Here is a 115343-nt window from a genome sequence, read left to right on the forward strand (position 1 = left end):
TGCCACCCTGCGTGAACCGCTCTGATGCGACATTCAAGGTGGTCGATGGCGCGCTGGTCTATGCGCTTGGGGCGTTGAAAAACGTCGGCGTCGAGGCGATGAAACTAATCACCGAAGGCCGCAAGGTCGACGGCGTGGACAAGCCTTTTGCGACGTTGTTTGATCTGGCGCGGCGCGTCGATTTGAAACGTGTGGGCAAGCGGCCGTTGGAAATGCTGGCCCGCTCGGGCGCGTTTGACCAGTTGGACAGCAACCGCCGCCGGGTCTGGAATGCGCTGGATGGGTTGGTGAATTATTCCGCCGCCATCCACGAACAAAAGGCCAGCAATCAGGTGTCGCTGTTTGGCGAAGCGGGCGATGATTTGCCCGAACCACGCATCCTGCCCTGCGATGATTGGGAGGCAGCCGAGCGCCTGACCGAGGAATTCAAGGCCGTCGGGTTCTATCTATCCGGTCATCCGCTGGACGATTATATGGGCCCGATGAAACGCAAGGCAGGTAGCGGCGGCGTACCGTTTCTGACCTTGGATGAACTGACCGAGAAGGTGTCGGTCAAAGGGGCGATGAACGCACGGCTCGCCGGGATCGTTGCAGGCAGACAGGAACGTAAATCCGCCCGTGGCAACCGCTTTGCCTTTGCGCAGCTGTCTGATCCGACGGGTGCTTATGAGGTTACACTGTTCTCGGACACGCTTGAATTGGCGCGGGATCACCTTGAGACCGGATCAAAGGTTGTCGTGATGGTCGAGGCGACCATGGAAAGCGACCAGTTGAAATTGCTGGGCAGGTCGGTCGCGCCGATCGACTCGGTCGTGGCGGATGCGGGCAACATGGGTCTGCGCATTTTCGTCGATGAGGCCGTCGCCATTCAGGCCGTGGCCGAGGTTTTGGCTGGCGCGCGGACGGCAGCAAAATCGGCTGGAAAAGGCCCGATCCAGCTGTGCCTGATGGATCCAAGCCTGCCGGGCGAAGTCGAAGTTGACCTGTGCGCAGAATATCCGGTCACGCCCAAGATAAAGGGCGCGATCCGGTCCCTAAGCGGGGTTTTGGAGGTCGAGGAAATCTAGCCAGCGGGTTGGCGGCTAGATCAGTAATGGGGCGGGCGTTCGTTGCCGATCACGACACCTTCGCTGCCTGCTGCCTCGCGTTCACCTTCGCGTTGCATCAACATATGTACGCGACGGGTCAGCGTGGCGATTTCGGTTTCCTGACGGGCAACCACATCTGACAAATCATCAACTGTTCGGATAAGATGGGCCATTTGTTCTTCTAGCTTGTCCATATTCTGATCCTTCTTGTTTGATTAATCCGCAGATAGGTGAGGTCAGCCCATTTGACAACCGGCAGGGGGCTGTCTGCCCCCTGACCCCCGAGGATATTTTCAAGCCAGAGAAGGCCCAAGGTCAGCGGAGGGGAAAGGCGTGTGGTTTGCTTGCTCTTGTCGGGGGGGTGGGGTAGACGCGAAGCGCAAAGTTCAGCCCGCAGGATGTGATCCCATGGCCAAGCCAAAGAAGACCCCCCGCCCCAAGGCAGAAACGCCAAAAGGCTTTCGTGACTATTTCGGCGCTGAGGTAACGCAGCGCGCCGAGATGCTGCGCAAGATTGCTGGGGTCTATCATCGCTACGGGTTTGACGCGCTTGAGAGTTCGGGTGTTGAGACGGTTGAGGCCTTGGGTAAGTTTTTGCCCGATGTGGACCGCCCCAACGAAGGGGTTTTTGCGTGGCAAGAAGATGCGGACGCGGACAAGCCGGGTGACTGGTTGGCGTTGCGCTATGACCTGACCGCGCCGCTTGCCCGAGTTTACGCGCAGCACCGCAACGATTTGCCGACGCCCTATCGTCGCTATGCGATGGGTCCTGTCTGGCGTAATGAGAAGCCCGGTCCGGGGCGGTTCCGTCAGTTTTACCAATGTGATGCGGATACGGTTGGCGCGCCTTCGGTGGCTGCAGATGCCGAGATTTGCGCGATGCTGGCGGATTGTTTGGAAGAGGTCGGGATCGAGCGCGGCGACTACATCGTGCGCGTCAACAACCGCAAGGTGTTGAACGGCGTGATGGAAGTGGCGGGCGTGCTTGACCCGTCAGACCCGGACAAGTTTGCAGCCGAGCGTGGCATTGTTTTGCGCGCGATTGATAAGCTGGATCGGCTTGGGGTTGAAGGCGTGCGGGCTTTGTTGGGCGAAGGGCGCAAAGACGATAGTGGTGACTTTACCGATGGTGCTGGTCTGACAGATACGCAGGCCGATGTGATAATGCGTTTCGTCGATGCCAATGACGAAGTCGATCGGCGAATTCTCTTGGGCCGCCAGAGTGAAAGCGGCGACGAGGCGACTGGCAGCTTTGAGTTACCTTCTGCAGTTAACCTTTCTCCGGAATTAGAAGAGACAATACACATCGCTTCTGCACACGCGAGAAACAAGTTGGTAGTCGACTACTTGGCGGGGATTGTTGAAGATTCTCACACAGGAAAGGAAGGCGTCGCGGAACTGGTGACAATTTACGAACTGGTTGAAAGCCAAGGGTATCTTGCTGACCGTATTCGTATCGACCCATCCGTGGTACGTGGCCTTGGGTATTACACCGGCCCCGTGTTCGAGGCCGAGCTGACATTCGAGATCAAGGATGACAAAGGCCGCGTGCGGAACTTTGGCTCTGTTGCGGGCGGTGGGCGTTATGACGATCTGGTCAAGCGCTTTACCGGCCAAGAAGTCCCCGCGACCGGCGTATCGATCGGCGTAGATCGCCTGTTGGCCGCGCTGCACGCCAAGGGGCGTTTGACCAGTGATACCGTCGGCCCAGTTGTCGTCACTGTGATGGATAAGGCGCGTATGGCCGACTATCAGGCGATGGTGGCTGAACTGCGTCAGGCGGGCATTCGGGCCGAGGTGTATCTGGGCAATCCCAAGAACTTTGGCAACCAGTTGAAATACGCAGATCGCAGGGGCAGCCCTGTCGCAGTGATTGCGGGCGGGGATGAATTTGATAGCGGGATGATCCAGATCAAGGATTTGATCCTTGGGGCTAAGATTGCCGAAAACGCGACGCTTGAGGAATGGAAAGACCGGCCCAGCCAATATGAAGTGCCGCGATCCGATCTGGTTGCGAAGGTGCGTGAAATACTGGAGCTGGAGCGCTGATGCCAACCCGTTCAGAGACGCTTGCCAAGGCGGCGCAATTGCGTGCGATGTTCGAGGCACAGGGCGCGATGGTGGTGGAACCGCCGATCTTGCAACCTGCTGAAACATTGCTGGATTTGTATGGCGAGGATATCCGGGCGCGTGCCTATGTGACATCGGACGCGCTGCGCGGTGAACAGATGCTGCGGCCTGATTACACGGTACCGGTCGTCCAGATGCATATGGCCCATGGCGCGGACCCGGCGCGCTATACCTATGCGGGCGAGGTTTTCCGCCGCCAGGAACATGACCCCGCGCGGGCCAATGAATTTATCCAAGTCGGTTACGAAGTGTTTGATCGGGCGGATCCGGCGGTGGCGGATGCCGAAGTGTTTGCGCTGATATCAGAAGCATTACATGGGTTACCCGTGAAACCAGTTACCGGCGATATCGGCATCTTGATGGCTGCGGTCAAGGGTTTGGACACGACGGAGCGCCGTAAGGCCGCGTTGATGCGTCACATCTGGCGGCCCAGACGGTTTCGTAGCTTGCTGGACCGTTTCTCGGGCAAGACGCCGGTGCCGGCCTCTCGGGCTGCGTTGCTGGCCGGGACGGTACAAAACGATGCACCGATGATCGGTTTGCGCAGCGCGCAAGAGATCGAGGCGCGGATTGATGCGCTGCGCGAGGATGCCAAGGCACCTGCTTTGTCGGCAGAACAAGTGGCGCTGATTGCGGCGCTGTTGGACGTGCGCGAAGTAATGCCCCATGCGCTGAGCCGTTTGCATGACATAGCGGTTGATTTGCCCGCGATTGCAGGTGCTGTGGATTTGGCTGTGGCGCGTGCAGATGCGTTGGCTGCCCGTGGTATCGATACGGATCAACTGGCGTTCGAAGCAAGCTATGGTCGTGCGTCGATGGAATATTATGACGGGTTCGTCTTTGGCTTCCGCGTTGAAGCCCGGCCCGATTTACCCGCCATCGCTAGCGGTGGCCGCTATGATGCGCTGACAAAACGGCTGGGGCAGGGCGATGAAATCCCAGCTGTCGGTGGGGTGATGCGCCCGGGGCTGATGCTGGAACTGGAGGCGCTGCAATGACGATCAAACTTGGTGTGCCCTCCAAAGGCCGGTTGATGGAGAAAACATTCGAATGGTTCGCGGCGCGCGGCATCACCTTGCAGCGCACGGGGTCCGATCGTGAATACGCAGCTGCGGTTGGCGGCATCGATGGCGTGTCGCTTATGCTGTTGTCAGCCGGGGAAATCCCCCGCGAACTGGCAGCAGGGCGCATTCACCTTGGGGTGACGGGTACGGACCTGATCGAAGAAAAGCTGGCGCTCTGGGATCAACTGGTGATGCCGGTTGAGGAACTTGCCTTTGGCCACGCTGATTTGATTATCGCTGTGCCTGCTGCATGGCGGGATGTGGATACGTTGGATGATCTGGATGCGGCGGCGGCAGCGTTTCGCGCGCAACACGGATTCCGTCTGCGTATTGCAACCAAATACCACCGCCTGGTGCGCGAGTTTCTGCGCGGTGCCGGGGTGGCGGATTATGCGCTGGTCGACAGCCAGGGCGCGACAGAAGGCACTGTGAAAAACGAAACCGCAGAAGCGATCGCCGACATCACATCAAGCGGCGAAACCTTGCGGGCGAACCATCTGAAAATTCTGTCGGATGGTCTGATCCTGAAATCGCAAGCGACGCTGTGGCGCAGCCGCACGGCCGATCTGGATGATGAAGAACGCCGGACCCTTGCGGCATTGCTGAAAAAGCTGGCGTAATCCAAAGGCCGCGCTAACGCGCGATTACATTTTTAATTTTGCCTCCGGCGGGAGTTTTGGGGGCAAAATGAAATGCTAGGGCTGCAGCTATTTCATTTTGCAAAATAAACTCAAATTCCAACCTTGCCGCATATGGTGTCTTTGAAGTTTAGAGCACACCGATTTCCGCCAAGGCGCGGTTTAGCTCGGTGGGAAGTGCTTCTTCTTCCTCGCGGCCTTTTGGTAGATCAGCGGGCGCGTCGTCCGGGCTGAGGTAGCGCCAGCCTTGGAAGGGGCGTTTCACGCTGCTTTGCACGCGAATAATCGTTGGATCCATAACGATTGCACATCTGCGAATGCCGTCTTGGCCGATATATTCGTCCAACCGGATGATCTTTTGCCGACATTGGATGACGCCCTTGATCACCCAGAAAACCGATCCGCCATTGGTTAATTCCGTCTCGCGTTTGGGCCACATGCGGGTAACGTGGCGGGGCAGGCCGTCCGGGGCTTGCGCGCGCTTTGTCTTTTGCCAAGCGGCCAGATCATCGGTATTTTCCGTACCTACCGATAATTTTAAGATATTTACGTATTTATCCAAAGAATCTCTCCGCCTTGCGCACATAATGTAGCTTGTCTGTCATCACCTTCAAGCTGTTGTGCTTTGGGGGCGATTTGAGGTATGACGGAAACCATCCCGAAATGCACCAAGGAACCGAGTATGTCACGATTCGCCACCCCCATCGCCGAACAAATCTGGGATATGAAATACCGGTTCAAAGACGCCGATGGCACGCCAAAAGATGTGACTGTCGAAGACACATGGCGGCGGATTGCGCGTGATCTGGCGCAGGTCGAAAAGCAGCCAGAGGTTTGGGAAGATACGTTTTTTGAAGCCTTGGAGGATTTCAAATTCCTTCCGGCAGGGCGCATCACCGCAGGTGCGGGTACTGCACGCCGTGTGACGCTGTTTAACTGTTTTGTCATGGGCACTGTACCCGACAGCATGGGCGGCATTTTCGACATGTTGAAAGAGGCCGCGTTGACCATGCAGCAGGGCGGCGGAATCGGCTATGATTTCTCGAGCATCCGGCCTGCGGGGGCGGATGTTTTGGGCGTGTCTGCTGATGCGTCCGGACCGTTGTCCTTTATGGATGTGTGGGACGCAATGTGCCGCACCATCATGTCAGCCGGTTCGCGCCGCGGTGCGATGATGGCAACCATGCGCTGTGACCACCCTGATGTTGAGAAATTTATCGCGGCCAAGTCCGACCCGGCGCGGTTGCGTATGTTCAACATGTCGGTTCTGATCACCGACCCGTTCATGGATGCGGTCAAGGCGGACGCACCTTGGGACCTGGTGTTCGATGGCAAGGTGTATCGGACCGTGCAGGCGCGTGATCTGTGGAACCGAATCATGAAAGCGACCTACGAGTTCGCAGAACCAGGCGTGATTTTCATCGACCGGATCAATAGTGCCAACAACCTGAGCTATTGCGAAACCATTGCGGCTACCAACCCCTGTGGCGAGCAGCCTTTGCCGCCTTATGGGGCGTGTCTGCTGGGGTCGATCAACATGGCGCGCATGGTTGCGGACCCGTTTAGTGACGCGGCACATCTGGATGTCGATGCCTTGGACAAGCTGGTCGCGACGGCTGTGCGCATGATGGACAACGTGGTGGACGTGTCGAAATTCCCGCTGGACGCCCAAGAGGCCGAGGCCAAAGCCAAGCGGCGCATCGGGCTTGGCGTCACCGGGCTGGCAGACGCGTTGTTGATGGTCGGGTTGCGCTATGGCTCGGACGAGGCAGCAGCCCAAACCGAAGCATGGCTGAAGGTGATCGCGCGCGCCGCATATCTGGCGTCGGTCGATCTGGCAAAGGAAAAAGGTGCGTTCCCACTGTTTGACGCGGATGCTTATCTGGCCTCTGGCACCATGCAGCAGATGGATGAGGATGTACGCAGTGCCATTAATGAAAACGGCATTCGCAACGCATTGCTGACCTCCATCGCGCCCACGGGTACGATCAGCCTTTATGCAGGCAACGTGAGCTCGGGGATCGAGCCGGTGTTCGCCTATGCCTACACGCGCAAAGTGCTGCAAAAAGATGGAAGCCGCACCGAAGAAGAAGTTGTCGATTATGCCGTTCAGATGTGGCGTGATTTGAAGGGCGATGCCGAATTGCCGGATTACTTTGTGAACGCGCAGACGCTTGCGCCGCTGGACCATGTCAAAATGCAGGCCGCCGCGCAAAAATGGGTCGACAGCAGTATTTCCAAGACAATCAACTGCCCCGAAGACATCAGCTTTGACGCGTTCAAAGACGTGTACATGGCGGCGTGGGATCAAGGGTGCAAAGGCTGCACGACCTACCGCCCCAATGATGTGACAGGGTCGGTTCTTTCGGTTTCGGAAAGCACCGACAGCGCGCCCGGCGAAACCGCAGCCCAAGCCACGCCCCAGAACGGTGGCGAGGTTGTGTATATGTCCGAACCGCTGGACCGCCCGGAGGAATTGGAAGGCGCGACCTATAAAATCAAATGGCCCGATAGCGAGCATGCGCTTTACATCACGGTTAATGATGTGGTGATCGGTGGCCATCGTCGCCCGTTCGAGGTCTTTATAAACTCCAAAAATATGGAGCATTTTGCATGGACCGTTGCGTTGACGCGCATGATCTCAGCCGTGTTCCGTCGCGGCGGCGATGTGTCCTTTGTCGTAGAAGAGCTGAAAGCGGTGTTCGACCCGCGCGGCGGCGCATGGATGGGCGGCAAATACATCCCGTCAATGTTGGCCGCGATTGGTGGCGTGATCGAACAACACCTGATCGCCACCGGCTTTATTGCAGGCGAAGGGCAGGGGCTGAAATCTGACCCAAGCGCCCAAGTTGTGGGCCTAGCCCCACCTAGGGGCAAAGCATGCAGCAGCTGTGGTCAGTACGATTTGCGCATGGTCGAAGGCTGTATGACATGTGGCAGTTGCGGCCATAGCAAGTGCGGCTAGTGCTGTAGGGGGTGGCTATGCAGGGAAGGGCCTAGTTTTTCCGAAACTACCGCTCCGACCTGCACGCCCTATAAACCGTGAGTGTGATTAAGACAGTTTTGGCCGAATGGGATACGTCGGCCAAAATTTTAACTTTCCGAACCACAGTATCAAAATAATTTAAACTTTCCGCAGCGTTTCTGGGTGTTCGCGTTCGCCCCATGCTTGAGCGATCCGTGGCATGCTGACTTCGATCCAATCGGCCAGAACGCCGACTTTTTCAGCCGCCTCTTGGCCCAAAGGGGTCAGGCTATATTCGACGTGCGGCGGTACGACATCGTAAGAGACCCGGTTCAAAAAACCGTCGTTTTCGAGGTTCTGTAGTGTCTGTGCCAGCATCCGTTCGCTCACGCCGCCGACCTTGCGGCGTAGCGCGCTAAACCGCAGGGTTTCGATGCGAAGCGCCATCAACACAAGTACACCCCACTTACTGGTCACATGTTTCAGCACCTCACGAGAGGGGCAGGCCTGCGCCATTAGATCGCCGCGGCGCAGGTAATCAGACAAGGGAATTCCGGGCGCTTTGGTTGGGGTATATGACATTTTTCTAAGCTTACCTTTTTGTGCGTACTAACTATTCGTTAGTATGTCGCATAAGTCTGATGCCGTAACAACAGAATTAAAGGAAACGCATAATGACCATCGCAATCACCGGCGCAACGGGCCAGCTTGGCCGCCTCGTTATTCAGCACCTTATTCCAGCAGTTGGCGCAGGCAAGATCGTCGCGCTGGCGCGGTCGCCGGAAAAAGCTGCCGATCTGGGCGTCGCTGTCCGGGTCGCCGATTATGATCAGCCTGAAACCCTCCGCGCGGCCCTGACCGACATCGACACGGTTCTGCTGATTTCGGGCAGCGAGATTGGCAAGCGGACGCCGCAACACGCCGCTGTCATTAAGGCTGCGCAGGACAATGGCGTTAAGCATATCGTCTATACCAGCATTCTGAATGCCGACACATCGACGCTTGGCTTGGCGCATGAACATCGCGAGACCGAGGCGCTGATCAAAGACTCCGGGATCGCCTATACGATTTTGCGCAATGGTTGGTATACCGAGAACTACACCGCATCCTTGCCTGGCGCGTTGCAAGCCGGGGCGGTGATGGGCTCTGCCGGTGAGGGGCGGATTTCAGCGGCGACACGTGCCGATTATGCGGCCGCGGCAGCGGCGGTTCTGGCCGGGTCCGGTTTTGAGAACAAGACCTTGGAACTGGCCGGGGACACGGCGTTTACCCTAACCGATTTGGCCGCTGAACTTAGCCGCCAGACGGGGAAAACCATCCCTTATTCCAACATGCCACCAGCCGAGTTTGCCAAGGTTCTGGCCTCGTTTGGTTTGCCTGAGGGATTAGCGACAATGCTTGCCGAGGGTGAAGTCGAGATCAGTAAGGGTGTTCTTTTCCACGAGGGAACGGAGCTGTCCGATCTGATCGGGCGGCCAACGACACCATTGGCAGACAGCGTTGCCGCCGCGCTGAAGTAAGCGAAAGGGCACAGGTTTTCGGGGCATAGGTCCCGAAAATGAATTCGCATCAACATGTGCAGCGCCTTAATCAAGGCGCTGCACATTGGTTTCTAGGTCAAGCTGTGGCGCAGTTTTGGCAGGCGCGACAGGATCAACGCGTCAAAGGCCAGCACAGTGATCAGCGCGAGACCCGCCATTGGAAAGGCCATCGAGACGAACAAACCCACCAGCACGGCACCCTGCCACAAGGGCAGCTCTTTCGGCATTGGCGGTGCAGACAGGCGGCCCGCATTCGCAGGTCGGCGTTTCCACCACAGCACGACGGAACTGGCGCATAGGAACAAGACCGCGAGGCAAACGAGGGTGTTTGCAAGCACGCTCCACAAGCCCATGGTGCCCATGTGGAGGGCGATGCCCACGGCCATTGCCTTGCCGGCAAGCGAGTAGTCCGCGTATCGCACATCTGCCAGAATTTTACCGGTGTATTGGTCGATGTGAACGGTACGGTCCGACATCGGGTCGGTGCTGTCGGTGTTCATTGAATCGCGGCTTAGCGTCCAGACACCTGTTGCCGATTGTGGCACGTTCAACTGATACCGCGCGTCAAACCCAATCTCGCGGGCCAATAGATCGACGGTATCGATTGTGATCGGTCCGTCAACGACGCCCTCAATACCGGCATCACTTCCAGACGCGGGCATTGGGGTTTGCTCAAGCGCCCAAGGGACCTCGCGGCGGTCATGGTTCATGCTGGCGTGGATGTCATCTGACAGTGGAACCGCGTCCCATTTCGCTGCGGGAAACTGGCTCCAGGCTTGAACCATCTTGCCACCCCATATCCCGGCCCAAGACAAGCCAGAGATCAGGAAGAAGACCAGAAAGATAGAAAGCCAGATGCCAACGACACCGTGCAAGGATTTCCACATGGCACGTCCACGGCCAAAGCTGGGGATGAACGCCTTGCGCCATCCGGCCTCGCGGGGCCACCACATATAAAGCCCGGTCGCGATCAGGACTAAGGCAAGCGAGGCGGCGGTTTCAAGCAGCCGATCACCGGTGACGCCAAGCATCAGATCGCTGTGAATGTTGTCAACGAAATCATACCATCCGCTGCGGCGCGGGAATGTTTCGATCACTTGGGCTGAATAGGGATCAACAGCAACCATGATCGCGTCGCCATCGTGATCTACGCGAAACAGCGCTGCAACATCGGCTGTGCGGGGGGCCACATATTGCTTTAATACGCCGTCCGGAATAGCCGCGAGCGCGGCGTTGGCCTGATCGGAAACGGGCAATATGATTTCTTGCGGGATGACGGGGGTGCGTTCGCCATCGCGCCCGTCAATCCACGCGATCCAAAGCATGGATGCGCCCGTGATTGCGAGAATTGCAAGAAAGGGCAGCACGAAAAGGCCAGCATAAAAATGCCAGCGCCATGCTGCGAAATAGAGTTTATTGGTGCGGCCCTCTGGCTGCACAGGGATATCGGTTGATGTCATGTATTGGCTCCAAGCCTGGAAAACCCGCGTCTTTGGCGGGTGGAAATTGAACTCTGGGTTGATGAGATCAGGCTTGGGGTGGGGCGCGGGTCAGGCGTGTCGGGTCAAGAGGGTGCCGGTGGTGCAAACGCTTGGCGACAAAAGTGAGCACGCGCGTTTTTTCGGTGACGACCAATGCCGCAGCAACACAGGAGCGCGGTTCTAACGCGGCCCCCAGCAGTCGGCACACCTCGCATTTTTTCGCTTGGGTGCCGTTCTTACCGCTCGCGGAACTGCACAGATCCTCAAGCGATCCGCCCGCCGCGACATAGGCAGCTAGATCTGGGGACATCGCACGGGCCATCCCCGTATGCGCCAAGCCGGAAAACACCATCGCGAAAACAAGCGCGAAGGTGGTTAGCAGGTTGCGAAATGGCGGCGTCATTTTGAACATCGCCCCCGCTATAATCAGCGCAGATAAAATAGGCGAGGGTTTAGATCGCCGCAGGGGGCGGACGTCGACATTTTTCAAGAGGTCGCTGTGATATCTGGCTTGGTCAGTATTCGCGCAGATAAGCCCAAGATACATAGCCCACCATTCCGCGCGCCTCGTTTAGCGCGACTTTGCACCAGCGGGTGCTGCCGGTTTGCTGGCAGCTTTTGACCCGCAGGACGGTGCCGTTGGGAAGACCGAGAACGGTGCGATATCCTGTGCCGGGTCCCTTGCGCATTTTCAGCATATCACCGTCTTCGACGCCGAAAACCTCGTAGCGTCCAAGGTTTTGCGCGGTAGCAGGGGCACCCATGAGCACGGCCCCGATGGCAATTGCCGCGAGCGCCTTTAAGCTGGATATTTGCATCGCGTCCTCCTGATCGTGTTTTGGGTATTCTTCACAGTCCTACAGCGCCGGAAATGAAGCGGCCATAGCCCGGTTGGAAATTTCTGCATCAGATGGATCAGCTAGGTTACCGAAGCGGCATAATCGGAAAAAAAGTTGAATTGGGCGGCAGTTGGTCGCCGACGCAATATTTCTGCCGCATTCCACCTATAGCCCCAAACGTGATATAGATCGTACAAGACGCCGCCATCGGTCGGCGTCATGTTAAAGGATGCGAAATGAAAATACTTGCTGTTGACGACGATGAGGTCATCCGCGGACTTCTATCCGAGATTTTGAAGGTTATCGGATTTCAGGATGTCACATTCGCCGCGTCAGGAAAGGAAGCCCTGAATATTTTGCAGGCCGCAAAAGACCCTTTCGAGTGTTTCCTGCTGGATATTGAGATGCCCGGTATGACCGGGATCACTTTGGTTTCGCACATCCGGAAAATGCCGGAATACGCGCGCACACCGATACTGATGGTCACGTCACTGGCTGAACGCGTATATGTCGATAATGCGTTCGCCGCAGGTGCCACCGATTATGTGAACAAGCCAATTGACGCGGCCGAGATGCATGCACGCTTGCAGCTGGTTTCCGAACTGGTGGCCGAACGGAAGAAAGCCAAGGGCGCTAGCGCGGATGGCACTGATGTTGCGCATGCGCCGGCAGATACAAGCGCGCGTTTGCACATCAATAATGTTGACGGGGTCATCGATTATCTGTCGCTTGAGAATTATTTGCTTCAACTGTCGCGGTTGTCGCTTTTCGGAAATTGTGCGTTCGGCGTTGCGATTAAGGATTCAAAACACCTGTTTCACGGGTTGAACAGTTATGAATTCCACTCGGCCATCACCGATGTGGCCGAGGCCTTGTCCGAATGTTTGAAACCCCACCGTTTTTTCCTAGCGCATATCGGGGGTGGTGATTTTGCCGGTATCACGGACGCGGGCCGCCGGTTCGATGCCAGTGAATTTGAAATCGCGGTTGTGCAAAAGCTGCGAGAGATGGACCTTTATTATTCCAACGGCCGCCCCATGGTTGTCCATATTGCTGTAAGCGACCCGATCCAATTGGATTGGCGGTCGTCGCGCAGTTCGGTCAACGCCCTGCTTGAGGCAGTCGGCGATGCAGAGCAAAAAACGCTTTCGCCATCAGATGCTCTGATCGAGATTAATCCGCCCGTTAAGCCCGGGCACTAGCAACAATTATAGGTGCCCAATGAATGGCGATTTTCTTGCTGGCATGGAAAAAGTGCGCGGAAGGTTTTTGACCGAATTATCGGGGCGGAAACAATCTCTGGACGACGCGTTTTCCAGATTTCTTACCGAAGACACAGATGATAGCGCGATTGATGACATCTCGTGGATTGCACACAAGGTGTCAGGCTCCGCTGCGACCCTTGGCTTTAAGGAGCTGGGCGGGCAGGCGGCGCGCACCGAGCGGATGATCCTTCAATCGACAAAAGATCACACGATTCACGATAGCACTTTAAAGGCCGAGGTGGCCGAGCTTATCAGATTGATGGATGACCCTAGATGACAGCACGCGGCCGGTTGCCATCTTCTCTTAAAAGCAAAGAATACTTAGCCGGCTGATTTCAAGGTCACCTTGAAGGTCGTGCCCATACCCAGTTCGCTATCGTATTCGATGGTACCACCATGGCCCTCGACGATGCGTTTTGAAATCGACAGCCCCAACCCAGTCCCTTGGAATTTGCGTTGGTCGCTTGAATCGATTTGCCCGAACTCTTCAAAGATTTGCGTTTCACTGCCTTCGGGGATGCCGATGCCTTGGTCTGCCACCGACAGAACAAGGTTTTCATCTTCGCTGGTCAGTGCCACGCGCACGATCCCGCCAGTTTCGGAAAACTTTGCCGCATTGGAAAGCAGGTTGGTTACAACCTGCCCCAGACGTTTTTTGTCACCCAGAACAAAGAATTTTTCCGCCGGAATATCAACGTCTACCTCAACGTTCAGTGTTTTGGCGTAGGGTTGAAAGTTATGGATGTTGGCCGTCACGAGGCTGCCCAGATCAACCATTTCCAAGTTTAGCGTGAACTTGCCCGCGTCCGACGATTGCAGCAAGAGCAAGTCACCAACGAGGTCAATAAGGCGGCTGCTATTGCTGCGGGCAATGCCCAACAGACGGGTCATCTTGGGTGGAACCTCCCCCGCAGATCCAACGTCAATAAGATCAAGCGCCCCTTTGATCGAGGTTAACGGCGTGCGCAACTCATGGCTCACCGTTGCCAGAAACCGTGTTTTTGCTTCGCTTGCAGCCAAGGCGTTCTTGTGTTCGATCTGAAGGGCTAGACGGCTTTTGAGCAGGACCGAGTAGCCTAAGATAAAGGTGCGGGCGAGCTCAAGAACAAACCCCAGCACAAACAACACGGTAAAGAGGTTCAGCCAGATCTCGGATTTGAGCGGTGGTCGGACGATCCAAACGTCGCGAATGGCGATATACAGGATCGCAATCACATAAATCGCAAGCCGCGAGGCCAGAACCGGAATGAACTGGTGGTTGTTCATCGTCGCAAAGATTGATGCAGAGATGAGCAGAAATAGGGGGAGAAAATGCCCGCTGTCGGTGCCCTGCTGAATTGCGATGGATACGCAGAACAGCGAAATGGTTACAGCGCTTAGGATTGTACCGGCGTAAATATGGTAGAACATCCTTCGCGGCTTCATCGTCCGCGCCTCGCTGGCGGCTAGGACGCGGCGCATCAAAAGGGTGTCGTATGTTTCACACACAGCAATCGCGATCAGGAAAAACAACGCCACCTTCGGGTCGTAATAAAAGCCCGCAAGCGCAAGCGCCGACAGATAGATGATGGCTCTTTGCCAAAACAGCTTTTGCCCGACAATCGCGTAATCACGCAGTCTTTTTATTATCGATCGGTGTTCTGTCTTATTCATGCCCGGCACGGAAATAAGATCTTTAGAGTTTACCATACTTTGGGCGTCCTGTGGCCCTAGCGGGCATTGGTGAAAAAAAATCGCACGACCATACTACTTTGGGTGGAAATTTTGTTGCGAATATGGCAAAAGCATGGCTGTATACGATTTATTAACTTTTTTCGGTCTCGTAACCAAGGCGTTAGGCAGTAAAATATGGGGTTCCATAAGGTAAAGACGATTGATGAGGCTGAATCCGTAAAGGTTAAGGTCTTATCCGGGCAAAGGTCAAATGCACATCAAGCGATGCCAACGCCGTCGTCTATAGGCACCAGAATTGAAGAAACCGTTGTATCGGCCAATAATCAGCATCGCTATGGACAGCTGTATGCAGATAACCTTCGGGCGCGCAAAGCGGTGTTCATCGATCAGAAATCTTGGGATTTGCCACAAACCGAGGGGATGGAGTTCGACCAGTACGACACCCCGCAAAGCCGTTCCGTGGTGATTCACGAATACGGCCGGGTCTTGGCCGGCGTTCGGCTGTTGCCGACGACAGCGCGCTGCGGATGCTATTCATATATGCTTCGCGACGCGCAGCTTGGGCTGCTTCCCAACATCCCCGAACATGTTCTTTACGAGCGCGCACCGGTGATGCCCCACGTCTGGGAGGCAACGCGGCTTTTCCTGACCAAAGACGAACCTGCCGAGCGTCGGCTGTTCATTCAGACCAAACTGATCAAGGCAATGGCCCGCGCGGCGACGGAACAAGGTGCAACCCATGTGATCGGTATCGTGCCTGCCGTTTTCCAACGGTGGATGAACCGCTTGGGCCTTAACGCGCTACCCATGGGCCCAAAGCTGAGCATCAGCGGTGACCACACGCAGGCCGCTGTAATGCATGTGGCCAACCAAGCGCACTAGTTTTTATGGGTTAGATAGCGGGGCGTGCCTTATCGGCGCTCGTCAATGCACGAATAGTGCAAAATGTTCAGGGCATTGAAGCCTAAAAAAATGCTTCAAAGCCATAGTTGCTTCATCGAAAAGCAACTTAGCCAAAACCCTACACCGGTCACCATGCCCAGAGTTGCTGTAAAATAAGCGCTACGATGAATTCGCCCGGTATTCTGTGGGCGTCAAACCGGCAGCTTTTTACGGTCCGCGATGCCGTTGGCTAAAGCCCCCCGCCGCGGTTGGACAAAAAATGGCCTAAATGTGTACCATTAGAGGCATAAAATTGGGGCTGTTTTGGTAGACCTCACCAGAAAATCTTACCTCACGCATCGCGCGCCGATCCCCCAATCGACGTAGTGAGCTATTAATATTCAATTTTCTTGCTAATGTGATCTGACCTGTGCATATTTCAACTTTAAGCGTAAATTTTTAGTCCACTCCATTGTTCTCGTTGAATTATGGCATTTTTCGGACATCACTTTATTGGGTTGGGGTCATATGTTAAGATATCTAATGTGTTTCACATTGTTTGCCGGCACCGCGTCAGCGAACGGGCTGTCCGAGTCGGGGTCATGGCAATTCAGGACACCGTCGGAGCGCCAAATTCTGCTGAGCGGCGAGCAAACGCGTCTGAATTTCAAAATATTTGAACGTTCTCAGACAGCAACGGGTGCTTCCGCAGGGGGGCAAACCGGGAACTTGCTGTCGATTACGATCAACGGGAACGGTGATAACACCATCGACACCGGACAAGACAACAACGGCAACCAAACCATTCAAGAAGCGAGTGGGTCTGCCAGCGCTACAATCACGGATGATACTTCGGCCGCAGTGGATGACGCGGCCAGCCGCCTCACCAGCATTGGGAGCGCGGAAAATTGAGCACTATTAAATACACGGTCGGAATCTTGGTCTCAGCTTTGGTTTCCGGATGCGAGGGCCTGCCGCCAGAACTTGTTCAACCCCAAGCCCCTTATAATGGCGCAATACCAGTTACGATTGACACACCCGCTGATCAAGCGCTCGAGTGTCTCGCGCGGTCTTCTGCAGTAAGGCGGAGCCGTACAGTTTTTGCGGTTCATACAATCAGCGATTTGACCCAGAAATTTTCGGTAGACGAGGACGGCCCCTACGTCCCACGCGACTCGGCTGGTATGCTGGTGACGGCGCTATCCAAAGCCGGGGTGAAACAGGTTAACCGGGTCAATACAGTCGTTACCGAGTTTGAAATAGCCCGGGCACGTGAACAGATACTTGGCGACAGCCAAGACGCGGTGATTGAGGGAGAACGGATTCCTTATCGTCCGCTCGAGCGAGGCGCGTTGCTTGGGTCCGATTTGGTGATCGACGGTGCGGTGACCCAGCTTGATTTCAACACATATTCCGGGGGCACCGAAGCCGCTTTGTTCGGTATCGGCGGCGGCAGCCGTAAGTTCGCCCTGACAGTTGGTGCGGACATTCGGGTCACTGACACCAGATCAACAGAGTTGGTCATGGCTGAGGCATATTCCAAGCAAGCTGTGGGTGTCGAAGTTTACGGTTCGATTTTCCGGTTCTTCGATAGTGAGCTTTTTGATGTGAAAATTGGATCGAAGAGCCAAGAGGGGCTTCATTCGGGCATTCGATGGATGCTTGCCGAGGCCGCATATAATATTGTGTCAACCACCCTGAAGCACGATGGAAGCTGTGATCGCTTGCTGCCCAAAAACTATGTAGAGGTTGCGGGATGAGGCTCACGCGGTGTTTCGCGCTTTCATGCGGGTTGCTGGCGGGTTTTTCAGGCATCGCCACCGCACAAGAGACTGGGGTCGCAGTTGCCGAAAACGACGTCTACGACCCCAAAATTTTCCTCGAATCGATGGTGAGTTACCGGTCTTTGGCACTGACCTGCGAGGACGTGATTCCTGGCTCTCCCATGTCGGATTCCGGTGAGGTTTTGACCTTCTTTAGCGCTTTAGGGATGGCAGAGCCTTTGGCAATCGACCAAAGAATGCGGCGCATCACCACTAGATTGGTGAGAGCGCAGAGCGCGTCTATCTGTACTGAAAAACTGCAAGACCGTGCGGTAAGGTATGGAGAGCTCGCGGTTGAGTATTCGACGAGAAGGCCAAAGGCCTGGCCCGAAGCACCCCGGATATTGTCGGGGCCATGGTGCCGGTCGGAATCGTGTTCTGAATTGGCATATTAATTCTACATCAATCGATCTCAGGTTATCTGATGATTGATGTAGAGTTACCAATTTGCGAATGCGTTCCGTTATTGCTTTGAACGCGTTGCGGTTGGTTGGCTGTCTGAGTGGCGCTTATCTTTGTATTTTTAATCATGACATGATCCGAAGAAGTCGGTTCATTCACTTCCAACAGGTTTACGACGCTTGTGCTCGAGTAGCTGTGGTTGGTGACGCGGTCAGTTATTTCCGCCAAAGAATGACCATCGCCCGAATTTTCAACGATTTGGGTCCCGTCGGAAACCTGCGAAAGCCCGTCAACTCTGGTAGCACTTACAAAGTTGGCAATGTTCAAACCAGTTTGCGTTAGGCGAATTGGCACGTTTCCTTGGGGATAGGTCACGATATTTCTGACGGTCTGGGTGCCGCTAAACACCCTCGTCACATTCTTGACCTCATCAGCGACGAGAACGTTGCCGATGTTGGCCCCTGATTGAACGATATCAAAAGTGTTCCCCAAAGGATCGGTAACAGCCACTCTGTTTTCAATCAGCTGCGACGTATCGCGGGGAAAGTACTGCCCGCCAGACCCGATCGAGATCTCGGCTGTTGCAACGTTTGCTGTATTCCTACCGATTTGGTTCACACTGCCAAGTGCGGCCCCTGCGCTGCGCAGATTATTGAACACCTCTTGGGCTGCTCCTGGGCCAAAAGATTGCGTGACGTTGTCAATGCGATTGGCAATCACGATGTTTGACAGGTTTTCGCCGGTTTGAACCGCCACGAGCGGGGTATCAAAATTATGGTTCTCTGCGGTATTGGTTGCGATCTGGTTGCCCTGCATGGATTGCCGAATGCTATCCACGTTGGTCCCGGTCGCCATAAGAATGTTTGCTGCGTTCAAAATAGATTGGCCGAGCTCTTGAGTTGTCAACGAGACTGGAGCCAGCTCGGAAACATCATCTCGCCCGAAAGCCTGATTTGGAATAGCTTCTGCCGGGCTCCCGTTCAGTATAGATGACCGCCGGTTGTTGAGGTAATTCAACGAGGTTTGGTCACCGGCCATGCTTTGGTTCGCAATAAGTTTTGGGTCGAACTCTGTCTGTGCATTAGCGGATGTTGAAATACTGAAAAAGGCCAAGACGGATAAGCATTTTCGTATGGAGCGTACCATATTCTTGTCACCTGACTGGCCGAATTAATTTAGTTCGGAGCGGCAAGAACCTTGCCGCTCCGTGTGCAAAATTGCTTCGTTTACAGTCCGCTGACCGAGTTGATGACGTTCGTTGCAGCTTGAGTTACTGAACTTAGATCATCAGCACCGATCAAACCGTTCTGCGCCATTTGGAAGCCAGTGAAGTTCTGTGACACTTCCGTCATGCCAGAAATATCAGGCAAAGAACCTGCCGAAAGAATGTTACCGACGTTGGTTGCGCTTTGATCAAAGTTGGTGACGTCTGCGTTGATACTCGAGCCAATACCCTGTGCATTGTTCATCGCTACCTGGTCAACATGTCTCGCAGATTGGGAAATGGTCCAGCCAACGTTAGAGACTGTCGCCAAGTTGATTGCGTTCAAAGCTGACTGATCAATGTAGTCACTGTTGCTGTCAGGCATCGGTCCGGTCACGCCTTCGGTGCTGAATTTCACAAAGTTGCTCGCAAGTTGATCACTTCCATAGCCCTTGTAAATTTGCTTAATGGAAGCCCCAGAAACTGAACCACCGACATTTGGGCTGCTTCCGCCGACATCCAAACTGTTCGCGATGTTAACCGCACTTTGCATCAGGTTTTCAATCGACGCCCCGATTTCGGTATCAAATGCGCTGTTGGTGGCAGACTGTGTGCTGTCCTCAACCATTTGGAAAGAATCGCCTTTCAGATCATCCTCAACCTCGGCGAGGTTCATGACGTTGACAGCGTCCTGCGCAATATTTTCTACGCCTAAATCGACGTCAAACTTGTTGCTCGCTTTTTGAGAGCTGTCATCGACCGTCTGCAGAAGGTCTGCGCCCCAAGCATCTTCAAGCATGTCGTCCATCGCTGCCATGTTCATCACGTTGGTCGCATCTTGATCGATATCAAGGCTCGTGCCATTGCGAATATCGATGTCGTTGACTGCTTTTTGACTTGCGTCATCGATTTTCTGGGACAGTTGGTTAAGGTCGTAGCTTGTACCCGTGTCAGAGGTCAGGTCGATGCTGTTGAGGACGTTGGTTCCCGACTGGCTGACATTGCTCAGCAGGGCGTTGTTGCCAAACGTACCCTCAGTTTCAAAGTCATTTTTGGAAATCTGTTTCATCCGATCTTCAGCAAGTTGCTCCACGTCGTCGAGCGACCCAAAGTCGATTGAGATAATGTTTGCCGCGTTGATGCCAGCTTGCGAAACATTGGTAGCATCGTCGCTGATATCAATTGTGTTTAGTGCTAATTGTAGAGCTTTCACCGTTTGCGAAATATCGGTTTGCTCAGCTACAGCAGGCATTGCGAGAATCGTGGCAATCGCTGTTGTTGTAAGGAACTTAGTCATAATGGCCTCCAGTTGCATTGGACCCCGTTGCGGGACAATTTTTTCGGACAAATTCCAGGCGTGCCTGGAAAGTATCATTCCGCTAGGAAAGCTTCTGAACCGCTAAGTTGAAAATAACTATATATGCCTTGGTGCCAGTGGAATCGGTAATGATGGCGTAAAGGAATTAGTGATTAGATTCGGATTTAAAAGCTTCATTTGGAATACCAGTGAGCATGGAGCAGCGATAAAAATTCATAAAGTCAGGAAAAACCCTACAAGATTTGTGGCGCTTTATTTTCGGAAAAATACATTATTATCAGTGATTTATGTGGTTTTGAGCTTATGAGGTAAGTCGTAAAACCGTTAGGGCTTGTGGATTTCGTTAACCTTGCTCATAATGAGGCACATTGTTGACACATTTTATAAGGTGCGGCAAACGCCCCATATTAATCGGTTACTTCTTATATTTTGGAAGAGTAGCACACACATTTGATAGGAACGCCCTACAGGCATTGAACATCTCGATAATTTAAGAGGTAGCGAAAGATGTCTAATTTTTATAACGAATTTCCAAAGATCACATTCCAGAAATTTCGACTGGGTGTGTTTTTATTTACTGAAAACGAATTTATTAGAACACGCGTAAGGCAAGCTGTTTCCATTTTGGATACCAGAATCAATACAACGCCCTGCAATAAGCGACTTTCCCCACAACCCAAAGTGGAAAAGAAACTATATGTTGTGGATCCCCGTATTATTAGGGAAAAAGAACATGATATTGAAAAGCTTTTGAATAGCGATAAATTCTCTGTTCTTTTCTATGGCGGACCCGCGGGAGATTTGATTAACGCGCAATCTGTCCGATACGTTGCCCCCAACGAGGTCGACGCCAAAGAACTTGCCACCATCATCGCTGATGTAGCGGGTATAAAAAACCTTAATCGCGCGCCGAAACTGAGCCAGCGAGAAAGAGAAATCTTACAATATTACGGTCGGGGGTACACCCTCAAGGCAATTGGATACGAGCTTGGCATCAGTCCGAAATCTGCTGAAACCTACAAAGCTCGCGCCTGCCGTAAGCTTGGTTTGACCGGGCGGGCGGCCGTGCTCAATTTCATTGACCCGAGCCTGCAGAAGACAAGTGTGATTCACTAGAATCATCGTATTTGTCTTTGTTTCACAGATCGGTTGCATAGCGAGCCCGTCGTCAGACGGGCTTAGCTTACCGCCTCTGCGACAGGTATGCTAAGATGGCTCTGGCGGTTCAGGACAGCGATGCGGATTCGAACCTCTGGACCTGCCGCTCATAGTGGCCTCGCCATGCAGCCTTGGGCTATCAGCTTCACGCAATTAGCCGCCGCGTCGACCCAGATCCGGCGGCGGTCTCGACCCAATGGTCGCCATGGTGCCTGTCCCAGTTATCTCGATACATTGTCCGCTTCGTTCGGGGCAATCGCCCGGTCGCTTGTAGGTTTACAGTGCATTACAATAAATGCCTTCTGTTCGTCCGTGAATCTGGATGCTTTCATCGCTTCCACTCTTCCCCCAGCCAGGGAAGTTTAACCGAAAACTCCAGTTTCAGACGGTCCGAATTTCTGGGGGCAGAGCAATCTCGGTAAAGCACGCGGAAGGAAGAATTACTTCTCCGATTGCTTGGAGACCGTCGATTTGCTCGCGAAAGGACGCTCAGTCGAATCTTCGATAGTAACGTTGATCAGGCGCGCGCGGTTCGCAGCCAGTCGGCACTATCCTTCAACTGCTTCTCGATGATCGCACGGAAACCTTCCCCTTTGTCGGTAGAAAACGGATTGGGTCCCGGCGCGCTTGTTTCCAGAATGACTGGGCCCTCATAGCCGATATCGCTCAGAGCGGCGATCTGGGCCAAGAAATCTGTATGGCCGCGCCCAATACCTTCGCGATTGCTGTCGGCTGCATGATAGAGGCCCAGCTTGTCGCCCGCACGGCGGAGGGCCGCTGCGGGGTCACGTTCTTCAATGTTCATGTGATAGGCGTCGGGGAGCAGTTTCAGATTGTCGGCACCAACCTCAGCGAGAAAGGCGAGCCCTTCGACCACCGTGCGGATCTGGTGAGTCTCGTAGCGGTTCAGAATCTCGAACACGACATTCTGGCCCTGCGCTGCGGCCAATTCACAGATCGCGCGGGTCGATGCGATGAGATGGGCATCCTCTTCGGCCTGAGTGGATATCGGAGCGATGCGGGTCACCTTCCCATGACATGAGATCAGCGGCCCTCCCAACGCAGCGGCGAAATCGACAAGCCTGCGATAGTAGTCGTGCGCCTGATCCCGAACGGCAGCGTCGGGATGCGAGATATCCGCATCCCCCGGGGTGAGCGAGAAGACTTTGAGCCCATAATCTCCCAGCACCGCCAGCACCTCTTGCGGGTCGAGCGATATATCGCCGAAAAGTTCGACCCCGTCGAGGCCCGCACGTTTGATCCGCGCCGCCGTACCCGCAAGAGGTTCACCGCCAAAGATCCATGTGCAGCAGCCGATTTTCATGCTGCAGTTCCCGTCATGTCAGCTGTGAGCGCCACAGTGCGACCCGCTTTGAGTGAGAGATTGGCTGCTTCGGCAAGGGCCAGAGCGTTTACGCCGTCCTGGACTGTGGCGGGCATGGCCGTGTCGTTGGTCAGTGCGTCAAGGAAAGCGGCCCATTCGGTTTCATAGGCGCGCATGTAGCGTTCAAGAAAAAACAGCTGCGGTTTGGCAGAACTTACTCCGGCAGTGGTCGATTTGCTTACCGTCGTCTCAAGCTGGTTGCCGACCGAAAGCATCCCGTCAGAACCAAGCAGTTCAAGCCGCTGATCGTAGCCAAAGACGGCGCGGCGCGAATTGCGGATCGTGGCGATGCGTCCGTCTGCATAGTGCAGGATGACGACGGCGGTATCGACGTCGCCCGCCTCTCCGATTGCGGGGTCGACGAGGCAGGAGCCGGTGGCAGTGACCTTTTCCGGCAGGCCAAACAGCCAGCAACACATGTCGAAGTCGTGGATCATCATGTCGCGGAACAGACCGCCCGACACCTTGATGTAGCTGACAGGCGGCGGTGCCGGATCGTAAGATGTCACGGCCAGCAGCTCGCCCTTGCCGATTTCACCGGCAACGAACGCCGCCTTGAGCGTGGCAAAGTTGGGATCGAACCGGCGGTTGAAGCCCATCATCACCGGCTTGCCCGAGGCTGCGACACCGGCGCGGACCTTGAGCGCACGTTGCAGATCCAGGTCGATAGGCTTTTCGCAGAATACAGCCTTGCCTGCTGCGACACCACGTTCGATGAGGTCCGCATGGGTGTTGGTGGAAGAGGCGATAAGGATGGCGTCGATACTTGCGTCGGCCAGAATTTCGTCCGCGGTCAGCACCTTGATGCCGTGTTCTGCGGCAAGCGCATGCGCGGCATCCTCCATCACATCGGTGACGGCGACAAGCTGCGCCCGCGGGTCGGATTTGATCGAGGCGGCGTGGACCTTGCCGATGCGGCCAGCGCCAAAGAGAGCGACGTTAAGGGTCATGTTAGTCCTTTCGGGAATGAGAGTTTACAGCGTGACGCGCTGGCCGCTGATGGCAGCGGCGTTGATGGCGTGAATGACGGCCTCAAATGGTAGGGCGTCGGTAAAGGTGGGGGCGCTCTGCGGGCCGCCATTGATCCAGCGCAAAAACGCAGCGACCTCAATTGTTTTTACGTCGCCAAAGCCAAGCTGATGCCCCGCCGCCGGACAGAATGCGCCATAGGGTGTATGATCGGGACCGGTCAGGATTGTCCGGAACCCCTGTGTGGAAGGGGGCCCTACGGCCTGATAGAGTTGCAATTCATTCAGCCGCTCTTGCTGATAGGTAATCATGCCTTTTGTGCCGTGGACCTCCCAATCGAGGCGGTTCTTCCGTCCCCAAGCCGAGCGTGATGTGCAAAGTGTGCCTTGGGCACCGCTGGAAAAGCGCACGATAGCAGAAGCCGTGTCCTCGTTTTCGACCGCCGCGTGGCCGCTCCCATCGGGCAGAGGGCGTGTTTTGTGGATGATCTGCGTATCAGCAACAAGGCTTTCCACCGGGCCCATGAGGCTATAGGCGAGCGAGACAAGATGACAGCCAAGGTCACCCAGAGCGCCAAGACCGGCCTGTGCATGCGTACAACGCCAACTCCAAGGCAGATCCGGATCGGCTTGATAATCCTCGTCTACCCAGCCACGGAAATGCACCGGGGTGCCGATTGCACCTTCTTCAATGAGACGCTGTGCATGGCGGAAGGCGGGGTTCTGGGTGTAGTTATAGCCGACCATCGTCTTGGTATCATGCGCGCGGGCTGCGGCTTCCATCTGTCGGGCCTGATCAAGGGTGATCGACATCGGCTTTTCGCAATGCACATGCTTCCCAGCCTCAATCGCGGCAAGGGCCATGTCAAAATGCAGGGCATTTGGGCTGGTGATTGCGACAATATCAACCTCGGGTGCGGTAACCAATGCGTGCCAATCTGTGGTCCCCGTGCGAAAGCCAAACTGCGCGGCCATGCTGCCCGCAACGTCCGCGTTTTGATCGCACAGAACGGCGAGATCCACTTTTGGCAGGTCCCCAAAAACAGCAGGAGCGGCGCGATAGGCCAGCGCATGCGCCTTGCCCATATAGCCGGTGCCTATTAGGCCTAACCCCAACGTATTCATTGCTGCCCCCTGATCTGGAATAGAAAACAGAAAATATATTCCATTATGTTCATCACTCGTCTAACATGCTCTGTCAAGAGGGAGTTCAATCTTGGAAGATCATATGCAAGCTGCGGAAGGGCCGCCGGATAATATCTCGGAATTGCTGGCCCGGCTCGACCGCATGTCGGCAGCCATGCCGAAGCGACTGCGCCAATGCGCGGAATATCTGCGCGCCAACATTAACTTGGTTGCTGTTACGACGGTGGCGGATATGTCGTCAGCGGCAGGTGTCGCGCCATCGGCATTCATGAGATTTTGTCAGGCGCTTGGCTTTTCAGGGTATTCGGAGATGCAGGCCCTTTTCCGGTCGGAATACGCGCTGTCACGTCCTGACTATGCGGAACGGCTAAGCCACCTGCGTGCGCGTGGCGGGAATGGGAGTGCGCGCCTGCTTGCTGACTTTGTTGAGGCGGGTCACAAATCATTGGTTTCATTGTTGAATATGACAGATATGGAAGTTTTGGCACAGGTGGTTGATCGTCTGGCTCAGGCGCGTACCGTACATCTTGTGGGGATGCGCAGGGCCTATGCTGTGGTCAGCTACATGGGGTATATGCTGCAAAAAATGGATATTCCCTGTGTCGTTCATAGTGGTGCGGCCGGCATCGAATTTACCGCGTCCATGCAGCCGGGTGACCTTGTCTTTGCTGTTACCTTTGCTCCTTTCGCGCAAGAGACGCGCGGTATTGCCGAGGCTGCGCACCGGGCCGGCGTCCCTTTGCTTCTTCTGACCGACTCCGCGGATTGCCCGCTTGGCAAGATTGCCGAGGCGCAATTGATCACCCGTGAGGTCGATGTTGGTGCGTTCCGGGTCCCTACCGCTTCCATGACACTTGTCACTACAATCGCGATCGCCCTTGGTGGGGCGCGAGGTGACGCAGGGTAAAAAAATGTTGCCTTCCGGATAAAATGGAATATAAATTCCATTATCGGCACCGGGCGAATCGCCTTGTGCTGTGGAGGAGGCGCGGATCGGCTTGCCGTGATGCGGCAGCACCGGATTTTCCGGTGTCGGGCGAAGAGGATCGCCCATACGGTCAAGGGAGGACATATGACCAATTTCGTAAAAATAGCTGCTACGGCAGTCGCACTCGCGGTGGGAACACCGGCATTAGCTCAGGACATCATCGTAGTATCACACGGTCAGGCCAACGATCCGTTTTGGTCAGTCGTGAAAAACGGCGTTGACAAGGCGGCCGAGGACTCCGGCGCGACCGTTGATTATCGCGCGCCTGAAACGTTCGACATGGTCGCGATGAGCCAACTGATCGATGCCGCCGTGAACCAGGAGCCCGACGGTCTCGTGGTCTCCATCCCCGATGCCGACGCGCTTGGGCCATCAATTGAACGTGCCGTCGCTGCTGGCATTGCTGTGATCTCGATGAATTCCGGGTCCGATGTATCCAAAAGCCTTGGTGCGTTGTTGCACGTCGGTCAGGATGAATTCGATGCAGGCAAGGCTGCCGGGGAAAAGCTGGCCTCCATGGGCGGTACTGTTGGCATCTGTGTGAACCAGGAAGTCGGCAACGTTTCTCTTGATCAACGCTGTGAGGGCTTTTCTGAAGGGTTCGGCGGCTCGGTTAATGTGATCCCAACCCAGAACGACCCAGCCGAAGTTGAAGCCAAGGTTAAAGCGGCGCTGGAATCCAATCCGGACATCGACACGATCATGGGTCTTGGCGCCTCACTTGTAGGTGAACCTTCCATTGCTGCAGTAGAGGCAGTGGGCCGGACCGGCGACGTCAATGTTGCCACCTTCGATCTGTCCGCTGGTTTTCTTGAGGCCGTTGACGAGGGGCGCGCCGCGTTCGGCATTGACCAGCAGCAATTTCTGCAGGGCTATTTGCCCGTTATCTTCTTGGCGCTGAACGCCAACTACGGGCTGGTGCCGGGCGGCAACGTGCCATCGGGCCCCAACCTGATCACGCAGGAAAAGGCCGCTCAGGTTGTTGAGCTGTCTGCTCAGGGCATTCGCTAAGCGCGTCTGCCACCGGCAGTAAAACAGGCCGCGGTGCACGCCGCGTCGCGGCCCAAAAACATCAAAAATCCAGATAGCGGGAGGGGACCGGCCATGGCCAAAACAGCCCAGATCGACACTGACGAACGGCTTAAAAAAGAGTCTTTTGGCGCACGGCTCATGAAGCGCCCGGAGTTGGGCGCGATTGCCGGCGTGGTTCTTGTTACGATTTTCTTTTTGATTACTGCCGACAGCGCCATGTTCACGCTCTCAGGCATTATGAATTTCATGACACCTGCAGCCCAGCTTGGCATTCTGGCCATTGGCGCGGCGATGCTGATGATTGGCGGGGAGTTTGACCTCTCCATTGGATCGATGGTCGCCTTTGCCGGGCTTATTTTTGGTGCCTGTGTTGTTACTTTCGGGCTGCCTCTGCTCTTCGCGATCCCGATCACGTTTCTCTTTGCGGCCCTCGTCGGCGCGGTGAACGGCTCCATCGTGCTCAAGACCGGACTACCGTCGTTTATTGTGACGCTGGCGTTCCTGTTCATTCTGCGGGGCGTATCGCTTGTCGGACTGAAAATTGCCACCGGTGGTTCGACCCAACTGCGCGGCGTGCGCGACGCGGTTGAGAACGATTTACTGATGCCGTTGTTCTCGGGGGATGCCTTTACGGTGCTGTTTGCCTGGTTGGCCAAAATCGGCCTTGTCGAGACTTTTAAGAACGGAGCGCCCAAGGTGCCAGGCATACCGGTCGAGATTCTCTGGTTCATCGCTCTGGCTCTGGTAGCGACCTACATCCTGCTGCGCACGCCCTACGGCAACTGGATCTTCGCTGCTGGTGGAGATCGCGATGCTGCGTCGAATTCGGGTGTGCCTGTGCGCCGCGTTAAAATCTCGCTCTTCATGCTTACCGCCTGCTGTGCCGCCCTTGTAGCCATTATCACCGTGATGGACTCGGGGTCCACTGACGCCCGCCGCGGCTTCATGAAGGAATTCGAGGCGATCATCGCAGCTGTCATCGGCGGATGCCTTCTGACCGGCGGATACGGATCGGCCATCGGCGCCTTCTTCGGGGCTATCATCTTTGGCATGGTTGTCATCGGCCTCAGCTACACCAACTTCGACCAGGACTGGTTCCAGGTCTTCCTGGGCGGCATGCTTCTGATCGCGGTACTGTTCAACAACTACATCCGCAAGCGCGTGACGGGGGAGCGTTGATATGACCAAACCTATCATCCACATGGAAAACATCGAAAAGCATTTCGGCAATATCATCGCACTGGCCGGCGTAAGCTTTGACGTGGTACCCGGCGAATGCCACTGCCTTCTGGGCGACAACGGCGCAGGCAAGTCGACCTTCATCAAGACGATGTCGGGCGTGCACAAGCCCACCAAGGGCTCAATCACGCTGGATGGCAAGCCGATGAACTTCGACAGCCCGCGAGATGCCATGGAAGCTGGGATTGCCACGGTGTTTCAGGATCTTGCCATGATCCCGCTGATGTCGGTCACACGCAACTTCTTCATGGGGCGCGAACCGACGACCGGACGCGGACTGTTCAAGCGAATGGACATCAAGACCGCCAACGAGATCTGCGTAGAATCGATGCGCGATATGGGCATCAACCTGCGCGGCCCCGATCAGGCTGTCGGCACCCTTTCGGGTGGTGAACGTCAAACCGTCGCCATCGCCCGCGCTGTGCATTTCGGTGCCAAAGTGCTGATCCTTGACGAGCCGACTTCGGCGCTTGGAGTGCGGCAGACCTCGAACGTGCTGGCGACGATCGACCGGGTGCGCAAGCAGGGCGTCGGGGTGGTGTTCATCACCCACAACGTGCGCCACTCGATGGCAGTGGGGGATCGTTTCACGGTGCTGAACCGGGGCAAGACCCTTGGCACAGCGGCGCGTGGAGAGATTACGGCAGAAGAGTTGCAGGATCTGATGGCCGGTGGTCAGGAACTGGCGTCTCTGGAAGGCTCGCTCGGGGGGACCATCTGATGGCCAAGTCGCTTGATCTGATTACAATCGGCCGCTCTTCCGTCGACCTCTACGGTGCGCAGATCGGCGGCCGACTTGAGGATATGGGTTGCTTTCAGAAATACATTGGCGGTTCGCCCACCAATATCGCCGCCGGAACTGCTCGCCTGGGTCTTAAATCGGCTCTTATCACCCGCGTTGGGGACGAGCATATGGGCCGCTTTATCCGTGAGGAACTGGTGCGCGAAGGAGTCGATCCCGGCGGGATCGTCACTGACCCCGAACGCCTGACCGCGCTGGTCCTGCTGGGTATCCGTGATCAGGAACAGTTTCCGTTGATATTCTACCGCGAAAATTGTGCCGACATGGCACTATGCGAAGACGATATCGTCGAGGATTTCATCGCCGGCGCGCGGTCCATCGTGGTGACTGGCACCCATCTGAGCAACCCGCGAACCGAAGCCGCCGTCCTGAAGGCGCTGGATCTGGCGCGCAAACATGGCGCGCGCACGGCGTTGGACATCGATTACCGGCCCAACCTGTGGGGTCTTTCGGGACACGGTGACGGCGAAAACCGTTTCATCGCTTCCGAAGCGGTCACGGACAAGTTGCAAGCCACCCTGCACCATTTCGACCTCATCGTCGGCACCGAGGAAGAATTTCATATCGCAGGCGGCACCACCGACACCATCGCGGCCCTGCGCGCAGTGCGGGCCATTTCGGAAGCCACATTGGTCTGCAAACGCGGCGCTGCCGGGGCCGTGGCCTTCGAAAATGAGATCCCCGACAGTCTGGACGACGGCATCGCCGGTCAAGGTTTCCCGATCGAGGTATTCAACGTGCTCGGTGCGGGCGACGGGTTCATGTCTGGTCTTCTCAAGGGCTGGCTGGACGATGAAGATTGGCCGACCGCCCTGAAATACGCCAACGCCTGCGGGGCCTTCGCCGTGTCACGCCACGGCTGCACACCAGCCTATCCGTCCTGGACCGAACTTCAGTTCTTTCTGGACCGTGGGGTAAAGGACAAGGCCTTGCGAAAGGACGGCGAATTGGAGCAGATCCACTGGGCGACCAACCGCAAGGGTGACTGGTCGACGATGCGGGTCTTTGCCTTCGACCACCGGATGCAGCTTGAGGGTCTGGAGGGCGCAACGCCCGCCAAGATCGGAGCGTTCAAGGAACTGTGCCTTGAGGCCTGCAATCAGGTGGCAGACGGCCGCCCCGGTTATGGCCTGCTGTGTGACAGCCGATTGGGGCGCGATGCGCTTTATAAGGCGGCGGGGCAAGGACTGTGGATCGGCCGCCCGGTCGAGTGGCCTGGCTCGCGCCCGCTGACGCTTGAGCCCGAAATCGGGCCCGATTTCGGCGGACTGTCGGAATGGCCGCTCGATCACGTGGTCAAATGCCTGTGCTTCTATCACCCCGATGATACGTCCGAGATGAAGGCAGACCAGGAAGCCGTTGTGATACGTTTGTTCCACGCGGCGCGGCGCAACCGGCTGGAATTCCTGCTTGAAGTGATCCCGTCCAAAGTCAAGGCGATTGATGATGACACCACCGCGACGATCATCCAGCGGTTCTACGATCTTGGTGTCTATCCCGACTGGTGGAAGCTGGAACCGATGACGACCGATGCCGCCTGGGCCAACGCTTGCGATGCCATCACCAGAAATGACCCCCACACTCGGGGCATCGTCGTTCTGGGGCTGGCGGCCGATGAGGAAACGTTGGCGGCCAGCTTCAAAGTCGCGGCGCGCCATCCGCTGGCCAAAGGCTTTGCCGTCGGGCGCACGATCTTTGGCGCAGCGGCAGAGCGGTACATGGCGGGTACCACGCCGGACGCCGAGATTGTGCGCGACATGGCCGACAAATACACGCGGCTGTGCAGGCTTTGGGACGACGCTCGCGCAGATGTAAAAAGGAACGCCGCATGACCAGAACCATCAGGCTGACCGCCGCGCAGGCGCTGGTCAAATATCTCTGCGTGCAGATGAACGAGGATGGTGTGCCCTTCCTCGGCGGTGTCTGGGCAATCTTCGGTCACGGCAACGTGGCTGGTATTGGCGAGGCGCTTTACGCCGAGAGGGACGCGATCCAGACCTATCGCGGACACAACGAGCAGACGATGTGTCACGCTGCCATCGCCTATTCCAAACAACAGGGGCGCCGCCGTGCCATGGCGGTGACCTCTTCGATCGGGCCGGGTGCCACGAACATGGTGACAGCCGCTGCGCTGGCACATGTGAACCGTTTGCCGCTTCTCCTTCTTCCGGGAGATGTGTTTGCAAACCGTGGCCCCGACCCGGTCCTCCAGCAGATCGAGGATTTCGGCGATGGCACCGTCAGCGCGAATGACTGCTTCAAGCCCGTCGTGCGCTATTTCGACCGGATTACCCGGCCAGAACAGATCCTGACAGCGCTGCCGCGTGCCTTTGCGACCATGACAGACCCGGCCGACTGCGGCCCGGTGTGCCTTTCGTTCTGTCAGGATGTGCAGGCAGAGGCTTACGATTATCCAGCAGCCTTCTTCGAGCCGCGCATCTGGCACCAGCGCCGGATCGGTGCGGACGAGGGCGAACTTGGGCGGGTGACCGCGGCGATCCGGGCGGCAAAGGCTCCTGTGATCGTTGCAGGAGGCGGCGTGCATTACGCAGCGGCCACAGACGCTCTGCGAACCTTTGCCGAGACACACGGGATCCCGGTTGTTGAAAGCCAGGCAGGCAAGTCGGCGCTGGCCTGGGATCATCCGCTGAACTTTGGCCCGGTCGGCGTCACCGGATCGTCAAGCGCCAATGCGATCTGCGAGGAGGCGGATCTGGTTCTCGGTGTCGGCACCCGGTTTCAGGATTTCACGACCGGTTCGTGGAACTTGTTCCGGAACCCTGCGCGCAAACTGGTGAGCCTGAACGTCGCGGCCTATGACGCCATGAAGCACGGAGCGATGCCTCTGCAGTGCGATGCCTTGCGTGGGCTGAAAGAGTTGTCCCAGGCACTGGGCGACTTCACCGCGACGGCCCCGGACGGCACGTTCAAGACTGCCTGGTTCGCGGCGGTCGATCCACTGACTGATGCGCCCACGGACGGCAATGCGCTGCCGACTGATCAGCAGGTCATCGGCGCGGTCCAGCGCGGCTCTGGTCCTGATACGGTGGTGATGTGCGCTGCCGGAACCATGCCAGGCGAGTTGCACAAGCTATGGAAAGCGCCGCGCGCCGGCAGCTATCATATGGAATACGGGTTCAGCTGCATGGGCTACGAGGTCGCCGGCGCCATGGGCATCAAGATGGCCCAGCCGGACCGCGATGTCGTCTGCATGGTTGGCGACGGCAGCTATATGATGGCGAATTCCGAATTGGCCACTGCTGCCATGCTGGGCATCAACTTCACCATCGTGCTGACCGACAACCGGGGCTACGGTTGCATCAACCGGTTGCAAATGGGCACCGGTGGGGCCGAGTTCAACAACATGCTCGCGCATTCGCACCATGTCACCGCGTCGTCCATCGACTTTGCCGCCCATGCGGCGTCGCTGGGGGCCCAAAGCGTGCATGTGCAAAGCATCGCCGAACTTGAAGAGGCGCTGGTCACCGCGAAGAGCGCCAATGGCCCCTTTGTCGTGGTGATCGATACGGATCCCTATCCCAGCACGCCGGATGGCGGATACTGGTGGGACGTGGCCGTGCCTGAAGTCTCCGAGCGCGACGAGGTGCGACAGAAACGCAAAGCCTATGAGGCGCAGCTTCGCGCCCGCGTGATGGGCTGAGGCCCGTCACATTCCCATATACACCCCTATCACAGGACATGTTCCATGATCCGCTTCGGAACCAACCCCATCGCCTGGTCCAATGACGACGACCAGACCCTCGGCGCCCATATAACTCTGGAGCAGTGCCTGTCAGAGGCAGGCAAGATCGGCTTTGACGGCATCGAGAACGGCCACAAGATGCCGTGGAAAGCAGATGATCTGAAAGCCGTGCTTGCGCCCCACGGGCTGCAATTCATCTCGGCGTGGTATTCGCTCAACCTGCTGGCCCGGTCGGTCGACGAGGAGATCGCGATGATCCAGCCGCATCTCGACAGGCTCAAGTCGATGGGCTGTACCGTCTGCATCGCCTGCGAAACCTCGAACGCCATCCACGGCAACGACTCTGCCCCGCTACACGACAGCCCCTCGCTGTCGCCCGAGCAGTGGGAGGAGTTCGGCACCAAGGTCGAGGCGGTCGCGGCCCATTGCGCGGCAGAGGGACTGCTAATGGTCTACCACCACCACATGGGCACCGTGGTCGAAACACCGGCCGAGATCGACCGCTTCATGGAGGTGACGGGCCCGGACACGAAGCTGCTGTTCGACGCGGGCCATTTCTACTTCGGCTCCAATGGTGCTGATCCTGCGCCCTACCTACGCAAATACATCGACCGCGTCGGACATTTCCACGCCAAGAATATCCGTCGCCCGATCAAGGCCGAGGTCCGTTCGCAGCATCTGAGCTTTCTCGAAGGAGTGCGGCGCGGTGTCTTTACCGTGCCTGGCGATCCGGAGGGGGCTGTGGACTTTGCCGATTGCCTCAAGGTGCTGGCCGAGAATGGCTATAATGGCTGGATTGTGATCGAGGCAGAGCAGGATCCGGACGTGCGTAGCCCATTTGAGTATCAGTCACTTGGCCTGAAGACTCTGAAAGCACTCGCCAAGGATGCCGGCCTGATAGGCTGACATTTTGACCGCCAAAGCAAGGAACGAACCCATGCCAGACCTACTCAGACACCCCAACGGCACCAGTGGCAAGGTCCACGACATCACCGTCGACAGCGCCCGGGGGCCGAAAAGTCCGGATTGGGGGTATGTCGGATTCGGCCTTTACCGTCTCGCTTCTGGTGAGACGGCGGCAGAGGCGACGGGTGACCGAGAGGTTATTCTGGTGCTGGTTGAAGGCAGGGCTGAACTGTCAGCCGGAGGTCGAGACTTCGGCGAAATGGGCGACCGGATGAGCGTGTTTGAGAAGACGCCACCGCATTGCCTCTATATTCCGAACGGCAGCGACTGGCGGGCGGTCGCCACCACCGATTGCACGCTGGCCGTCTGTACGGCACCGGGGCATTCGGGCCACGAAGCGAAAAAACTTGGCCCGGATGGCATCACCCTGACCGAACGCGGAAAAGGCACGAACACGCGCTACATCAACAACATCGCGATGGAAGACCGCGATGTGGCCGACAGCCTTCTGGTCACCGAAGTCTTTACGCCTTCAGGGCATTGGTCGTCCTATCCGCCCCACCGGCATGACGAGGACGACTTCCCCAACATGACCTACCTGGAAGAGACCTATTACCACCGGCTGAACCCTGATCAGGGCTATGGCCATCAGCGGGTCTGGACAGAAGACGGTGCGTTGGACGAAACCATGTCGGTCTCAAGTCACGATGTGACTCTGGTCCCCAAGGGGCACCATCCCTGCGGCGCGCCCTACGGCTACGAAATGTACTATCTCAACGTCATGGCCGGCCCGCGGAGAAACTGGCGCTTCAGGAACCACCCGGACCATGACTGGATCGCGAGGCGCGACGTATAGCGGTTGTCAGAAAGTTCAGTGGTGTTGTTTACGAAGTGATTTACAAAATTCAGGGCGTGGCAATGGTCGTGAACGAGAGGTCTGGCGTCAGGGCTTCGCAGGAACATACAGAGCAATTGATGTAGGCATATGCCGACAGCACCGCGCTTTCGCATGCTTGCAAGGACGCTGCTCATTTTCAGATATGTGTGCGGGGCAGCGATGGGCTCCAGCCTCCGGTAATGCGCTCTTCGCAGTCAAGGCATTTTGCTGAAGCTGATTGATCCGCCAGAGTGATGCCTTGGGTTCTGCTCCTGCCAGTCATGTCTCTTTGCGCAGCCTTTGGCGTGGGTTCTTGGGGTAAGCTTTGGTCCGTGGACAACACGATCTCTGAAAAAAAGGCTGGTTCGCGGCAATTCTGTTGTGCCCATGGCATCGGCGCGTTTGCCCGATGTCAGCGACGCTCCTGGGCACGATATCACCGGCACTTCGTCCCTGCAGAACCGGAGAGCCAGCGCTCCGGCAGGCAATGGTTTGCGGGTCGGGTCGTCGGCTCAGCCTCTATTTGGAATGTTGCACACAATGGCAGCTAAGCGAAAGCTGCAGCACGGCATCGAAGAGGGGCGGGGAAGTCCGCAAAGGGCCGTTCTTGTTGGTCAATTCGAGATCGCTTGGTTGGATCGCGGCGATACGACTAACGGCAGCTACGAGCCCTTCTGTTAACAGACTTGCGACATTGCACAGAGCGGGAAAGCGACCATCTGGAAATTTGGTTTCCCAACCTACCAACCAAATTAGCAGTGGCCCGTTCTTCTGAAGATTTTTGATATGCAGGGGTTTTTATCGGAATAAGTCCTTGAAGGTCATTAGTATCAAAACGGATAGTGTAAAGGATAGCGATGGAGAGGACGGCAAAATGAATGCATTGCGCACATTAAGTGTCTTAGTCACGATGTTGATTGGTGGGTGCAGTACTCCTTCGGACCTTACCGGCACTATACTTGCCGCAGACACCACAGGTATTTCTATCCAGGGGGCCTATGTAGCTCCCTGGCACGACCCCCAAAAACGACCCAATCCTACGATTGGCATGCGAGTACAGGCTGAAACCCATTGTGCAGGTGCTCGCCACACTTCCTCCAAGGCCGCTGATGAACAAGGCCTATTCTTTGTCTACCGGTTTGATTGTCCCCCAAGCTAAGCATTTAATACGGCAGCGTTAGTCCGCAGTGCAAAGCTTGGCGTGTTAGCCAGCAAACGTCCGGAGTGAGCCCGAAGTCACCGTTGCTACATATCGCATCAATGGCCGCTTTCTAATGCTGGCACGCGGCTCGGATCGCGTCCACCATTGCCATCACGATTTCTTTCGACGTGTTGTCCGATGTCAGAATGGCGCGGTATGAGGTCGGTAGCGGAGGCAATCCGTCTGTTTCGGTCAGTATCTGTAAGCCGTCACCAAGGCAGGATTTTGGGAGCAAACCAATCGCGATACCTGCGCGAAGGGCCGCCTGAAGGCTTGTGAAGCTGCCGCTTTGGAACGCGACCCTGTGCTTTTGCCCTTGCGCGTCGAGAAGTTGCTTTGGCAAATCCCGCCAATAACACGGGCGGTCAAGCACGGCCAAGGGTAGGGTGTCTGTTTTGGACCAATCCATGCCTTCGCGAGCGGCCCAGACGATTTCATCTGCGTCAAGGGCGATCCCCTCCAGATTATTCAGGCCGGAACAAACGGCAACGTCGAGCGCGCCGTTTTGGATCAAGGCAGAGTATCCAGATGTGCAACCTGATCGGGCGAGTACCTGTACGCCCGGATGCGCCTTTGAGAATTGAGCAAGGATGCGTTCCAGGACAACGTCATCGAAGTCATCGGGCAAACCCACCCGGATTGAACCCGTGAGCGGCTCACGGAACAGTTGTGCTGTTTCGCGTATCTCAGAGATAATCATATTAGCGCGCGACAGCAGCGTTTCTCCGGCAGGTGTCAGCACCATGCCTTTCGCGGTACGCGTAAAAAGCGCCACGCCCAAGCCATCTTCAAGCTTGCGAAGTTGGACGCTGATTGCTGATTGCGTTCGTCCCAGTTTTCCAGCGGCAACGGTGAGGTTGCCGCATTCCGCGATGCGCACGAATGTGAGTAGTAAATCGCTGTCGACGGGCATGCGTTCGTTTTCATTCATGGGCTTCATCGTATTAATTCGTTTTTTCTAAAGCAACGGCATCCTTACGGTCCGGCCAAAATTTGGAGAAACGACAATGGATGCTACACAAGCCGTTATTCTGGTTGGCATTGGCCTATTTGGCGGGGTGTGGAACGCCATTGCCGGAGGCGCAACGCTGTTCACCTTTCCTGCACTTATGGCCGCAGGGCTCCCGCCTATCGTGGCGAACGCTACGAATTACCTCGCTCTTTTGCCATCAAACGCAGCGGCCCTTCCCGCCTATCGGGAGGAACTGCGCGGACTTGGCAAAACCCTGCTGCCGCTAATGGTCGTGTCAGGTGTTGGCGCAATCATCGGGTCGATGCTGCTCTTGGTCTCCGATCCCGATTTTTTTGTGTTGCTTCTTCCTTTTCTGATTCTTCTGGCGACCTGTCTCTTTGCCTTCGGCAACACACTCCGGACTTGGTTGCTCAACACGATGGGCGAAAGCCGAGGGAACAAGGCCATCTATGCTGGCCTGCTCCTATCGTCGATCTACGGCGGATACTTCGGCGCAGGCCTTGGTTTCATCCTGCTTGCCATTGCTCAACTCATGGGATTTTCAAACTTTCATACCGCCAATAGTATCAAAAATCTGCTGGCAACGAGCTTCACGATCTTGAGCATTCTCGTTTTTGGGATTGGCGGTCTGATCGCATGGCCACAAGCGATCGCAATGATGGTTGGTAGCACTATCGGAGGTTATGCAGGCGGTCGTTTGGCCAAGCGCGTGAGTACGCGCTACCTTCGAGGTACCGTGATTACATTCGGTGCGGTTCTCTCCATCGTATATTTCGTCCGTGCCTTTAGTTGATGTGAAGCGGTGAACCGATTGCAGACATTCGCGCAGGTGCAGCGAAAGCGCACTTCGGCCGCGCAGCTGACTTCCACCAATCGAGAATACTGCACGATGCATGAATGGCCGGCCTTGGGAAGCCGCAGTGCGGCATCGGAGCCTGGCCTGAGTGTCCGGTAAGGGCCGAATTGGTTAGTCAATTGAATGAGCATTCAGTTCAATCAGGTAACGTCACGACAATCGGCCCGCGATCAGTCGCAACGACCGTGTGCTCATATTGAACGACAGGCGCGACAGGTTCGCTATACAGTGTCCATTCATCATCGCGTTCCACTGCCCAAAGGCCGCCTGTGGACAGGAACGGTTCGACCGTGAGCACCAGCCCTTTGTTCATGCGACGTTTTTCGCGCCGCGTAGGCCAAGTTGCGATTTCAGACGGGTATTCGTGTAACGATCGTCCGACACCATGACTGGCCAGATTCTGGATAAGTGTATAGCCGTGATCCGACGCAAATCTGCCTACTGCTTTACCAATGCCTGCAAGCGGCCTGTTGCTGCCAACTTGCCTGATTCCAATCTCCATCGCGCGTTTCCCGTCCTTGCAAAGGCGATCCAGCGATGGTTTGACCGTGCCGACACGGAAGGTCGCGCCGGTGTCGGCAAAGAAGCCATTCTTTGACGCCGAGACATCGATGTTTACCAAGTCCCCGGCAAGGATAACACGCCCGCTTGGGATGCCATGTGCGATCTCCTCATTCACACTGATGCAGGTCGCACCCGGAAAATCATAAACCTGTTCAGGCGCGGGCACGGCCCCCTCAAGATCCAAAAGCGCACGGCCGATGTCGTCAAGCTCTCGCGTCTTCATGCCCGGTTCCATCGCTCTGGCCATCCCGTGCATAGTGTTTGCGACGATCCGGCCAATTTCTTTAAGGCCATTGAGCTCATCTTCGTGGGTGATTGTCATAGGGTGTCCTCAGGCTGTTCATTTTGGTTGGCACCGTAACGGTTCGTGACCGACTTGTCCCACGCGTTCCGAAGACCGCTTTGAAAGTCGTGCTATAGTATGCGAATGTCCGGATTGGCATCGCCGCAATGCAGCATCGAGACAGCAAGGGCTGCTTTGGGCCGTTAGTGTAGCGTGGCACAAGGGGCGGATTCCTGAAATTCGCTGCAGGTGCGAGAGACTCCAGCCAAGCTAAGTTGGAGTTAATCGACCGCGAGCGACGCATGGTCGAGCGGCGGATTAAACCTGTCAAGTTCCCAGCCGTCAAAAGCCTGGACAGCTTCGACTTCAAGGCAATCCCGTCCCTGAACAAAATGATGGTGCTGGACTTGGCGCGCTGCTACTGGATCGAGCGGCGCGAGAACGTCATCGCACTTGGCCCATCTGGCACCGGAAAAACCCATGTCGCCCTCGGTCTTGGATTGGCCGCCTGCCAAAAAGGCATGCCCGACAGCTTCGTCACTGCCGCGTCTCTCGTACATAAACTGATGGAGGCCAGAGATGAGAAGCGCTTGCTGCGATTGCAACGCCAACTCGCAAAGGTCAAACTGCTGATAATCGACGAACTGGGGTTTGTCCCACTCAGCAAAACTGGTATTGTTCGAACTGACTCGCAGCGGTACGAACGCGGTTCCACCCTAATTACAAGTAACCTACCGTTCGAGGAATGGACCGAAACCTTCGGATCAGAACGACTGACTGGCGCGCTACTCGATAGGCTGACGCACTAGGTAAATATCCTTGAGGTGAACGGCGAAAGCTATCGGCTCATTCAGAGCAAGTTCCGTCACGCCAAAACCTAAACATCTGAGATTGGCCTAACGGCCAATGCGCCTTGGAACGTGCTTGGTACTTGAAGAAATCACACCCCAAGGCGAGCCAACAATTAGCCGACTTTTGCTCCGCCCCAGTGGCAGGACATTACGCTGCTGTTGACACAAAGTGACCCTTCGCGGCGCGCGCAAAGGGCAGGAATTCATTCCGGTCGGCCGTGTGACGCTGCTTGCTTCATTGCTGATGCGTGTGTCGCCCAAGCTTTACCAGCGGTCCATGTGACGCAATCTAAAGACCGAAAAGCTGGATAATCCGCTACGCGCATCACTCCAGTTCGACGGCAGAATGCAGCGTCGGGCATTCGACGGTTAGACCCTTTTTCTCCAACTCGGCTTTCATGTCAGACATGCCTCTGTCAAAGTCTCCGTGAACAAGGAAAACAGTTTTAGGCCGCCCTGTGTGAGACACCCAATACAAAAGCTCTCTCTGGTCGGCGTGGGCAGAAAACCCGTTGATCGTGTGAATATCGGCTTTGACCTGAATGTCTTCACCAGAAATCTTGATGTGTTTTGCCCCGTCAACGATCTGGCGCGCTAGCGTTCCTTCGGCAGCAAAGCCAACAAAAACAATGCTGCAATCGGGACGCCAGATGTTGTGCTTCAAATGTTGGCGCACACGTCCGCCTGTACACATGCCCGACCCGGCCATGATAACCGCACCGCCCCTGATGCGGTTGATCGCCTTGGATTCTTCGACCTGACGGGTAAACCGCAAGCCCCGCGGATGAAAAGGGTTCTTGCCCGACAACATGGCATCGCGGACCTCGGGGCTGAAACCGTTCGCGTGACGTTTGAAAATCTCTGTTGCAGAAATCGCCATTGGACTGTCGAGAAAGATGGCCACTGATCCGGGAAGGTCTTTGCTGTCAATCGCGTTTTTCAGATGAAACAGAAGCTCTTGTGTGCGTTCCATCGCAAAGGTGGGGATCACGACATTGCCGCCTCGGGCGATGGTATTTACAATCACTTCATTAAGCTCGGCGTTCGAGGCTTCACGATCCTTGTGCATCCGTCCGCCATAGGTCGTTTCCATGACAACATAGTCACATTCCGGCGGCGGGGTCGAATTCGACAAGATCGCATGGCCCGGGCTGCCCAGATCGCCCGAAAATACAATGCGTCGGGTGGCTTCGTTTTCTGTCGCTTCGACAACCACAGAAGCAGATCCCAAGATATGGCCTGCGTTGATAAAACGGATTTTAACAGCATCGTTCAATGCAACATCTTCGTCGTAGCTGACATTGCGCCCAAAGAAATCCAGCGCGAACAGCACATCGATCTGGTCATAAAGCGGGCGGATATCGTCCTTGCCGCCGCGCCGTTTGTGACGCGAGGCGCGCGCGGCGTCTTCTTCCTGAATATGGGCTGAATCCATCATGATCAGCTTTGAAAGTTCGCGCGTCGCGGCTGTTGTGATGATCGTTCCGGCGAATCCGCGCTTGACCAACAACGGAATGCGGCCGCAGTGATCAAGATGCGCATGGGTCAAAAGCAGGAAATCTATTTCCGAGGGCTCAAAGCCGAAATCGCCTGCGTTCTCTTCGTCCGCATGGCGTGCCCCTTGGAACATGCCGCAATCAATGAGGATCCGCAATCCACCCGCCTGAAGCAGGTGACACGAGCCGGTAACACCTTGGGCAGCACCGTGGAATGAAAGTTTCATAAAGTTGGTTCCTCAATCGAAAGTGACGCTTATCTATAAATGCTACCACCACGTGGCTTTCCCGATTTGACGCCTGTCAATTGCCGGATTTTCCTGACAACGCAGCCGGCGCAACAAGGTTATAGATATCGGGATAGGTAATGATCTGCCCCGACGCGTCGGGGAACTTTGTGAAATACCCCAAGGTGACGGGAATAGGTGGGGCAGGGGCATCAAATGTGCGGCGGCCATTTGCAAGTTCATGAACTCGGACGATGTCCATATCCAGCACAAAAGCCACCAGATCGTCCCAGCGTTGCACGCGAACGCAGCCATGCGACAGGGCGCGGTTCTCGTTTGCGAACAATTCGCGTCGGTTGGTATCGTGCAAATAGACCAACATTCCCGACCCTAACCGGACGGCGGCCAGCCCTAGGGGGTTGTTAATTCCCGGCGGTACTACCCTGTCGCGGTATTCGCCGCTGGCAATCATCGAGGGGGTAGGCCGCCATGTCGGGCGAAACCTTACCGTTGTTACATATGTCTGCAGGCGCGGGGTCCGGTGCCACGGTGCGCCGACAATGACGCGGCTGCGCAATACGGGTTTTCCATCTTCCAAGGCAATCAGTTCGAAAGCGGGGATGTTTACCAGTATCGCCTTGCCCGACTGTGGCACCTGATAGGCAATTCCTGCACGATCCAGACGTGCCTGAAAATCCCAGGGCCAGGCGCTTGCCGCATCACCAAGCAACATGACCAACAGGATAAACAAGAGCCTCACACTTTTGGGGATAAGGGCCATCAGCATTAATTTCGGTCCTTTCCTAAAGCCCGTAATGCCGGGCACAGGCGCTTTCTTGGCCGCGAACAATGCGGCGGCCATCAAGGGGCCCGCCATGTTGTGTCACGACGGTCGACTGCCCGTCAGGCTGCCCTTCCTTTTCATAGTAGATCACCACCCAGTCGTGGGTTCTGCCGTATTTATTTGCCGCCGCCGAGTTTGAATAAAGCGCGGTAAACTCCCAAGGTCCGCGTTCGGTATGCAAAATGGGGATGCGGCGTTCTCCGGTCTCGTTAAAACGACGTGGTTTGACCGTAGGCAGGCTGTCAGCACCGTCACGATACAACTGATCGACAGCCAGAATATCGGCGACGGGCGGTCCGGGCATTGCCTTTTGCAAAGGGGATGGCCTGCGCCGCGCCAGCATATCGTTCAACGAATGGCTGATGCTTTCGATGCGACGTTTGCCGATCCCTTTGACCTGTGCAAGCCGGCCGTCAATCGCAGCTTCCTCAAGCGCCTCGAGGGTTTCGATATGCAGGGTTTCATGGATTTCTTGTGCCAGAGACGGGCCAATCATCGGAACAGTCTGAAACAGTTTTTCAGGGTCAGCCGACCCGCGCAGGCGGTCCAGAATGCCCAAGGCGTCGGTTTCCAGAAGTTCAGCGATAGCAGCCGCTATGGACACGCCGATTGTCGGCAAGGCTTCCAGCCCGCGCTTGCCGCTGTTGCGATAGACAAGGCGGATCGGTTCGGACAGGCCCGCAACATAGTTGGCAGCGTCCCGATAGGCCGCAACGCGAAATTGCGTTGCACCTTGCTGTTCAAGATGATCTGCGACCTCGCTCAGCTTTTCCGCGATAAACAGGTTCTCATCCAACCGGACCTTAGGGTTTTTCAGCTCTGGCATGGGCGCGTCCTTATCTGAATGGTTTGTCAACATGTTCCCGACACTTTAGGTGCGTCAGGCCGCCCTGATTTGATCCTTGTCAAAGCATGCCAACCGAAAGCTTCAAAGGATGGCTATGAAGGGGCCTGCAAGCATGGCGATACAGGTGATCAAACCGACAATAGGAACAACAACGGGTGCGATGAATATTCCGTCCGGTGCAGGGTCGCCGCGCCACTTGATCCGCAGCAGCGACAGGTTGATCAGGATGAACACCACAAGCACCAGCTGGGAGGTGCGTTCTGCCAGAATGCCGATCGGGAAAAACAAGGCGAACATCAGGGTGGATGCGGTCACAAGCACCGTTGCAATCAAAGGCGTGCGAGTGCGGGTATTCAACAGTGCCAGACCCTTGGGCAATCGGCCAACTTTTGCCATTCCGTAAATGATACGAGAGCTGAGAATGGTCTGAATGACGATGCCGTTAAACGCGGCGGCAATAGCGATAAGGGTGATGGCAAAAGGCGACACCCCTGTGAGCCTTTCAAACAAGAGGCTGATCGGCGCTGTGGAAGTGCTGAGCTCTTCAAGAGGGAGGAGCAAGACAGCAACTGCGGCAACCGAAAAGTAGAGCAGGGTCGAAATCATGAGGGTGATGAAGATGCCCAGTGGCATATTGCGGGCAGGGTTCTCGGTTTCTTCAATGATGTTTACCATCCCGTCGAAGCCGATGAAGGCAAAGAATGCGACGAGGCTGGTCAGCGCGATTGCACCCAGTGCCGCGGTATCTGACGGATCGGGAAACACAGAAGGTAATGCGAGGATAATGGTTGGTTGGTGCCAGATGCCGGCGGTTACGACAATAACCAGCCCCAAGACTTCAACCAAGGTCAGAACTGCGGCAAATCTGACCGATTCAAGAATCCCCCATGCGGCAACCACCCCTGAAATGGCAACCGACAGCACGATGATCATCCACAGCGGCAGCGGTAAGAGCGTCGCGATATATCCTGCGCAGCCAACGGTAATGGCCGCCGCCGAAACCGTTCCCGCAAGAAGCAACAAGGCACCTGTCAGAATGGTCAGTGATGGCGTTTTGAACGCAGCTTCGACATAGGCGGCTTCTCCGGCGCTTTGGGGAAAACGCCCTGAGAGTTCGCTGAAACTGCCTGCGCTAAAGAGCATGACCACTGCGGCCACCAGAAATGATGCGGGCGCATAGATCCCTGCCTGCGCTGCCGTCGCGCCGACAAGGACATAGATACCAGCACCGATCGTGACACCCAGTCCGTAAAATATCAAAAGCGGTAGCGTAATCGCGCGCCGAAGCACCGCTGGCGGAGTGTTCTGCAAAGGCGCGCCTTTAGCCTGCATTTTTGGGGTCTCCATTTGCGGGTTGGGGCGGAATCTGCGTGCTATGTTCTAGCAACGACGGTGGCTGCGACGCGTCAAACACAATGACGGGGCATCGGGCGGCTTCAAGAATGCGCAACAGATCATCCTGCCCCTGAATGGGGCCGCGCCCGAAATCCACCAACACGGCTTGTGCATTTGTTCGCGCAAGGGCGGCAAGCGCGTCCTCAAGCGACTTGAACTGGAAGGATTTCGAGGTTTGCCCCCCAAGAGTTTCGTTGATCGAAAATATAACAGGTTCGGTGGCCAGCAGGTGGGAAAAACGGCTGGAGGCGTCTTCTTGATCGCCAGCGGGGCCGGACAGTTGAAGATGAATAAATTTGCCCGGTACCCTGTGAATTTGCCGGTAGCCCAGAACCAGTACATCCCAATCTACAGCGGCGCGTAGCGCTGTTCTGACAAGTTCACCTTTGTCTTGCATGAAAACCCACTGGGTACCGTATGGGCCGGACACATGCGCCAGAAGTTTCCGAAAGGCCCGCGCATCGGCTTTCCAGAGCATACGAAGTTGCGACTGGCTGGGCGCTGATGTTGTTTTGCCGCTCGATAGAATGACGCGGCGGTCAGGGATTTCAGAGGTTGCAAGCAAAGCCGCCTCTTCGACCAAAATCCCCCCAAGCCCCGAACAAAAACCGCTTGGCAATTGCTCGATTATTCGGAAACCCGCTGCGGCATCAGCAAAAGAACCAGCACCGACAAGAATGCGCAGGCCGGGGGGATGGCTGCTGTTCATTGCTTAGGGCCTTTGTCAGGGCCCTCGCTGATCGGTGTACCGAATTTACGAAGGGTTTGGGCATAATCGCGCAGCTGGGCTTCGACTTTGCCGTTGATGCTGTTTGCCGGAAACTGTCCGCCGCGGATGCGACGCCCCGCAGACAGCCCTGTCAGCACCTCAATGCCCTGGTTTATCGTTTTAACCGGAATAACGCGGAAATCCCCCGCTTTGACGGCCTCGACGACATCCCGGCGCAACATAAGATGGTCAACGTTTGACGCGGGAATAAGAACGCCCTGATCGCCCGTAAGCCCTTGCGCCATGCAGGTATCAAAGAATCCTTCGATCTTTTTGTTCACACCCCCGATGGCCTGAACTTCGCCGTTCTGGTTCACAGAGCCGGTGACCGCGATGCCTTGGCGAATTGGCGTGCGGGACAATGCCGATAGCAGGGCATAAAGCTCGGCCGAAGATGCGCTGTCCCCATCAATGCCGCCATAGCTTTGTTCGAACACCAAACTTGCGTGTAATGACATCGGGACATCCAATGCGTAATGCGAGGCAAGATAGCTGCCCAGAATAAGCACGCCCTTTGAATGGATCGGCCCGCCCAGTTCGACCTCGCGTTCGATATCGACCAGTTCGCCAGCCCCCATGCGCACGCGGGCTGTAATCCGCGATGGACGTCCGAAATAATCATTGCCGACACCCGCAACAGCCAACCCGTTTATCTGGCCTATCGTCTCGCCTTTTGTGTCAATCATGATGGTTTTGCGCGCAACAGCCTCTTGCATAAGTTCCTTGATGCGGGACCCGCGCCGGATGGACTCCTGGATGGCCTGTTCGATGTCATGCTCGGAAATCTGGTCACGTTTATGGCCTGCGGCGTAATAATCCGCCTCGCGCATGACGTCGGTCAGCTTGGCCAGTTCAAGGGTGAGTTTTGTATTGTCGCCTGCAAGACGAACCGCTTGGTCAAGCAAGGCGGCGACGGCAGCGGCGGTTAGAGGTTTCAGGTTTTCCTTGGTGGCATAACCCGCCACGATCCGCGCCAGCGCACGGGTGTTTTTGATGGTGCGTGGCAGCTCATCTTCGAAATCGGCCTGCAATTTGAATAGTTTGCCAAATTCGGGGTCCAGTTTCTGCAACAACATATGAAGCCGCCTGTCACCTACCAGAATAATCCGGATATCCAGTGGAATGGGGTCGGGCTCTAGCGTCACTGTCGAGGACAGGCTCATGCGTTCTGCAAGCGATGTTATGGATATGGACTGGCTTTGCAGACACCGCTTGAACGTATCCCATGCATAGGGTTCGGACAGGATCCGGGTGGCATCCAAAACTAGATATCCGCCGTTTGCACGGTGCAGCGCACCAGGTTTGATCAGCGTAAAGTTGGTCGAAAGTGTGCCCATTTCCGAAATATGTTCGATACGTCCGGTCAGATGTCCAAGCGAAGGCATATCTTCTGTCACAATCGGCGCGGTGGGCGGGCCCGCGTCGTGTGAGACCATGATATTGACGGCATATCTGTCAAAATGCGGGTCCTGATGGTATTTGCGTATCACATCGGGAAACGGACCATCATTGCCGTCAGTCGCAGACATCAAAAACAGCTCTGCGTTGGAAATCATATCGACGCGCACGGTCTTCAGATAGGCAAGAACGTTTTCGGCCTCGGAAAACTGTGCTTCGACTTCGCCAATTCTCATTGAAACGGCCTGCTCAGCCATCGTGGCATGCAGGTCTTCGATTTTCTCCCGATGTTCCTTTTCCAGCTGCGGACCCTGCTTGAGAATTTCTGTCAACTGCTCTTGCAGGTCATCGATTTTGGCGTCGACCTCGTGGCGCTGGTCTGGCGGCAATGCCTCGTAGACCTCTGGTTTGATCGGTTTGCCATCCACCAAGGCTGACAACATGAAACCCATCGGGGTTCTGAGCAATGCAACGTGTTGCGCATGTGCACGTTCGGAAAATTCAGCAATGGGTTCTTCGTGCTTTTGGCCAAGCTCTTCTTCGATCGCGCGGCGTTGGGTTTGGTATTCTTCGGATTCAAACAATGCAGGAATGTCGTTGGCCAAATCATCGACAAGACGTTGCATCGCCAGTTTCAAAGTTGCCGATGTTCCGGGGGTCAGCTTCATCGCGTGGGGTTTGTGCGGCGCGCCAAAGTTGTTGACATATACCCAGTCGCTAGGGAGCGGGCGCGCGGCTGCCGCTTTGGATAGTAATTGTGAAACTGCCGTGTGCCGCCCTGTGCCTTCGAGGCCCAGAACGTATAGATTGAAATCTTTGTGGTCTATGCCCGCCGACAGCTTGATGGCGTCGATCGCACGTTTTTGGCCAACAAGCCCACGCGCGGGTTTCAACGACGCAGTGGTAGTAAACCCAAGCGTTTTCGGGTCGCACTCCACGCGCAATCGGTCGTAGGGCAAGCCACTTGGGATGGCCGATTTTTTAGGTGTTTTCGCCGCCACGTCAAATACCCCTAAGCCGATGCGCGGCAAAAAGGGGCAGCGCAGAGGGCGGTTTGTGAAACCGCGCGCCCAAGGCTAAAGGAAGCAGTAAGAGCAGGATCATGGGAGGGAAATGTATCATGTCGGTGCTCCTGTCGCTCTTGCCCCTTTGTTTTCGCAGCTTTGGAACCGTCGCAGATTGATGCGTATCAATTATGTTGTGAATCCAGGTGGAAAAATGCGCCGGAGGACGCGGAGGTTCGAGTCTGGGCTCTGGTGTTGATTGTGAGAGCAATGCCCGCATGGCTTGGGCACTCTGCTAGATGATGAAAAGGAAGCGCGAAGATGGAAGACGCACTGAAACTGAACTGCCTGTCCTGTGGGCAGGCCAACCGCTTTCCCAAAGCAAAGCTTGAGGCCGGCCCAAAATGCGCGAAATGTGGTGTGTTGCTGGCAAGCGGCGATGTCTTTGAGATCGGTATCAAGCAACATGACAAGGCAACGCAGACCGATGATCTGCCCCTGATTATCGATTATTGGGCACCGTGGTGCGGGCCGTGCAGGACAATGGCACCCGAATTTGCAAAAGCGGCAAAGGCGCTACGGTTCAAAACCCGCTTTGCCAAGATCGACACCGAGCAATTTCCGGCAATTTCGCAGCGGTTGCAAATCAGGGGTATTCCGCTTTTGATCCTGTATGCCAAGGGCAAGGAGATCGCACGACTGTCAGGCGCACGCCCTGCCGCGGACATCGAAGGATTTGTGCGCCAGCATCTTTAGGACGATCTTTGACGACTGCATGTTCCCCGCGTCAAAGCCTCCTGGCATTGGTGCCGATCCGGCCAGCTACACGGAGGGCATCGGACCATCTAACAAGATGGCCCGACAATCTTTTCGCTGCGGCTATTTGCTGAACATGATCGGCACTTTTTGATCACGCAGCAGCGCATAGGTGGTTGCACCAATGACAAAATCATAGGTCCGAGAGTGGCCAAAAGCACCCGTCACAATAAGGTCTGCCCCATTTTCAAAAGCCGCCTTGTTCAGGATATCGGCAACGCTGCTACCCGATTGTTCACGATACTCGAGCGTGGATTTCAGACCATGACGTGCAAACATTTCGACGACATCAATGGCATCCCCGTCCTTCAAAGGGTCTTGGCGGGCCTTACCAACGCGCAAGACTGTCAGGTTTGCACCGGGATCAGCCAGCCCCAGCAAATCATGGGCGGCGCGGGCCGCTTCTCTCGTGTCGCTCCAGCCCAGCAAGAGGTTTTTCCCGATCTCGGGGCCATCGTAATTCAACGGAACAATCACAACGGGGCGACCGCTTTCGCGGATCACCTGAGTCTGGACATGCCGCTGGTCATACCGATCGTTTTCCTTGTCTTCATGCGCCATGATCACCAGATCAGCCGCACGGGCGCATTCAATCATCCGTTCGCCAGCAGATGAGGATTCGGCCCGGACCAACCGGAACTCGCTCACGAAATCTTCTGGCGTCGTGTATTTGACAAAGACCTTTTTTATCGCTTCGGATACTTTTTTCTGACTCGCGTTAAACGTGGCAAATGCCGGTTCGGGGATATGCATGGCGATGCCTGGATAAACCAACAACGCTTCGACCGTGTGTAATCCGATCAGATGTGCGTTGTGTTTGCGCGCCAAAGGGACTGCTACCTTCAACAGTGTTTCGGTATTCTCCAGGGTGGTCAGACAGACCAATATTGTCTTCAGTCCCATGCGTTCACTCCTTTTTGTTTGAAAATTCTATCCTCGAATAATCTTTAGCGGAGCTTCGAAGGATTGAATTGATCCCAGTCAACCGGGTGTTCGGGTTTTCAATTATCCAATGGGGTAACCAGAACCTTTTGAAGGAACTTTTTCATGTTCACTTTCACAAACGTATTGGCGGCGATTACTGTGCTCGGGCTTTCTACGGCCTGTTTGGCAGATACAGTTTCTATCAGAAACGGTAAGGATACATTTTTTGCCGGATCACAGCTTAGTCAAGCGGTGGATACAGCGGGTGACACCTTTATGGCGGCACGCGCGGTCAAGGTGAACGGGGCCTCGCAGGGTGACCTGCATGTTGCAGGGTTTGATGTTTCGGTCGGCACGGATGTGTTCGAGGATCTTTATGCTTTGGGTGGTGCCGTGGTGATCCGCAGCACCGTCGCGCAGGATCTGACGGCCGCGGGGTTTTCCTTACGAACCGAGACCGGCTCCTTGACACAAGGGAACGCCCGCCTTCTGGGCAACACGGTTACGATTGAAGGACCGGTTGAGGGTGCGTTGTCCGTGATAGGGAGTGACGTCATCTTGAATGCTGCGATCAATGGCGATGCACGTATTCTGGCGCAAACACTGTCGTTTGGACCCGATGCAGTCATCTCTGGCACGTTGACGTATAGCACCAAGGAAAAGATCACTATTCCCGAACGGGTCGCCGCTGCTGAACGCGTGTCATATGAAAAATTTTCAAACGGCCATGTCTGGGAGGAATGGCAGGATATGGGCAAAGACATGCCCGCTTTCCCCACATTCATGTCCGTCATTTTTGCATTCGTGATCTCGATCCTTTTCTTCTTGGTGCTTGCCGCCTTGATGTTGGGCTTTATGCCAAACCGCTTGTCGAAAATGCGCCGCAGTGTGACAGAGGCCCCTGGCAAAATCTTTCTTCTGGGCGTGCTTGGTTTGTCGGTGTTGTTTGGCATGGTGCCGATCACTGCCATGACCATCGTGGGCATTCCCTTTGTTCCTGTCGTACTGCTGGCGATCATCGTCGTCTGGACGCTGGGCTATGCGTTGGGTGCCTATAGCATCGCAATGCGGTTTTGGATGGGTTTCGGCGGTGTAACCGACCCCAATAATATTACGCGCTTGCTGGTTTTCGCGGCTGCGCTGCTCTTTGTTGGCCTGCTGAATTTTATTCCCTTCATCGGCTGGGTTGCCAATTTCACGTTGGTTTTACTTGGCATCGGTGCAATGGCGCGCCCGGTTTTACAGTCACTGCTCGGCAATTCCGGCGCTGCATTGGATGCCGATCAGAAATCACTCAGCAACTGACCCAAATTAGGAGAAGATAAATGACGGCCCAAGGTTTGGAAGTAATCGACAACAGCGTTCATGTGACTCACGAATGGATCAATGAACTGGCAGATCGACTTGATTGGTCTTCAAAACGCAGCGTACTGCGCCTTTTGCGAGTGACACTGCACCACTTGCGGGATCATCTGGTGATTGACGAACTAGCACAGTTTTCTGCGCAATTACCTGTGCTGATACGGGGGTTCTTTTTTGAAGGCTGGGTGCCAAAGAAAACCCCGGTCAAAGAACGCAGTGCCGAAGAATTCGTGGCCTTCATCGCAGCCGAGATGAGCGAAACAGCCGAATTCCGGGGGCGCGAGGATATCAAATGCGCTTTCGATGTGTTGAACAACCGTCTTAGCATTGGTGAAGTTGAAGATGTTCGCGCCACCCTGTCAGAAAAGATCCGCGGCCTGTGGCCCCAACCATAAGGCCAAAGAAAACGCCACGAGGGTGATACCCTCGTGGCGTTTGATTGTTTTTGCGATGGCTGTGAGGCGATATTAGTCGCGATCACCCAGTGACAGCCCCAACTGAGCTACTCCCCATTTATTGGACAGGTTCTGACAAAATTAAGCTACTTTTTGCACCTGCTGATCGGGGTTTGGAGCTTCATTTCTTTGCCAATAGACCACGGCAGGTGGTTGCCCACCAAGAGCGGAATGTGGCCGTTTGTGATTGTAGAACTCAATCAGTTTTCTAACGCCAGCCTTTGCCTCTGTTCCGGTTTCCCAAGCGTGTAAGTCGACGCATTCATATTTTTGCGACCGCCACAGTCGCTCAACAAAGATGTTTTCCAGAAAGCGGCCTTTTCCCTCCATCGAGATGCGCACACCTGACCGCCGCAGCCGATCGGTCCAAGCAAAGGACGTAAACTGGGAACCCGGATCGGTATTCACGATCTGAGGCAAGTCTCACTTTCCGGTCCAGTGCTTGAGCTTTCTGGCCAAAAAAAATCATTGGTGACGGCCAACTCCCCGATCTTGGCGTGCAGGTCTTTAACTTGCTCCTCATCGACTTCTGGTGCCTTGCGGCCGCCACGCTCAAATACGCCTGACGCGCCTTCCAGCAAAGTCCGTTTCCATTGGTGGATCATCGTGGGATGCACCCTAAACCGGCTTGCCAGTTCGCTGACCGTCTCTTCGCCTTTCAAAGCCCTCACGCGACCTTGGCCTTGAACTCTGGATGATGTTGCTTCCGTTTCGACATTTCTGTTCTCCTTCGTGTTGAAGATCAGCAGACAACAAATCGTAGCTTACGTCAGTGTCCGAATTTCAGGGGAAGCTCAATTAGCCAGCTGGGATCGACCTTGATGTCGAACCCATTGATGGAAAATAGCTTCACGGCATGCAAGAACATAGCAGGCTCCTAATTTGCTTTGAACCTAACGCGAAAGCGTCGCGGCGAATTGGCATCGCTCAAAAAGGGCCTTCAAGCTTGCCCCCCACACCTTGTTGGGATTGAGCCATGTCAAAGCAAAGATGCGATAATTTGCTAGATCGCAGTGATGCAAATCCCGGTCACGTCCCTGATACAAAGCTTGATTTTATTCACACTAAGCGCGGGTTGCGTTTGGATTGCGGGTGCGCGGCTGGCTTATCTGGCAGATGCCCTGTCAGACCGGTTCAAGCTGGCCAAATCTATTGTCGGCCTATTGCTTTTGTCACTGGCAACATCCCTGCCAGAGGTCGCGACGACGCTTTCCGCTGCGGTACAACAATCTCGTGATCTGGTTTTGAACAACCTTTTCGGAGGCATTGCGCTTCAGACGGCGATTTTGGCGATGGCAGATTTCGGGGCACGCGGGCCGATTACAAATTATCCGCGCAAGGCAAACCACGCGCTAGAGGCCACATTGCTGGTGCTGATGTTGTCCGTGACCTTGGTCATCACCAATCTGGGCGAGACATTTGTCATTTCAGGCGTGGGCTTTGGCAGTATGGCCATCGCTGCGGTCTATGTCGGGGCGATTTGGCTATTGCGCCGCTATGATGACACCAGTGATTGGGTCCCCGTTGATCTGCCCGACCCTGATCCGCTTGCCTTTCCGGCCCCCACAGGTCTGGGGCAGGCAGCAAACAAAAGCCTGATCTGGCAGGCCATTGCTGCGTGTATCGCGATTTTGGTTTTCGGACTGTTGCTGGTCTTGTTTGCCGAACGCATTGCTGATCGATCCGGTCTTGGCACGGGCTTCATCGGGGTTACGCTACTGGCCGCGGCGACGTCGCTTCCCGAACTAAGCACCAGTATCGCGGCGGTGCGTATCGGGGCCTATACTTTGGCAATCTCGAACATATTTGGCAGCAATCTGATCATGTTGGTTCTGGTTTTCCCTGCCGACATCCTTTTTCGTTCGGGGCCGATATTGCAAAATACATCCCGTATGGTCAGCCTTGCGTTGGGGTTCGGCCTGACTGTGACAGCGATTTACCTGATCGGATTGATTGTCCGGCGCAAGCTGCGGATTGGCGTGTTCGGGCTGGATTCAATCCTTGTGCTGATCACGTATCTCGCAAGCCTTGTCGCATATTATTACGTGCGTTGAAGCCCGAGCCCCAAAGCCTTGAACACTTCGGGCACCACAAGGATAGGAAGCGCGAATATGGCAATCAAAGCCCATTCGTCGCGCCCCATCGGGACGGTGTGTAAAAGCGTTAGCAAGGGCGGCCAGTACATGGCCAGGACCTGAGTACCAAATGTAACGGTCAGCGCCAGCAATAGAAACGAATTGCTGAACAACCCAATTTTCCAGCTAGGCGGACGCAGAGAACGGAAGGCAAAAACGCTAACTTTTTCAAAAACCTCGATGCCAGTGAAGCCTGTAGTCCGCGCCAGTTCGCCCCCTAGATCCATCAGATGAAAGAATATCCAGAGGCTCGACAGGCCGGTATAGGTTTCCAAAACAAGGATTGTCACGACGTCGCTGACGCCAAGGACCGGGGTATCTTTGCGACGGGAGTCTTTGACGCATCTGGTCGGGTTCCGATTTTTCCAACCCCAGTGCCACCGCAGTCACGCCGTCGGTAACAAGATTCATCCACAAAATTTGCGTGGCAAGGAATACAAGTGGGCCGCCAGTGGCAATGTTGACGACCAAGGCGATGACTTTGCCGGCATGGGATGACAACAGATAGCGGACGAATTTCTGTACATTGGCGAACTGGTGCCGACCTTCGCCGATGGCGCGGACGATGATTGCGAAATTGTCGTCCGGCAGCACCAGATCAGAGGCGTCACGGGCCACATCGGTTCCTCTGATCCCCATCGACACGTCAATGTCGGCCTGTTTCAGGGCAGGGGCGTCGTTCACCCCGCCGCCCTTGCGAGCGAAATTGCATCACGCACCTCGGATCTTGGGGGGGCGATCAGGCCGACCAAACCTAGAAATGTCAGCCCTTCCTCGGTCATCTGCTGCGTGGCTGCGACCCGGCGGGCAAGGCCGATTACCCTCAACCCATTTTCTGCGAGGTGATGAAAGGCTTGTGAAATAGTGTCATGATCTGCGGGTTTCAGTGGTCGCACACCGGTTTGGGTCATGACCCGAGTACACACTTCAAGCACTTGCTCGGGCGCGCCTTTTGTCAATATCGATGTCTCGTTTTCCGATTGATACAACACCGACATCCGCTTGCGCGCGCTGCTGAACGGGATTTCAGACAGCAAGCCGCGTTCATTGGGCAGGTCGAACCAACCTTTTTATCCAAGGGTAATCAGCGCCCCTTCGGTTGGGGCACCAGTCATTTGCCAGTGATTACCTTTGCGTTTCAGACGGGCATGGCTGCAATAAAGCGCAACTTGCAAAAGCGCTGCAAGCACAGGATCATCCGCTGCGCGCACACGTGCCCCGTCAACTGCGATATGTCCGGCGGGATCATAGCCTGTTCCGGCGCACCATTGCAGCGGCCCCAAGTGCAAGTGTGATCGTGACCACCGCGGGCAGGCCTTCGGGCACCATTGCGACAGACAAAGAAAGCCGTCATCACCATTTCTGTCAGATCACGCCCCAGCAGCAAGCCCAGCCCTGTGACCGCGGCTGCAACAAGCAGCGCGGCGGCACCCAGTTGACGGGCGAGTTCGCCCAGCAGGTAAGGGCGGATGACGCGACTCCAGATCAGATCGTTCGAGCGCAGCAACTCTCCAGCGCTGGTTCTTGAGGTTACGTGACGGACGATACGGCAAGATCCGCTATGGTTAAAATGAGGAATACGACGGCTGCCGACAGAAGGATGCCCAAACCGATAAAAAGCCCGTCGCGCTGTATGAGCCCCCACGAAAGACACGCTAGGGCAACAGCGGGCGGACCATTCACCAAAGGAATCGGCAGCAGTAAAAGAAGGGACATCAGCAGGCAAAAGACGCCGACCAACCTTTCACTCCGCCCCAGCACTGACAGTCGGTTGCGACTCATACGTTCAACATAGCGAAGCGGCCGGATCAAATGGCGCGAGATCATTGCGATCACGCGGTGCGGAATTTTGAGTTCGCGGGCACGCGCCGGTAAGTCGCCTCGTTCGCCAAAAATCGCCAAATGTGCGGAAACAGCAATGAGAGGTATGCCCAAAACCGCCCCAACGCTAGGTATTGGCAAGGGAACGCATTCTGGTAGCGCCATCAAAAGGATTGCTATCCCATGCATACGTGCGCTGGCTAGATCGATCGCCTCGCCTAGCGTCACATAGCCGCTTAATTGGCCGTTTTCATCCAACACCTGGATAAGCGCCGCAAAACCAGTTTCGTGCGCGCCCGATGGTGGATCATTTTCCAAATCTTCCGCCCCTGGTTCGGTCAGTATTAGGGATCAGTAAGTGACGATCACGATAGCCTGCACCCCAAATTGCATCTCTGAAATCTGCACCATCCTTTGCTTCAATTGCTGAAAAGTAAAGTGTCGTTTCCCAGAATATTGACATGGATTGTAGCCATCAGAATGATGGAAGCGCTTATAGATTGACTAGCTGTCAACGCACTGCGGCGCTTATTTTTCCGCAAGTAATACTGCGGCGTGCCGCATCGCATGTTCAGATGGTTTGTGATTGAGTGCAATGACTACTTTTCAAATCAGATATTTGGAATCATATGTTCTGATCTGTGCTACCAAGAACGACCGTTGACTGACCGGTTCCACAAAATCAGCCCTTGGTGTGAACGCAGCGAAGGCCCTCTTTGTCCGCAGGCTGTCAGTTCGCGACTTCGGTGATTTCGCAGCCGCAGCGAATGACCGTAATGCGGGCGCGCGACCGCCGCATCTTGAGCGGTCGGTGAAAGGCCGGAATGGGCCGTTCATGTCGGCGACACTAAAGACGGTTCTTGTCGATCAACACCAAGGGCGAAGGCGGGACGTCGCCGCAGCGCATCAGAAAATTATTAGATTTCACAATGCAGACACTCGCTTGCCAGCTTTCAGAGCGTGCTGCGTAACTTAACGCTGAAGAACTCGATTGCATGTCCACGCAGTGCTCTCGACTTGGCGCTTGGGTGACAAGGTCAATGGCAATGCCGAGATGTTGTCGCATCTGGTAGAAGAAATAAAAGCCTTGCAGCGGCCAGATGTGATTTTTCGGATATCCCAATCGCAGATTCTTGGGCCCCGATTTGGGGACGGTGGCAACTGCGCCATCGGGGCATTAGGCGGCTCATGTGATAGCATTACCTATGGTAAATGAGATGAACGATAGGACTGAAACGGATGGGGAAACATCGTTAGAATGCCGCCGGAGCAGTTGATCCAGCGGCAAATGTTTAGCGACTGTGAGGGCTAACCTCTTTACTGCGCTGCACAATTAGGATTTGTTCCTGGGATGACCGTAACTTGGGGATCATTTTGGGCGAGGGCGAGGTATCGGAATCCTGCTGCTGCCACATTGAGGTGCCCCTAGATTTGTAGACGCTTTGCTTGGTAATTTTGGAAGCAAAGGAAGACGCAGATGTCAGGGCAAATTCGTTACTCAGATGAGTTCAAGATCGACGCGGTGGCGCAGGTCACCGAGCGCGGATATGCGGTCAAGGAAGTGGCTGAACGGCTTGGGATCAGCACCAAGTCGCTTTACACTTGGTTGGCACAATTCTCCAAGCCTCAGAGACAGACCGACCAGGAGGCCGAGGTTCGGCGTCTCAAGAAGGAACTGGCGCGCGTCACGGAGGAGCGTGACATCTTAAAAAAGGCCACCGCGTACTTCGCCAGGGATGCAAAGTGAGGTACGCGTTCATCGACGCGCATCGCCAGCAGCATCCTGTCCGTGTTCTTTGCAAAATGCTGAGCGTTCATCCAAGCGGCTTCTATGCGTGGGTTAAAGAACCGTTAAGCCAGCGTGCGATTGAGGATCAGCGTCAGACCAAGCTGCTGAAGAAGGCGTGGCACGACAGTGGCAAGGTCTACGGCTATCGCAAGATCTACGATGACCTGATCGATATGGGCGAGGCAGTGTCAGAGAACCGCGTTGCCCGTTTGGCTCGTCTTGCAGGCATTCAGGCGCAGATCGGCTACAAGAAGAAGCCTGGAGTGTACGGCGGCAAGCCCTCGGTCGTTGTGGACAACACACTGGACCGGCAATTTGGTGTCGATGCGCCGGATCGCGTTTGGGTGACGGACATTACGTATCTGCGAACACACGAAGGGTTCGCGTATCTCTGCGTGGTCATCGACCTGTTCTCAAGACGTGTCGTCGGTTGGGCCGTCCACTCAAGGCAAACTTCTGAACTCGCCGTGCAAGCTTTGCTTATGGCGGTCTGGCGGCGCAAGCCTGATCCGGGCTTGTTGATCCACTCCGATCAAGGGGCGCAATACACCAGCCGCGAATGGGCAGCGTTCCTTCGTGAGCATGGTTTGGGACATTCAATGAGACGCCGCGGCAATTGCCATGACAACGCAGTTGCAGAAAGCTTCTTTCAATTGCTCAAACGCGAAAAGATCAGACGTCAAAAATATCGCACACGGGAACAAGCAAGACGCGATGTGTTTGAATACATTGAGCTGTTCTACAATCCCAAACGCAAGCACACCAACAACGGCATGCTGTCGCCGGTTGACTTCGAAGAAAGACAGCTCAAACTGGAAAAGGCGGGTGTCTAGGAAACTAGGGGCACCTCAAACATCCTGACATGATGACCAGTGATTCTAACGCCACGAACTTTGTCTCCGCGCTTGGAGCATGCCAATGCAGTGGTCATGAACAGCTTGTACTCTCTGTCCGTGAAAGTGTGCCTCGGGGTATCCACTGTCTTCTGTTTGGGCATTACCGGCAATATATTCAGGATGCCGTCCTCAACAGCCAGGGTCAGGACCTTGCGGATGATAATTGTGTGTTTCGCCTTGGTCGACCCTGCCAACAGCTTTGGCCGATTTTCGTCCAAGTGAAATAAATAATCCCGAACCATCCCCGTGGTGATCTTGGAGATGTCGTGTTTACCGAAATAGTAGATCAGACCGTCTTTTGGCCGATTAAGCAGCTTGCTGTCGCCATTCGATTGCCCCTTCTGCATCACCATCAATTGCTTGGCATAGTGTTCAAAGCTCGTTGCCTTCCTTACAGCGTGGTCGCTGTTGGCTTTGCTATGGAAGCTATCAGCAAACTCATAGGCAGCATCTCTGGCTTCCACACGAGACGTTTCTCTGGACGAGCGACTTACATATTTCTGAGCTACAGGGTCCCGCAATCGAATAAGCCAGTAAGGACTTTGGCCCGTCAGCAGTATTGCCAATCCCTTACGCAGAAGCTTTTTCTTGATTACTCGGTTTTTAGATTTCTTGGTCAAATCAAGCCCATAGGAAGAGTGTATAACTGTGTATAACTATTCCGCAGCCTATCGCTGATGTTAAACGATCAAAATTAAACCAGTAAATTCAGCGGTTTAGTGGTGCCCAGGGGCGGAATCGAACCACCGACACGAGGATTTTCAATCCACTGCTCTACCCCTGAGCTACCCGGGCACGCCAATGAAACCAAAGGCTTCTAAGTTAAACTTAATGAAGTGACATTAGGCTATCTAGATAGCGTTGTGCCGCTGCATGTTGTGGTCGGGGTGTGACCATCAAACGTCATTTAACTCAGTCGCAGCTAATCTTACATACGACGGATAGTGTCAAGAGCACCCAGAGCAGTTTTTCCATGAAGGGGGAAACATTTAGGGGTCCCGCGCGATCCACCTCGAGCGCGCGGGTCGAAAGGGGCGGTGCGGGTGGCTTTGATATCAACACAGGATGGGACTGGGGCATAAGCCGCAACAGTATCCGGACAGGTAAAAATACGAGGGCGCGACCTGCCGTGCAGCGCTCGAATATGACGGCCAGATATGTTCTGGGCTTTGTCGATTTTGCTGAATACTGTGGCGAAAAATACGGTGGTGTTTCGACCGCCGCGACAATTGCTAAGGAATACAACATGTCACTCTCTATCGATATCGCCCGTTTCACCAATCTGGATGTTGAAGACCACGGGGATGGCGTGTGGGGCGTCACATTGAACCGGGCAGAGAAGCGCAATGCGCTGGATATCGCGACGATCGAGGAACTGGTTGATTTCTTTTCTGTTGCGCCGCGCGCGGGTGTACGGGCCGTGGTTCTGGCGGGGGCGGGGGATCACTTTTGTGCCGGCCTTGATCTGATCGAACACCATAACGAAGACCGCAGCCCGGCTGATTTTATGCATGTTTGTCTGCGCTGGCACGAGGCGTTCAATAAGATGGAATATGGCGGCGTGCCGATCATTGCCGCATTGCAAGGCGCAGTTGTGGGCGGGGGGCTGGAACTGGCCAGTTCGGCGCATGTCCGGGTGATGAACGAAACGACCTATTTCGCCTTACCAGAGGGGCAGCGCGGGCTGTTCACCGGGGGCGGGGCGACGATCCGGGTGACCGATCTGGTCGGCAAGTCGCGGATGATCGACATGATGCTGACGGGCCGTGTCTATCAAGGGGCCGAGGCGATGGATGTCGGGCTTGCGCAATATATCGTCGAAGGGTCCAGCTATGACGCAGCGGTTGAGCTGGCACGCAAAGCGGCGCAAAACTTGCCGCTTTCCAATTTTGCGATCTGTTCGGCTGTTAGTCACATGCAGAATATGTCGGCGATGGATGCCGCCTATGCCGAGGCTGTGGTTGCAGGCGTCGTAAATACCCAGCCTGACGCCCGTGCGCGGCTTGCGGCCTTTGCCGATAAAACTGCGGCGCGTGTCAGACGCAATGACTAGGGGCATCGGCTAGGTGGCTTGCCTGGTCACTACACCGATTATTAAAATGCCGCGCGCTTAATGCCTAAGCGCGCGGCATTTTGCGATTCTGTCCCCATATAACCTGCGTAAAAATGCATCGCGCCCAGATGTGAATGCCTTTTGCCGGGGCAGGCGGCTTAGATACGGCAAAACGCTTCACCGAGTGGCGAAAAATGAGGCGATCACATTTGTGTGTGCCAAAATAATGGGCGGCTTGGTCGGGCTGGGGCGAACAGCACCGCATTCTGACTGGCAACTTAGCAGATTACAGACCCATCTTATCGTCATGCCGAAACGGCTGCATCGACGCACAGAGGGCTATCCTGGCAGATACTTCCCCCCGTGCGACGACCACAACAATATTGCTGCGGCCCCTAGATATATTGTTCAGGGCTCTTGCGAAAGTGTGTTTTCCGCACCCAAGCGCGTAGCAAATAACAGGGGATATGATATGAAATACTCAACGAAACTAGCTGCTTGCGCAATGACGGCCCTGCTGGGCACCACGTCAATGGGCCTCGCCTGTACCGCACCGATCAAGATCGGCGTTTTGCATTCGCTGTCCGGTACAATGGCAATTTCCGAGACGACATTGAAAGACACCATGCTGATGCTGGTGGATGCGCAAAACAAAAAAGGTGGTGTTCTGGGCTGTGATCTCGAAGCGGTCGTTGTCGATCCGGCATCCGACTGGCCGCTGTTTGCTGAAAAAGGCCGCGAGCTTTTGACCGTGAACGAAGTTGATGTGATTTTTGGATCATGGACCTCCGTGTCGCGTAAATCTGTGTTGCCCGTGCTGGAAGAATTGAACGGTCTGATGTTCTACCCCGTGCAATACGAGGGCGAAGAATCCTCCAAGAACGTCTTCTACACCGGTGCCGCACCTAACCAGCAGGCGATCCCGGCGGTTGATTATTACCTCGAAGAGCTTGGCGTCGAGAAATTCGCGTTGCTGGGCACTGACTATGTGTACCCGCGCACGACCAACAACATCCTGAAGTCCTACCTCATGTCCAAGGGCATCGCCGAGGAAGATATCTTTGTGAACTACACGCCATTTGGTCACTCTGACTGGGCGACGATTGTGGGCGATGTCGTCGCACTTGGCGAAGATGGCAAACAGGTCGGTGTCGTCTCGACCATCAACGGCGACGCGAACATCGGTTTCTACAAAGAACTGGCCGCTGCGGATGTATCTGCGGATGACATTCCTGTCGTCGCATTCTCGGTCGGCGAGGAAGAACTGTCCGGTCTGGATACCACGAACCTTGTCGGTCACCTGGCCGCGTGGAACTATTTCATGTCCGCAGACACACCTGCCAACGCTGAGTTCATCAAAACATGGCAGGACTTTATCGGCAGCACAGACCGTGTGACCAATGACCCGATGGAAGCGCATTACATCGGTTTTAACATGTGGGTGAATGCGGTCGAACAGGCCGGCACCACGGATGTAGATGCGGTACGTACCGCGATGTACGGTCAAACCTTCCCGAACCTGACCGGTGGCATCGCTGAAATGTTGCCAAACCACCACCTGACCAAACCGGTCCTGATCGGTGAAATCACAGCAGACGGACAGTTTGACATCATCAGCCAAACCGAACCGGTTCCCGGCGACGCATGGACAGATTTCCTGCCCGAAAGCGCTGTTCTGACTTCTGATTGGAAAGAGCTGGGCTGCGGGATGTACAACACTGAAACGAAGACCTGCGTTCAGCTGACATCCAACTACTAAAAGCCAATGACGGGCGCGGGGGTTAACCTGCGCCCGTCTGTCTTATTGCTTAAAGGTATCCCATGCTGCGCCAATTTTTGACGATCATTGTTTGGCTCGGGTTTGCGGGAATGTCCCTTGCTCAAGACCTGCAGCCCGTTCTGCAAACCCATGCTGATGAAATTGCCAAGCCCTCGCGCGGCAGCGTGTCGGCAGTCTTGGACGATATCGTCGCGTCGGGTGCCCCGCATGTTGGGGATTTCCTTGAACATTGGCAGGACAAAACGGTCTGGCAGCGCGACGCCGATGGCATGTTCTTTTTTGCCATTGAAGACGGCGGTGATCTGACCCTGCGCGATATTGATACGGGTGCCGAAACCATCGCGCCCAAAGCGGGCTTTTTACAGATAAAACCAAACGGCGGGGTGCGCCGCTTGATCGGTACCGCCTTGGTGCAGTTCCAATTGACCGACCCGGATCTGTCGCGCCGCCAATCGGCAATTGAATCAATCGCCCGCAGGCCGAATGCCAGCCAGCTTGAACCGTTGTTGAAATCGATTGATCCCGAAACCGATGCGACGCTGAAAGCGCGCAAAATCCAGTTGGCTAATTTTCTATCCGCCAGTTTCGCGCCTGATACTGCCGATAAGATTGCAGCCATCAATTCATTGTCCAGCGACACCTCGATCGAGGCACGGGCGGTGTTGAACCAGCTTTTGTCGGTCAAGCAGGCGGTGTCGGCCGACGCCCCAACAGGTAATGTTGCCCGGGTTCTCAAAGTTGGTAGCGACCTCAGCCAAGACGATGCCTATGACCAGCTGGTTGCTGCAAAACTGGTACCGCCCAGAGTTTCACCAGCGGCCATTCGCGATGCATTGGCGGCCAATATTGAGGGCGGTCGTGTCGGCGGCATTCCCACTGCGCAGCTTGACACCCAACCCATGCGCGAGGCCGCCTATGCAGTGCTGGCCGGCCAAGGGATCGTGCTGCAACTGGTAACGCTGGACGAGCAAATCAGCGCGGTCGCTGACCATTCCTTTTACGAAGTGTATGAGGAAAATGACCCCGCGATCACGGATGCCGCTCGTGCCGCGCTGGATAGCATCGAAACCCGCGTTGGTGCCGCGCAGGCCGTTGACCTGACGCTGGATGCGCTGTCGCTGGCATCCATCTATTTTCTGGCGGCGATTGGCCTTGCCATCACCTTTGGCGTGATGGGCGTGATCAACATGGCCCATGGCGAATTCATCATGATGGGGGCCTATACCGGCTATGTCGTGCAGCAATTCGTGCCGGATTATACCCTGTCGATCATTGTCGCGCTGCCGCTTGCCTTTGCCGTGACATTCGCTGCAGGCGTGGCGATGGAACGCTTGGTGATCCGCCATCTATACCACCGCCCGCTTGAAACGCTGCTGGCGACGTTCGGTATCTCGGTCGCGCTGCAACAACTGGCCAAGAATATCTTTGGCACCCAAGCCCGCCCGCTTACCTCTCCGGGGTGGCTGGACGGCGCATGGGTCGTGTCGGACGTGATCCAGATCAGCTATATCCGCATCGCTATCTTCGTGATGGCCTTAATGTTTCTGGCATTGATCCTGTTCGTTCTCAAACGCACCCGTCTGGGGCTTGAGGTCCGTGCCGTAACGCAAAACCCCGGCATGGCCGCCAGCATGGGCATTAACCCCGACCGCATCAACATGATGACCTTTGGCCTTGGGTCCGGCATTGCGGGCATTGCCGGTGTGGCGATTGGTCTCTACGCTAAAGTGACATCCGAAATGGGGGCCGATTACATCGTGCAATCCTTCATGACCGTGGTCGTCGGCGGGGTTGGCAATGTCTGGGGCACGCTTGCGGGCGCGTCGCTGATCGGTTTCCTTCAAAAGGGGATCGAATGGTTCAACCCTTCCAACACGCTGGCAGCGCAAACCTATATGGTGCTGTTCATCATCCTGTTCATTCAATTCCGGCCCAAGGGTATCGTCGCCCAAAAAGGCCGGGCGGCGGCGGATTGATCCATGCATAAAACATTCATCTCACAAAACCCGTCTGTTCTTTGGTTCATCGCCCTGCTGGGGCTGTTCACCCTTGCCGTTACCGTCGGATCCGAGGCTTTTGGCACCGGGCTGATCTCGACCTCGATGGTCAAGACTTTGGGCAAGACGTTGTGCCTGTGCCTGATCGCCATCGCGATGGATGTGGTCTGGGGCTATTGCGGTATCCTGTCGCTGGGCCATTTCGCGTTCTTTGGCATCGGCGGCTATGCCATCGGCATGTGGCTGATGTATGCCCGTACCGAGGGCATCGTTTTGGCCAGTCTTGCTGATCAGGCGATCCCGTCGACGGCCCAAGAGATTTCGGATGCCATCGGTAACCAGATATTCGGCGTGGTGGGCAGCTCTGACTTTCCGTGGCTCTGGGCTGTTGCTGACAATCTGTTCTTGCAGCTGTTGATGGTTGTCCTTGTGCCCGGCCTGCTGGCGCTGGTGTTCGGCTGGCTGGCATTCCGCAGCCGCGTGACGGGCGTTTACCTTTCCATCCTGACCCAAGCGATGACCCTCGCGCTGTCCCTATGGCTGTTCCAAAACGACAGCGGTCTGCGCGGCAATAACGGCCTGTCCGGCTTGCAGAACATACCGGGGTTCGAGGGATCATCCCAAGCCGATATCAGCCTTGCGTTCTTCCTTGGCTCGGCATTGGCCTTGGCGCTTGGCTATCTTTTGTTTGCGTGGGTTGTCTCGGGCAAGATGGGCAGCGTCGTCCAAGGCATCCGCGACAACGAGGCGCGCGTGCGTTTCTTGGGCTACCGTGTAGAGGGCTACAAGCTGTTCATCTTTACGCTGACGGCTGTGATATCAGGCATCGCGGGGGCGCTGTATTATCCGCAGGCGGGCATCATCAACCCGGCCGAGCTTGCCCCCATCGCATCTATCTATCTGGCGGTCTGGGTCGCCATTGGCGGGCGCGGGCGGCTTTACGGTGCGGTCATTGGCGCGGCGTTCGTTTCGCTGCTGTCCAGCTGGTTCACCGGCGGCGGGGCACCTGCCATTGATCTGGGGTTCTATACGATCCTGTGGACCGATTGGTGGCTGGTGTTGCTGGGCGTGTCATTTGTCTGCGTCACGCTGTTCTTTCCCAAGGGCATCGGGGGCCTGTTCGACTATCTGGTAAGGAAACCGTCATGAACAACACCTTGCTAGAAGTGTCCGGGGTGTCGGTTTCCTTTGACGGGTTCAAGGCGATCAACAGCCTATCGATCCAGATTGCCGAGCCGGAATTGCGCGCCATCATCGGGCCGAATGGTGCGGGTAAAACCACCTTTATGGACATCATCACCGGCAAGACCAAACCGGACGAAGGGGTGGTGATCTGGGGCGAACGCAACATTTCGCTGTTAGGGGTGTCTGAAGCTGACATCGCCAACGCAGGTATCGGCCGAAAATTTCAAAAACCCACAGTTTTCGAAGCGCAAACCGTGCGGCAGAACCTTGCCATGGCGCTGAAAAATCCGCGCGGGCCCTTGGCGGTGTTGCTGCACCGCAAAACCCCAGCGAACGGCGCGCGGATCGAAGCGATTGCCGAAGAAATCGGCCTGTCCGACAGCTTGACGCGCATCGCGGGGGAGCTGAGCCACGGGCAAAAACAATGGTTGGAAATCGGCATGTTGCTGGCGCAGGAACCGCGGTTGTTGCTGGTGGATGAACCCGCCGCTGGCATGACGGTCGAGGAACGCGAGAAAACCACCGACATTCTGAAACGCGCCGCACAAACCCGCGCGGTTGTTGTGGTTGAACATGACATGGAATTCGTACGCCGCCTGAACTGCAAGGTAACGGTGCTGCACGAGGGGTCGGTGCTGGCCGAAGGCAGTCTTGACCACGTCACATCCAACCCGACTGTGATCGAAGTTTATTTGGGACGTGGGCATGCTTGAAGTCAAAAATCTTGACCTGCACTATGGCCAAAGCCGCATCCTCTACGAGGTGTCATTCACTGCACCGCAGGGCCAGATCACCACGATGGTGGGCAACAATGGTGTGGGTAAAACCAGCACCCTCAAGGCGATTGCAGGGCGGCATGCCGCGTCCGGCGGGACGATCAAAATCGACGGTAAACCCGTGCGCCTGAACACGGCGTTTCAGGCGGCCCAAGCGGGCATCGCCTATGTGCCGCAGGGGCGCGAAGTGTTCCCGATGATGACCGTGCACGAAAACCTTGAGACCGGATTTGCGTGTTTGCCGAAATCCGAACATTTCATTCCAGATGAGGTGTTTGATCTGTTCCCCGTCCTGCGCGAGATGCAATCGCGCCGTGGCGGTGATTTATCTGGCGGTCAGCAGCAACAACTGGCCATTGCACGCGCGCTGATCACAAAGCCCCGTGTACTTTTGCTGGATGAACCGACCGAAGGCATCCAGCCCAACGTGATTGAACAAATCGGCGACGCCTTGCGGTTGCTACGCAGCAAGGGCGAAATGGCGATCCTGCTGGTCGAACAAAACGCGGATTTCGCCTATGCGCTGGGCGATAGTTTTATTGTAGTCGAGGGCGGGCGGAACAGCCCGCGCAAGCTCAAGGCCGATTACACAAAGGCTGATTTGATCGCTGACCTCGCGCTGTGAGATACGCTGGCTAATCATCGTCAGCCCCGGCCCCTTTGGCCGATACCGCCGAGGACGGCACCGTCATTTTCAACGCCAATTCGTCTAGCCGGAGCAGTTGGTCGCGTGAGATGACCGCGCATTGTGATGCTGTTTGAATAGGTGGTTGGTGATCGGGAAGCGCGGGGAATACGGACACCTCAGCCACCCATATCGTCGATTTTTTGGCGACGTGGATTTGGACAGTATCGCCAGACACCCGCAACCACGGTGAACCGTCCAATGTGATCTCCAACGCGGAGCCAAGCAGCTTAGAGACTCTCGCCGCGAATGGCACCAGCATCAACGGTCCGCTCACCTGGCCCAAACAAACGCCGTCCGACCCCGGCCCCTCTGGCAGTGTTGCAAAATCCGACAGCGCCACGCCGACGTGCAACGCGCAAACGGGGGCATCGGCATCCCATCGGCCCACGCCGGCGGTAACCTGTCGTCCACTGGGTGTTTCGAGTTGATACAGAACGGTGTCTGCCCAATCGAAATCACGCGCAGCCAGCCATGTCGCGGCATGGGCGCAGTCTTCGGCCATGCCCCAGCTTAACCCCGCACCGCGTGCTGCGCGCAGGCACAAGGCGCTGATCTCGGGCATCGTCAGCTGCGTTTGATCCGCCTTGATCAAAGGTCAGGTTCCGCATGCAGATCATCGGGGTAGGGGGCGTTTTGAAACAGGCTGATACGCACCCAACGGTCCGATCTGGGGTCAAAGCGCGACGCGCCAAAACAGGCCAGTTTGCAGCGCAGCATATCGATCGGCAGCATGTTTGCGTCAATCAGGTTATCGCGAATTTCGGCAAAGGGCCGCGTGGCTGTTAACTGCACCCGGCGCACCATTGACCGGTGTTCCGGATGTGCCAACAGAAGCCCGGCGATAGGGGCCGTATCTGGGAAGCCGTCTAGCGTTTTATGCAGTGCCGCCGCTTGCCGCCCGATGTCTAGGGGCAGCTCACGGTCGCTGTCCGGTTCATCGAACCGCTCACCCAAGCGCGGTTCAAGCTTGTCCTCGGACACATACCAAAACCGGCTAGAGGCCTTGCGATCAGCATAATCGACCCCAAGCGCCCAATCGTAGTTTTTTGCCAACAACGTTTTGAACGCGCCAATCTGCTGGCTTCCGTTAATTGTAGCTGCTTCTGTTTCATCCGCGCTGAGCTCCCCCTCCAGCCCGTCGATCAGATCGCCGTGCGGTTCCAGCATGAGCGAGAGCAGCGCCTCTTGCGGCTCTGTTTCAAGATGCGTCTGGCCCCACAGCCACAGTGTGTCCCACGGGTGCTCTGCCCGTCGATCCCAGCCAGCCTCGACGTACGCTGCGATCTGGTCAAGCCCCGTGCGCAGCGCCGTCAGGCGGTCTTGTTGAAGCGGGTGCGCGCTGGTCCAGACGGCTGCGTTCTCTTGGGCGGCCTTAAGCGTCTGAACAAAGCGCTCAACCGTGTCGGATACCGCCGCCTGTCGGGCCCTTACACGGGCAAGGGCCTCTTCGCGCGCCATCATCCAGTTGTTCAACAATATCGGGTGGCGCACCAGAAACGGTGCCATGCCCAGACCCGTTGAATTCCCGACCCCAAGGGTACGCCGCAGGTTATCGGCAAGCGCAACAGCCGCCGCGCCGCCGCGATGGCGCGCCATGTGATTGACCAGATCAACGGTAAAGGCACGGATCAGCCAGACGGTCAGCATTTCTGCTTGGAACGGTGCGGCAGTTTCGGCTCGGGTCCTCAGGCTGTGATGGGTTGCTGCGCCGAATTTTCCTGATCCGTAAACGGCCGTGGTGCGCATTAGATACCCAGTTGCCGCCAAATCATCGGCATTGGGTTGGCGGCCTTCGGACAGGCATTGGATCACATGCTCGAACAGCCGCACCGACCGGTTTGCCCGGCTTAGGGTCAGCTCTTTTTGCGTCACGCGCCCGGCTTCTTGCAGCGGCACATTTGCCGTCAGCCGGTCTAGATCTGTCGCATCGGGCGTTCCGTCATGCAAGGCAAAGGTCGCGTCCCATGCCGTTGCAATCACCCGGTCCGACCGCATGCCGGCAGGCAGATCATGGGCAAAGGCCACCAGACTATAGGTGCGTTCCGGCCCCAAGGCACGGTAAACGGCGCGGCCCACACCATTCGCGTCGATATCAAACACAGGCCGATCAAAGCGCCAGTTTTCGCGCTGCATCCGGCGCAGCAGGATACGCAGAAACGACAGCCGCGTCGGATGGGCAAGACCAAGGCGCGCCAATTGCATGACCTGCGCCGGATCGCGGCGGAACAGCGCCGCCGTCCGGGCAGGGGACAGCGGCGCGCGGGTCATACGGCCTTGCCAAAACTATCGCGGAAAAACCTTGCCCAGTTGCCGCCCATCAGCGCGGCGGTGTCATCCTTGGAAAAACCGATATTGCGCAGGCCAGCGGTCAGGTTGGCCATATCCGCATTGCCACTGAACCAGTCCGGCATGGGCGGAAACCCCGGCGCATCCGCGCTGCCCTCGCCATAGTCGATACGTTTGGTCCAGCGCCCCGTGCGCATCCATTCAACGATGCTGTCGGGTTGATCCTGACATAGATCCGACCCGATCCCCAAATTCTCGACGCCATAGCGATCTGCGGCGCGCGCGATCATCTCGCAAAATTCGACCAGGGTGCAGGCACCACCATTTTTCAGGTGATGGGGGTAGATCGAAAAACCCAACATCCCCCCTGTCCTCGCCAAGGCCCGCAAGACGGTGTCGGACTTGTTGCGCAACGCCGCGTGCCACTGGGCAGGGTTGGCATGGGTGATGGCGATGGGGCGGGTGGAATGGTCAATCGCCTCGAGCGTTGATCGTTCGCCAGAATGGCTCATGTCGACGACCAGCCCGACGCGGTTCATTTCCGCAACGACCTCGCGGCCCATGCGGGTCAGGCCGGTATCGTCATCCTCGTAACAGCCCGTCGCCAGCAGGGATTGGTTGTTATACGTCAACTGCATAAAGCGCAGGCCCAGACGGTGCAGCACCTCGACAAGGCCAATGTCGTCTTCGATGCAGGACGGGTTTTGCGACCCAAAGAATATCGCGGTGCGTCCCGTTTCACGCGCCAAAATGATGTCGTCGGCGGTGAACCCCTGAAAAATCAGGTCGGGGTGGCGTTCAAAATGCCGGTTCCACGCCTCGATGTTCAGCACCGTTTCGCGGAAGTTTTCGTGATAGGTGATTGTGGCATGCACGGCATCAACACCGCCCGCGCGCATCTCGCGGAATATCTTTTCCGACCAGTTCGCATATTGCAGCCCGTCGATCACCGGGCTCATGTGGCGGGGGTTCCTGCGGCTTTGATCCGCGCAAGCAGCGCGTCATCTACGGTGACCCCGTCGGCCTCAATCCGCGTTCGGTTATCGGCGCGGCGTTGGCCGGGCAGACGGGCACCGTCCTGATCCGTGATCGACGTGGCAAGGCGCAGCATTGCGTCGTGAAACCCGTCGCCGCCATAACCTGCCGGATCAATTGCGATAAAGAACTGGCCAGTGCCGGGCGGCCCGCCCTTGGTACCGGAAAACGGGCTGGCCTCGGTGCTTAGGTTTGCCCCCGACAGGGCGGCGGCCAGAATCTCGACCAACAGACCGACGCCGAACCCCTTGTATCCGCCCGAGGGTACCATAGACCCCGCCAACGCGGCGTCGGCATCCAGTGTCTCGTTGCCATCTGCATCCAGCGCCCAACCGGGTTCAATCGCTTTGCCCTCGCGGCTGCGCAGCAGGATCTCGGATTTGGCGATGGCGCTGGCCGATTGGTCAATCACCAACATTGCACCGCCAGCGCCATCGGGCACTGCGATGGAAAACGGATTGGTCCCCACAACGGGTTTGCTGCCGCCGGGTGGTGCGATCGACGCGGGCGCATGGGTGAAGCAAAGCCCGACCAACCCGTCTTGGGCAAGGCGTTCCGCATGGTGGCCAAGGACGCCGCAATTATAGGAATTATGAATGCTCATCGCCGCGATGCCGTTTGTGGTCGCCGCGTTCGTAAAACTGTCCCAGCCCGCATCAATCGCAGCATGGGCAAACCCGTGATCCGCATCCACCCGAACGGCACCGGGGCGCGGTGTGGTTACGCTGGGGACGGCAGTTGTTGATACCTTGCCGCAGCGCAGATGCTCCGCGTAGATCGGTAGATATAGCAACCCGTGGCTGCGTATGCCGTCACGCTCGGCAAGGCGGGTGGACCGCGCGACCGAACCAGCAGCGGCATCCGTTGCCCCCGCTGCGATCAGCGTGTCACGGGCCAAATCTTCTACGGCGTCGAGCGTCAGTTTATGGGGCATGGTCTCTCCTCGTTGGGAGGATAATGACGGCATATCGGTATGGATCAATAAAATTATGTGCGGGGCCTGCGCGTGCCGCCCGCACGGGGCACAAAATTCACCGCCGACCGCAGGTTAATACATCCCTGAAATCCGCGCCCTCGCGCAGATTCGCTTTGCCACACTAATGAAATGCGGCCCACCTAACGATGGCTAATACGGCCCTAAATCACCTGAGATACCCATAAACTCAAAGGTATAAGAGGATACATAGCCGATGTTGGGGAAATGGTGCTGAAGGGGAGGATTGAACTCCCGACCTCGTCATTACCAATGACGCGCTCTACCACTGAGCTACTCCAGCACGAATGGCGGCTGATTAGACGCATTCGCAATATGGTGCAAGGGCTATCTGGACCCTGACTGCCCGCTGCGCTAGACAATCGACATGTCACAAGGTACCGCCCCTCAAAAGCCCAAGACCGCCAAAGCCATCCGCGAAGATCGGCTCAAGGCGGCGCTGAAGGCAAATATGGGCCGGCGCAAGGCGCAAGCCCGCGCGCGCAAGGCAGAGACCAAGACAGACAACGGCCAATCAGGCCAAGACACGGAAGGCTGAACGATGGATTCGATTGTGGTCAAAGGCGGCGGTGCGCTGTCGGGACAAATTCCAATCGCAGGGGCCAAAAACGCTTGCCTCACCCTGATGCCCGCCTGCCTTTTGTCAGAAGAACCCCTGACGCTGACCAATGCGCCCCGCCTGTCCGACATTCGCACCATGACCGAATTGTTGCGCTCGCTTGGGGCCGAAGTGACGTCGATGCAGGATGGCCGCGTGCTGGCGATGTCGTGCCACGGCGAAATCAACACCCGCGCTGAATATGACATCGTGCGTAAGATGCGCGCGTCCAACCTTGTGCTTGGTCCGCTACTGGCACGCGAAGGCCATGCAGAGGTGTCGTTGCCGGGTGGCTGCGCCATTGGCGCGCGGCCAATGGACATCCACACCGACAGCTTGGTGCTTATGGGCGCGCAGATCGATCTGCGTGACGGCTATCTGCATGCCAAGGCCGAAGGTGGTAAACTCAAAGGTGCCGTGATCGATTTCCCGTTTGCCTCGGTGGGGGCGACGGAAAACATCATGATGGCCGCGACATTGGCCAAGGGCACCACGGTTATCAACAACGCCGCCCGCGAACCCGAGATCGTCGATCTTGCAGATTGCCTGCGTGCCATGGGCGCACAAATCGAAGGTGACGGCACCAGCCGCATTGAAATTCAGGGCGTTGATCGCTTGCACGCCGCCACACACCGCGTCGTGACCGACCGGATCGAACTGGGCACCTATATGCTGGCCCCCGCCATTTGTGGCGGCGAGGTCGAATTGCTGGGCGGTCGCATCAACCTCCTGCAGGCGTTCTGCGAAAAACTTGATGCCGCAGGTATCGACGTGACAGAAACCGACAAGGGCCTCAAAGTCGCCCGACGCAATGGTATGATCCAAGCGGTGGATGTGACGACCGAGCCTTTCCCCGGCTTTCCAACCGATCTGCAGGCGCAGATGATGGCGCTTCTCTGTACAGCCGAAGGCACCTCGGTTCTGGAAGAAAAGATTTTCGAGAACCGCTTTATGCACGCGCCCGAATTGATCCGCATGGGGGCCGATATCGAGGTGCACGGCGGCACGGCGACTGTGAACGGCGTGAAGAAACTGAAAGGTGCGCCCGTCATGGCGACGGATCTGCGCGCCTCTGTCTCGCTGATCCTTGCGGCGATGGCGGCGGAGGGCGAAACCAAAGTCAGCCGCGTCTATCACTTGGATCGCGGATACGAGCATGTGGTGGCCAAACTGCGCGGCGTGGGCGCAAACATTGAACGGATCAAAGAATAATGACCCAGGACGCACGTTTCGAAGACGGCCGCGAGGCCCCGTTGAACCTTGGTGCTTTGGACGCCGATGACCTCAAGGTGATCTCGTCCTTGACCCAAGACGCGGTTTTTCCCGCTTCCGAGATGCGCTGGCATCAAAAAGGCGCACGGTTTGCGCTGCTTTTGAACCGTGTCCGTTGGGAAGACGAAGGCAAAACACGCCATGCACCTGAACGTGTTCAATCGGTCTTGATGTTCAACAATGTTCAGCGCGTCTCGACCCAAGGTGTCACCAAAGGCGACAGCGATATGATCCTGTCGCTGCTCGATATCGAATTCAATGAAACCGATGCGCCGTCAGGCGATGTGCTTTTGACCCTTGCCGGTGATGGCGCGATCCGCCTCAGCGTCGAAGCGCTTGAGGTCACCCTAAAAGACGTGACCAAGCCCTATGTTGCGCCCTCACGTAAGTTGCCGGAACATCCGGTCTGATCCGCTTCTCTGGCTCTTAAATATCCAAATTCAACATCACCTTGCATCGCCCCGCCCATAATCGGGCACATGGCTGAAAGGGATCTTAAATGCCCCAGTTTCTAGATTATTCACAGCCCGATTTCGAAGCGGCGTTTACTGCCCTGCTGTCCGCCAAGCGCGAAGAAAGCACGGATGTCGACGACACCGTTGCCGACATCATCGCGCAGGTGCGCGAAACCGGTGATGCCGCCGTGATCGCGTTGACCCAGAAATTCGACCGTATCGCACTGACACCTGAAACCTTGCGCATCACCGCTGCCGAAGTCGACGCCGCCGTGGCCGAAGTCTCGGCCGAGGACCGCGCCGCGTTGGAACTGGCCGCCACCCGCATCCGTGATTACCACGCCCGCCAATTGCCTGAAGATGCGGAATGGACAGATGATGTCGGCGCGACATTGGGCTGGCGCTGGACGGCTGTTTCCGCTGCTGGTCTTTATGTGCCGGGCGGGCTTGCCAGCTATCCGTCGTCCGTGTTGATGAATGCGATTCCGGCCAAAGTCGCTGGGGTGGAACGTCTGGCCATGGTCGTGCCGACACCTGATGGCGTGCTTAATCCGCTGGTGTTGCTGGCCGCCCGTATCGCTGGTGTCGATGAAATCTACCGCATCGGCGGCGCGCAGGCTGTTGCCGCCTTGGCCTACGGCACCGATACGATCCCGCCGGTTGATAAAATCACCGGTCCGGGCAACGCATTTGTCGCCGCCGCCAAGCGCCGCGTGTTCGGCAAGGTCGGCATCGATATGATCGCAGGCCCGTCCGAAATTCTTGTGATTTCGGACGCGGATAATGACCCCGACTGGATCGCGCTTGATCTGCTGTCGCAGGCGGAACATGACGAAAGCGCGCAATCCATTCTTATCACGACGGACGCGGTCTTTGGTCAGGCAGTTGCCGCCGCTGTCGAAAAACGCCTTGAGACGCTGGAGCGGCGCAAGATCGCTGGGGCAAGCTGGCGCGATAACGGCGCAATCATCACCGTCCCCGATGTTGCGGTCGCTGCAGCCCTTAGCAACCGGATCGCGCCTGAGCATCTTGAGCTGTGCGTCGCAGATGTTGACGCCCTTAGCGCGCAGATTACCCACGCAGGGGCCATCTTCCTTGGCCAATGGACGCCGGAAGCCATCGGTGACTATATCGGTGGTCCGAACCACGTGCTGCCCACGGCACGCTCCGCGCGGTTTTCCTCGGGCCTGTCGGTGCTTGATTTCATGAAGCGCACGACCCTTGCCCGCATGTCTCCCCAAGCGTTGCGTGCAATCGGGCCCTCAGCCGCGCGGCTTGCCCGGTCCGAGAGCCTTGAGGCACATGGATTGTCGGTCACAGCCCGATTGGGCAAGCTGAACGAGTGACGCGGCGACCAAGATTGAACAACCCGATTGCGCGGCCTATGGTCGTGCGACTCTAAGGATGAATTGAGAAGCCCATGTCTCGGATCACGCATATCGTGCTTGACGATGCAAACCTGCCGGCGCCCACGCCTGAAATCGAACAGGAACGCAAAGTCGCGTTATTTGACCTGCTCGAAGACAACGTGTTCACGCTGCCAGCCCGCGATGACCGGCCCGTACCACAGGGCCCGTATCATCTGGGGCTGTCGATCCGCGACAAACGTCTGGTGTTTGATGTGAACACAGAAAGCGATGAAAAGGCAGCGGAATTCCATTTGTCGTTGGGGCCGTTCCGTCAGGTCGTCAAAGATTACTTCCAGATTTGCGAATCCTACTTTGAGGCCGTTAAAAAATCGGCCCCTGCGCAGATCGAGACGATTGATATGGCCCGCCGCGGTATCCACAATGAAGGGTCGCGGGTGCTGCAAGAGCGTCTTGAAGGCAAGGCCGAGATTGACACAGACACGGCGCGGCGTCTTTTCACCCTGATCTGCGTCTTGCATTACGGCGGATAAATGGACGAAAACCTGCCCCAATCGGTGCTGTTTTGCTGCGATCACAACGCAGTGCGGTCCCCCATGGCCGAAGGGTTGATGAAAAAGTTTTACGGCACGGGCACCTATGTCCAGTCCGTTGGCGTCATGAATGATCTTGAGATTGACGGATTTTCCATCGCGGTCTGCCAAGAGCTGGATGTTGAACTGTCGCGCCACCGGTCGCGCAGTTTTGACGAGATGGAAAATTGGGGCGACGACCTCAGCTCGTTCGATCTGATCATCGCCCTAAGCCCGGCCAGCCAGCGCCGCGCGCTGGAACTGACAAGGTTTTATCACCTGACCGTCGAATACTGGCCCATCCTTGACCCCACGGGGCTGGGTGAAACCCGCGACGCCAAGATGGTGCAATACCGCGCTGCCCGCGATCAGATCAAAGACCGGCTGATCGAGCGTTTCGGCGAACCAACACGCCCGCAAATTTGATCACTGCCGTCTAGGTATCAGGCCGCGCTGCACAAGGTTTGCGCGGTGTTGGCATAGGCTTTCCATGTGCTCCAGAACGCGTTGTCACTGGAACGGTCGGATTGGCGGGCTTCTTGCAGGGTGTGGGGGTCTTTGAACACCTCAACACCGCGCCGTTGCTCTGACGCGGAAAGCGAACGATCTGCGACGGCTTGGATGCAGCCACAACGTGACCGGCTTGCCTGCTTGCGCCCTGCCGCCATGCACGCCGAATGGATCGGTCCTGTTGCGAACAGAACGGGCGCGCTGCGGTATCCGCCACTGGGGTTATAGCCGCGCCCGTTGCCACAAGCGGCCAATGCTGACAGCGCGCAAATCATCGTAAAAATTCGTAACATTTATTGCCTCGTCTTCGGCGCGCCGGGTTGATCCCGTTTGCTGCACCTTCTGCCCGGGCAACTATGCCGCATAATCTGCGGTTGGGCAATTCACGATAATGCAAATTGACGTGCCTTTGCCCAAAGTTATCGGGCAAAGGCGTTGGTATGGCAGTCGTTTAGAACTTCCAGCGGGCACCGACGAATGTCACGTCCATGTCTTGGTAAGACGCCGACGCACTGTCGAATTCATAGGTGCGGTAGGTTGCGTAAACTTCGGTGTTGTACTGGTCAAGACGCTGAACAACCGCAACACCCATAGACGAGGTGTTGGACCCTGCGACGGTAAAGTCGTTGCCGTCGTAGTAATCGATCGACAGCGATGTCGAACCGATGGCCCAGTAATCGCGTGTCAGACCCGCTTTGATATAGGCGTAATCTGCGTCACCGGCGACTTGACGACCTGCCGAAACGGCAAGGTTCAAACCAGTTGGGGCGTGCAGAACAGCGGCAGAACCCATGGCCAGATCGTTGGTGCTGTCGCGGAAGGAGTAGCCCAGACGCGTGTCGATTTTGTAATCGCCGTAGTCAGTCGCATAGCGTGTGCCAACATCATAGTAATCGTTGTCGTCACCAGATTTCAGGACTTCTTGACCAGCCGAAACCGACGCCGAGAAACCGCTATAGACGGGCGTGTCATAACGAACACGCAGGCGACGGCCGCCATCGAAAGAGCTGTTTGTGCCACCGATATTCACCGTCGAAAGTGTACCATCCGCAAAGCGCAAGGATTGGCCGCCTGCGATGTCGCTGATGCCGACATAGGCGGCAACACCGGTGCCCGAGAAATCAGCCTCGGCGGAGCCGTCAGTCGACGTGCTGCCCTGACCCAAGGAGAACGTCCCCATGGTCGGTGTCTTGTATGTCAGGTCGAATTTGCGCAGCTCGGTCCGGTGGTATTCTGCGTCAAAGTCGTTGTCCGACCCGTTCAGGCTGGACGATCCGGTCAGACCCAAGCCGGTCTCAAAGGTCAGCTTAAGCTCGGATCCGTTTTGCATGGCCTGCGTCATGGACAGGCCGATGCGGCTGTTGGAGTTGTCATTGTCAGTGAAGGCGGAATTACTGTCGACACCGTCATCAACGCTGACGACGCCCAAGTTCAATTGTCCGTAAAAGTCCCAAACTGGCCCGGCAGACTGGGCCTGTGCCAATGCGGGTACAAACGCTAGGCCAAGGGCAGCGGCCGCTACAGGTGCAAGCTGTTGTTTGATCTTCATCTCTGAGTTCCTTTTTCACCCGGCCCACGCCGTCGCAGGCCATTAGAGACCTCAAACCTATGAAGGCTCAGTAGCGCTTAAAACCGTAAGGTAGGCGAGCTAAATCCGAGTGTTGCAGGAAGGCTCTACTCAAGCAAAAGTGAGAACGCACGACGGCCATATTTTCAAAGCATTTTCCGCCGATATGCAGATTTTGCATAGGAGTTTCCCGTTCCGAACTCTTGTATTCAGACGGGGGCAACCAAGGATCTAGCCCGGCAAAAGGTCGATGCTCCTTGTGCTATGGTGCAATCATCAATGCCGACAGGTAATCCGACCCATTGACCAGCGCTTAAAACCGCACCATATCCCTATCCATGACAGCTCTTTCACACATCCGCAATTTCTCCATCGTCGCGCATATCGACCATGGTAAATCCACGCTCGCTGATCGTCTTATCCAAGAGACGAACACAGTCGCCTTGCGCGATATGAAAGAGCAAATGCTAGACAGCATGGACATCGAACGCGAACGCGGCATCACGATCAAAGCGCAGACCGTGCGGATCGATTACACCGCGCTCAATGGCGAGAATTACGTTCTCAACCTGATCGACACCCCCGGCCACGTGGATTTCGCCTATGAGGTGTCACGGTCCATGCGCGCGGTTGAGGGATCGCTGTTGGTTGTCGACAGCACCCAAGGCGTTGAAGCGCAGACATTGGCCAACGTGTATCACGCGCTGGACGCGGATCACGAGATCGTGCCAGTTCTGAACAAGATCGACCTGCCCGCCACCGATTGCGACCGCGTCGCCGAACAGATCGAAGACGTGATCGGCATTGATGCGTCCGAGGCAATCCGCGTATCGGCCAAAACCGGCGAGGGGATCATCGAAACCCTTGAAGCCGTGGTACACCGTTTGCCTGCGCCCAAGGGCACGTTGGATGCGCCGCTTAAGGCGATGCTGGTGGACAGCTGGTACGACAGCTATCTGGGCGTGATCGTTCTGGTCCGCATTATGGACGGCCAGTTGAAAAAGGGCGACCGTATCCGCATGATGCAAAACGGGTCCGTGCATCACGTTGACCGCATCGGCGTGTTCCGCCCCGCGATGACCGAAATTGACGTGCTGGGGCCGGGCGACATCGGCTTTCTCACCGCGTCGATCAAACAGGTCCGCGACACACGGGTTGGCGATACCATCACGCACGAGAAAAAGGGCTGCGACAAGGCATTGCCGGGCTTTAAGCCTGCACAGCCCGTGGTCTTTTGTGGCCTGTTCCCCGTGGACGCCGCCGAATTTGAAGACCTGCGCGACAGCATCGAAAAGCTGGCCCTGAATGACGCGTCTTTCAGCTTCGAAATGGAAACATCAGCCGCACTTGGCTTTGGCTTTCGTTGTGGGTTCCTGGGCCTGCTGCACCTCGAGGTGATCCGCGACCGGATCGAGCGCGAGTATGACATTGATCTGATCACCACGGCCCCGTCGGTGATCTATGACATCCACATGAAAGACGGCACCGTTACGCAGTTGCACAACCCTGCGGACATGGTCGATCTGACCTTCGTGGACCACATTGAGGAACCGCGGATCAAGGCGACAATCCTTGTGCCCGATGATTATCTGGGCGACGTTTTGAAACTGTGCCAAGACCGTCGTGGTATCCAGATGGACCTGACCTATGCGGGCAGCCGCGCGATGGTGGTCTATGACCTGCCGCTGAACGAAGTGGTGTTCGACTTTTACGACCGCCTGAAATCGGTGACAAAGGGCTATGCGTCCTTTGACTATCAGATGATCGGCTACCGTCAGGACAATCTGGTGAAAATGTCGATCCTTGTGAACGACGAACCTGTTGATGCGCTGTCCACAATGGTCCACCGCGACCGCGCCGAAATGCGCGGCCGTGCGATGGTTGAAAAGCTAAAAGACCTGATCCCGCGCCACATGTTCAAAATCCCGATCCAAGCGGCGATTGGCGGCAAGGTGATTGCGCGCGAGACGTTGAGCGCGATGCGCAAGGATGTGACTGCGAAATGTTACGGTGGGGATGCGTCTCGGAAACGGAAGCTGCTGGACAAACAGAAGGCCGGTAAAAAGAAGATGCGCCAGTTCGGTAAGGTGGATATCCCGCAGGAGGCGTTTATTAGCGCCTTGAAGATGGACGGGTAATAGCCGACCGTCAGGTATGCGTAGGGTGGGTGCAACCCACGCGTTGCGCACGGTTGAAATGTGTTCACGCGTGGGTTTCACCCACCCTACGTTACATACTCGCCACGCCTGATTGACCGATGGACCGTTGAATATGGCCACGCGTCGGGCCGCTCGACAAACCCGTGTTTCACGGGGTTCCAATGGCAATACTCGACATGGGCGGCGAAATCCGCTTCGTCGCGGATGCAATGCTCCCAAAACCGCCGTTGCCAAATGCCGCGTTCATTTTTGCGCGCCTTGCTGGCACTGACAGATACGGGGTGTGGACAGTGACGGGTGAAAGTCGATTTGATTTTCTTCCAGCGAACTGAGAAATCAGCGTCTCCGTCAGGCAATGTCCACACTGCATGAATGTGGTCCGGCAGCACGACCATGGCGTTGCAGGTCACCGGGTGCTCCGCTACGACCGACGCATATGCAGATCGTAAAAGCTCAACTTCACGTATCAGCAAGTCTGACCCACGGTCTGCCAAGTTAACGGTGAAGAAATAGGTGCCTCCTGGCACGTAGATGCGTCGGTATCTGCTCATGATTTGATATTGTGTGATCACGGTAAACAAAAGATTGCCAGTGCTGGGTGCGCGGCCTAAACCACCCCCATGACATGCCCCCTTTGCACAGTAGATGCCCCGCTCGTCGCCGTCCCTGTAACAGGCGGCCCCGCTGACGCGAGCATCGAGATTTGCGCCCTGTGTGCTGACCCGCAAACGCCTGCCGATCACTTCCGCCCCATCGCGTCGACCATGTGGACCGAGGATGCAGCGCTTCAGGTCTATGCCGCGCGGACGCTCAAGCGGCTCGACACCGATTGGTCGCGTGATTTGCTGGATCAGCTGTACCTTGATGACGAAACCCAAGCATGGGCGGATAATGTCACGGCCGAGGTTATCCATACCGACAGCAACGGTCAGGTCCTCAGCCAAGGGGACACCGTTGTGTTGATCAAGGATTTGCCCGTCAAAGGCGGTGGATTTACGGCCAAGCGCGGCACGGCGGTGCATAAGATATCGCTGGTTGCGGATAATCCGGCCCATATCGAAGGGCGCGTCGAAGGGCAGCGGATCGTGATCCTGACCGAGTTCGTGAAAAAGCGCTAAACGCGGTCAGGCGGCGGCCAAATTCGCGGGCGTCGCACCACCGTCCAAAAGCGTTGCAAGGCAGCGTTGCGTGAAATCCCAGATCGCTTGGTCATGCACCAGATGATGGGTCAGAAACCCCGCGGGTTCGGCCGCGTCGGTGATCCCTTGCCTGCGGTCCTGCAGCAGGTTCACGATATGCGCGATCAGCTCCTCCGGCGGGACAAGGCCACGCCCGCCGCGCCAGAATATCGGATCGATATGGGTGTTGATCTGGGCAAGGCCGGGGGCTGCCCATTTGGATTTGCGCGGCAGATAGGTCGACACGGCGGTATAGCCCAGCGGTGCAAGCTGGGGCAGCAGGGCCGCGTCGATGCGGTTCCAAGGTGGCACAAAGACGGGCAGGTAACCTTTGCCAAACAGCGCGTTCATCCGGGCCAGCGCGCGTTCAGCGTCGTTTAGAGCGGTGTCGCGCGGATGACCGAATTCGGCTTTCTTCTGCCCTTCCGGCGCGTGGCTGATGTGCTGCCAGCCATGAACAAGCGGGACGACCATTTCGTGATCGGCGCAGAACAGCGGCAAGGTTGCTTGCGCGTGTTTCGGGATGACGGCCAAGTGGACGTGCAGATGCAGCGCTTCGGCCATTTCGGTTAGCCGCTCCAACGCTGGCGTCGGTTCAATGGCATCATCATCGCGCCACCATATCGGCAGCGGGCGCTGCTCTGCCCGCCATATGGACAGCTCAGCCGTCAGGGGTGCCCAGTCTACTCGCATCGCTGATCCTCGTGCATTTCCTGCGTAATCTGCACGGTCTGTGCCGCCCCATCAAATCCGTGGTCGCGGGGGGCGCGCTTGGGGGCGTTCAGCACCGCCGTTACGGCGTTCAACAGCGTTGCCGCATCAAGATTGGCGTTACGCAGAACGGTGATGCCTTCGAGTTGCGCCAAGGCATCTGCGCGCAGCCCCTGTTCAACCTCGCTGCCTGCATCAAAGGGAATGAACACCGCACGGGCACCGCTTTGCAGGATGTCCAAGGCGGTGTTGTACCCGCACAACGATACCGACGCGGCGGCGTGATACAGCATCTGCCGGAATTCAGGCCGTGCGGGTTCGATGATGACATTTGCCGGCGCATCGCACATCAGATCGCCGCTGCGTTTTGCGGCGTCTTGCCCGCCGAGTAACAACCGCCATTGTCGTTTTTCAGGGTCCTGTTTCGCAGCGGCAAGGGCCGTATCAAACACATGCTGCCCCACATCACCGCCGCCCGCGCTGACGATGATTTCGTCTGTGCCCAGCCCATCCGTATGCGGCGCGGCGGCGGGCGGTGCCACATATCCGGTATAGCGCAGCTTGCCAGCCAAGGCGTCCGACACGGGCCAGCTGAGCGACAGGGGGGCGACCTCTGAATCTGAATGGACCAGCACTGCGTCATAGAACTGCGCGACCAGATCATCGGCAAGGGTCACCTTGGCGGGCTTGGAGGGCGGCGCAAGGATGTCGCGTACCGAGGCGCAGATCAGCGGACGACGGGGCAGGTCCTGTGCGGCGTGCAGGAGGGCCGTGAATTCAGCCCTTAGGATACGTCTGCCAAAAGGGAACAGCTCGGTGATCAGAACATCGGGTTGCTGTGATTGAACCGTGTCGATCAGCATCTCGATGCGGGCGTTAAGCAAGGCGGTGTCAGCCTCGTTGCCATCACCATCCAGCAGCCGGGCAAAATTCACCCCATCCGACCGAAGCGGCGGAAGCTGCACCATTTCCACGCCATCGTTTGACAGTTGCGGCGCGCCCATCCCGCCCGAGATCACGATGGTTTCATGCCCTGCGTCGCGATATGCGCGCGCCAGTGTCAGGGCGCGGGCCAGATGGCCGGTGCCCAGCAGATGCGTGACGACGATGCAGATTTTCATACGCGGTGTTCCAGTCGGATTTGGTCGGGGGATGCCTGCCATCCGGCGGGGTCGATCTGGACTAGATATAGGCGGTTCCGTTTGATCTGAAAGGGAGGATCGCCCTTGAAATTCCATCCCATCGCATGGGCCAGCAACACCCGCATGACGCCGATATGGCACACGGAAACCGTATCATGGGTCAGGCCATGGGCCCAGGGGATCAGCCGGGTGCGCAGATCAGCCGGGCTTTCGCCGCCGGGGGGCGTGTAATCCCAGCCCCAATATTCGATGTCACGAAATCCGCTATTTGGGTCGGATTTTAGGTCGACGCCGCACAGGCCTTCCCATTTGCCCCAGTCCATCTCCATCAAGGCGCGGGTGGTCTCGGGTGGCCTGCCAGCAACCAGTTTGGCGGTTTGCACAGCACGGGCCAGCGGGCTGGATACCAGATCGGCGCTGTCCCATGGCGCGGGTAGGCGCAGCCCGGCAAGCTGGGCGCGCGCATCATCATCCAGCGGAATATCGGTGCGCCCTTGGATACGGCCCGCGCGGTTCCAATCTGTATGGCCATGGCGCAAAAGGGCGAGCTGGATCATCGGACTACTCCGCATTTGGCGAGACCGGAAAATAACGTTGCCGAGGCGGCGGGCAACAGGTGATGCGCGGCTACGTGGGCTTGGGCTTTACGTCCCAGACGGTGTCTTAGCGCCGGGTCAGACAACAGCTTCTGCAAACGAGCGGCTAGGGGTGGGGTGCCTTCTTCGGGATCGGGATAGTCGCCGGGGGCCAGCACGTCACGCACACCGGGGCGGTCTTGCGCCACCACAGGCAAACCCGCTGCCTGCCCCTCAAGATAGGCCAGACCAAAGGCTTCGTTCACGCCGGGCCAGAACAACAGCGACGACGTGCGATAAACGTCAGTCAGTTCATCGGCATCCAACTGACCCAAGAACTGCACCGCGGGGCCAAAGGGGGGCATCAACGCTTCGACGCGTGCGCGCGCGGCACCATCCCCTGCAATGCGCAGCGACCAGTCGATGTCGGGCAACTGCGCCAATGTCTCGGCGATGATCCGATAGGAGGCGAGCTTGTCCCCCTCGCGCAGCATACCAACGGCCAGCATGGGGCCATCGGGCGCAGTCGCCGTATCGACGCTGTCACGCATCAGAAACGGGGGCAGGTGGATTAGCTGTTGGGTTCCGGCGCGGTCACGTTCAAGCGTTTCGGCGTCGCGGTGGGTGAAATAGAATATCACATTTGCCGCGTCGCTGGCGGCTTCGGCGGCGCGGGCAAATTGCGCCCAAGGGCCGGTCAGGCGCTTGCGCGCGCGGGATGCTTCGATCAGCAGATAGGGAATGCCTAGATGCCGCGCGACGGATGGGCCGATCAGGTCAGGCGCTTTGTAGTAGTTGTGATAGGTGATCCAAGCCTGCCATCCCTCTGCCCGCCCTACGCCGCACAGACGGGTGATTTCCCCCTGTGCTTGATCCAACAGCTGGGTTTGTAACCCAGCATCGCCGCTCCCGTCGCGGGATCGCAGGGGCGAGGCCAAAGTGACAGTCGCCCCGCCATATTCCAACGCGGCAATCAACCCCCGGGCCATCGCGCGATCCCCTGACGGGGTGGGATGATCGGGGGCCTTTAGCGGCGCATAAAACGCAAGACGCATCAGGTCTCGGGGGACAGCATCGCCCCAAGTCGTTGGTAAAGATCGGCAATGCCGGGTGCCATGGTGAATTCAGCGTGCAGACGTTTATGCGCGGCCTCGGCCAGCCGCGGCCCCAGTTCCGGATCGGCGGCGAAACTTTGCATGGCTTGGGCCAGTGCGGCGGGGGCATCGTCGCTTAGAATGCCGCTGGTGCCGCTGTCGATGAATTCGGGGATTGCGGACACTGGCGTGCTCAGGATCGGGAGCTTTTGGCTCGCGGCCTCCATCAAGACATTTGGCAAACCGTCGCGATCGCCGTCCTTGGCGATCCGCGAGGGCAGCACGAATAGGTCGGCCTTGCGCATTTCGGCAATCACCTCGGGCTGGTCGCAGGCACCGCGCCAAGTGATGCGGTCATTGATGCCGTGGGTTTGGGCGCGGGCTTTCATTTCGTCTGACAAGGTGCCGCCACCGATATGGGTCCAGTGCCAATCAAGCGTTTCGGGCAAAAGCGCCAGCGCGTCGATCAAATTATCGAACCCTTTCTTTTCGACCATGCGCCCGACCGACATCATTTGAAAGGTGTCAGTTACGCCGCGCACCGCGCGGGCTGGCGCATCGGGAAACCGCGACAGATCAAGGCCGTGGTAGACCAAATCAATCCGCTTTGGATCGGCGGCCAGATCGCGCAGATGCTCCGCACCAAACGCGGTGCATGTGGCCCCGAATGCAGCGCCATGTGTTGCGGGGTTCAGCTTTTCGCGCAGCTCCCATTCGGGCGAGGTCCAGATGTCCTTGGCATGGGCAGAAAAGCTCCACGGGAGGCCGCGCAAGATTGCGGCATAGCGGGCGACCGATGATGGCGTGTGCAGGAAATGAGCGTAGATGCCGCGGGTGTCTGCGGGGAGTTCATGTGCCATGACGCAGGCCTGGCCAAAACGGCGTTTCCGGTTGGGGGTGTCGTCGCGGGCCAGATCACGTTCAAAGGCGTCAAGCGCTTGGGCATAGCCCGGCATAGCTTGTGCAGCTTCGCGGGCGGCAGAGACACGGGCTGGATCATCGCGGAGATATTCGGGCAGATACCGGACCTGGGCATTTAGGCGGTCATGCAGCGGGTGGGTTTTCGTGTCGGTCGGGTGGCGCAGCGACCAGATGTCGAATCGCAGGCCAGCTTCCTCAAGTGCGACGAGCTCTTGGGCGATAAAGGTCTCTGACAGGCGCGGCCAGCCTTTGACCACAATGGCAAGCGGGGCACCGGTCATTTAGCGGCATCCATCAGCGCGGTGCCACGTTCAATGACCACTTTCAGCCCGTCCAAAATGCCATCTGATCCCGCTTGGGACGGTTTGTTTTGATGGGGCAAGTTGCGAATGGCCGAGATCATGGCATCGGCGGTCATGCCATCGCGGTTTTCATCCAGCATCCGCACAAGGCCCAATTCCTCGGCGCGGCTGGCCCTGATCCACTGCTCAAGCCGGGGCACGGTGCGCGGTACGATCACGGCACGTTTGTCAAAGGACAGCACCTCGCAAAAGGTGTTGTAGCCGCCCATGCAAACGACGCCTTCGGCACCGACGAACAGCGCCTCGATCCGGCTGTCAAAGCCTACGGCCGTGACACGACCGTTCAGTTTTTCCACTCGTGCATCAAATGCCTCGCGGGTGTCGCCGGACAGGAACGGCCCATAGATCAAAACGGCATTCGGCGACAGATCAGGGTCTTTTTCATAGGCCTCTAGCACCAGCGATACCATTGCGGCACCATCGCCGCCGCCACCGGGGGTGATCAGAACATAGGGGTGTTCTGGCAGGTCAACCTCGTCCGTGGTTTCGCGGCGCAGGTATCCTGTCCAATGCATCCGGCTGCGGGTTTCGTCTGACAGGGCCAGCCCCTTGGTCGGGTCATAGATATCGCGGTCGCCATAGACCCAGATTTCATCATAGAATTCTTCTGTCGCCTCGATGGCGTTTTTACGTTCCCATTCGGCGGCCAGCACCTTGGGTTCGTCCAAGACATCGCGCAGGCCCAGCACGGTTTTGGTCGTGCCATGGTCGCGCAGCCATTCAAGGCTGGGCAGCAGTTCACCGCGAAAGCCTGATGGCTCTTTATCGACGATGAGCAAATCGGGTTCATATTTTTCGATGGCGGTCTTGATCAGGCCGGACCGCAATGATGTGATTTCGTCAATATCCAGCCCCAAGGTTTGCGACACATAGCTGCCATCGGCCAGCTTGGTCACACCGGGCAGGCGGATGTGATCGACGCGCTCGGGAAAGGTAAAACGCCCTGCGACGGGCGATCCGGTCAGAATAATGGCCGATGCGGTTTCATCGCCTTGGGTAAGCGCCGTTGCCAAAGCCCGAGACCTGCGTAAATGGCCCAGACCGAACGTATCATGGCTGTAGAACATGATGCGGTGCGAAGGCTGGCCCTTGCGGCTTGGTCTCGTGGGCAATTGGCTCATGCGCCGATCCTAACTTGGTCTGGAAGCCTTGCGGCACAGGTTACTTCCTGTGTCGCCAAAGAACCCCTAAATGTCAAAAATAACTTTGCCGATACGGGCAAAACTGCGCGGTCTGATATTCAGCTTATGCACAGATGCAAACCGCGCAGGCATCTGTACGGTTCCGCCGCGTAATGCAAGGCTGATCATATGAGGGTCCTTCGTCAGGTTTTGCGACGGCTACGCGTGGTAAATGGTTAACATCACTTTGCCGATTTGGCACGATTCAATAGGTCTGGGCACGCGAACGACCCGCTTGCGACTAGGACCGGCAGTTAGTTCCATATGGCGCGATTGCAATGGGTGCGGCACTGGCTTAGCGTCTTTTGAGGTATTTTGGCGACAGCGAGGCGGTATGCGGCACATTATTTCAGTGTTTTTGCTGTTACTGTTTTTGATCCCTTTTGCAGGTCAGGGCGACGCACAAGGGCTGCAAACCCTGTTCCCCACAGCTAAGTCCGACACCAGCGACGAAGACGCCCGCGTTCAAGAGATTATGAAGCAGGCCGCGGAAAACGGTGTGGGCGTGGTGGTCATCGACAGTAAGGGCAACTTGCTGAACCAGACGGATGCCGCAGCCGCGCCGACTGATCTGGCGGGGGCCAATGATCCGGGGGCAGAGCCGCAGCATTCCGCGCTCATGGCGCTCCAAGAGCGCACGAACGGCTTTCGCAAGGCCCTGATCCAACGCATCATTCAATTGCCCGATGCGATTAACGAAGTTCTATATATCCTGCGCGCCGCCAGCCCTGACGGGACGCTCTGGGCCTTTGGCAAGGCGCTGCTGTATTCCTTGATCCTGTTTGCCATCGGCGCGATTGTCGAACTACAGATTTTTGCCAGATATTTTGCACGGCAATTTGTCACCTCGCGTGTTTTGGAAAAACCCGTCGGCTATGGCGAGAAAATGCCATTCTTGGTGTTCCGATTTTTCATGGGCGTCATGGGCATCCTGGTGTCAATGGCCGTGGCCTATATGTTGGGCGCGATCATTTTCGGTAGCCTTGAAGACACGGCGATGCAGTTCACCGTCACGCTGATTAATATCGGCTATTTTGTATGCCGTTTCTTTGCAGTGCTGTGGCGGATGATCCTATCCCCCTTCCTGTCGCAATATCGCATCCCGGTGTTCAGCGATAAAGATGCAAGACGTCTGCACCGCTGGCTGTGGATTTTGGCCAGTCTTGATACATGCGCCATCCTATTCGGCGTCTGGATTGGGGAGTTGGGCCTGAACTATGACGTCTATGCATTCATATCATCGCTGCTGTCTGCGACGATCGTGTTGGCCAATATCCTGATGGTGCTGGTGAACAGGCGGGCGATTTCAAACGCGCTGCGCCACGGCAGACCGGTGGAAGAGGTCAGCGTTGTCGCGCGGATCCTGTCGAAGATTTGGGCACCGGCTGTTATCGTCTATGTCCTGTTCGCATGGGTAGAGTTGACCTATGATCTGGTGCTGGCCAACCCCAGTTCCATTCCTCTGATCGCGGGTGCCTACGGGATTTTGGTGTCGATCATTGTGGTCTACGGGGCCATCAACTTTGCCATTGAGCGTGGTTTTGCGCGGGCGCGCCACATGCGGCGGCTGAACGAGATACGCAGCGAACAAGCGGCGGCGCGTGACGCGATGGAGGATGGTGCGGACACCGTTGATGGCACCTCGACTATGCCAGAGGCTGAACGTCTGTTCGAGGCCGAAGAAGAGTCCCGCGCGATGATGCCCCCGCGCCGGACGCTGAACACCTTTGAGGCGCTTGCCAGACGGGTCGCGGCCATTCTGGCCTTTGTCGCCGGGGCCTATGCGTTCTTTTTTATCTGGGACAATGAAAGCGCGCAGATTGTCGAAAGCCTCGCGGACCGGCTGCTGGATGTCATGGTCATCATCTTTATCGGCTATATCATCTACCATGCGTTCCGGATCTGGATTGATACCAAGATCGAAGCCGAAGCCGGCGATCAACCCGCCGCAGAACTGGGCGACGAGGGGAGCGGTGCATCCTCGGCCAGCCGCCTTGCGACGTTGCTGCCCTTGTTTCGGAACTTCATCCTGATTGTCGTCGTTGTCACGATCGTGCTGATTGTGCTGATGGAATTCGGCATCAACGTGGGGCCCTTGTTCGCGGGTGCCGGTATTGTCGGCGTTGCGGTTGGGTTCGGGTCTCAGGCGCTGGTGCGTGACATCTTTGCGGGGGCGTTTTTCCTGTTCGATGATGCGTTCCGCAAGGGGGAATATCTGGACGTTGGTGGGGTCAAAGGCACCGTTGAAAAAATTTCGGTCCGGTCCTTTCAACTGCGCCACCATCTGGGGCCACTGCATACTATTCCGTTTGGCGAATTGCAGGTCATGACCAATTATTCCCGCGACTGGGTGATTATGAAACTGCCCTTGCGGGTGACCTATGACACCGATGTGGAAAAGGTGCGCAAGCTGATCAAAAAGCTGGGCGTTGAACTGTTGGAAGACCCGGTGATCGGCGAGAACTTTATCCAACCGCTGAAGTCACAAGGCGTGATTGAAATGCAGGATTCCGCGATGATCATCCGGGTCAAGTTTATGACCAAACCGGGGGATCAATGGCTGATCCGCAAACGCGTCTACGAGGAAATTCGATCCCTGTTTGAACGCGAAGGCATACGCTTTGCCCACCGCGAGGTCACGGTGCGTTTGGCCGATGGAAAGGTGGATGATCTAAGCGATCAGGAACGCAAAGCTGTCACCGCTGCCGCGCAAGCATCCCTCGAGGAAGACCAGCTAGACGCGCCTGAAACAAACGGCGACGACCGCTAACGGCGGTGTGATCGAGTTCGAAATTGAAATGGATGTGGCGCGGGCTATCTGAGGTTGTAGTTTAACAGGAGGTTCCAATGACACAGTCCAGACGTACATTTCTAACCACTTCTGCCGCCACCGTTGGTGCGATTACCATGCTGCCCTATGCCGCGCAGGCCGCCGCCCATGGCGGCAACACCTTTCCTGCTCAGGGCGGCGACATTACAGTGCACCCCGTCGATCACGCGTCCTTTGTAATGGAGACGCCGATTGGCGTGATCTATAATGATCCGGTGGGCGATGCCGCAAACTATGCCGATTTCGCGACCCCCGATCTGGTTTTGATCACCCATGAACATGGTGACCATTACAATGCAGATACGCTGGCCGCTGTGGTTGGCGAAAACACACAGATCATCACGAACCCCGCCGTTTACGAGATGTTGCCCGAGGCGTTGAAAGCCAAGGCAAGTATGGTCGCCAATGGCGAAACCGCGATGTTTAAAGACCTGAGCATCGAGGCGATCCCGGCGTATAACACAACGCCAGAGCGCGCGAAGTTTCATCCGATGGGGCGCGATAACGGGTATATTCTGAACCTGCCCGGTTTCCGGGTCTATATCTCGGGCGATACCGAAGGCACGCCAGAGATGCGGGCGTTGGAGAATATCGATTTGGCGTTCGTGTGCATGAACTTGCCCTTCACCATGGACGCGGCAGCCGCTGCGGCGGCGGTATCAGCGTTCAAGCCGTCCTTTGTGTACCCCTACCATTTCCGCGGGCGTGACGGTGGCACACAGGACCCGGCAGAGTTTGCCAAGATGGTCGCGGCGGGTACCGAAGTGAAGATCGCGGGCTGGTACTGAGTTTTGGTTTCCGGTTGCCTTTGGCAACCGGACCGACGCGGGGGGCCAGCCCCCCGCACCCCCCGGGATATTTATGAGCCAGAGAAGCTGATTTAGGTTTTGTAAGGGTCCAGGCAGGCACGCAGGCCGTCGCCAAGGAAGTTGAACGCTAGGACGACTACGATGATCGGCAGCATTGGAATGGCGGTCCACCAGTAGATTTCGATACTGGCCAGGTTTTGCGCATCGTTCAGCATAACGCCCCAGCTGACGGCTGGTGCGCGCAGGCCAAGACCAAGGAAGCTGAGTGCCGTTTCGCCAAGGATCATCGCCGGAATGGACAGGGTCGCGCTGGCAATCAGGTGGGACATGAAGTTGGGCAATAGATGTCTGCAAATGACCCGTGTGGGCTTAGCCCCCATCATTTCGGCGGCTTTTACATATTCCTCTTCGCGCAGGCTTAGAAATTTGGAGCGGACGGCACGGGCGAGGCCGGGCCAATCCAGAATGCCCAAGATAATTGATATGACGAAGAAGACCGAAACCGGGCCCCAGTTCGACGGCACGGCGGCGGAGAGCGCCAGCCAGAGGGGAAGTTCAGGCAGCGAGCGCAGCACCTCGATCATGCGGTTCACGATCCAGTCGGTCTTGCCGCCGAAATAGCCCGCGAGCGATCCAAAGAAGATGCCCAGTGCGAAGGAAACCGTGATCCCGATCAGACCAACGGTGAGAGACAATTGCGCGCCGAATAATATCCGGCTGAAAACATCGCGGCCCAATCGATCAGACCCCCACAGGAACACGGTCGCCCCTTCAGGTGCGCAGAACAGATGGGTGTCAGAGGGGATCAGGGCGAAGATATGATAGGTTTCGCCTTTGCAGAAGAATTCGAGAGGGCGCGGTTTGGTTTCGTCTGTCTCGTAGACCCAGCGAAAGTTCACCAGATCAGCGGTGCCGGCTGTTTCATAGACATAGGGGCCGATGAAGTCGCCCTCGTGCCACAGGTTAATGCTTTGTGGTGGGGAATAGAGATGTTCGGCGTTACGCTCATTCGGCGTGTAAGGTGCGATGAAGCCGGCAATCGGCAGGATCAGATAGCAAAAGGCCAGAAACAGCCCCGATACCAACGCCAGTTTGTGGCGGCGGAATTTGCGCCACATCAGCCGCGCGACCGATGCATCCATATCGGAGCGTTCGGGCGCGGAGAGGTCAACCACATCCGTCCACGGTGTGGTGTCAACAAAGCGGTTGTCGGGTTGAATGGCCATTATCCACGCGCCCCATAGCGAATGCGTGGATCAAGCAGGACCAGCAACATGTCTGAGATCATCGTGCCGATCAGCGTGAGCAGGGCCACGAACATCAGGATAAAGGCAGCAAGGAACTGATCCTGGGATTTGAGCGCGATCAGCAGCGCTGGGCCGATGGTTTGCAAGCCCAAGACGACAGACACCAGAACCGAGCCTGAAATCATCGCGGGCAGCAGGTTGCCGATGTCGGCCACGAACGGATTGAACGCCATGCGCAGCGGGTATTTTGCCAACAGCCGCGCAGGGCCAAGCCCTTTGGCCTTGGCCGTATCGACATAGGGTTTATCCAGCTCGTCCAGCATGTTGGCGCGCAGCCGCTGCATCATCGCGGCTGCGCCTGCAGTCCCGATGACAAAGGTCGGGACAATCAGATGCAGCAGGATGGATTGCACCTTGGCCCATGACATCGGTTGGCCCTCAAGCTCCGGCGCCATAAGGCCGCCAATGGGCAGGTCGAAATAGCGATGCCCGTAGTAGAACAGGATCAGCGCCAGCAGAAAGTTGGGCGTGGCAAGGCCAAGATAGCCGATAAACCCGGCGGTGTAATCGACCCATGTTTCAGACTTGGCCGCTGCCAAAACCCCCAAGGGCAGGGCGATGAGATACACAAACAAGACCGCCGCCAGATTGACCAACACCGTCATCCACAGCGCATCGCCCACGATTTCCGCGACGGGGCGGTCAAATTCGAACGACCAGCCAAAGTTGCCTTGCAGCAACCCTGCGTAGCCTTGCGGGCCCGGGGCGGCACCGGCCCAGATCAGGTATTGCTTCCAGATGGGTTGATCCAAGGAATATTCGCGGCGCAAGAATTCGGCCTTTGCCACGCCTTCGGCCTGACCTGTGGCGCGCAATTCGGCTATCTGGTTTGATAGATAATCACCCGGTGGCAGGTTGATGATGACAAAGACCAGAACCGACACGACCGCGAGGGTCAGGAGCATGGTGATAAAACGCCAGACTGCGTATCTGAGAAAAATCATTTGCTCACCTGTACGAGAGGGTCTTTGAAATAGAATTCATCAATGCGGTGGATGCCGAAATGCGCACCGGGGTCATAGGCCCAAACGGCGTCCTCCGGCACGTTCATCAGGCGGTTTGATACGACAACGGGCTGGGGGGCCTTTGACAATACCCCGATGGCATATTGCTGATCGGCATGGATCGCGAGCATGCGTTCCCAGATTTTCGCGCGCTCTTGAGTGTCCTCGGCGCGGGTCCAGTCGTTTGCCAGATCCATCAGCTCTTGCGCGGGCTGCATATCGGGGGCTTCACCGGATTGGCCCATCGTCTGATAATATTGCCCCCATTTGGGCCAGGCAAAAAATTCCTGGTTGGTGGGGGCCAGATATTTGGGCGATGTTGCCGGGCCGGGGATGCCATTATCCCAACCGAACCAAACGGCGGCCATCGTGGTGCCTGCGTAAATACGGTTGCGCAGAATGTCGCGGTCGAGCGGGCGCATGATCAGACGGATGCCAAGATCACGCCATGTGTCGGTGATGATGGCCAGCGCGTTTTCTTCCTCGCTACGTTCGCCGGCGGTTTCCACGACGAATTCCATGGGCCGGCCATCGGGTAGTTTGCGCAAGCCCGATGGCATGCGTTCGGTCAGGCCCATGTCATCCAACAATGCGTTTGCAGCGTCGATGTCGAACGCCGCCCATGCATGTAAATCGGCCTCATTAAACAGCGGGCTTTGCGGCAGTGCTGTCATCCCGCCCTCTTGGGCGAGACCAAAATAGAGCGCGCGGTTGATCATCCGGCGATCGATACCAAGGCTGAGCGCGCGGCGGAACCGGACGTCGCGCATCACCTCGCGCCACACCGGGTCAGCAAAATTCAGGTTGGGGTAAATGGCGATCTGGCTGGCGGCACCATTGGCCCATAAAAGGACCTTGTATTTGCCGCCGTCAACCTCGCCCTTTTTCAAAATCGAAATGTCAGGAAAATCCAACCCGCGCGCTTGAAGATCAACTTCGCCCGCATTGGATTTGGCCGCGATCAGGCCGCCGCCGACAATATCCATATTCACCACATCGATATAGGGCAACTGGACACCACGGCTGTCGATACGATGGTAATACGGGTTTTTGACAAACAACTGACGCGACCCGTCACTATTGCTGGTGTTAATCCAAGGCTGCAATGTCGGCTGTTGCGGGTTGTCGAATTTGTACATGCTATCGCGCTTGTTGTGCAGCGCGGCCCAGCTTTTGACCCGGGCGTTTGTGACCTCTTGGAACAGGCTGTCGGGGTCGGCAAAGTCTAGGTGGAACTGTTTGAGATAATGGGCGGGGCGATAGATGAAGGGCGGGCTTGCTTGTGCAAGAAGCGGCAGGAAATCGGGGTTCGGGTCGTCCCATTCAAAGACTACGGTCAGCGGATCAGGGAATGTGACGCGGCCCAGCTTTTCCTCGACAAACATGAAATCAGGCGGGCCACTGGGGGTGATTTCGGTGTTGTTAACGACCTTTTCCCACCAGTATTTGAAATCATCCGACGTAAAGGGGGCACCGTCCGACCAGCGATGCCCGTCGCGCAGGTGCAGCGTATATTTGCGACCCTCTTCGACATCGACAGCTTTCAGAATGTCGGGGGCCAGCGAATAATCGGGCTGATAGCCGACCAGCCGGGCATAGCCATAGACGACCATTTGCCGTATGTCCTTGGACCGCGATACCAGGGTGCGCAAGGTGCCGCCTTGGGTGCCGAAACGACGCCCCTTCGCCGCCAGATCGACGATCAGCGGTTCGCGGGGCAGGCGGGCCTCAATCGGGGGCATATTGCCGCTGTCGACCTCTTGCGCCCAGAACGAGCTTTCTTGGAGAGGCGGCAACGTTGGTTGCGCCCAAAGCGGCGAGGTGAGGAGCGAAAGGGCAAGGGCAAGCTTACGCATGGCATCTGACTTTGTGACCGGGTTCCAATTCGCGCAGCGCAGGTGCTTGCATCCCTTCAAAGCGGTAAGCCTCGGGCCACAGGCGCGGCGATCCGGCCCCTTTGGCCACCAGATCAAGGTCGATCGGGCGGCTGATGTCAGGCTCTGGCTGGGCGGCAATTAGCGCTTTGGTATAGGGATGCTGCGGATTGTAGAACAACGTGTCGGGGGCGGCCTGTTCAACGATGACGCCCGCGCGCATTACCGCGACCTCGTCCGCGATCCGCGCCACAACGGCCAGATCATGGCTGATGAACAGATAGCTTAGATTGGCACGTTCGCGGATGTCTTCGAGCAGCGAAAGGATTTGATCTTGGACAGACACATCCAGCGCCGATGTCGGCTCGTCACAGATCAGCAACTTTGGGTCCAAGGTCAAAGCCCGTGCAATCGACAAACGTTGACGTTGCCCGCCTGAAAAGGCGTGGGGAAAACGGCGCATCATGCTGGCGTCGAGGCCGACCCAGCTTAACATCTCGGCCGCTTTTTCGCGGCGGTCTGATGCGGACCCGATGCCGTGAATTTCCATCGGTTCGGTCAAGGCCTGTTGGATGCGCATCCGCGGGCTAAGGGATGAATAGGGGTCTTGAAACACCATCTGCGCTTGGCGCTGAAACGCCGTGCGTTCGGTGCTGTTCATGGTGTGAACCGGTATGGCATCTGCGTTTTTGTCCGGCCTGAACAACACCTCGCCACCCAGATCGGGTGTCTCGGCACCCATGGCGATCCGTGCGCAGGTGGTTTTGCCGGACCCGCTTTCACCGACAATGGCTAGGGTTTTGCCCCGCTCGACTTGCAAGTCAACGTTCTGACAGGCTGGAATGCTGATCGGTTTGCGCCAGGCCCCAGCCCGCATTGTATAGGTTTTCGACACGTCGCGCAGATCAAGGATCACATCATCATGCTTGGGCGCACGGGCGGGTGTCGCGACCTGCGGGATCATCGGGGCGGCTGCAAACAGCTTGGCCGTATAGGGATGCGCCGGTGCGCCCAGCACGTCTGTCGCGGTGCCGCTTTCCATCACGCGGCCCTTGTTCATGACGACGACCTGCTGCGCCATATTGGCGACCACACCCAAATCATGGGTGACAAGGATCACCCCCATGCCGGTTTCTTTTTGCAAGCTGCGGATCAGGCCCAAAACCTGCGCCTGTGTGGTGACATCAAGGGCTGTTGTCGGCTCGTCCGCGATCAGCAATTCGGGTTTGGCGACCATGGCCATGGCGATCATCGCGCGTTGGCGCATGCCGCCTGACATCTCAAACGGATAGCTGCACCATGCCCGTTCAGGATCCGCAAACCCGACCTGTTCGAACTGTTCCAGCACGCGGCGCTTGGCCTCGGCGCGGCCCATGTTGCGGTGCAGCCACAGCACTTCGGCCACTTGATTGCCCAAGCGGTGCAGCGGCGACAGCGCGCGCATCGGTTCTTGGAAAATCATCGAAATACAGTCACCGCGAATGTCGCGCATCGTCTTTTCCGGCAAAGACATCAGATCGGCAGACCGGCCTTCACCGTAAAAGTTGATGGAGCCACTGCGCAATTGCGCAGCATCGGGGAGAATGCGCAGGACAGACCGACAGGTCAGCGTCTTGCCAGACCCGCTTTCACCGACCAAGGCCAGTGTTTCGCCTGCGTTCACGCGAAAGTTGACGCCATCCACAACCGAAGGGGCGTCGCCGAACCCGATTGCCAGGTCATTCACTTCCAACAGGACAGTCATTTGGATCCAAAAGCGTTAAAACATGTTGTCACACGATTGAGTGAAGCCGATAAACTGTTCTGCGTCTAGGGGCCTTGGTCTTTAACCTTGGGGCACTACCTATGAATGACCCGAGCAGTGAATGCCCTAGTGGCAAATAAGAAAGAGAGCCTAAAAAATGAGTCGTCTGGATCTATTTATCGATCGCATGGTGTCACAGCGCGCCTGCCTTGATCACGCCGCTGAAATTACTGCTGGCCAACCCGGCCCGGTATTCGAGCTGGGCTTGGGGAACGGACGCACTTTCCACCACATGCGAGAGATCATGCCAGAGCGTGACATTTATGTTTTCGAGCGGGAAATCGCGTCGAACCCCGACAGCACCCCGGCAGAAGATCGGGTGCTTCTGGGGGATGTGTATGAAACACTTCCTGAGGCGTTGAAACGGTTCGGCGCAACAGCGCGGCTTATTCATGCAGATTTGGGTGGTCATAATCTGGCGAAAAACGATGCCTTTGCGCGGGCTATATCGCCGTATATCGAACCGCTTCTGGATCGCGGTGGTATCATGGTGTCAAGCGACCGGATGTATTTCGACCACCTGCAAGAGATTCCCTTGCCCCCAGGTGCGGTCGAGGGGCGTTGCTTTCTTTATCAGCGCGGCTGATATCGCGCCGACCGTCTAAAAGTTGAAAAAATAGCAGAAATTCGCGTCCCACACGTAAAATCCGTGTGGGCGCAATATCCGCTTGCGCGTTCCCATCTCCGGTTCTAGGTTCCGCCGTGACATAGTGAAACCAAGTTTTACATAGTAAAACAAATTTCTTGGGAGGGAAATTCATGTCCTTTATCAAAAACCTATCTTTTGCCGCCGCCATGGGCTTTGCCGCATCGGTTGCGGGTGCTGAAACCGTGTTGATCCACGGCGAAGCTGGCCCAAACCGCGGCGCGCGCGCAAATGCATTGCAGTGGTTCGCCGACCAAGTGGCCGAGCGTTCGTCCGGCGATCTGCGCATGGACATCCAATGGGGCGGCGCGTTGTTCAAAGCAAACGCAGCTGTGCAATCCATCGCCGATGGCGTTGCTGACACCGGTTCCGTGATCGCCGTCTATTACCCGCAAGAGATGGCCGCCTATGGCATCGCCGATCTGCCCGTCAACAACCCTGACGCTTGGGTTGGTATGCGCGCCACAGACGAACTGATGCGTACCAACGAAGCTGTCGCTGAAAACCTTGCCGAAAAGAACCTTGTCTATATCGGCACATGGACCACCAGCCAGGTTAACATCGGCTGCAAAGGCGACGCGATCCGTTCGGTTGCAGACATCGAAGGCAAGAAAGTTCGCGGTGTTGGCGCATACGGCAAAGTGTTCGGCGAAGCAGGCGCGAACATGGTCAACATGTCAATCTATGACGCGTACCAAGGTCTGGACACCGGCCTGATCGATTGTAGCCAAGGCTATTCCTATGCTGTTGCCGCGTTGAAGCAGGCAGAAGTTATGGACAACTACACCATGCTGAACTGGGGCCAAGTTGGCGGTGTCGGCATCTTTATGAACAAAGACATGTACGATTCCCTGACAGCCGAGCAACAAGAGGTTCTGACCACAACAGGCGCAGATATGGCTGACGAATTTGGCCGTATGATCACCATCGCCAACGACAAAGCCATTGCATCTATGAAAGAGCAAGGCGTCGAAATCATCGAGCTGCCCGCAGAAGAGCGCGCAAAGCTGGTTGAGGGCGGTCAAAAGTTCCTGGCTGCTTGGGTCGAAACAGCTGCGGCATCAGGCCTTCCGGGTGATAAGATGCTGGAAGACTACACCGCATTGATCGCTAAATACACGCAAGAGCGTGATACAAACGGCTATCCTTGGGCACAGTCCGGTAACTAAGCACATATCTTGAGGGAGGGACGGGACCATGTTGGTACCACTAGAGAAAATCCTGCTGGGGTTGGGCGCGATTGCGGTCATCCTGTTGGGGGTCTTGATTACAACCAATGTGGTCGCGCGTGCTGTCTTTTCCTCAAGCGTGCCTGACAGCGTCACCATGGTGCGGGAATTGATGGTCGCGGCCATCCTTCTGCCCCTTGGTGCCGCGACGGCCAACCGCGCACATATCAGTGTCGCGTTTATTTCCGATCAGTTTGGGCCACGGTTGCGGTCCTGGCTGATTGTCATGGGGTCGGTGATGGGGCTGATTGCCCTGGCCGCATTGCTTTACGCTGGCACCCGCGAATTCCTAAGCGTTTGGGAAAAAGGCAGCTTTTTCTACGGCGACCTGAACCTGCCGAAATGGCCCGGACGTCTGTTGTTTATCATTGGCATTGGGGCCTGTTGGCTACGTCTGGCCGAACTGGCCATCCGTGACACCCGCACGCTTTTATCGGGCGGTATCGTATCGGACGAACAAAACCACACAATTGATGCCGTTGCCGAACAGGAGACGCTGTAATGGATGCTGCAACCATTGGTCTGATCGCGTTCGGCGCGGTCCTTTTCTTGCTGGCCATGCGCGTGCCTATCGCCTTTTCCTTGGCGTCGGTCGCGACTGTCGGCACCTTCTTTATCTTTGCGTTTCGCACCGGCACCTTCATGCCCGAACGTGCCATTCGCGCCACCACATCCATGGTGTTTTCAAACTCGTTCGACCTGATCCATTCCTATGATCTGTCGATGATCCCGCTGTTTGTGGCACTGGGGCATATTGCCTATCGCGCCGACATCACGACCAAGATTTACCACGCGGCCAAGGTCTGGCTGACACGTCTGCCCGGTGGGGTCGCCATGGCGTCCGTCATGGGTTGTGGCGGTTTTTCGGCGATCACGGGCAGTTCGATTGCTTGCGCGTCGACGATGGGCCGGATTTGCACACCCGAGATGCTGCGCATGGGCTATGACCCGCGTCTTGCGACCGCATCGGTGGCCGCAGGCGGCACATTGGGGTCGCTGATCCCGCCATCGGTGTTGTTCATCATCTACGGTATCTTCACCGAAACCTCGATCTCGTCGCTGTTTCTTGCGGGCGTTCTGCCGGGCTTGCTGACGCTGGCGGGCTTCATCCTCGTGATCGCGGTTTGGGTTTGGTATTCCCCCGAAATTGCACCGCCAACCGACGTGCGCTATTCCTCAAAGGAACGCCTTCAGGCGGCCATTGAGAGCTGGCCCGCGGTCATGCTGTTCGTCCTGATCATCGGCGGCATCTACGGTGGTATCTTTACTGCTACCGAAGCGGCAGCTGTCTGCGTGGTCGCGGCCACCCTGATCGGTTTTGCCCAACGCAAACTGGACCTGCGCGGGTTGTGGGAAGCGGTCAAGGAAACCTGCATTCAGACATCGGCTATTTTCTTTATTGCAGCGGGTGCCAAGATTTTTGTCGCTTTCATTGCACTGACCAACGTCGCCCCCATGATCGTGAATGTGGTGTCTGACGCCCAGCTGTCTGTTGTGGTTCTGATGCTGGCGATTGCGGTGATCTATCTGGTGCTGGGCATGTTCCTTGATCCGATTGGTATCATGGTTTTGACCCTGCCGCTGATGATCCCGCTGGTCGAAAGCTATGACCTGAACCTGATCTGGTTCGGTGTTGTGGTGATCAAGCTGCTTGAGATCGGGTTGATTACCCCGCCGGTTGGTCTGAACGTATTCGTGATCGCCAACGTCGTCGGCAAAGACGCCCCGATTGACAAAATCTTTGCCGGGATCACGCGGTTCCTGAGTGTGGACTTTATCGTGCTGATCCTGATCATGTCGTTCCCGATGATCTCGTTGCTGATCCCCTTGGGCGCGCGATGACGTCGGAAGGGACAGATCGCAAGTTTGCGAACACGCTTGCCCGTGGGTTGGCCATTCTACGGGCCTTTCGGGCAAGCGACAGTGGGCTGACACACGCGCAGATATCTGACCGGACGGGCCTGCCAAAACCCACCGTGTCGCGGCTGACCTATACCCTGTGCGAATTGGGGTATCTTAGCCACGGCGGGCGCAATGACAGGTTCCGTTTGGGGCCATCGGCCATTGCGCTTGGGTCTGTTGCATCCGTCGCGGTCAACTTTCTGGATCTGGCATCTGACGCGATGCAAAAGCTGGCCGATGACACGGGCACGCTGGCGCTGGTTGCGGTGCGTGACGATTCTAAAATGTTGCTGGTGCGCACGTGGCGTCCGCGCAATGCATCCACCATCTGGCTTGAACCTGGACACCGGATTCCGGTGTTTGGGTCGTCCTCTGGCATGGCCGTCGTGGCGTCACTTGGCCAAGAACGCTTTGCGCAGTTGACGCCTGAAAAGGATATGCGACAGTTCCGCTCGGAGGGATATTCACAATTGGTCGAGCATGGTTTCACATACGCACTCAAGGGTACGCGTTATGCCAGCACCATAAATGCCGTAAGCGTTCCCTATTTCGCCGAGGAATTCGGCGAACCGGTGGCGTTTACCTGCGGGGCAATGCCCAGCGATTTATCCGATGACCGGATCCGAGACGAAGTCGGCCCCGCGCTGCGCGATCTGGTGCGCGCACTTGAACAACGCACAGGCCGCACTCCGGCGCTTAGCCGCCGCGACTAAAAGAACAGACAGGAATTTGACAGATGAGCGATAAGATCAAATACACACGCAAAGGCGACGTTGCCGTGCTGCGTATTCAGAACCCACCGGTAAACGCCTTGTCCCACGCGGTGCGCGAAGGTCTGGTTGCGGGCATGGCCCAAGCCGAGGCTGACACCGGCGTAAAAGCTGTCTTGATCGTTGGCGAAGGCCGCGCCTTTATCGCCGGCGCGGATATCACCGAATTTGGCAAAACGCCGCTGGAACCCTATTTGCCCGACGTGTGCAAACGCATCGAAGCATCACCGCTGATCGTGGTCGCGTCGATGCATGGCGTGTCCTTGGGCGGCGGTCTTGAGATCGCGTTGTCGGCTCACTATCGCATTGCGCAGCCCTCTGCCCGCGTCGGCCTGCCCGAAGTGCATTTGGGTCTGATCCCCGGTGCCGGTGCCACCCAACGTTTGCCGCGCTTGGTTGGTGTGGACGCATCGCTGGATCTGATCACCACAGGCCGTCAGGTCAAAGCGGACGAAGCGTTGAAGCTGGGCATCATCGACAAGGTTGCCGAGGGCGACCCCGAAGAGGTTGGTCTAGCCTATGCCGAAAGCTTGATCGCCGACACGGCCCCGCGCCGCGCGGTTAGCGAAATGCCTGCGCCCGAACCCATTGATTGGGATGCAGCCTATGACGGGACGCTGAAAAAGGGCCGTGGCCAGATTTCGCCCGCCCAAGCGGTACGCGCTGTTCAAGCCGCATCGGAACTGCCCTTTGATCAGGGCATGCTGGCCGAGCGCAAAATGTTCATGGACCTGATGGAAACGGATCAACGTCAGGGCATGATCCACGCGTTCTTTTCCGAACGTGCGGTCAGTAACCTGCCCGAGTTGAAGGGCGTTGAGCCACGCGGCTTGCAATCCATCGGGATCATCGGTGGTGGCACCATGGGGGCAGGCATCGCCACAGCCGCCTTGCTGGCCGGTTTCAATGTTGTGTTGATCGAGATGACGCCTGATGCCGCCGAGGCTGCACGCGGTCGCATCGCAGGCAACCTGTCTGGCGCATTGAAACGCGGCAAGATCACCCAGATGAAATACGACGCGATGACCACCATCGCCCTTGAGGTGTCGATAAACTATGACAGCCTGTCGTCTGTTGATCTGGTGATCGAGGCCGTGTTCGAAAACATGGACGTTAAGAAAGAAGTGTTCGGCAAGCTGGACGCCGTGTGCAAACCCGGTGCGATTTTGGCGTCGAACACATCCTATCTGGATATCGACGAAATTGCCGCCAGCACGTCGCGCCCTGCGGATGTGATCGGGCTGCATTTCTTTTCACCCGCGCATATCATGAAACTGCTCGAAGTCGTGGTGGCAGACAAGACCGCGCCTGATGTGGTTGCCACGGGCTTTGCCCTTGGCAAGGCGCTGAACAAAATATCCGTGCGCGCTGGTGTCTGCGATGGCTTTATCGGCAACCGCATTCTGGCGACCTATCGCACCGCCGCCGACCATATGGTGCTGGACGGCGCATCGCCCTATCAGATCGACAAGGCACTGGTTGATTTCGGCTTTGCCATGGGGCCGTTCGCCGTGGGCGATCTGGCGGGTCTTGATATCGGCTGGGCCACACGCAAACGCAAGGCGGCCACCCGTCACCCGGCTGAACGTGTGCCGACATACCCTGACAAAATCTGTGAAGCGGGTAATTTTGGCCAGAAGACCGGCAAAGGGTTCTATATCTACGAAAAGGGCACGCGCGGCTCTGTTCCCAACCCCGAAGTACCTGAACTGATTGCGGCGGAACGGGCCGAGCTGGGCATCACACCGCGCGATTTCACAGACGCCGAGATCACGCGCCGCTATATGGCCGCGATGGTGAACGAGGCCGCCAGATTGCTGGGTGAAGGCATCGCGAAACGCCCGCTTGATATCGATATGGTGCTGCTGTTTGGCTATGGCTTCCCGCGCTATTGGGGTGGCCCGATGAAATGGGCGGACCTGCAAGGCTTGCCCGCAGTGCTGGCCGACATCGAAAACTATGCCAAGGAAGATGCGTGGTTCTGGCAGCCCGCGCCGCTGCTGAAACAGCTGGTGGCCGAGGGCCGCAGCTTTGATGATTTGAACAAAGACGCCGCAAAATAAATGAACAAGGGCGCAATGCCCGAACGACATAAACCGGAGGAACGATTAATGGATCTGAGCTATAGCGACGAAGAAAAGGCATTCCGCGCCGAAGTGCGCGCCTTTCTAGAAGAAAAGCTTCCCAAGGAAATGAGCGATAAAATTCGCAAAGGGGAAGAGCTGGGCAAAGCGGGTCAGGAAGAATGGCACGCCATCCTGAACAAGCAGGGCTGGTTGGCCCCGAACTGGCCCAAGAAATTCGGCGGTGCCGAATGGAACGCCGTTCAGCGTCACATCTTTGAGGAAGAAGCCGCCGCACATTACGCCCCGCGCATCGTGCCGTTTGGTCTGTCCATGCTGGCCCCCGTGCTGCAAAAATTCGGCTCGCAAGAGCAGAACGATTACTGGTTGCCACGCCTCTTGGCGGGCGAAGACTGGTGGTGCCAAGGGTATTCCGAGCCGGGTGCCGGGTCCGACCTTGCGTCGCTCAAGACCGAAGCCGTGCTGAACGCAGAAGGCACGCATTACATCGTTAACGGTCAGAAAACATGGACCACGCTTGGCCAGCACGCCAACATGATTTTCTGTCTGGTGCGCACTGACAAGACCGTGAAACAGCAAGAAGGTATTTCCTTTCTGTTGATCGACATGAAAACCCCCGGCGTCGAAGTGCGCCCGATCATCTTGCTGGATGGCACCCACGAGGTGAACGAAGTTTGGTTCACGGATGTGAAAGTACCTGTCGAAAATCTGGTCGGCGAAGAAAACAAAGGCTGGACCTATGCCAAGTACCTGCTGACCCACGAACGTACGAATATCGCGGGCGTCGGGTTCTCGCAGGCGGGTCTGACTGCGGTTAAACGGATCGCGCGCGCCGAAATGGCGGGCGGTCGCCCCCTGATCGAAAACCCGCATTTTGCGGCACGTGTTGCACGGGTTGAAATCGACCTGATGGCGATGAGCACGACCAACCTGCGCATCGTCTCCAAGGCGGCGGCAGGTGCGGCACCGGGTGTTGAATCGTCCATGCTCAAGGTTAAAGGCACGATCATCCGTCAGGAAATCAACGATCTGGCCCGCCGCGCTGCGGGTGCCTATGCGATGCCATTCGCATCCGAGGCGATCGAAGGGTCCAACCTTAACCTGCCTGATCCGTTGAATGCCGGCCCCGTGGCCGCGCAATATTTCAACAACCGTAAACTGTCGATCTTTGGCGGCTCGAACGAAATCCAGCGCCAGATCATTGCCAAAACAACGATGGGAGGTGGAGCATGAACTTCGACCTGACAGAAGAACGCCAAATGCTGCAAGACAGCTTGCGCCGTTTCCTGCGTGACAAATACGATACCGCGACACGCAACAAAATCCTTGAAAGCGACACAGGCTTTTCCGCTGATATCTGGAACGGCCTTGCCGAACTGGGCGTCATCGGCGCGCTGTTCACCGAAGATCAGGGCGGCTTTGGCGGCGCTGGTTTCGATATCGCTGTGGTGTTCGAAGAGTTGGGCCGCGCAGGCGTGGTTGAACCGTTCTTGGATACCGCCGTTCTGGGTGGTGGTCTGATCGCTGACTTGGGCAATGACGACCAAAAGGCCCATGTCGAGGAAATCATCGGCGGCGCGTTGCAAGTGGCATTTGCCCATGGCGAACCTGCCAGCCGCTATGACACGAACCGCGTTACCACAACGGCCAAGGTTGATGGCGACAACGTTGTGTTGAACGGTCGCAAGGCTGTTGTTGTGAACGCTGAAAACGCCGACATGCTGGTGGTTTCGGCCCGCGAAAGCGGTGATGCTGGCGACGAAGATGGCATTTCGCTGTTCCTCGTTCCGTCTGATGCCAAGGGTGTCACATTGCAAGGCTACGCCCTGTTGGCCGGTGGCCGCGCTGCGGAAATCACGCTGGATGATGTCAGCGTTCCTGCCTCGGCTCGTTTGGGCGACGCAGGCAAAGCGTTCAAAGCCATCGAGGCGCGCGTTGCCGCGGCAAACGTTGCGATCTGCGCCGAAACGCTGGGTGCGATGGAAACCGCTTGCCGTCTGACGCGTGACTATCTGATGACGCGCAAACAGTTCGGCAAACCAATCGGCACATTCCAAGCACTTGCGCACCGCATGTCCGATCTGCTGATCGAGATGGAGCAAGCACGCTCTGCCGTGATCGTGGCTGCTGGCCATCTGGAAGCCGGATACAAAAGCCGCGAAAGCCACGTATCTGCTGCCAAAAACCTGCTGGGTCGCGCGGGCCGTCTGGTTGCAGAAGACAGCATTCAGATGCACGGCGGTATTGCCATGACCCAGGAATACGAACTGGCCCATATCGCCAAGCGTATCATCATGTCAGACCACCGCTTTGGCGATACAGACCACCATCTGGAGCGATACATTGCCATTGCAGCAGCCTGACGAAAGCCTGCTGATCCGGGACGAGACCGGCACCCAAACCCTGGTCGGGTATGTCGTTGATATATCCGATCCGGCCCACGGGCGCTGTTACCTTGATCTGGGTCCGCAACATCTTAACCGCCATGGGGTTCTTCATGGCGGTATCGCGGCCACATTGCTGGACAACGCCTGTGGCATGACCGGATCGCTAAGCGTCGATCCAACCGGCAGAAACCCGTTTTTGACGATTTCCCTGACCACGCAATTCTTGGCGGCGGGTAAACCGGGGCGGGTGACTGCGACTGGCTATATCAAGGGCGGCGGGCGCAGCTTGCTGTATATCGATGCCGAACTGGTCCACGAAGACGGCACCGTGATCGCCACATCGACGGGCGTGTTCAAACGTGTCCCACAGGAGAAACTGACATGAGCGCACGGATTGAAGACAAGGGCGACCGGATCATCGTTTGGAACGGAAACGCCCATAAACGCGGCGCGCTGTCGCCGGAGCTGTATGCCTGCATCACGCAGGCCGTGGAACTGGCCGCTGAACCGCGCGTACGTGCCGTAATCCTGACATCCGAGGGTGATTTTTTCTGCGCTGGCGGCGATCTGAACGTATTGATCGCACGCCGCGATCTGGCCGAAGATGAACGCCGCAGCAAGATTGATGAACTGCATGATGTGGTGCGCGCCATTCGTGGCTGCCCTGTACCTGTCATTGCCGCCGTCGAAGGGGGTGCCGCTGGTGCGGGCCTGTCCTTTGCACTGGCTTGCGATCTGATCGTCGCCGCGAAGGGTGCCAAATTCACGGCTGCCTATGTCAAGGCGGGGCTGGTGCCAGATGGCGGGCTGACGGCGTCATTGGCGCGGGCATTGCCACGACAGTTGGCGATGGAAATGTGCCTGTTGGCGCTGCCTGTCACCGTTGACCGTATGCATGATCTGGGCGTGGTTAACGCGCTGGCTGAACCGGGTGCGGCGATGGACGGGGCGATGGCCTATGCCGACCGTCTGGCCCAAGGGCCACGGCAGGCGCAATCCGTGATCCGGGGGCTGGTGGCCCAAGGCTATGACGTGACCGAAGCCGCGCAACTGGATGCAGAACGCAACGCCATGGCCCACGCGGCTGGCGCAGACGAGGCCGCCGAAGGCATCGCCGCGTTCTTGGAAAAACGCAAACCAAATTATGGCGGCTGACAAGCGGTCACTGTGAATATGTGCTTTGAGGTCTGAAAAGACCAAGGGCGGAAATTACCTGCGAGGAGGCAGAGCTTATGGCACGTGTAGAGGATTATCTTGCACAACAAATCACATCCCGAGGCGATGCTCAGGCGCTATCTGACAGCGTAGGGACCAGCTGGACCTTCAATGATTACGGCAAGGCGGCTGATGCCATCGCTGAAACGCTAAAGGCGGCAGGGGTCAAACCAAATGACCGTGTGCTGCTGTTGTCTGAAAACTGCGGTGCTGCTGCGGCCACAATCTTTGGCGCATGGAAAGCCGGGGCTGTGATCATTCCGGTCAACGCGCGCCAGACCGAAGGCGAAGTAAAACGCATTCTGGATCACGCGACACCAGCGGCCATTCTGATGACAACGGGCGCATCGCCTGACGCCGTCAAACACGCCGAAAACATGGGCGCAAAAGAAGTCACGGGCGCATTCGGAACGATGCATCTTGCCACGCCCATCGCCAGCAACCCTGACGCTGACCTAAGCGATGTTGCCGTGCTGCTTTACACAACGGGCACCACTGGTGACCCCAAGGGCGTGATGCTGACCCACGACAACGTGCGTTTCGGCGGTATGACCTCGGCCAATCTACGCGGCATGGCACCGGGTGATGTGGTTTACGGCGTGTTGCCGCTGACCCACGTGTTCGGCCTGTGTTCGGTCCTGACTGCATCCTGCTACGTCGGTGCCGAAATCCGGCTAGAGGCGCGTTTTTCGGCTGAGAAACTCTATAATGCTTTGACGTCGGGTGTGAATTTCCTGTCTGCTGTGCCGCAGATGCACGCGCTGCTGATGCAATACACCAAGGAAAAAGGCCTGACGCATCTGAACTCAAAAACGCTGCGCTATGTCTCGTCTGGGGCGGCACCGCTTGATCCTGCATGGAAACGCAAGGCCGAAGGGTTTTACGGCGTCGCCATCCAGAACGGCTATGGCATGACCGAAACCGCCGCCGGTACATCCGCGACCTCGAACCCGATCGGATCGCCCGACGTGTCCGTCGGCCCGCCGCTGGCGGGGATTGAGGTCAAGATTGATGACACAGTCGAAGGCGGTGGTGTTGGTACGGGCGAAGTGATGACCCGTGGGCCACAGATCATGAAGGGCTATTACAAAAACCCGACCGAGACCGCGAAAGTGGTCGACGCGGACGGCTGGCTGCGCACCGGCGATCTGGGCAAGCTGGACGAGAACGGTTTCCTGCACATTCTGGGCCGCTCGAAAGAGCTGATCATTCACGGCGGGTTCAACGTTTATCCACCCGAGGTCGAAGCCGCGATCAACGACCATCCGCAAGTGATCCAATCCGCCGTGATTGGCCGCAGCAAAGATGGCGATGAAGAAGTGCTGGCCTTTGTGCAAATCGCTGAAGGGGATAGCCTAGACCCCGACGACCTGCGCGCTTTCGTGCGCGAGCGGTTGACCGGCTATAAACGACCCAAGCACATCATCATTGGCACCGCCCTTCCGGCCGCGCCAACGGGCAAGATCCTGAAGCACAAGCTGCTTGAGACGTTCAAAGATCAAATGGCCTAAGCCGGTTCGCATCACACAAGAAAGGCCGGGCCCTGTATTGGGGCACCGGCCTTTTTCTTTCTTAGTCTCGGTGTCGCTTAGCGTTTAGACGTACACACCTGTCGCCGCTTCGCGGATCGCACGGATGTTATCGCCGTATGGGCCGGGGTTCGACACGGACCCGCCCCGGAACACGGCAGAGCCTGCAACGAGAACATCGGCACCCGCCTGTGCGACAGTGGGGGCTGTGTTCACATCAACGCCGCCATCAATTTCGATATGGATCGGACGGTCGCCAATCATCGCACGCAGCGTTTTGATCTTGTCTGACATGTCGATGAATTTCTGCCCGCCAAAGCCGGGGTTTACCGTCATTACGCAAACCAGATCGGTGATATCCAGCAGGTGTTCGACAGCCGAGGCTGGCGTGCCGGGGTTCAGCGCCACGCCCGCCTTGGCACCCGCACCACGGATCGCCTGCAAGGTGCGGTGAATATGCGGCCCAGCCTCGACATGGGCGGTGATAAAATCGGCACCGGCATTTGCAAAGGCATCGATATAGGGATCAACGGGGGCGATCATCAGATGCACATCCATGATGCCCTTGATATGCGGGCGGATGGCAGCACAGGTGGTGGGGCCAAAGCTGATATTGGGTACGAAATGCCCATCCATCACATCGACATGAACCCAATCGGCACCTTGCGCCTCAATAGCCTCGCACTCGGCCCCGAAATTTGCGAAATCAGCGGCAAGGATGGAGGGGGCGATTTTGATAGAACGGTCGAATGTCATTTTTGCTGGCCTTATTGGGAGGGTTAGCCGCGATATAAGCGCTGACAGCGCTGGTGGCAATCGGCGGAGCCTTCGGCGAGGATTTTAGACCATTTGGAAATCAGGGTCAGGTTTCATAGTCGTCGCTGTGCCCGTCGCCAAGATTTTGCAGCAATGCTGTATCGGGTCCAGCAGCGGCGCGGGTCATAGATCAATCTCCAATACGCCGTTTGGTTCTGCCGCGCGGGATTGGCAAAGGATGATCTCGGTCTCTCGTTGCTTGGCGGACAAGACGAAATCGCGGTGTTCCGCCGCGCCTGACAGCAGGTTGCATTTACAGACACCGCATATGCCATCGGCGCATTTGATGTCCAGTTTGATATCTGCGGCGATCAGCGCGTCGCTGGCGGACTGGTCGGCGGTGACTGGGATTTCGCGGCCATCGGTCAGGTGGAGAATGAAGGGGTAGTTGATGTACTCGGGCACCGTGGGGGGCGCGAAATATTCCAGATGCAGGGTGTCCTCGGGCAGGCCGTTTGTCTCTCCTGCATCCATCACCGCTTGCATATAGGCGTCAGGGCCGCAGGTGTAGATATGGGTTCCTTTGATGGCTTGCGAGAGTAGGGCTGGCATATCGGCGCGGGTGCTTTCAGCACTTAGATGTATGTGAACGCGGTCGGCCCATGCGACGCCAGCAAGCATGTCAATAAACGGGGCTGCCGTGCGGGACGGGGCGGAATAATGCAGATCAAAGGGCTGGCCGATTGCATGCAGGCGGTGGGCAAAGGCGATCATCGGCGTAATGCCGATACCGCCGCCAAACAACAGATTGTGCGGGGCGTCTTCGACCAGTTCGAAGTGGTTCGTGGGCGCAGACACAAACACACGGCGCCCTTGGGTGAAGATACGGTGCAGCAGCGCCGAGCCACCGCGCCCTTCGTCTTCGCGCAGGACGGCAATGCGGTACCGGGACCGGTCAGCAGGATCGCCCAACAGCGAATAGGGGCGCAGGTATTCAGGGGCCACCACCAGATCAAGATGCGCGCCTGCGGTCCATTCCGGAAGGTCGTGGCCGTCCGGGTGCACCAGATCATAGAGGGTGACTGCGGCGCTTAGCTGTTGGACGCGTCCGATGCGCAGATCCAGCACTGGCGTATCTGTGCCCGCATCATAAAGATGCAAATGATCGGTTGCCCCTGCGGCGTTGCGGGCGCGGTGTTCGTCTGCGGTAAGCAGGGCGGCATGGGCCTTGATCCCCGCCTCGCGGTTCATCGGGTCAGGATAGGGCCACGGATGCGGGGCAAGCGGGGCCGGGTAGACGGCCAATGTCTGATCCTCGGCCCGCAGTTTCAAGTTGGGCTGGAGGTCGCGGGCATTGACTGGATGGGTGGGGGCAGTCACCGCGCCGCTGCGCTGGTGCTCGATGTCCCACCACCATTTCTTGACGGGGTTTAGCCCGCCGCGGCCCAAGGCATCATCCAGCCGCGCCAACAGGGGTGCGGCGGCGGGGATGGTGCTGGCCGCCCAGCGAAAGGGGGCCTCGGCGAACAGCCCTTCGAGGTTCCAAGGGCAGGTTTTCATGCAGCGCCCACACATGGAGCCGCCTTTGTTGGTGATCCGGTAGGTGGCGCATTTCTGACTGTCTGATTTCCAAATCTCGTAGCCGTTAAACATCTTTTTCGGGCCTGCCGTGATCGCACCTGACGGGCATTCGCGGGCGCATTTATTGCAGGCCTCGCAGAATTTTTGCAGGCCGAAATCGATGGGTTTGTCATGGGTCACGGGCATGGTGTGGGTCACAATGCCGGATTTTAGACGCGGGCCAAGGAACGGGTTCAGGATCACCTCGCCGATCCGGCTGACCTCGCCCAGGCCGGACAACAGCAAAAGCGGCGGCTGCAACACATCGCCATCCATCACCGTATGTGCCTTGGCGTCGAAACCAAGGTTGCGCAAATGCTGTGCCAGAATGCCGCCCAGCACCGAAAATCGCAGATAGGCGCGCATGGATTGGGCGGTGCTGATCCAGTCATCGCCGGATGCGCCCTCCATCGTCTCAAAGCCTTGATCGATGATCAACCCAAGCGATTGATCGTGGGGCGGCACGATAGGGGTGCCGGTGGCGTCATGGCTGTACCATGTCCAATCCGGGCAGGCAGATGAACCCGCGGCATCGACGCCAAGGAAATATGCCGCCGCTTTCAAGTTGGCCGCGTTGCGCTGTGGGTCTGCCTCCAGAACGGTCGGGGCGGGCGTACCTTTTTGCAGCAGGATTAGCGCGCCCAGCAATCGGCGTTGTGCCGATGCGGGGGCGGATTTGACGATATGTTGTCCGCCTTTCATGGCGTCCTGTACCTTTGGCCCCATGTCGCCAAACTGGCCGCGGGCAAACATGTCCGTGCGCTTGGGGATGCGCGGCACATTCGCTTCATCGATATAAGTCGTGGGGTTGTCTACGCGTTTGAGCGTTTCAAACGGATGCGGGCCATCGACAAAGGCGCGCCGCGCATAGGGATCGTGACTGCGTGCGTTGGCCCCGCCGTGGGTGCCAAGCTGCCAGACATGGCCGCGCAACACGGATGCGGGTTGCTGCGCAAGGGGGCAAAGCGGCAGGTCGGGGGCCATAGCCATATCGGTCGTAATCGCCGCAAGGCCATAGCGCTGGCCCAGCCATGGCGCGCAGGGGGTGCCGTCTTGCATAACCGCTAGGCCTGCCGCCAACGCCAGTTTGGGGAGGTGCACATCGCTGGAGGTCACCGAATGGGCGCGGGCGTCAAAGCCGAGGATGCGGATATATTCGGCGAGCACCGTCGCATTTTCGGCGGCGCGCAGGGACGCCCGTTGCGCCTGCGCATCGGTGATCCAGTCGCTGCCAGCTTCGTCCTTGGACGGGTCGCGGGGGTAGACGACCAGCACAACAATCGCATGGGTATGGTGTGCAACCGTGCCAGCATCTGCGCCCGCAGTATCACGCAGGTCGGCCATGATCGCGTCAATGCCAGTGGCAAGGGTCGTGGTCTGACGATGCTTTAGGTCGTCCACCAGCGCCGTGACATCAGGGTTCTTCCGAGGGTCGGATAAAATGGCGCTTTGCGGCAGGGCACAAACCCCCATCATGGAGGCATCGTTGTAATAGCCAAAGGCCTTGAGGTGCTGTGCGCGTTCGACCGGATCATCGGGGATGTCGGCGGGTGCGCTGTTCACCGCCCCCGATCGCAGCGCATCCATCATCGCCTGAAACGGCCCCATCGCGTTAACGATGCTTTCGGGGCTGTGGGACGCTGAAAACGAGACTTTGGGAAACGTCAAATCTGGCAAATCCACATGTGGCTTGGTTTCCCTGCGCAGCCGCTCGAGCGGGTAGGGACCAAGATGCACGGGACGGGATTTGCCGGAGAATATCTTCATGGCGGTGATCGTGACATTGGGGCTGCGGAAATGACAGTGCAAAGATCGCACAATTGCGCGAAACAGCCGTGCTGGGAACCGATCTGCGCCGACCCTCGTTCTTCTACCAATGGTCCCTCGGGGGACGGCAGCGGCACTGAAAAGGAAACACAGATGGCAGAGATTTCGCAAGGGACCAAAGTCACTTGGAACTGGGGGCAAGGCACGGCCAGTGGGGCGGTGCAAAAGACATACGCCAAAAGCATTACGCGCAGCTTGAAAGGCACCGAGGTCACACGCAATGGCACCAAGGATGATCCTGCGTTGTTGATCGAACAGGAGGACGGCGACGAGGTGTTAAAGCTATCTTCGGAAGTGGACGTTGCCTGAGCGCTATCGCAGGCCGCTGGACCTACCCAATCGGGCGAAACCCCTCGACCAGTTGCCGCAGCCCGATCAAGGCCCCTAAAACAATGCAGGCCAATGTCACCGGCGCGCTGTAGGCCAGGACCGAAAACGCCGATAATCCCTGACCAACGCTGCATCCAACAGCCACCACGGCACCAAAGCCCATCAGGACCGCCCCGCCAATCTGACGGCGCAATTCGCGGGGGTCTTCGCAGGCTTCCCACCGCATATGGCCCTTGATCAGGCAACCGGCCAGTGCGCCTAGAACGACGCCGACAACCGATCCTGTGCCGAAGCTGATCGTGTTGCCGGAGGATGTCATGAGGTACAGCAATGTCTCGCCCACTGGCGCGGTAAAGGTGTGCGAGATGATGATGCTGCGGTCAAAACCGTGTGCGGTGATCCATTGCGTCGCGGCCCAACCCGAAACGATGGCGACGCCCACAACCACACCCCACAGGATTGATGCCGGGCTTTCGCGAAGCCCCTTGTGCAGCAGGGTTCCCGCGATCAGCAACCCACCCACCGCAAGGCCCACGAGATGCATATCTACGGGCAGATGCCGCGCGATCAGATGGGCAATGCCTGGGGGCGTCACGCCAGCCTCGGCCATCGGGAAGAGCATCAGCCGCAGGCCAGAGAGCGGCCCACCAAGTGCCACATAGGCGGACACGCCCATGACGATCACAATCATGAACGACCGCAAATCGCCGCAGCCCATTCGGGCCAGCGCGCCGTAGCCACAATTGCCTGCAATCGCCATGCCATAGCCGAAAACCAAGCCCCCGATGATGCTGGCCCACGGGTTCCATGCCAGCGACAGGTATAGCGTGTCGGTCATGTTCAGCAGGCCACCAGCGGACAGCCCGAATGCACCGATCAGCGCGACGCCAAGGGCAATGCCCCACATGGCAAAACGGGTTGAGGTTGCGCCGTAGTATAAATCTTCGATAGCGCCCAAGGTGCAAAACCGGCCAAGGCGGGCGGCGAGCCCCAGCAGGATGCCGCCAAATAATCCGGCAAAGGCCATCAGCGTCGGTTCGGAAAATCGATCCAACAGCAGCGCGCCAATACCGGTCATGTCAGATCAATCGGCGCGGCAGAACAGATCATAGACGACTTCCATGATCTGCTTGGGCCGATCATCGGCAAGCCGGTAATAGATGGTTTTGCCGTCCCTGCGCGGGATCACCAAACCTTCAAGCCGCAGGCGTGAAAGCTGTTGGGACACTGCGGCCTGCCGGGCAGACAACAGTTCTTCCAATTCGGTCACGGATTTTTCGCCCGACGCCAGATGGCACAGGATCATCAACCGGCCTTCATGGCTGATGGCCTTTAGAAAGTTGGACGCTTGCACCGCATTCGACGCCATCTTGTCGAGGTCTTCGGCACACATATTCTTGTCAAAAACGGGTAGACCCACAGGATGTTTTCCTCAGTATTTCAGTCACATTAAAAACTGCTTTGGTCGATCCAACGCAGCGGCTGGGCCTTAGCTTCCGTTTGGTGGCTGCATTAGTTTGGCATCAAACATCATTTTTTCCAATACTCCCCAAAAGAAATCCTCTCCGGGGTATCCTTCGATGCGCGAAATTTCTTGCCCGTCTTGCATCAAAACGAAGGTCGGCGTGAACCGCAAGCTACGCTCAAAGTGAAGATCGGATGGCACGTCGGCCCTGATATCAATCCGGCGCAGCGGTGCGGTTTTTCCGGCTTGGGTCTTGGGATAGATTGGCGCGATTTCTTCGTTCCAGCGGGCGCACCAGATGCAGCCCTTTTCCTCGACCATGACGAGGGACACCTCGGCCATGGCCTGTCCTGACGCGATGATCAGGGCGAGAAATGCAAAAAGGATCGCGCGGATGCGTATCATTAAAAGACCTATTGATTTCGCATAACATAATGCGAATATGTGCATGGCACAAGATAAAGGCGGCCAATATGCTTGAAATTACATTCATCGGTGCGGCGGTTGCTGGATTATTGTCCTTTCTGTCACCGTGCATTCTGCCGATCGTGCCCTTTTATCTTAGCTATCTGGCAGGCGTCGGGATGAACCAGATCACCGCTGATGGTCCCGTCGATGCGTCAGTGCGCCGCCGCGCTGTGCTGGCATCGTTGTTTTTTGCCGCTGGGGTGATCACGATTTTCATGGGGCTGGGCGCTGCGGCCTCCAGTTTTGGTCAAGTCGTGCGGGAATATTTTGACTATCTGCGCTGGATCGCTGCTGCGGTTATCATCGCCATGGGGCTGCATTTCCTGGGGGTGATCCGCATCGGCATCTTGTACCGCCAGTTTCGTGCTGATGCGGGGGATACCAAGGCGAGCAGCCTGATCGGTGCCTATGTTATCGGCCTTGCCTTTGCATTCGGTTGGACCCCTTGCGTGGGCCCGGTGCTGGCGGCGATCTTGTTTACTGCGGCGGGGACGGACACGGCAACCAACGGTGCGCTGCTGCTCTTCACCTATGGGGTCGGCATGACAGCCCCCTTTGTTCTTGCTGCGATGTTCATCGGCCCGTTCATGCGTTGGATGGCACGGTTTCGCCAGCATCTTGGCACGGTTGAGAAAATCATGGGTGCTTTGCTGGTCCTTTTCGGCGTGCTGATCGCCACGAATTCAGTGAATTATATCGCCCAATGGATGCTGGAGACCTTTCCGGTTTTCGGCAACATCGGATGAGCTTGGATAAACAGGAGTATCTAAAATGAAACTTTTGAAAGCCTGCCTGACCGTTGTTTCACTGGCCCTTGCCGGGTCGGCATATGCTGTCGAATTGGGTGATGATGGCCTGCACAAAACCGAATGGATGCGCGACACGTTCAAGGATCTGCGCGAGGATCTGGCCGAAGCCAATGCCGAGGGCAAACGCCTGATGCTGACGGTTGAACAGCGCGGCTGCATTTACTGTACGAAGATGCACCAAGAGGTGTTTCCCCTTCCCAAGATTGATAGCTATCTGAAAGAGCATTTCTTTGTCGTGCAGATCAACATGTTCGGCGACGTCGAGGTGACGGATTTCGATGGGGAATCGCTGTCTGAAAAAGACATGGTGCGTAAATGGGGGATGATGTTCACCCCGACGCTGGTGTTCTTGCCGCAGGATGTGGACGAGGATCAAACCGCCGCGCAGGCCGCTGTTGCAACGGTGCCGGGGGCCTTTGGGCCGGGGACGACTTTCAATATGCTTCAATGGGTTGTCGATAAAGAATATGAGGGCGACGAGCCGTTTCAAAAATATCTTGCCCGCAAAATGGCTGAACAGAACGACTAACTTACCGGTGCGTAAGACCACATACTGCTAGTTTAAAATCAATTTAAAATTCACAAAAGCGAATTTATAGTTGCGTCAATATGGCGGTGGGTCTACGCTGGTATACAAATAAGAGTCTTTGGGAGGACACATGAGAGTTTCAATATACGCCTTGGTGGCGTCCGTTGCTGTCACCACAAGCGCATTCGCAGCCGAAGTCGAACCAACTGCCGTCAGCTATGAAGACGGGGCTGTCGCAATGTCTTTGACCGGTGTGGCTGGCAACGCT

Annotated in this window: 107 protein-coding genes, 2 tRNA genes and 2 pseudogenes (2 of these 111 only partly in view); 58 read left to right on the forward strand and 53 right to left on the reverse strand. The window is 56.9% G+C overall.

Translation table 11 applies throughout. From position 1 onward, the window contains the following. On the forward strand, positions 1-1067 hold the final stretch of the coding sequence (gene dnaE, locus AADJ11_RS05245) for a DNA polymerase III subunit alpha (protein WP_341233477.1). Its footprint begins 2467 nt before the window's first position; only the last 1067 of its 3534 coding nucleotides appear in the window; the start codon falls outside the window, past its left edge; its stop codon occupies positions 1065-1067. 20 nt (positions 1068-1087) lie between these two features. On the opposite strand, the gene AADJ11_RS05250 is transcribed toward dnaE, so the two are convergent. Continuing rightward, positions 1088-1282, reverse strand: coding sequence for a SlyX family protein (locus AADJ11_RS05250; protein WP_005852080.1), 195 nt, complete (start codon positions 1280-1282; stop codon positions 1088-1090). Positions 1283-1496: 214 nt separating this feature from the next. Here AADJ11_RS05250 and hisS point away from each other — a divergent pair, with 214 nt between their 5' ends. The 3 genes from hisS to hisG are packed head-to-tail and all read left to right on the forward strand — an operon-like array spanning position 1497 to position 4902. Then, positions 1497-3137 (forward strand): histidine--tRNA ligase, encoded by a 1641-nt coding sequence (gene hisS, locus AADJ11_RS05255; RefSeq protein ID WP_341233478.1) that lies wholly within the window; start codon positions 1497-1499, stop codon positions 3135-3137. Next, positions 3137-4216, forward strand: coding sequence for an ATP phosphoribosyltransferase regulatory subunit (locus tag AADJ11_RS05260; RefSeq protein WP_341233479.1), 1080 nt, complete (start codon positions 3137-3139; stop codon positions 4214-4216). Before hisS ends, AADJ11_RS05260 begins: the two co-directional genes overlap by 1 nt. Next, the gene (gene hisG, locus AADJ11_RS05265; RefSeq protein WP_341233480.1) at positions 4213-4902 is read left to right on the forward strand and encodes an ATP phosphoribosyltransferase; all 690 of its coding nucleotides are present in this window, start codon (positions 4213-4215) and stop codon (positions 4900-4902) included. The genes AADJ11_RS05260 and hisG overlap by 4 nt, the downstream gene beginning before the upstream one ends. 148 nt (positions 4903-5050) lie before the next feature. Here hisG and AADJ11_RS05270 read toward each other — a convergent pair whose 3' ends face one another. After that, positions 5051-5482, reverse strand: a complete 432-nt coding sequence (locus AADJ11_RS05270) for a DUF1489 domain-containing protein (protein ID WP_341233481.1) — start codon at positions 5480-5482, stop codon at positions 5051-5053. 120 nt (positions 5483-5602) lie between these two features. On the opposite strand from AADJ11_RS05270, the gene AADJ11_RS05275 reads away from it, so the two are divergent. Further along, the gene (locus tag AADJ11_RS05275) at positions 5603-7885 is read left to right on the forward strand and encodes an adenosylcobalamin-dependent ribonucleoside-diphosphate reductase (protein ID WP_341233482.1); all 2283 of its coding nucleotides are present in this window, start codon (positions 5603-5605) and stop codon (positions 7883-7885) included. A gap of 159 nt (positions 7886-8044) precedes the next feature. Here AADJ11_RS05275 and AADJ11_RS05280 read toward each other — a convergent pair whose 3' ends face one another. Beyond that, positions 8045-8467: a helix-turn-helix domain-containing protein gene (locus AADJ11_RS05280; protein WP_341233483.1), complete on the reverse strand. Its 423-nt coding sequence runs from the start codon at positions 8465-8467 to the stop codon at positions 8045-8047. 92 nt (positions 8468-8559) lie between these two features. Here AADJ11_RS05280 and AADJ11_RS05285 point away from each other — a divergent pair, with 92 nt between their 5' ends. Continuing rightward, positions 8560-9405, forward strand: coding sequence for an SDR family oxidoreductase (locus tag AADJ11_RS05285; protein WP_341233484.1), 846 nt, complete (start codon positions 8560-8562; stop codon positions 9403-9405). A gap of 92 nt (positions 9406-9497) precedes the next feature. Here AADJ11_RS05285 and AADJ11_RS05290 read toward each other — a convergent pair whose 3' ends face one another. From AADJ11_RS05290 to AADJ11_RS05300, 3 genes are all read right to left on the reverse strand, one after another. After that, positions 9498-10886, reverse strand: coding sequence for a PepSY domain-containing protein (locus AADJ11_RS05290; protein WP_341233485.1), 1389 nt, complete (start codon positions 10884-10886; stop codon positions 9498-9500). Between the two features lie 67 nt (positions 10887-10953). Beyond that, entirely contained in the window at positions 10954-11310 is a 357-nt protein-coding gene (locus AADJ11_RS05295; protein ID WP_341233486.1) for a hypothetical protein, read from the reverse strand. Between the two features lie 112 nt (positions 11311-11422). Then, a complete protein-coding gene (locus tag AADJ11_RS05300; protein ID WP_341233487.1) occupies positions 11423-11725 on the reverse strand; it encodes an SH3 domain-containing protein in 303 nt (100 codons plus the stop codon). Positions 11726-11982: 257 nt separating this feature from the next. Here AADJ11_RS05300 and AADJ11_RS05305 point away from each other — a divergent pair, with 257 nt between their 5' ends. Continuing rightward, complete coding sequence (locus AADJ11_RS05305) at positions 11983-12948, forward strand: response regulator (RefSeq protein ID WP_341233488.1); 966 nt, start codon at positions 11983-11985, stop codon at positions 12946-12948. A 19-nt stretch (positions 12949-12967) separates the two neighbouring features. Next, entirely contained in the window at positions 12968-13288 is a 321-nt protein-coding gene (locus tag AADJ11_RS05310; RefSeq protein ID WP_341233489.1) for an Hpt domain-containing protein, read from the forward strand. Between the two features lie 44 nt (positions 13289-13332). Here AADJ11_RS05310 and AADJ11_RS05315 read toward each other — a convergent pair whose 3' ends face one another. Further along, a complete protein-coding gene (locus tag AADJ11_RS05315; RefSeq protein WP_341233490.1) occupies positions 13333-14700 on the reverse strand; it encodes a HAMP domain-containing sensor histidine kinase in 1368 nt (455 codons plus the stop codon). Between the two features lie 159 nt (positions 14701-14859). On the opposite strand from AADJ11_RS05315, the gene AADJ11_RS05320 reads away from it, so the two are divergent. The 3 genes from AADJ11_RS05320 (at position 14860) to AADJ11_RS05330 (ending at position 17327) form a co-directional block, all read left to right on the forward strand. After that, complete coding sequence (locus AADJ11_RS05320) at positions 14860-15567, forward strand: acyl-homoserine-lactone synthase (protein ID WP_341233491.1); 708 nt, start codon at positions 14860-14862, stop codon at positions 15565-15567. Between the two features lie 543 nt (positions 15568-16110). Next, positions 16111-16479, forward strand: a complete 369-nt coding sequence (locus AADJ11_RS05325; protein WP_341233492.1) for a hypothetical protein — start codon at positions 16111-16113, stop codon at positions 16477-16479. Positions 16480-16517: 38 nt separating this feature from the next. Then, a complete protein-coding gene (locus AADJ11_RS05330) occupies positions 16518-17327 on the forward strand; it encodes a CsgG/HfaB family protein (protein WP_341233671.1) in 810 nt (269 codons plus the stop codon). A gap of 480 nt (positions 17328-17807) precedes the next feature. Here AADJ11_RS05330 and AADJ11_RS05335 read toward each other — a convergent pair whose 3' ends face one another. After that, positions 17808-18938, reverse strand: coding sequence for a hypothetical protein (locus AADJ11_RS05335; RefSeq protein WP_341233493.1), 1131 nt, complete (start codon positions 18936-18938; stop codon positions 17808-17810). 80 nt (positions 18939-19018) lie between these two features. Continuing rightward, positions 19019-20293, reverse strand: a complete 1275-nt coding sequence (locus AADJ11_RS05340; protein ID WP_341233494.1) for a hypothetical protein — start codon at positions 20291-20293, stop codon at positions 19019-19021. Between the two features lie 528 nt (positions 20294-20821). Here AADJ11_RS05340 and AADJ11_RS05345 point away from each other — a divergent pair. After that, positions 20822-21430, forward strand: a complete 609-nt coding sequence (locus AADJ11_RS05345; protein ID WP_341233495.1) for a LuxR C-terminal-related transcriptional regulator — start codon at positions 20822-20824, stop codon at positions 21428-21430. 559 nt (positions 21431-21989) lie between these two features. On the opposite strand, the gene AADJ11_RS05350 is transcribed toward AADJ11_RS05345, so the two are convergent. Genes AADJ11_RS05350 through AADJ11_RS05360 form a run of 3 tightly spaced genes read right to left on the reverse strand, consistent with a single transcriptional unit; the run spans position 21990 to position 24949 of the window. Further along, positions 21990-22796: a sugar phosphate isomerase/epimerase family protein gene (locus AADJ11_RS05350; protein WP_341233496.1), complete on the reverse strand. Its 807-nt coding sequence runs from the start codon at positions 22794-22796 to the stop codon at positions 21990-21992. Next, positions 22793-23806 (reverse strand): inositol 2-dehydrogenase, encoded by a 1014-nt coding sequence (gene iolG / locus AADJ11_RS05355; RefSeq protein ID WP_341233497.1) that lies wholly within the window; start codon positions 23804-23806, stop codon positions 22793-22795. Before iolG ends, AADJ11_RS05350 begins: the two co-directional genes overlap by 4 nt. A 24-nt stretch (positions 23807-23830) precedes the next feature. After that, positions 23831-24949, reverse strand: coding sequence for a Gfo/Idh/MocA family oxidoreductase (locus AADJ11_RS05360; RefSeq protein WP_341233498.1), 1119 nt, complete (start codon positions 24947-24949; stop codon positions 23831-23833). A gap of 91 nt (positions 24950-25040) precedes the next feature. On the opposite strand from AADJ11_RS05360, the gene AADJ11_RS05365 reads away from it, so the two are divergent. From AADJ11_RS05365 to iolB, 8 genes are all read left to right on the forward strand, one after another. Beyond that, complete coding sequence (locus AADJ11_RS05365; RefSeq protein WP_341233499.1) at positions 25041-25877, forward strand: MurR/RpiR family transcriptional regulator; 837 nt, start codon at positions 25041-25043, stop codon at positions 25875-25877. 165 nt (positions 25878-26042) lie between these two features. After that, a complete protein-coding gene (locus AADJ11_RS05370) occupies positions 26043-26969 on the forward strand; it encodes a sugar ABC transporter substrate-binding protein (protein WP_341233500.1) in 927 nt (308 codons plus the stop codon). Positions 26970-27062: 93 nt separating this feature from the next. Beyond that, entirely contained in the window at positions 27063-28169 is a 1107-nt protein-coding gene (locus AADJ11_RS05375; protein ID WP_341233501.1) for an ABC transporter permease, read from the forward strand. Between the two features lies 1 nt (position 28170). Continuing rightward, a complete protein-coding gene (locus AADJ11_RS05380) occupies positions 28171-28950 on the forward strand; it encodes an ATP-binding cassette domain-containing protein (protein ID WP_341233502.1) in 780 nt (259 codons plus the stop codon). Further along, positions 28950-30863: a 5-dehydro-2-deoxygluconokinase gene (gene iolC / locus AADJ11_RS05385; protein WP_341233503.1), complete on the forward strand. Its 1914-nt coding sequence runs from the start codon at positions 28950-28952 to the stop codon at positions 30861-30863. The genes AADJ11_RS05380 and iolC overlap by 1 nt, the downstream gene beginning before the upstream one ends. Next, a complete protein-coding gene (gene iolD, locus AADJ11_RS05390; protein WP_341233504.1) occupies positions 30860-32692 on the forward strand; it encodes a 3D-(3,5/4)-trihydroxycyclohexane-1,2-dione acylhydrolase (decyclizing) in 1833 nt (610 codons plus the stop codon). The genes iolC and iolD overlap by 4 nt, the downstream gene beginning before the upstream one ends. 45 nt (positions 32693-32737) lie before the next feature. Continuing rightward, positions 32738-33640 (forward strand): myo-inosose-2 dehydratase, encoded by a 903-nt coding sequence (iolE, locus tag AADJ11_RS05395; RefSeq protein ID WP_341233505.1) that lies wholly within the window; start codon positions 32738-32740, stop codon positions 33638-33640. 31 nt (positions 33641-33671) lie between these two features. Beyond that, complete coding sequence (gene iolB, locus AADJ11_RS05400) at positions 33672-34496, forward strand: 5-deoxy-glucuronate isomerase (protein WP_341233506.1); 825 nt, start codon at positions 33672-33674, stop codon at positions 34494-34496. 1292 nt (positions 34497-35788) lie between these two features. Here iolB and AADJ11_RS05405 read toward each other — a convergent pair. Next, positions 35789-36658 (reverse strand): LysR family transcriptional regulator, encoded by an 870-nt coding sequence (locus AADJ11_RS05405; RefSeq protein ID WP_341233507.1) that lies wholly within the window; start codon positions 36656-36658, stop codon positions 35789-35791. 67 nt (positions 36659-36725) lie between these two features. On the opposite strand from AADJ11_RS05405, the gene AADJ11_RS05410 reads away from it, so the two are divergent. After that, positions 36726-37484, forward strand: a complete 759-nt coding sequence (locus AADJ11_RS05410; protein WP_341233508.1) for a sulfite exporter TauE/SafE family protein — start codon at positions 36726-36728, stop codon at positions 37482-37484. Positions 37485-37683: 199 nt separating this feature from the next. On the opposite strand, the gene map is transcribed toward AADJ11_RS05410, so the two are convergent. Further along, positions 37684-38433 carry a type I methionyl aminopeptidase gene (gene map, locus AADJ11_RS05415; protein WP_341233509.1) on the reverse strand — a complete coding sequence of 250 codons (750 nt, stop codon included), beginning with the start codon at positions 38431-38433 and terminating at the stop codon, positions 37684-37686. Between the two features lie 233 nt (positions 38434-38666). On the opposite strand from map, the pseudogene istB reads away from it, so the two are divergent. Continuing rightward, positions 38667-39275: pseudogene (gene istB, locus AADJ11_RS05420) on the forward strand (IS21-like element helper ATPase IstB); the annotation flags it as partial. A 295-nt stretch (positions 39276-39570) separates the two neighbouring features. Here the strand turns inward: istB and AADJ11_RS05425 are convergent. From AADJ11_RS05425 to AADJ11_RS05450, 6 genes are all read right to left on the reverse strand, one after another. Then, a complete protein-coding gene (locus AADJ11_RS05425) occupies positions 39571-40968 on the reverse strand; it encodes an MBL fold metallo-hydrolase (protein ID WP_341233510.1) in 1398 nt (465 codons plus the stop codon). 76 nt (positions 40969-41044) lie between these two features. Then, entirely contained in the window at positions 41045-41755 is a 711-nt protein-coding gene (locus tag AADJ11_RS05430; RefSeq protein ID WP_341233511.1) for a L,D-transpeptidase family protein, read from the reverse strand. A 16-nt stretch (positions 41756-41771) separates the two neighbouring features. Next, positions 41772-42638, reverse strand: coding sequence for a helix-hairpin-helix domain-containing protein (locus AADJ11_RS05435; RefSeq protein ID WP_341233512.1), 867 nt, complete (start codon positions 42636-42638; stop codon positions 41772-41774). 102 nt (positions 42639-42740) lie between these two features. Next, positions 42741-43991, reverse strand: a complete 1251-nt coding sequence (locus AADJ11_RS05440) for an amino acid permease (protein ID WP_341233513.1) — start codon at positions 43989-43991, stop codon at positions 42741-42743. Continuing rightward, positions 43981-44763 carry a hypothetical protein gene (locus tag AADJ11_RS05445; protein ID WP_341233514.1) on the reverse strand — a complete coding sequence of 261 codons (783 nt, stop codon included), beginning with the start codon at positions 44761-44763 and terminating at the stop codon, positions 43981-43983. The genes AADJ11_RS05440 and AADJ11_RS05445 overlap by 11 nt, the downstream gene beginning before the upstream one ends. Next, positions 44760-47222, reverse strand: coding sequence for an ATP-binding protein (locus AADJ11_RS05450; protein WP_341233515.1), 2463 nt, complete (start codon positions 47220-47222; stop codon positions 44760-44762). The genes AADJ11_RS05445 and AADJ11_RS05450 overlap by 4 nt, the downstream gene beginning before the upstream one ends. A gap of 324 nt (positions 47223-47546) precedes the next feature. Here AADJ11_RS05450 and trxC point away from each other — a divergent pair, with 324 nt between their 5' ends. Further along, positions 47547-47981, forward strand: coding sequence for a thioredoxin TrxC (trxC, locus tag AADJ11_RS05455; protein ID WP_341233516.1), 435 nt, complete (start codon positions 47547-47549; stop codon positions 47979-47981). A gap of 123 nt (positions 47982-48104) precedes the next feature. Here the strand turns inward: trxC and AADJ11_RS05460 are convergent, their stop codons facing one another. Beyond that, positions 48105-48944 (reverse strand): universal stress protein, encoded by an 840-nt coding sequence (locus tag AADJ11_RS05460; protein ID WP_341233517.1) that lies wholly within the window; start codon positions 48942-48944, stop codon positions 48105-48107. A 144-nt stretch (positions 48945-49088) separates the two neighbouring features. On the opposite strand from AADJ11_RS05460, the gene AADJ11_RS05465 reads away from it, so the two are divergent. Then, complete coding sequence (locus tag AADJ11_RS05465; RefSeq protein WP_341233518.1) at positions 49089-50270, forward strand: hypothetical protein; 1182 nt, start codon at positions 49089-49091, stop codon at positions 50268-50270. Between the two features lie 20 nt (positions 50271-50290). Then, positions 50291-50722 (forward strand): DUF2267 domain-containing protein, encoded by a 432-nt coding sequence (locus AADJ11_RS05470; RefSeq protein ID WP_341233519.1) that lies wholly within the window; start codon positions 50291-50293, stop codon positions 50720-50722. Positions 50723-50863: 141 nt separating this feature from the next. On the opposite strand, the pseudogene AADJ11_RS05475 reads toward AADJ11_RS05470, so the two are convergent. Further along, positions 50864-51500, reverse strand: a pseudogene (locus AADJ11_RS05475) (integrase core domain-containing protein). Positions 51501-51831: 331 nt separating this feature from the next. On the opposite strand from AADJ11_RS05475, the gene AADJ11_RS05480 reads away from it, so the two are divergent. Continuing rightward, on the forward strand, positions 51832-52836 hold the full coding sequence (locus AADJ11_RS05480) for a hypothetical protein (RefSeq protein WP_341233520.1): 1005 nt from the start codon (positions 51832-51834) through the stop codon (positions 52834-52836). On the opposite strand, the gene AADJ11_RS05485 is transcribed toward AADJ11_RS05480, so the two are convergent. From AADJ11_RS05485 to AADJ11_RS05510, 6 genes are all read right to left on the reverse strand, one after another. Next, positions 52824-53192, reverse strand: coding sequence for a cation transporting ATPase C-terminal domain-containing protein (locus AADJ11_RS05485; protein WP_341233521.1), 369 nt, complete (start codon positions 53190-53192; stop codon positions 52824-52826). The genes AADJ11_RS05480 and AADJ11_RS05485 overlap by 13 nt on opposite strands. Beyond that, positions 53086-53535 (reverse strand): cation transporting ATPase C-terminal domain-containing protein, encoded by a 450-nt coding sequence (locus AADJ11_RS05490; RefSeq protein WP_341233682.1) that lies wholly within the window; start codon positions 53533-53535, stop codon positions 53086-53088. The genes AADJ11_RS05485 and AADJ11_RS05490 overlap by 107 nt, the downstream gene beginning before the upstream one ends. A gap of 62 nt (positions 53536-53597) precedes the next feature. Continuing rightward, entirely contained in the window at positions 53598-53954 is a 357-nt protein-coding gene (locus AADJ11_RS05495) for a hypothetical protein (protein ID WP_341233522.1), read from the reverse strand. A 101-nt stretch (positions 53955-54055) separates the two neighbouring features. Continuing rightward, a complete protein-coding gene (locus tag AADJ11_RS05500) occupies positions 54056-54424 on the reverse strand; it encodes a hypothetical protein (protein WP_341233523.1) in 369 nt (122 codons plus the stop codon). 23 nt (positions 54425-54447) lie between these two features. After that, entirely contained in the window at positions 54448-55056 is a 609-nt protein-coding gene (locus AADJ11_RS05505; RefSeq protein ID WP_341233524.1) for an exopolysaccharide biosynthesis protein, read from the reverse strand. Positions 55057-55585: 529 nt separating this feature from the next. Further along, positions 55586-55861, reverse strand: a complete 276-nt coding sequence (locus AADJ11_RS05510) for a hypothetical protein (RefSeq protein WP_341233525.1) — start codon at positions 55859-55861, stop codon at positions 55586-55588. A gap of 354 nt (positions 55862-56215) precedes the next feature. Here AADJ11_RS05510 and AADJ11_RS05515 point away from each other — a divergent pair. Next, positions 56216-57360 (forward strand): IS3 family transposase gene (locus tag AADJ11_RS05515; RefSeq protein WP_341233526.1). Its coding sequence is split into 2 segments (ribosomal slippage): positions 56216-56456 and positions 56456-57360, totalling 1146 coding nucleotides; the frame shifts between segments, so codons are not numbered across the junction. On the opposite strand, the gene AADJ11_RS05520 is transcribed toward AADJ11_RS05515, so the two are convergent. Beyond that, the gene (locus tag AADJ11_RS05520) at positions 57357-58043 is read right to left on the reverse strand and encodes a phage integrase SAM-like domain-containing protein (protein WP_341233527.1); all 687 of its coding nucleotides are present in this window, start codon (positions 58041-58043) and stop codon (positions 57357-57359) included. The genes AADJ11_RS05515 and AADJ11_RS05520 overlap by 4 nt on opposite strands. Positions 58044-58143: 100 nt before the next feature. Then, positions 58144-58218: transfer RNA gene (locus AADJ11_RS05525), tRNA-Phe, on the reverse strand. A gap of 451 nt (positions 58219-58669) precedes the next feature. Between AADJ11_RS05525 and AADJ11_RS05530 the strand changes: the two genes are divergently transcribed. From AADJ11_RS05530 to urtE, 6 genes are all read left to right on the forward strand, one after another. After that, positions 58670-59476, forward strand: coding sequence for a crotonase/enoyl-CoA hydratase family protein (locus tag AADJ11_RS05530; RefSeq protein WP_341233672.1), 807 nt, complete (start codon positions 58670-58672; stop codon positions 59474-59476). A 472-nt stretch (positions 59477-59948) separates the two neighbouring features. Further along, the gene (urtA, locus tag AADJ11_RS05535; RefSeq protein WP_341233528.1) at positions 59949-61235 is read left to right on the forward strand and encodes an urea ABC transporter substrate-binding protein; all 1287 of its coding nucleotides are present in this window, start codon (positions 59949-59951) and stop codon (positions 61233-61235) included. Positions 61236-61297: 62 nt separating this feature from the next. Continuing rightward, positions 61298-63232, forward strand: a complete 1935-nt coding sequence (gene urtB / locus AADJ11_RS05540; RefSeq protein WP_341233529.1) for an urea ABC transporter permease subunit UrtB — start codon at positions 61298-61300, stop codon at positions 63230-63232. Positions 63233-63235: 3 nt separating this feature from the next. Next, positions 63236-64402 (forward strand): urea ABC transporter permease subunit UrtC, encoded by a 1167-nt coding sequence (gene urtC, locus AADJ11_RS05545; RefSeq protein WP_341233530.1) that lies wholly within the window; start codon positions 63236-63238, stop codon positions 64400-64402. After that, complete coding sequence (gene urtD / locus AADJ11_RS05550) at positions 64399-65151, forward strand: urea ABC transporter ATP-binding protein UrtD (protein WP_341233531.1); 753 nt, start codon at positions 64399-64401, stop codon at positions 65149-65151. The genes urtC and urtD overlap by 4 nt, the downstream gene beginning before the upstream one ends. Beyond that, complete coding sequence (gene urtE / locus AADJ11_RS05555) at positions 65144-65839, forward strand: urea ABC transporter ATP-binding subunit UrtE (RefSeq protein ID WP_341233532.1); 696 nt, start codon at positions 65144-65146, stop codon at positions 65837-65839. Before urtD ends, urtE begins: the two co-directional genes overlap by 8 nt. Before the next feature lie 10 nt (positions 65840-65849). Here the strand turns inward: urtE and AADJ11_RS05560 are convergent, their stop codons facing one another. The 5 genes from AADJ11_RS05560 to AADJ11_RS05580 all read right to left on the reverse strand — a co-directional run bounded on the left by AADJ11_RS05560 (position 65850) and on the right by AADJ11_RS05580 (position 70500). Beyond that, positions 65850-66464, reverse strand: coding sequence for a DUF3726 domain-containing protein (locus AADJ11_RS05560; RefSeq protein ID WP_341233533.1), 615 nt, complete (start codon positions 66462-66464; stop codon positions 65850-65852). A 26-nt stretch (positions 66465-66490) separates the two neighbouring features. Next, positions 66491-68170 carry a hypothetical protein gene (locus AADJ11_RS05565; protein ID WP_341233534.1) on the reverse strand — a complete coding sequence of 560 codons (1680 nt, stop codon included), beginning with the start codon at positions 68168-68170 and terminating at the stop codon, positions 66491-66493. Continuing rightward, positions 68167-69147 (reverse strand): membrane dipeptidase, encoded by a 981-nt coding sequence (locus AADJ11_RS05570; RefSeq protein ID WP_341233535.1) that lies wholly within the window; start codon positions 69145-69147, stop codon positions 68167-68169. The genes AADJ11_RS05565 and AADJ11_RS05570 overlap by 4 nt, the downstream gene beginning before the upstream one ends. After that, the gene (locus AADJ11_RS05575; protein ID WP_341233536.1) at positions 69144-70157 is read right to left on the reverse strand and encodes an Ldh family oxidoreductase; all 1014 of its coding nucleotides are present in this window, start codon (positions 70155-70157) and stop codon (positions 69144-69146) included. Before AADJ11_RS05575 ends, AADJ11_RS05570 begins: the two co-directional genes overlap by 4 nt. Before the next feature lie 268 nt (positions 70158-70425). After that, a tRNA-Thr gene (locus AADJ11_RS05580) sits at positions 70426-70500 on the reverse strand. A gap of 84 nt (positions 70501-70584) precedes the next feature. Here AADJ11_RS05580 and AADJ11_RS05585 point away from each other — a divergent pair. The 6 genes from AADJ11_RS05585 (at position 70585) to AADJ11_RS05610 (ending at position 74907) form a co-directional block, all read left to right on the forward strand. Beyond that, positions 70585-70755, forward strand: a complete 171-nt coding sequence (locus tag AADJ11_RS05585; protein ID WP_341233537.1) for a hypothetical protein — start codon at positions 70585-70587, stop codon at positions 70753-70755. A gap of 3 nt (positions 70756-70758) precedes the next feature. Beyond that, on the forward strand, positions 70759-72027 hold the full coding sequence (gene murA / locus AADJ11_RS05590; protein ID WP_341233538.1) for a UDP-N-acetylglucosamine 1-carboxyvinyltransferase: 1269 nt from the start codon (positions 70759-70761) through the stop codon (positions 72025-72027). Beyond that, positions 72027-72497 (forward strand): DUF2948 family protein, encoded by a 471-nt coding sequence (locus AADJ11_RS05595; protein WP_341233539.1) that lies wholly within the window; start codon positions 72027-72029, stop codon positions 72495-72497. The genes murA and AADJ11_RS05595 overlap by 1 nt, the downstream gene beginning before the upstream one ends. 89 nt (positions 72498-72586) lie before the next feature. Further along, positions 72587-73888 carry a histidinol dehydrogenase gene (gene hisD, locus AADJ11_RS05600; RefSeq protein ID WP_341233540.1) on the forward strand — a complete coding sequence of 434 codons (1302 nt, stop codon included), beginning with the start codon at positions 72587-72589 and terminating at the stop codon, positions 73886-73888. A gap of 74 nt (positions 73889-73962) precedes the next feature. Continuing rightward, positions 73963-74442: a UPF0262 family protein gene (locus AADJ11_RS05605; RefSeq protein ID WP_341233541.1), complete on the forward strand. Its 480-nt coding sequence runs from the start codon at positions 73963-73965 to the stop codon at positions 74440-74442. Beyond that, positions 74443-74907, forward strand: a complete 465-nt coding sequence (locus AADJ11_RS05610; RefSeq protein ID WP_341233542.1) for a low molecular weight phosphatase family protein — start codon at positions 74443-74445, stop codon at positions 74905-74907. It abuts the gene before it with no gap. Positions 74908-74924: 17 nt separating this feature from the next. On the opposite strand, the gene AADJ11_RS05615 is transcribed toward AADJ11_RS05610, so the two are convergent. Together AADJ11_RS05615 and AADJ11_RS05620 are read right to left on the reverse strand one after the other, a co-directional pair. Beyond that, positions 74925-75284 (reverse strand): hypothetical protein, encoded by a 360-nt coding sequence (locus AADJ11_RS05615; RefSeq protein WP_341233543.1) that lies wholly within the window; start codon positions 75282-75284, stop codon positions 74925-74927. Positions 75285-75442: 158 nt separating this feature from the next. Continuing rightward, positions 75443-76540 (reverse strand): porin, encoded by a 1098-nt coding sequence (locus AADJ11_RS05620; protein WP_341233544.1) that lies wholly within the window; start codon positions 76538-76540, stop codon positions 75443-75445. Between the two features lie 356 nt (positions 76541-76896). Here AADJ11_RS05620 and lepA point away from each other — a divergent pair, with 356 nt between their 5' ends. Beyond that, a complete protein-coding gene (lepA, locus tag AADJ11_RS05625) occupies positions 76897-78696 on the forward strand; it encodes a translation elongation factor 4 (protein ID WP_341233545.1) in 1800 nt (599 codons plus the stop codon). Between the two features lie 86 nt (positions 78697-78782). On the opposite strand, the gene AADJ11_RS05630 is transcribed toward lepA, so the two are convergent. Beyond that, positions 78783-79268 carry a transposase gene (locus AADJ11_RS05630; protein WP_341233546.1) on the reverse strand — a complete coding sequence of 162 codons (486 nt, stop codon included), beginning with the start codon at positions 79266-79268 and terminating at the stop codon, positions 78783-78785. Between the two features lie 69 nt (positions 79269-79337). Between AADJ11_RS05630 and AADJ11_RS05635 the strand changes: the two genes are divergently transcribed. Continuing rightward, positions 79338-79835, forward strand: a complete 498-nt coding sequence (locus AADJ11_RS05635) for an alkylphosphonate utilization protein (RefSeq protein ID WP_341233547.1) — start codon at positions 79338-79340, stop codon at positions 79833-79835. A 6-nt stretch (positions 79836-79841) separates the two neighbouring features. On the opposite strand, the gene AADJ11_RS05640 is transcribed toward AADJ11_RS05635, so the two are convergent. Genes AADJ11_RS05640 through AADJ11_RS05665 form a run of 6 tightly spaced genes read right to left on the reverse strand, consistent with a single transcriptional unit; the run spans position 79842 to position 85821 of the window. Next, complete coding sequence (locus tag AADJ11_RS05640) at positions 79842-80588, reverse strand: polysaccharide deacetylase family protein (protein ID WP_341233548.1); 747 nt, start codon at positions 80586-80588, stop codon at positions 79842-79844. Further along, positions 80579-81727 (reverse strand): glycosyltransferase, encoded by a 1149-nt coding sequence (locus tag AADJ11_RS05645; RefSeq protein ID WP_341233549.1) that lies wholly within the window; start codon positions 81725-81727, stop codon positions 80579-80581. The genes AADJ11_RS05640 and AADJ11_RS05645 overlap by 10 nt, the downstream gene beginning before the upstream one ends. Next, a complete protein-coding gene (locus AADJ11_RS05650; protein ID WP_341233550.1) occupies positions 81724-82305 on the reverse strand; it encodes a histidine phosphatase family protein in 582 nt (193 codons plus the stop codon). Before AADJ11_RS05650 ends, AADJ11_RS05645 begins: the two co-directional genes overlap by 4 nt. Continuing rightward, entirely contained in the window at positions 82302-83378 is a 1077-nt protein-coding gene (locus tag AADJ11_RS05655) for a glycosyltransferase family 4 protein (protein WP_341233551.1), read from the reverse strand. The genes AADJ11_RS05650 and AADJ11_RS05655 overlap by 4 nt, the downstream gene beginning before the upstream one ends. Next, positions 83378-84619 carry a glycosyltransferase gene (locus tag AADJ11_RS05660; RefSeq protein WP_341233552.1) on the reverse strand — a complete coding sequence of 414 codons (1242 nt, stop codon included), beginning with the start codon at positions 84617-84619 and terminating at the stop codon, positions 83378-83380. The genes AADJ11_RS05655 and AADJ11_RS05660 overlap by 1 nt, the downstream gene beginning before the upstream one ends. Next, positions 84616-85821, reverse strand: coding sequence for a glycosyltransferase (locus AADJ11_RS05665; protein ID WP_341233553.1), 1206 nt, complete (start codon positions 85819-85821; stop codon positions 84616-84618). Before AADJ11_RS05665 ends, AADJ11_RS05660 begins: the two co-directional genes overlap by 4 nt. 394 nt (positions 85822-86215) lie before the next feature. Here AADJ11_RS05665 and AADJ11_RS05670 point away from each other — a divergent pair, with 394 nt between their 5' ends. Continuing rightward, positions 86216-88651 (forward strand): mechanosensitive ion channel domain-containing protein, encoded by a 2436-nt coding sequence (locus tag AADJ11_RS05670; protein ID WP_341233554.1) that lies wholly within the window; start codon positions 86216-86218, stop codon positions 88649-88651. A 77-nt stretch (positions 88652-88728) separates the two neighbouring features. Continuing rightward, positions 88729-89499 carry an MBL fold metallo-hydrolase gene (locus AADJ11_RS05675; RefSeq protein ID WP_341233555.1) on the forward strand — a complete coding sequence of 257 codons (771 nt, stop codon included), beginning with the start codon at positions 88729-88731 and terminating at the stop codon, positions 89497-89499. A gap of 92 nt (positions 89500-89591) precedes the next feature. On the opposite strand, the gene AADJ11_RS05680 is transcribed toward AADJ11_RS05675, so the two are convergent. The 4 genes from AADJ11_RS05680 to AADJ11_RS05695 are packed head-to-tail and all read right to left on the reverse strand — an operon-like array spanning position 89592 to position 95449. After that, on the reverse strand, positions 89592-90746 hold the full coding sequence (locus AADJ11_RS05680; RefSeq protein ID WP_341233556.1) for an ABC transporter permease: 1155 nt from the start codon (positions 90744-90746) through the stop codon (positions 89592-89594). Then, positions 90746-91771: an ABC transporter permease gene (locus AADJ11_RS05685; protein ID WP_341233557.1), complete on the reverse strand. Its 1026-nt coding sequence runs from the start codon at positions 91769-91771 to the stop codon at positions 90746-90748. The genes AADJ11_RS05680 and AADJ11_RS05685 overlap by 1 nt, the downstream gene beginning before the upstream one ends. Then, positions 91768-93687, reverse strand: a complete 1920-nt coding sequence (locus AADJ11_RS05690) for an ABC transporter substrate-binding protein (RefSeq protein WP_341233558.1) — start codon at positions 93685-93687, stop codon at positions 91768-91770. Before AADJ11_RS05690 ends, AADJ11_RS05685 begins: the two co-directional genes overlap by 4 nt. After that, positions 93680-95449, reverse strand: a complete 1770-nt coding sequence (locus AADJ11_RS05695) for an ABC transporter ATP-binding protein (protein ID WP_341233559.1) — start codon at positions 95447-95449, stop codon at positions 93680-93682. Before AADJ11_RS05695 ends, AADJ11_RS05690 begins: the two co-directional genes overlap by 8 nt. A 157-nt stretch (positions 95450-95606) precedes the next feature. On the opposite strand from AADJ11_RS05695, the gene AADJ11_RS05700 reads away from it, so the two are divergent. The 11 genes from AADJ11_RS05700 (at position 95607) to AADJ11_RS05750 (ending at position 107253) form a co-directional block, all read left to right on the forward strand. Next, positions 95607-96095: a class I SAM-dependent methyltransferase gene (locus tag AADJ11_RS05700; protein WP_341233560.1), complete on the forward strand. Its 489-nt coding sequence runs from the start codon at positions 95607-95609 to the stop codon at positions 96093-96095. A 173-nt stretch (positions 96096-96268) separates the two neighbouring features. Continuing rightward, positions 96269-97324, forward strand: coding sequence for a C4-dicarboxylate TRAP transporter substrate-binding protein (locus AADJ11_RS05705; protein WP_341233561.1), 1056 nt, complete (start codon positions 96269-96271; stop codon positions 97322-97324). A gap of 28 nt (positions 97325-97352) precedes the next feature. Beyond that, the gene (locus AADJ11_RS05710) at positions 97353-97886 is read left to right on the forward strand and encodes a TRAP transporter small permease (RefSeq protein ID WP_341233562.1); all 534 of its coding nucleotides are present in this window, start codon (positions 97353-97355) and stop codon (positions 97884-97886) included. Further along, positions 97886-99226, forward strand: a complete 1341-nt coding sequence (locus tag AADJ11_RS05715; RefSeq protein ID WP_341233563.1) for a TRAP transporter large permease — start codon at positions 97886-97888, stop codon at positions 99224-99226. Before AADJ11_RS05710 ends, AADJ11_RS05715 begins: the two co-directional genes overlap by 1 nt. Continuing rightward, on the forward strand, positions 99223-99999 hold the full coding sequence (locus AADJ11_RS05720) for an IclR family transcriptional regulator (RefSeq protein WP_341233564.1): 777 nt from the start codon (positions 99223-99225) through the stop codon (positions 99997-99999). The genes AADJ11_RS05715 and AADJ11_RS05720 overlap by 4 nt, the downstream gene beginning before the upstream one ends. A 23-nt stretch (positions 100000-100022) precedes the next feature. Beyond that, on the forward strand, positions 100023-102119 hold the full coding sequence (locus tag AADJ11_RS05725; RefSeq protein ID WP_341233565.1) for an FAD-dependent oxidoreductase: 2097 nt from the start codon (positions 100023-100025) through the stop codon (positions 102117-102119). 48 nt (positions 102120-102167) lie between these two features. After that, positions 102168-103373 (forward strand): acyl-CoA dehydrogenase family protein, encoded by a 1206-nt coding sequence (locus AADJ11_RS05730; RefSeq protein WP_341233566.1) that lies wholly within the window; start codon positions 102168-102170, stop codon positions 103371-103373. Then, on the forward strand, positions 103370-104503 hold the full coding sequence (locus AADJ11_RS05735; protein WP_341233567.1) for an acyl-CoA dehydrogenase: 1134 nt from the start codon (positions 103370-103372) through the stop codon (positions 104501-104503). The genes AADJ11_RS05730 and AADJ11_RS05735 overlap by 4 nt, the downstream gene beginning before the upstream one ends. Continuing rightward, positions 104484-104912 carry a PaaI family thioesterase gene (locus AADJ11_RS05740; protein WP_093916996.1) on the forward strand — a complete coding sequence of 143 codons (429 nt, stop codon included), beginning with the start codon at positions 104484-104486 and terminating at the stop codon, positions 104910-104912. Before AADJ11_RS05735 ends, AADJ11_RS05740 begins: the two co-directional genes overlap by 20 nt. Beyond that, positions 104909-105682 carry an enoyl-CoA hydratase family protein gene (locus tag AADJ11_RS05745; protein WP_341233568.1) on the forward strand — a complete coding sequence of 258 codons (774 nt, stop codon included), beginning with the start codon at positions 104909-104911 and terminating at the stop codon, positions 105680-105682. Before AADJ11_RS05740 ends, AADJ11_RS05745 begins: the two co-directional genes overlap by 4 nt. Before the next feature lie 77 nt (positions 105683-105759). After that, entirely contained in the window at positions 105760-107253 is a 1494-nt protein-coding gene (locus tag AADJ11_RS05750) for a class I adenylate-forming enzyme family protein (protein ID WP_341233569.1), read from the forward strand. Between the two features lie 84 nt (positions 107254-107337). Here AADJ11_RS05750 and rpe read toward each other — a convergent pair whose 3' ends face one another. After that, positions 107338-108027: a ribulose-phosphate 3-epimerase gene (gene rpe / locus AADJ11_RS05755; RefSeq protein ID WP_341233570.1), complete on the reverse strand. Its 690-nt coding sequence runs from the start codon at positions 108025-108027 to the stop codon at positions 107338-107340. A gap of 183 nt (positions 108028-108210) precedes the next feature. Further along, entirely contained in the window at positions 108211-111414 is a 3204-nt protein-coding gene (locus AADJ11_RS05760) for a 4Fe-4S double cluster binding domain-containing protein (protein ID WP_341233571.1), read from the reverse strand. Positions 111415-111567: 153 nt separating this feature from the next. On the opposite strand from AADJ11_RS05760, the gene AADJ11_RS05765 reads away from it, so the two are divergent. Continuing rightward, the gene (locus tag AADJ11_RS05765; protein WP_341233572.1) at positions 111568-111783 is read left to right on the forward strand and encodes a DUF2945 domain-containing protein; all 216 of its coding nucleotides are present in this window, start codon (positions 111568-111570) and stop codon (positions 111781-111783) included. 22 nt (positions 111784-111805) lie between these two features. Here AADJ11_RS05765 and AADJ11_RS05770 read toward each other — a convergent pair whose 3' ends face one another. The 3 genes from AADJ11_RS05770 to AADJ11_RS05780 all read right to left on the reverse strand — a co-directional run bounded on the left by AADJ11_RS05770 (position 111806) and on the right by AADJ11_RS05780 (position 113671). Further along, a complete protein-coding gene (locus AADJ11_RS05770) occupies positions 111806-112882 on the reverse strand; it encodes a YeeE/YedE family protein (RefSeq protein ID WP_341233573.1) in 1077 nt (358 codons plus the stop codon). A gap of 6 nt (positions 112883-112888) precedes the next feature. Further along, complete coding sequence (locus AADJ11_RS05775) at positions 112889-113224, reverse strand: metalloregulator ArsR/SmtB family transcription factor (RefSeq protein WP_093917001.1); 336 nt, start codon at positions 113222-113224, stop codon at positions 112889-112891. A 69-nt stretch (positions 113225-113293) separates the two neighbouring features. After that, a complete protein-coding gene (locus AADJ11_RS05780; RefSeq protein ID WP_341233673.1) occupies positions 113294-113671 on the reverse strand; it encodes a hypothetical protein in 378 nt (125 codons plus the stop codon). Positions 113672-113742: 71 nt separating this feature from the next. On the opposite strand from AADJ11_RS05780, the gene AADJ11_RS05785 reads away from it, so the two are divergent. From AADJ11_RS05785 to soxX, 3 genes are all read left to right on the forward strand, one after another. Further along, the gene (locus AADJ11_RS05785; RefSeq protein ID WP_341233574.1) at positions 113743-114483 is read left to right on the forward strand and encodes a cytochrome c biogenesis protein CcdA; all 741 of its coding nucleotides are present in this window, start codon (positions 113743-113745) and stop codon (positions 114481-114483) included. Positions 114484-114508: 25 nt separating this feature from the next. Continuing rightward, positions 114509-115075, forward strand: a complete 567-nt coding sequence (locus tag AADJ11_RS05790; RefSeq protein WP_341233575.1) for a thioredoxin family protein — start codon at positions 114509-114511, stop codon at positions 115073-115075. A gap of 130 nt (positions 115076-115205) precedes the next feature. Then, positions 115206-115343 carry the 5' end (the start) of a sulfur oxidation c-type cytochrome SoxX gene (gene soxX / locus AADJ11_RS05795; RefSeq protein WP_341233576.1) on the forward strand. It continues 336 nt past the right edge of the window, so the window shows 138 of its 474 coding nt (coding positions 1-138); its start codon is at positions 115206-115208; the stop codon falls past the right edge of the window.

It is taken from the genome of uncultured Sulfitobacter sp. (assembly GCF_964021855.1).
Taxonomy (GTDB): Bacteria; Pseudomonadota; Alphaproteobacteria; order Rhodobacterales; family Rhodobacteraceae; genus Sulfitobacter.

Excerpts from the sequence above, each read along its gene's own strand:
- AADJ11_RS05675 (WP_341233555.1), top strand. The coding sequence starts at position 88,729 with ATGACACAGTCCAGACGTACATTTCTAACCACTTCTGCCGCCACCGTT.
- AADJ11_RS05695 (WP_341233559.1), bottom strand. The coding sequence starts at position 95,449 with ATGACTGTCCTGTTGGAAGTGAATGACCTGGCAATCGGGTTCGGCGAC.
- urtE (WP_341233532.1), top strand. The coding sequence starts at position 65,144 with ATGCTTGAAGTCAAAAATCTTGACCTGCACTATGGCCAAAGCCGCATC.
- AADJ11_RS05560 (WP_341233533.1), bottom strand. The coding sequence starts at position 66,464 with ATGCCCGAGATCAGCGCCTTGTGCCTGCGCGCAGCACGCGGTGCGGGG.
- iolB (WP_341233506.1), top strand. The coding sequence starts at position 33,672 with ATGCCAGACCTACTCAGACACCCCAACGGCACCAGTGGCAAGGTCCAC.
- urtC (WP_341233530.1), top strand. The coding sequence starts at position 63,236 with ATGCATAAAACATTCATCTCACAAAACCCGTCTGTTCTTTGGTTCATC.
- AADJ11_RS05665 (WP_341233553.1), bottom strand. The coding sequence starts at position 85,821 with ATGAGCCAATTGCCCACGAGACCAAGCCGCAAGGGCCAGCCTTCGCAC.
- rpe (WP_341233570.1), bottom strand. The coding sequence starts at position 108,027 with ATGACATTCGACCGTTCTATCAAAATCGCCCCCTCCATCCTTGCCGCT.
- AADJ11_RS05370 (WP_341233500.1), top strand. The coding sequence starts at position 26,043 with ATGACCAATTTCGTAAAAATAGCTGCTACGGCAGTCGCACTCGCGGTG.
- AADJ11_RS05340 (WP_341233494.1), bottom strand. The coding sequence starts at position 20,293 with ATGACTAAGTTCCTTACAACAACAGCGATTGCCACGATTCTCGCAATG.
- AADJ11_RS05650 (WP_341233550.1), bottom strand. The coding sequence starts at position 82,305 with ATGATCCAGCTCGCCCTTTTGCGCCATGGCCATACAGATTGGAACCGC.
- AADJ11_RS05275 (WP_341233482.1), top strand. The coding sequence starts at position 5,603 with ATGTCACGATTCGCCACCCCCATCGCCGAACAAATCTGGGATATGAAA.
- AADJ11_RS05285 (WP_341233484.1), top strand. The coding sequence starts at position 8,560 with ATGACCATCGCAATCACCGGCGCAACGGGCCAGCTTGGCCGCCTCGTT.
- AADJ11_RS05700 (WP_341233560.1), top strand. The coding sequence starts at position 95,607 with ATGAGTCGTCTGGATCTATTTATCGATCGCATGGTGTCACAGCGCGCC.
- hisG (WP_341233480.1), top strand. The coding sequence starts at position 4,213 with ATGACGATCAAACTTGGTGTGCCCTCCAAAGGCCGGTTGATGGAGAAA.
- AADJ11_RS05380 (WP_341233502.1), top strand. The coding sequence starts at position 28,171 with ATGACCAAACCTATCATCCACATGGAAAACATCGAAAAGCATTTCGGC.
- AADJ11_RS05350 (WP_341233496.1), bottom strand. The coding sequence starts at position 22,796 with ATGAAAATCGGCTGCTGCACATGGATCTTTGGCGGTGAACCTCTTGCG.
- AADJ11_RS05710 (WP_341233562.1), top strand. The coding sequence starts at position 97,353 with ATGTTGGTACCACTAGAGAAAATCCTGCTGGGGTTGGGCGCGATTGCG.
- AADJ11_RS05630 (WP_341233546.1), bottom strand. The coding sequence starts at position 79,268 with ATGAGCAGATACCGACGCATCTACGTGCCAGGAGGCACCTATTTCTTC.
- AADJ11_RS05770 (WP_341233573.1), bottom strand. The coding sequence starts at position 112,882 with ATGACCGGTATTGGCGCGCTGCTGTTGGATCGATTTTCCGAACCGACG.
- AADJ11_RS05765 (WP_341233572.1), top strand. The coding sequence starts at position 111,568 with ATGGCAGAGATTTCGCAAGGGACCAAAGTCACTTGGAACTGGGGGCAA.
- AADJ11_RS05725 (WP_341233565.1), top strand. The coding sequence starts at position 100,023 with ATGAGCGATAAGATCAAATACACACGCAAAGGCGACGTTGCCGTGCTG.
- iolD (WP_341233504.1), top strand. The coding sequence starts at position 30,860 with ATGACCAGAACCATCAGGCTGACCGCCGCGCAGGCGCTGGTCAAATAT.
- AADJ11_RS05435 (WP_341233512.1), bottom strand. The coding sequence starts at position 42,638 with ATGCCAGAGCTGAAAAACCCTAAGGTCCGGTTGGATGAGAACCTGTTT.
- AADJ11_RS05565 (WP_341233534.1), bottom strand. The coding sequence starts at position 68,170 with ATGACCCGCGCGCCGCTGTCCCCTGCCCGGACGGCGGCGCTGTTCCGC.
- AADJ11_RS05300 (WP_341233487.1), bottom strand. The coding sequence starts at position 11,725 with ATGCAAATATCCAGCTTAAAGGCGCTCGCGGCAATTGCCATCGGGGCC.
- AADJ11_RS05440 (WP_341233513.1), bottom strand. The coding sequence starts at position 43,991 with ATGCAGGCTAAAGGCGCGCCTTTGCAGAACACTCCGCCAGCGGTGCTT.
- AADJ11_RS05730 (WP_341233566.1), top strand. The coding sequence starts at position 102,168 with ATGGATCTGAGCTATAGCGACGAAGAAAAGGCATTCCGCGCCGAAGTG.
- AADJ11_RS05335 (WP_341233493.1), bottom strand. The coding sequence starts at position 18,938 with ATGGTACGCTCCATACGAAAATGCTTATCCGTCTTGGCCTTTTTCAGT.
- AADJ11_RS05445 (WP_341233514.1), bottom strand. The coding sequence starts at position 44,763 with ATGAACAGCAGCCATCCCCCCGGCCTGCGCATTCTTGTCGGTGCTGGT.
- AADJ11_RS05735 (WP_341233567.1), top strand. The coding sequence starts at position 103,370 with ATGAACTTCGACCTGACAGAAGAACGCCAAATGCTGCAAGACAGCTTG.
- hisD (WP_341233540.1), top strand. The coding sequence starts at position 72,587 with ATGCCCCAGTTTCTAGATTATTCACAGCCCGATTTCGAAGCGGCGTTT.
- AADJ11_RS05320 (WP_341233491.1), top strand. The coding sequence starts at position 14,860 with ATGGGGTTCCATAAGGTAAAGACGATTGATGAGGCTGAATCCGTAAAG.
- AADJ11_RS05615 (WP_341233543.1), bottom strand. The coding sequence starts at position 75,284 with ATGTTACGAATTTTTACGATGATTTGCGCGCTGTCAGCATTGGCCGCT.
- AADJ11_RS05360 (WP_341233498.1), bottom strand. The coding sequence starts at position 24,949 with ATGAATACGTTGGGGTTAGGCCTAATAGGCACCGGCTATATGGGCAAG.
- AADJ11_RS05790 (WP_341233575.1), top strand. The coding sequence starts at position 114,509 with ATGAAACTTTTGAAAGCCTGCCTGACCGTTGTTTCACTGGCCCTTGCC.
- AADJ11_RS05425 (WP_341233510.1), bottom strand. The coding sequence starts at position 40,968 with ATGAAACTTTCATTCCACGGTGCTGCCCAAGGTGTTACCGGCTCGTGT.
- hisS (WP_341233478.1), top strand. The coding sequence starts at position 1,497 with ATGGCCAAGCCAAAGAAGACCCCCCGCCCCAAGGCAGAAACGCCAAAA.
- AADJ11_RS05405 (WP_341233507.1), bottom strand. The coding sequence starts at position 36,658 with ATGAAGCCCATGAATGAAAACGAACGCATGCCCGTCGACAGCGATTTA.
- iolG (WP_341233497.1), bottom strand. The coding sequence starts at position 23,806 with ATGACCCTTAACGTCGCTCTCTTTGGCGCTGGCCGCATCGGCAAGGTC.
- AADJ11_RS05375 (WP_341233501.1), top strand. The coding sequence starts at position 27,063 with ATGGCCAAAACAGCCCAGATCGACACTGACGAACGGCTTAAAAAAGAG.
- AADJ11_RS05460 (WP_341233517.1), bottom strand. The coding sequence starts at position 48,944 with ATGGGACTGAAGACAATATTGGTCTGTCTGACCACCCTGGAGAATACC.
- AADJ11_RS05745 (WP_341233568.1), top strand. The coding sequence starts at position 104,909 with ATGAGCGCACGGATTGAAGACAAGGGCGACCGGATCATCGTTTGGAAC.
- AADJ11_RS05305 (WP_341233488.1), top strand. The coding sequence starts at position 11,983 with ATGAAAATACTTGCTGTTGACGACGATGAGGTCATCCGCGGACTTCTA.
- AADJ11_RS05610 (WP_341233542.1), top strand. The coding sequence starts at position 74,443 with ATGGACGAAAACCTGCCCCAATCGGTGCTGTTTTGCTGCGATCACAAC.
- AADJ11_RS05680 (WP_341233556.1), bottom strand. The coding sequence starts at position 90,746 with ATGGCCATTCAACCCGACAACCGCTTTGTTGACACCACACCGTGGACG.
- AADJ11_RS05250 (WP_005852080.1), bottom strand. The coding sequence starts at position 1,282 with ATGGACAAGCTAGAAGAACAAATGGCCCATCTTATCCGAACAGTTGAT.
- AADJ11_RS05605 (WP_341233541.1), top strand. The coding sequence starts at position 73,963 with ATGTCTCGGATCACGCATATCGTGCTTGACGATGCAAACCTGCCGGCG.
- AADJ11_RS05785 (WP_341233574.1), top strand. The coding sequence starts at position 113,743 with ATGCTTGAAATTACATTCATCGGTGCGGCGGTTGCTGGATTATTGTCC.
- iolE (WP_341233505.1), top strand. The coding sequence starts at position 32,738 with ATGATCCGCTTCGGAACCAACCCCATCGCCTGGTCCAATGACGACGAC.
- trxC (WP_341233516.1), top strand. The coding sequence starts at position 47,547 with ATGGAAGACGCACTGAAACTGAACTGCCTGTCCTGTGGGCAGGCCAAC.
- iolC (WP_341233503.1), top strand. The coding sequence starts at position 28,950 with ATGGCCAAGTCGCTTGATCTGATTACAATCGGCCGCTCTTCCGTCGAC.
- AADJ11_RS05290 (WP_341233485.1), bottom strand. The coding sequence starts at position 10,886 with ATGACATCAACCGATATCCCTGTGCAGCCAGAGGGCCGCACCAATAAA.
- AADJ11_RS05410 (WP_341233508.1), top strand. The coding sequence starts at position 36,726 with ATGGATGCTACACAAGCCGTTATTCTGGTTGGCATTGGCCTATTTGGC.
- urtB (WP_341233529.1), top strand. The coding sequence starts at position 61,298 with ATGCTGCGCCAATTTTTGACGATCATTGTTTGGCTCGGGTTTGCGGGA.
- AADJ11_RS05310 (WP_341233489.1), top strand. The coding sequence starts at position 12,968 with ATGAATGGCGATTTTCTTGCTGGCATGGAAAAAGTGCGCGGAAGGTTT.
- AADJ11_RS05325 (WP_341233492.1), top strand. The coding sequence starts at position 16,111 with ATGTGTTTCACATTGTTTGCCGGCACCGCGTCAGCGAACGGGCTGTCC.
- AADJ11_RS05635 (WP_341233547.1), top strand. The coding sequence starts at position 79,338 with ATGACATGCCCCCTTTGCACAGTAGATGCCCCGCTCGTCGCCGTCCCT.
- AADJ11_RS05575 (WP_341233536.1), bottom strand. The coding sequence starts at position 70,157 with ATGCCCCATAAACTGACGCTCGACGCCGTAGAAGATTTGGCCCGTGAC.
- AADJ11_RS05685 (WP_341233557.1), bottom strand. The coding sequence starts at position 91,771 with ATGATTTTTCTCAGATACGCAGTCTGGCGTTTTATCACCATGCTCCTG.
- AADJ11_RS05585 (WP_341233537.1), top strand. The coding sequence starts at position 70,585 with ATGTCACAAGGTACCGCCCCTCAAAAGCCCAAGACCGCCAAAGCCATC.
- AADJ11_RS05430 (WP_341233511.1), bottom strand. The coding sequence starts at position 41,755 with ATGCTGATGGCCCTTATCCCCAAAAGTGTGAGGCTCTTGTTTATCCTG.
- murA (WP_341233538.1), top strand. The coding sequence starts at position 70,759 with ATGGATTCGATTGTGGTCAAAGGCGGCGGTGCGCTGTCGGGACAAATT.
- AADJ11_RS05670 (WP_341233554.1), top strand. The coding sequence starts at position 86,216 with ATGCGGCACATTATTTCAGTGTTTTTGCTGTTACTGTTTTTGATCCCT.
- AADJ11_RS05705 (WP_341233561.1), top strand. The coding sequence starts at position 96,269 with ATGTCCTTTATCAAAAACCTATCTTTTGCCGCCGCCATGGGCTTTGCC.
- AADJ11_RS05280 (WP_341233483.1), bottom strand. The coding sequence starts at position 8,467 with ATGTCATATACCCCAACCAAAGCGCCCGGAATTCCCTTGTCTGATTAC.
- AADJ11_RS05720 (WP_341233564.1), top strand. The coding sequence starts at position 99,223 with ATGACGTCGGAAGGGACAGATCGCAAGTTTGCGAACACGCTTGCCCGT.
- AADJ11_RS05470 (WP_341233519.1), top strand. The coding sequence starts at position 50,291 with ATGACGGCCCAAGGTTTGGAAGTAATCGACAACAGCGTTCATGTGACT.
- AADJ11_RS05645 (WP_341233549.1), bottom strand. The coding sequence starts at position 81,727 with ATGAAAATCTGCATCGTCGTCACGCATCTGCTGGGCACCGGCCATCTG.
- AADJ11_RS05640 (WP_341233548.1), bottom strand. The coding sequence starts at position 80,588 with ATGCGAGTAGACTGGGCACCCCTGACGGCTGAGCTGTCCATATGGCGG.
- AADJ11_RS05295 (WP_341233486.1), bottom strand. The coding sequence starts at position 11,310 with ATGACGCCGCCATTTCGCAACCTGCTAACCACCTTCGCGCTTGTTTTC.
- lepA (WP_341233545.1), top strand. The coding sequence starts at position 76,897 with ATGACAGCTCTTTCACACATCCGCAATTTCTCCATCGTCGCGCATATC.
- AADJ11_RS05260 (WP_341233479.1), top strand. The coding sequence starts at position 3,137 with ATGCCAACCCGTTCAGAGACGCTTGCCAAGGCGGCGCAATTGCGTGCG.
- AADJ11_RS05715 (WP_341233563.1), top strand. The coding sequence starts at position 97,886 with ATGGATGCTGCAACCATTGGTCTGATCGCGTTCGGCGCGGTCCTTTTC.
- AADJ11_RS05760 (WP_341233571.1), bottom strand. The coding sequence starts at position 111,414 with ATGAAGATATTCTCCGGCAAATCCCGTCCCGTGCATCTTGGTCCCTAC.
- urtA (WP_341233528.1), top strand. The coding sequence starts at position 59,949 with ATGAAATACTCAACGAAACTAGCTGCTTGCGCAATGACGGCCCTGCTG.
- map (WP_341233509.1), bottom strand. The coding sequence starts at position 38,433 with ATGACAATCACCCACGAAGATGAGCTCAATGGCCTTAAAGAAATTGGC.
- AADJ11_RS05345 (WP_341233495.1), top strand. The coding sequence starts at position 20,822 with ATGTCTAATTTTTATAACGAATTTCCAAAGATCACATTCCAGAAATTT.
- AADJ11_RS05655 (WP_341233551.1), bottom strand. The coding sequence starts at position 83,378 with ATGCGTCTTGCGTTTTATGCGCCGCTAAAGGCCCCCGATCATCCCACC.
- urtD (WP_341233531.1), top strand. The coding sequence starts at position 64,399 with ATGAACAACACCTTGCTAGAAGTGTCCGGGGTGTCGGTTTCCTTTGAC.
- AADJ11_RS05750 (WP_341233569.1), top strand. The coding sequence starts at position 105,760 with ATGGCACGTGTAGAGGATTATCTTGCACAACAAATCACATCCCGAGGC.
- AADJ11_RS05660 (WP_341233552.1), bottom strand. The coding sequence starts at position 84,619 with ATGACCGGTGCCCCGCTTGCCATTGTGGTCAAAGGCTGGCCGCGCCTG.
- AADJ11_RS05530 (WP_341233672.1), top strand. The coding sequence starts at position 58,670 with ATGTCACTCTCTATCGATATCGCCCGTTTCACCAATCTGGATGTTGAA.
- AADJ11_RS05465 (WP_341233518.1), top strand. The coding sequence starts at position 49,089 with ATGTTCACTTTCACAAACGTATTGGCGGCGATTACTGTGCTCGGGCTT.
- AADJ11_RS05690 (WP_341233558.1), bottom strand. The coding sequence starts at position 93,687 with ATGCGTAAGCTTGCCCTTGCCCTTTCGCTCCTCACCTCGCCGCTTTGG.
- AADJ11_RS05315 (WP_341233490.1), bottom strand. The coding sequence starts at position 14,700 with ATGGTAAACTCTAAAGATCTTATTTCCGTGCCGGGCATGAATAAGACA.
- AADJ11_RS05595 (WP_341233539.1), top strand. The coding sequence starts at position 72,027 with ATGACCCAGGACGCACGTTTCGAAGACGGCCGCGAGGCCCCGTTGAAC.
- AADJ11_RS05620 (WP_341233544.1), bottom strand. The coding sequence starts at position 76,540 with ATGAAGATCAAACAACAGCTTGCACCTGTAGCGGCCGCTGCCCTTGGC.
- AADJ11_RS05570 (WP_341233535.1), bottom strand. The coding sequence starts at position 69,147 with ATGAGCCCGGTGATCGACGGGCTGCAATATGCGAACTGGTCGGAAAAG.